A 115,343-nucleotide genomic window follows, 5' to 3' on the forward strand; every position below is an offset into this window, starting at 1 on the left:
CAAGGTCGCCGTGTACGCGCCCGCCCTCGCCGACTGGCCGGAGGAGTTCGAGCGCGCCGTCCGCGACGCCGACTGCGTCTTCGTCGACGGCACGTTCTGGGACGACGACGAGCCCCGCCGCACCGGCATCGGCGCGAAGACGTCCAGCCAGATGGGCCACCTGCCCATCACCGGGCCGGACGGCACCGTCGAGCGCCTCGGCGAGCTCCCGGCCGAACGGCGCCTCTACACGCACCTGAACAACACCAACCCCCTCGTCGACCCGGACGACCCCGGACACCGGCGGCTCGCCGCGGCGGGGATCGAGGTCGCCCGGGAGGGAGCGGTGATCGAAGTATGAGCGCCGACCGAACGAGCGCCGACCGAACGAGCGCCGACCGACGAATGAGCAGGGTGATCGACGAATGAGCATGGTGATGCCGGCGCAGGACGTGTCCGCGCCGCTGCCCTGGCCGGACCCGGTGCTGGACGAGCGGCTGCACACCCTCGGGGAGCGCCGCTACCACCATCGGCACCCCTTCAACCTGCGCATGCACGAGGGCGCGCTGACCAGGGCCGAGCTGCGCCTCTGGGTGCTGAACCGGTTCCACTACCAGCGCCACATCCCGATCAAGGACGCGCTGATCCTGGCGAAGCTCCCGTCCCCGGAGCTGCGCCGCGCGTGGATCCGCCGGATCCAGGACCACGACGGCGCCCCGGGCGGCGACGGCCGCGACGGCGGCATCGAGCGCTGGCTGCGGCTCGGCGAGGCGGTCGGCCTGGACCGGGACGCGCTGCTGTCCGGCGAGGGCGTGCTGCCCGGCGTCCGGCTGGCCGTGGACGGCTACGTCGGCTTCTGCCGGACGGGCTCCGCGCTCGAGGCGGTCGCGTCGTCGCTCACCGAGCTGTACGCGCCCGAGCTGATGGCCACGCGGATCGCCGCGTGGGAACGCCACTACCCGTGGGTCGAGCCGGAGGGGCTGCGCTATTTCCAGGTGCGCGTGGGACAGGGCGGCCGCGACGCGGAGGAGGCGCTCGCGCTCGTCCACGGCTGGGCACGGACGCGGGACGACCAGGAGCGCGTGCTGGCCGCGTTCACGTTCAAGTGCGAGGTGCTGTGGGCGCTGCTCGACGCCGTCGAGAAGGCGTGCGAGCTGAGCGGGGCCGCGCCCGATGACTGACCCGGCCGCCGCCCCGGCCGACTCCGCTGACCCCGCGTGGCGGCCGACGCTGGACGGCTCGATCGTCCTGCGCTACGACCGCGTCCGCGGCGCCGACCTGCTGCTGATGCCCGAGCGCGCGGTCCGGCTCAGCGGGACCGGCGGCCGCATCCTGCGGCTCTGCGACGGCAGCCGCACCGTCGACGGCATCATCGCCGAGCTGGCCGAGACCTTCCCGGACGCGCCGCTCGACGCCGAGGTGCCCGTGTTCCTTGACCGCGTCCGCGCGCGTGGATGGCTCCGATGACGACTACTGATGTTCCCCCGCCGTGGGGGCTGCTCGCCGAGGTCACGCACGCGTGCCCGCTGCACTGCCCGTACTGCTCGAACCCGCTGGAGCTGGTCCGGCCGAGCGCCGAGCTGTCCGCCGCCGAGTGGACGCGGGTGTTCGGCGAGGCCGCCGAGCTCGGGATCGTCCAGGCGCACGTGTCCGGCGGTGAGCCGCTGCTGCGCGCCGACCTCGCCGAGATCGTCGCGGCCGCGCACCGCGCCGGGGTCTACACCCAGCTCGTGACGAGCGGCGTCGGACTCACCGCCGGACGGCTCGCCGAGCTGCTCGCCGCCGGGCTGAACAGCGTCCAGCTCTCCCTCCAGGACGCGCGCCGCCCCGGCTCCGACCTCATCGCCGGGCGGGTCTCCTACGCCGAGAAGGAGGAGGCCGCCGGGGTGATCCGGGACGCGGGCGCGCCGTTCGGGCTGAACGTCGTCCTGCACCGGCGCAACCTCGACAACCTCCGCGAGATCATCGAGGTTGGGGCCCGCTGGGGCGCCGACCGGATCGAGCTGGCCAACACCCAGTTCTACGGGTGGGCGCTGCGCAACCGCGCCGCGCTGCTCCCGACCCGCGACCAGCTCGACGCGGCGAAGGCCGTGGTCGCGGCGTGGCGGGCGGAGCGGGACGCGCCCGAGCTGGTCTGGGTGCTGCCCGACTACTACGAGGGCGTCCCGAAACCGTGCATGGGCGGCTGGGGCGCGCGGACGATCACGGTCGGCCCGGACGGCACCGCGCTGCCGTGCCCCGCCGCCTACGCGATCCCCGACCTGGACGCGCCGAACGTCCGGGAGCGCCCGCTCGGCTGGATCTGGACGGAGTCGCCGGCGTTCAACGCCTACCGCGGCACCGAGTGGATGAGCGAGCCGTGCCGGAGCTGCCCGCGCCGCGAGGTCGACTTCGGCGGCTGCCGCTGCCAGGCGCACGCCCTGACCGGCGACGCGGCGCGCACCGATCCGGCGTGCGCGCTGTCCCCGGACCACGACCTCGTCCGCGCCGCGACGGAGGCGCCCCGGGCCGACGAGTTCGTGTACCGCCGGCCGGGGCGCTCCGTGTCCGGATGACTCACCGGTCCGGATAGACGAGGTCCATCTCGCGGTCGAAGTAGTCGGGAAGACCGCTCCAAGGGTTCGCGCCCGCCCGGTCCGTGACGTAGACGGAGCCCGCGTTGCCGCGTCCCGCCCGGGCCAGCGCCCCGGCGAGGACGGCCTGCGGAGCCGCGTACACGAGGTGGCAGAACGTCTCGGCCGGGACCCTGGCCGCCCACGCGGGCGGCCGGAAGTGCTGGTACGCCGACCACGGCCCCTCGAACGTGACGAGCATGTCGGCGAGCCGCGCGTACGCGGGGTCCGGGTAGATGCCGTGGTTGAGGACGACGCACTCCGCGCCCCGCCCCTGCGCCGCCGCGACGGCGCGGCAGTAGCGGGGCACGTGCCCGGCGATCGCGGACACCTGGTCCATGAACGCCGTCCGGATGCCGTACCACTTCCGGTACCGCGCCACCTCGTCCTCGATGTCCTCGGGCGGACGGTCGCCGTAGGCGGTGTCGATGTAGCCAGCGAGCTCCACGCCGTTGGCCGCGAGGCGGTTCGCCACGGCGGCCCACGCGCGGTCCCGGACGCTGCCGGGGCCGCTGGCGATGTTGAACACCACCCATTTGAGGCGTTCGTCCGTGAGGTCCGCCCATTCCGGGGCGTCCGGGTGGAAGTACGCGGGGACGAGGACGGAGGAGACCCTCCCCCTCGTCCTACTTATCTGCCAGGCCATGACGTCTCCGCCCATAGGTCGCGCAACGAGGTGGTGAGGTCGGTCGCGGGCTTCCAGCCGAGCGCGCGCCCGGCGGCCCTGACGTCGGCCTGCTGCCAGCCGACGCCCGCCGATCGTTCGGATCCGGCGGCGGCTTCCAGAACTCGCCGCGCGGAGCCGGTGACGCGCACCAGCTCGGCGGCGAGGTCGCGCAGCGGCGTCGCCCGCCCGCTGCCCACGTTCAGCACGGGGGGCAGCGGGCCGTCCGCGCGGACGGCGGCGAGGACCGCGTCCGCGACGTCCCGGACGTCGATCAGGTCGCGGCTCGCGGCGAGCGAGCCGACCCGGATGTCCTCCGCGTCGTCCCGGCCCGCCGCGCCGCGCAGTTCGGCGGCGAGCCGCCCGGCCAGCGTCGACTCGGGCGCCCCGGGGCCGATCGGGTTGAACACGCGGAGCACGACGGCGTCGAGGCCGTCCCCGGCCGCGGCGCGGACCAGCTCCGTCCCGGCGAGCTTCGTCACGCCGTACGCCGACACCGGGCGCGGCGGCGTGGCCTCCGAGACGGGGACGCCGCGCGGGACGTCCCCGTACTCGGCGGCCGAGCCGAGGTGCACGAGCCGCGCCTCGACGCCGGACGCGGTCAGCGCGGCCACGAGGTTCGCGACCGCGACGGCGTTGCCGCGCACGAGGTCGGCCGGGTCGCCGCGGGTGGCGCCCGCGCAGTTGACGACCGCGTCCGGGGCGACGTCGCGGAGCGCGTCCGCCACCGGCCCGGCCCGTTCGGCGAGGTCGAGCGTCAGCCCGCCGAGCTCGGGCGTCCGGCCGGCCGGCACGACGTCCACGCCCGCGGCGGCCGCCCGCGCGCGGACGTGCCGTCCGATGAACCCCGTCGCGCCGACCAGCAGGACCCGGCTCACGCGCCACCGCTTCCGGCGGACCCGTTCTGGCCCGGCGTACCGCCCGCGGTCACCGCCACGCGGCCCTCCATGAGCTGCGGGCGCAGCTTGGAGAACTCGGCGTTGGCGCGGTCGTAGTCGTCCGGGCGGCCGATGTCCAGCCAGTACCCGTCGAACCGGTACTCGCGCGGGTGCCGGCCCTCCGCGAGCAGGTTCAGGACGAGCTGGTCGAAGCCGAGCGCGCGACCCGGCTCGTACTTGGCGAGCGCCTCGTTGGAGACGCCGTAGACGCCCATGCTGACCTGGTAGTCGAGCGTCGGCTTCTCGCTGAAGCCGATGACCCGGCCGGCCTGCGTCGTGAGGACGCCGAAGTCGATGGCGACCTTCCGCGCGTACGTGGCGACGGTCAGCGGGGGCCGCGTCGCCGCGTGTTCCAGCAGCAGCGCGGCGAAGTCGATGTCGGTGAGGATGTCGCCGTTCGCGACCAGGAATTCGGCGGGGAGCCTGTCCCGCATCGTGAGCAGCGGGCCGATCGTGCCGAGCGGCGCCTCCTCGACCGCGTAGTCCACGCGGAGGCCCCAGCGGCTTCCGTCGCCGACGTACGACCGGATGAGGTGGCCGAGATGCCCGATGGCGAGCGTCACCGACCGGAACCCCTGCCGGGAGAGCTGGTGGAGCATGATCTCCAAGATCGCGTACTCGTCGCCGATGGGGACGAGCGGCTTCGGCAGGGTCGTCGTGTACGGCCGGAGCCGCACTCCCTTGCCACCCGCGAGGATTACGGCGTGCATGGTCTCTCTCCGTGCCTCTAGTGGCTAGATGTTGTACGTGGACGGCCGGTAGCGCGCCAGGTTGGCGGGGTCGAGGAACCATTCGACGGTGTCCTTCAACCCCTCTTCGAGCGTGTGCCGGTGCCGCCAGCCGGTGGCGCGGCGCAGCTTGCCGCTGTCGCAGACGAGGCGCATGACCTCCGACGCCGCGGGCCGCTCCCGGGCGGCGGCCGAGCGGAACTCCGGCGCGGCGCCCATCAGGCCGGCGATCGTGCGGGCCAGGTTCCCCATCGAGATCTCCTGGCCGGTGCCGGAGTTGAACACCTCGCCGACGACGTCGGCGGCGTCCGCGGTGCCCACGGCGACGAACGCGTCCGCGGTGTCCTTGACGTAGCTGAAGTCCCGGGTCGGCGCCAGCGATCCCACCTCGACGGCGCCGGTGTCCGCGGCGATCTGGCTGATCACGGTCGGGATGAACGCGCGGGCCGACTGCCGGGGCCCGAACGTGTTGAACGGCCGCAGCGTCACCGCCTGCACCCCGAAGGACGCGTGGTAGCTCGCGACCAGCTGGTCGGCGGCGACCTTCGTCGCCGCGTATGGCGACTGCGCGTGGATCGGGTGCGACTCGTCGATCGGGACGCGCTGCGCCGTCCCGTAGGTCTCGCTGGTGGAGGTGTGCACGAGCCGCGGCGTGCGCAGGTCCCGGGCCGCCTCCAGGACGTTCAGCGTCCCGGCGACGTTCGTGTCGACGTACGACTGCGGCGCCCGGTAGGAGTAGGGGATCGCGATCAGCGCCGCCAGGTGGTACACGACCTCGGCGTCCCGGACGAGCTCGCGCACCGAGGCCCGGTCCCGGACGTCGCCCGGCTCCACCTCGACCTCGTCGAGGACGTCCGGCGCCAGCGAGTCGAGCCAGCCGTGCGACCCGAACGAGTTGTACTGGACCATCGCCCGGACGCGGTGCCCGCGGTCCACGAGCGTTTCGACGAGGTGCGAGCCGATGAAACCGTCGGCTCCCGTCACGGCGACCATGCTGTTCATATGGAACCTGGCCTTTCAGCGGGGGGACTATCTATGGGACGTCGCGCGGGCCAACACACGTGCGGCGTACGCCATCAGGGCGGCGAGCAGCACTCCGGCGATGACGAGCTGGACCGTCCCCGGCGCGACGTGCGGCACGGCCAGCGCGGCCCCGGCCTCGGCGGCGAGGGCACAGGTGTAGAGGGCGAGGACGACGCCCACCCGGGCGCACGCCTGCAAGATCAGGGCGAGGAAGAACGCGCAGCCGAGCTCGGCGAAGCCGCCGAGCGTCCGCAGGTTCACCCCGGTTGCGGGAAGCCGCGCGACGACCCCCGCCGCGACGACGAGGGCGAGCAGCGACGCCGCGTACCGGGCGAGGGCGCCGCCGAGCGCGGCGCGTGCGGCGCGCGTGAAGGCGTCCATCCCGGTGTGGGTGCGGAGCAGGTCGTGGACGCGGCGGCGGTAGGCGTACAGGATCCATTCGGCGCCGCCCATCGACAGCGACAGCGACAGCACCGCCACCGTCGTCGTCCCCGCCGGGACGTGCCGCCCGGCGAGCGCCGACAGCAGCGTGTAGGTGAGGAGCCCGCCGGTCAGCAGGCCGAACAGGGAGAACGGCAGCGCCGACCAGAGGTCGCGGCGGGTGACGACGCGCCCCGGGGCGCGCTTGCGCCGCGGCTCGCGCGCCCGCCGGGTGGCGAGGACCGCCAGCGCGGTCGTCGCCGCGAGCGACATCGCCCACGCGGCCCACACCGCGGTGGGCACGGAGTGCAGCGGGCCGCCCCGGTGCCGGGCGAGGTGGACGGCCGCCGCGCCGACGCCCGGCAGCAGCGCGAGGAACAGCCGGACCTCGCCGCCGTGCACCTGCACGACCGTCGCGGACAGCAGGTAGCAGCCGAGCCCGGCGGACATCGCGGTCGCCATCGCCCCGGCGTCCATCAGCTCGCCCGCCGCGACCGTCACCGGCACGACGAGCAGCAGCCCGACGCCGAGCCCGTACCGCAGCACCCGCGACGCGGCGTCGCGCTTGCCGTAGCCGAGCCGGACGTACCCGAGGTAGGCGGTGCCCTGGCTGACCGTCCACGCCAGCACCAGGGACAGGACGAGCAGCACGCCCGCCCCGGTCCGCGTCAGCACCGGCGCGCCGACGACGTAGCAGAGTCCGGGCAGCCCGAACAGGACGCCGCGCAGCAGGTGCCGCCACGGCACCGCCCGCCACGGCGCCTCCGACCGCTCGCCCTCCGGCGGGCGGCGCGGCGTGCTCGTGTAGAGGTCCTCGGCGAGGGCGAACACGTCGGGGTGGCCGTAACCGCGGGCCGCCTCGTCGTTGATCCCCTCCGCCTCGAGCCCGGCGGTGACCTCCAGCGCGTCGACGGCCCCGGCGCACAGGTCCGCCATGCGCTCGCGCAGTTCCGCGACGCGGTCCCCGTGGATCTCGACGTCCCCCGGCGCGGCGGTCATGCGAGCCTCGCCTCCGCCTCGGCCGGCGCGCACCGCTCCGTCCCGTCGGCGGCGACCAGCCCGTCGTAGATCGCCCGGAAGGAGTCCACCGCGCGGTCGACGGTGAACAGCTCCAGCGCCCGCTCGCGGGCGGCCCGGCCGAGCCGCCGCCGGGACATCTCGTCGCCGAGCAGCCGCAGGCAGGCGTCCGCCATCTGGCGCGGCTGCCGCGGCGGGACGACGAGCCCGGTGTCGGCGATCGCCTCGGTGACCCCGCCGACGTCCGTCGAGACCGTCACGCGGCCGCAGGTCATCGCCTCGATCAGGGTGTAGGGGAACCCTTCGGAGATGCTGGACAGGACGACGACCGTGCCCGCCGCGTAGGCGTCCTTGATGTCGTCGACCCGCCCCTCGAAGGAGGTGTGCTCGAGGACGCCGAGGTCGCGGGCGAGGTCCTCGCAGCGGGTCTTGTACCGCTCGCCGCCCGTCGGGGTGCCGCCGAACAGCCGCAGCTTCGCCTCCGGGATCTTCTCCCTGACCATCGCGAACGCCCGGATCAACGTCTCCAGGTCCTTGATGGGGTCGACGCGGCCGGCCCAGCTCAGGGTGGGCACCGCGGGCTCGGCGCCGGCCGCGGGGAAGCGCGCCGGGTCGACGCCGTTGTAGACGGTCTCCATGATCTCGGGGTCCGCCCCGCAGCGCACCTCCCAGCGCTGGTTGTAGAGGTTGCAGGGGGTGAGCAGGTCCGCGGCCTTGTACCCGGCGACGCACAGCAGCCGCATGAACCCGAGCAGCACCGACTTCACCGGGTACGGGTACTGCGCCCGGCGCATCCCGATGTAGCGTTCGCGCAGGTAGATGCCGTGTTCGGTGAGGCAGAACGGTGTTCCGTAGGTCCACTTGGCGGCGAGGCACGGCAGGACGGGGATGCCGTTCGACACCGCGTGGACGACGTCGCCGCGCGGCGGCGGGCCGTGCAGCGGGCGGAGCATGTGCTCCAGCAGGTCGATGGTGGTCAGGGCGTCGTGGACGGTGGGCCGCACGCCGACCTCGTCGAACCGGGCGCGCTGGTCGTTCCAGGCGTCCATCAGCCAGCGGACGGGCCCTTCGGTGCGGAGCGCGGCGCCGAGGTCGTTGGTGCGCCCGAAGTCGAAGAGCCCGCGCAGGATGTGGGGGAACACGTCCGCCATCCGCCCGGACGGGGAGAGCACGGTGTAGAGGAACGAGCGGAACAGCCGCTCGAAGCGCCGCGCCTCCCCGCGGGACGGGGGCCGCCCGGAGGGCGGCCCCCACATCGCGACGGGTTCCACGGTCACGTGCCCGGGCAGATCCCAGACGGTGGGCTCCGCTCCGGTGGTGGTGAGCGCCAGGACATTGAACCGGTGTTCCGGCATGCCCCGCACGAGCTGGTCGCACCAGACGCTCACACCACCGAAGTTGTGCGGATAGGTCCCCTCCGTCACCAGGGTGATCTCCAAGGTCAGGCTCCGGGCACCGTGAGCGTCACTCCTCCGGGCACGTAGGCTGACCGGTCGCCGGCGTACGCCTGGCCGAACACCTTGCCGCCCGTGCCCTCCTTCGTCCCCTCGGGCGCGGTGACGGGGATGCTGAGGCCGTCCGGCCCGCTGACCGTGACCTTGCCGTCCTGGACGTAGGCGGTGATGTTGGAGTTGTTCTTCAGCGCGGCCTTCCAGAGGTCCTGGCGGCGCAGTTCGGCGCCGAGCGACGCCATCGGGTCGTTCACGACCGGGGTGTTGTCGTCGAACGCCATCCGGTATTCGCCGAGAACGTTGTCGAGCAGCGTGTACAGGGTCCGGTCCTCGGTGATGTTCGACTGGTGCGCGTAGTGCGGGCGCGGGTCGTTGCCCGTGACGTGCGACAGCGTGATCCGGGTGTCGGACGGGACGATGTAGGACTTGAACCCGGTCTCGGTGGAGAGCGGCTTGATGCAGGTGGTCACGTCCGGGTGGTCCTCGCAGATGCCGCTTCCGCCGTCCGCCCGCTTGGTGTAGATCCAGTTGTACTCGTCGACCTCCTCCTGCTCGGTCCCGACGTTGAAGAACACGCTCATCGGGTGCCGGGGGATCGTCCGCGCCTGGCCGATGGAGCGCATGGCCGGGTCGCGGGAGGCGTCGCCGGCGAGCCAGGCGATGTCGGTCTGGTCGAGCGCCGGGGCGAGGTTCGGGTTGTCGTTGGGCTGCTGCGGCAGGACCCGCATGCCGGAGTGCTCACCGGTGACGACCTCGGTCTTCGGCACCGAGAGGCCGTTCTCCTCGGCCCAGTCGAGGTTCTTGGTGATCTCCTGCTCGATGGTGCTCTCGTCGACGTAGTCGATGTCGCCGTCCGAGTCCTTCTTGCACACCCACGGCCGGACCGAGGTGTCCTGCTTGCAGCCGAGGAACTGGTGCCCGTAGGTGTGGTTCAGCCAGCGGAACTGGCCCTTGGCCGCGAGGAGGGAGTCCCCCAGCAGGTCGAGGCCGTGCTCCTTCCGCCAGTCGACGGTGCCGCCCGCGTTGTACGCCAGGTCGAGCTTGAACTTCTGGTACTGCTGCCACATGGTCGCCTGCACCACGTCGTCGACGTCCATGCGGATGTCGGGCGTCGTGACGCCGCTCGGGCAGTCCTCGCCGGGCGTGCAGTTGTCCTTGGTGCTCCACCGCGCGTCGGGCATGAACACGTCGTCGACGTGGACGCCGAAGTAGTTGCGGTTGTAGCCGAGGTGGACGCCCTTGGTCAGCCAGGAGATCAGCCCGTGGCCGAGCGTCCTGGACTGCCACTGGTCGTAGTTGGCGCTGTAGGTCAGCACCATCTCGCTGCGGCCGTCGTGGGTGTAGACGCCCGCGATGGTGCCCGTCTTGTCCTTGACCTCGGCGTTCACGAACGGCTTGAACGACTTCCCGGCGACCTTGTTGTCCGGCAGCGGGGTCGAGACGTAGCCGTAGCTCTCGTCGATGTCGGGGGCGAGGTCGTTGAACCGCACCGGGCCGCGCAGGTACCGGAACGCGTCGGAGCGCCCGGCGGGGAGGACCTCGGCGACGGTGCCGTCGAGGATCCCGGAGTAGGTCGGGGTGTTCAGGCCGACCGCGGCGGACGGGTAGACGTAGGCGTCGAGCTGCCTGATCCCGAACTTCACCTCGTAGTCGGCGATCGCCGTCATCTCGGCGGTGTCCTGGAACGGCGCGTAGTTGGGCAGCACGACGCCCTGGTACTTGGCGCGCGGCGTCCCGTTCACGGTGTCGGAGAGGAAGGCCGCGTCGATCTTGGGGCGGCCCGTGTCGCGCAGGTCGACGGTCTTGTAGGGCACCCCCTCGGCCGCCAACTGGCCGGCGACGGCCGACACCGAGGCGCCGCCGTCGCTGACGACGAGGACCTTGAGGTCGACGCGGGGACCCGCGGCCGAGGCCGCCCCCTGTGGACCGACGGTCAGGACGCCCGCCAACAGCACCGCCGAAAGGGCGCCGAGAGCGGGCCGGCGAAGGAGTTTCACCAAGCCTCCTTGGACAGGATGACGACCGCAACTGAAATTCAACAGCCGTTCACAACGCTGGCAGAAATGGAATTAATAACCTTTGGATCGGGCCTAAGAGATCATGCGGCGGCCTCGCCGGGCAAGTAAAGCCCGGCGGGGACCCATCTTGGGATGGGCCGGGTCCTAGGACTCCGCGGGCATGCGGAAATCGGTTTTCCGCGGCGCTTTGCCTGGTTAGGGCCGGTCCGTTGCAGGGGGGCCCGAATAAAGTTCGAGCCAGCGCTCGGCCGCGTGCTCGCGGCCGTCCGCGCCGAGCCGTTTGTAGATCTGGTGCGCGTGGTTCTTCACGGTCTTCTCGGAGATGACCAGCCGGCGCGCGATCTGGCGGTTGGTGAGGCCCGCGGCGATCAGCTCCAGGATCTCCGCCTCGCGGGCGGTGAGGCCGCTGTCGTGGCGGCGCGTCCCGCCGCCGTCGTGCAGCCACCGGACGAGCGCCGTCACCACCGGCGGCGACAGGCACGCCTCGCCGCGACCTGCACTGACGAGCAGGTCAGGGAGGTCCTGTGGCTCGAAGTGGCCATAGACGAGGCAGCCGTGCGCGCCCGCGGCGATGGCCTGGACGAGCAGCGGCGGGTCCTGCGCGGTGGTGACGACGACGACCCGGCCGCCCGCCCGCGCGAGCCGTCCGATCCCGCCCGCGGGCGGCGGCGAGGCGTCGAGGAGCACCACGTCTGGGGCGTGCGCGCGGACTCCGGCGACCGCGCGGCCGACCGTCCCGCCGCCGGTCACGCGCACCACCGGGGAAGCGCCGAGCAACGCCTGAAAACCGATCCGCGACATGGGATTGTCGCTGACCACCAACACCCGGACGGCTTTCGCGTCGGACGCCGGGCCGTTGGCACGGTACATCGGAAAATCACCGTTCATGGCACTGTCCCGCAATTCTCCGGGGGCGCGGGCGATCCGGCGGCACGCGACCGAGCGTCGGCACTGTTCGGGACCGGCGCCGGAACATGCGTCAACGATAAAGGAAGCGTGCCCTGAGCAGGAGCCGCGGGTCCCCAACGGGCCGCCGTTATTGACCCATTGTGAAAAGTCTTCAACAGGCACTGGAGAGAGAGCGGATCGGTCGCGAGACGCGACGGACGGGAGTGCCGTTGTGAACGAGGCGGCCCGATGTGAACGAAGCCGGGGCGCCGGGGGACCGGATCTCCGGTCGCCCCGGCGCCCCGGCCGGGCTCAGACGATCAGCCGTTGAACGGCGCGAACTTCAACCAGAACCCGCAGTGGTGCTGCTTCGAGATCTCCGAGGTCATCTGGCTGTCCCCGGCGGGCAGCAGCGACATCTGCGCCTGGTCGGCCGAGGTGAACGGCGTCCAGCGCGGGGTGCCCTTGACGGTCGGGTCGCCGCCGCGGGCGAAGCCCGTCCACTCCGCGACGAGCTGCGCCCGCATCGGCTTCTGGTTCGGCGTCAGCGGCGGCTGCCCCGGGAAGGTGCCGTGGAACAGGTAGCTGAACTCCCCGACGTGGAACGCGCCCACGGGCTTCGAGTTGTCGATGAACGGCAGCGGCGGCGCGTTGGTGTCGTCGAACCGGTAGGCGTAGACGGGGACGTGCTTGCCGAGCCGCCGGTCGTTGAGCAGCGCCGGGCAGACGGAGCTGGCGTCGGCGAGGACCGTCCGGGACGCGATGTACGGCGCCGGGTCCGGGAACCTGGCCAGCTTGTAGCGCTTCAGGACCTCGGGCGCGTGCGTCCCGTAGTGCTGGTTGATCAGCGCCTCGTACTGGGCCGGGGTCTCGGCCGGGGTCATCTGCGTCTCGTCCCTGGCCACGCCGTGGATGACGGGCACCTTGTTGAAGTCCCCGGTGGCGAACGCCTCGCCCGGCGACTTCGTCAGCGTCTTCCCGTCGACGATCGGCGCGAGCGTGCCCCTGTCGGGGCCGAGGCCGTCGCCGGCCGCGTCCAGCAGCGTCTGCACCGGGACCTGGCGCAGGCAGGCGGCGACGTCGGCGGCCGTCCCGCAGCCGACGGCGGCGGCGAACCGGGCCCCGGTCTGCTGCGCCTCGGTCTGGGTGGGCAGCTTGGTCGCGCAGTCCTGGCGCTGCCAGGTGGTGTTCACGCCGAGCAGCCCGTTGTACTCGCCGCTCTCGATGATCCCCTTGGCGAACAGCCCGTGCGCGGTGGGGGACGCCATGTTGGCGCACACGCTGGAGCCCCCGGCGGACGGTCCGAAGATCGTCACGTTGGCCGGGTCGCCGCCGAACTTCGCGATGTTCCGCTTGACCCAGCCGAGCGCGGCCTGCTGGTCCTGGAGGCCGTAGTTCCCGGCGTTCGCGCCGAGCGCCGCGTGCGACAGGAACCCGATGATGCCGAGCCGGTAGGTGACCTCGACCTGGATCACCTTGCCCTCGGCGGCGAGGTTGCTCCCGTCGGACGGCGACCCGAGCCGGAACCCGCCGCCGTGCAGCTGCACCATGACCGGAAGCGGCCCGCTCCCCGCGTTCTTCGGCACCCGGACGTTCAGCTTCAGGCAGTCCTCGTCGACGGATCCGGGCATGAAGTCGCCGGGCTGCGGGCAGCGGCTGCCTAGCTCGGTCGCCTGGAGCGGCGTGGTCCAGCCGGGGTGCGGCGCGGGCGGCGCCCAGCGCCGCGCGCCGAGCGGCGGCGCGGCGTACGGGACGCCCAGCCAGTTCGTGACGGCGCTGCCCGCGATGCCGCAGACCGGACCGGTGTCGGTCTGGATCGCGGTGCCGTCCGAGCAGGCGGGCGCCGCGTTCGGGGCCGCCGTCGCGGCGTGCGCCCCGGTCAGCCCGGCGGCCGCGACGACGATGGACAACGCGAGCTTCAGGGCGGTTCTGGGTCTCATTGTGGTCCTCCCAGTCAGAGACCGTGCGGAATCCTGGTGCCCCGATCATTGCAGCGTTGTTCGATAGGAAAACTATCTGACTCAGCCTTGTCCCATAACGGATCACCTCCGTCAGCACGGCATGCGAAAGGCGGGGACGGAGGGCTCCGTCCCCGCCTTTCGGTCGGTCCAGCGCGGTTCGGCGCGGTTCGGCGCGGTTCGGCGCGGTTCGGCGCGGGCCGTGCGGGCTACCGGGCGAACGCCTGGAGCTCGGCGGCCCGGACGATCCCGGCGCGCGGGCTCGCGGTCGCGCAGTCGGTGTTGGACCGCGGGTCGTTGTCCTGCTCACCGGCGTAGATCGGGCCGCCGGTGCACTGGCTGGAGACGACCTGGAGCCGCAGGTGCGTCGCCGAGACGTCCCGCAGGTCGAACGACCGCATGATCAGGTCGGGCGCGGTCGGCCGCGGACGGTCCGCGGGGAAGGCGTCGGACGGGCTCGTGTAGACGGTCCGGTACGACGTGTTCTGCGCGCAGTCGGCCTTGGTCGCGTCGCAGGCGAGGAGCCGGAACGCGCGCAGCGCCGTGAAGCGGTTCTGCGAGGTGTTCGGGCCCTCCGGGTCGTCCGCGACGGTCGGCCGCAGCAGCGCGCTGACCTGCACCCGCCCGACCCGGACCGGACGGTCCCCGGCGAGGTCGACGGTCACCTGCCGGCCCGCGACCGGCGCCGCGACCGACTGCCAGTTCGTGGTCTCGGTCTCGTCCAGCAGCGCGGGCTGCGAGCCCCCGTCGCCGGACGCGGTCGCCCCGTTCGCGGCGGCGGCCTCGTTGCGGGACATCGAGACCGGCAGCGTCCGCTGCGACGCGCGGACCGTCGCGGTGAACCGCTTGTGCCCGAAGCCCGCGCCGACCGCGAGGAACGAGTACCGGCCCGGCGCGAGCTGGACCGAGTCGCCGAGCGGCGTCGCCGGGTCGGTGTCGGCCACCGGGACGGCCCGCGCCTCGTAGTCGCCCACGTACAGCCGGACCTTGCCGCCCTTGGCGTCGCCGCCGGGCTTGAGCGTCAGGTCGGCGTTCCGCGACAGCGGGGACGCGAAGCTCGGCCGCGCGTCGGCGTCGTTCGGGCCGGTACTGGCCGCGTCCTTGCCGAGGCCGTGCTGCGCGAAGACCTTCCACATCATCTCGTGGTCCTTGCCGCCGAACCGGATGGCGTCCGCGGCGAGCAGCGCGTTGCGGTGGTCGACGTAGCTGACCGCGCCGCTCGCCATGAGCAGCAGCGCGTCGAACGACAGTTGCGCCCAGCGCCGGTTGCCCGGGCACTTGGCGACGGGGACGGTCCCCTCAGCGCACTTGCGCTGGAGGGTCGCGTTGCCGTCGCCGTACTTGTCGACGAACGCCTGCCGGACGTCGAACTGCGTGGCCGTCCAGATCTCGCCGTCCGCGTGGACCTGCGTCCCGACGAGGTCATAGCCGAGGTCGCTGTAGTTCAGCGGGCTCTTGCTCATGTCGTAGTTGCGGATGCCGGTGCGCCGGTCGCCGGTGACGTACGCGCCGGTGACGTACTGCGTCTTGCCGGGCGTCCGGAACCCGTACTCGTTGAGGTACTCCATGGCGAACAGGTCGGACGTGCTCTCGTTCATCGCCCCGGCCTGCGCGCCCTGCCAGCCGCCGTCCGGACCGCCGATCATGCGTCCGGAGATGGCGTGGCTGAACTCGTGCCCGATGACGCTCATGTCGTAGTCGCCGTCGACGCACGGCGAGTAGAACGCGCCCGCGACCGGCTGCCACAGGTACATGTTGGTGATGGCGGGCGTCCCGTCCGGCGGCGTGATCTGGTTGGCGTTGTCGCGGACGGAGGCGACCCGGCCTCCCGCCTGCGCGTTGCCCAGCTCGGGGTCGCCGCCCTTGCCGCCCCGGTTCCCGTTGTCGACCTGCATGTTCCAGGCCGACTCGGTGAACCCGAGCCGGTACGACCAGTCGTGCATCCGGTTGTGCTGGACGAACAGGTTCGAGATGGCCGCTTCGAGGTCGGCCTCCTGCGGGCTGTCCAGCGTCGCCGGGTCGCACTTGCTCCGGAACCACTGGTTGGTCCAGGGGTAGGTGTAGTTGCGGTCGGCCTTGGGCGCGTTGGTGCGGGTCCCGACCGTGAACGGGTCGCTGCTCGCGCGGTTCTCGTAGGTGTGGGCCGTGTTGCCGAGGCTCGTGTTCGTCGGCGCGCCGGTCGCCGGGTCGACGTCCCACGGGCGCCCGCTGGACGGGTCGCCGCCCGCGACGTACCGGCAGCCGGGCGCGGGCGCGAAGCACCACGTCTGGCGGGTGTCGCGGGACGAGTAGTCGCCCGGCGGCGTCGCCGGGAACACCGACCAGCGCGGGTTGTCGCTGTCGTGGTCGACGAGGTTCTCGCGGACGAGCACCGCGCCGGAGCGGGCGTCGACGTACGACGTCACGGCCTTCGGCTCGGCGCCCGAGGCGTCCATCAGCGTGACCTGGTAGGCGCTGCGCGCACCCTGCGCGGTGGGCACGGCGACCAGCCGCGCGGCCCGCGCGCTCTTGGCGGTGATGCCCGCGTCGCGTCCGGCGGCCTTGACGGCGTCGTCCCGGGAGAGCGTTGCGGGGGCCGGAGCGGAGCCGTCGCGGGAGAGCGTCGAGGTGACCGAGACGACCTTGCTCCCGCTCACCCCGATCGCGACGAGCCCGTCGTATCCGGCGGGCAGCCCGCCGAAGCGCTGGCGGAGCAGGACGGCCGCGCCGTCCCCGATGGGGTTGACGGCGACCTTCTCCAGCGCGGACACGGCGGCGGCGTCGAGGCCGAACAGGTCGGTGCGGCCGGTCAGGTACGCGCGCGCGACCTGCTCTGGACCACCCGGCAAGCCGCTGGCCAGGGCGCCGTCGCCGGTGACCACGGCGGGCGTGCCGAGCCTGTTCCACCGGACGGTGACGCCGCGCGCCGCGCTCTGCTGGCGCGCGGTCGGCGCGAGCAGACCGGGACGGACGTCCTTGTCCGCCAGCTCGGCGCGTTCGCCGGGCGGCGGTTGCGGACGGGACTGCGGCGGCTCGGCGCGTCCGGGGACGGCGAGGCCGAGCGTGAGAAGTGTTCCGGAGACCGCGACCGCCGTGACGGCGGTCAAGCGTGTCCTGGGCAAGGTGCCTCCTGGAGCGGGGGACGGACCAGGCTCGACGCGCCCGGCCGGGCGGCCGGGCGCGCACCCGAGACAAGCAGCACCACAACCGGACAACTACGGCGAATTAATACGTTTCAGTCCGGTGTTCCGGAGGCGAACTCCGCCGTTGACAAACGCCGCCGCGCGTGGGCGGCGAGATCCGCCCGCGCGCGGCGGGGCGGGCGTCGGCTCCGCCGGGGGCCGGGCGACGGCGGCCGTGAGCGGCGCCGCTCCGGCGCGGGAGTCGCGGCCGGTATTTCGGGTGACCTCATTGACGGATGCTTCCGGAGGAAATACTTTCTGTGGAAAGTAAATGGGAGGCTCGTCATGGTGACCTACCAGTACCGATGCCCGCGCTGCGGGCCCTTCGACCTCGCGCTGCCGATGGGCGAGGCGCGCTCCGAGCAGCGCTGCGCGCTCTGCGAGGGAACCGCCCGCCGGGTGTGGACGGCGCCCTCGCTCACCCGTCCCGGCGCCCCGCTGACCCGGGCGCTGGACGCCCAGGACGCGAGCAGGCACGAGCCGCGGGTCGTGTCGGGCCCGCCCCCGGCGCGGCGGCGTCCCGCCCCGCCGTCCGACCCGCGCCACGCCCTGCTCCCACGGCCCTGAGGAGGACGCCATGGCGAGCGTGGGCCTGCTCTACGTCGGCGCGGTGCTCTTCCTCAACGCGATGATGATGCTCGGCCGCGTCGAGGCGCGAGCGGCGGCCGTGCTGAACCTGTTCGTCGGCGCGATGCAGGTGATCCTGCCGACGATCCTGCTGGTCAACGCGGGGGACGACGTGTCCGCGATCGCCGCGGCGGCGGGCGTCTACCTGTTCGGCTTCACCTACCTGTACGTCGGCATCGGCCTGCTCGCCGGGCTCGACACCACCGGCGTCGGCTGGTTCTCGCTGTTCGTGTCCGTGGTCGCGATCGTGTTCGCGGGGATCAACTTCTTCGACGCCAAGGACCATCCGTTCGGGGTCATCTGGCTCTGCTGGTCCTTCCTGTGGTTCCTGTTCTTCGTCGTCCTCGGGCTCAAGCGGGACGAGTTCACCGCCTTCACCGGCTGGGTGACCCTCGCCGCGGCGTGGGGCACGGCGGTGCTGCCCGCGTTCCTGCTGCTGACCGACCACTACTCGACGTCCGGCGCGTTCGCGGCGGTCTTCGCCGTCGCCGCCGTGTTCGTCGTCGCCGGGCTGTGGGTCCTCGCCCGGCCGGGACGCGCCGCCGCGGCGCCCGCCGAACCCGTCGAACCCGCCACCGGAGCCTGACCGCCGCCCGCCCCGGCGGTCCAGAAGTTCACACGGCAAACATCTTCAGGAGGCAAGGCAATGCCAGAAGTCGTCTTCAGCGTCGACCAGGCACGATCCATGCGCGAGCAGGCCACGCCCGGCCACAACCGGTGGCATCCCGACATCCCGGCGGCGGCGACCGTCCGGCCGGGAGCGGAGTTCCGGGTGGAGTGCCGCGAATGGACGGACGGCCAGATCGGCAACAACGACTCCGCCAACGACGTGCGCGACGTCGACCTGTCGCCGTGCCACATGCTGAGCGGCCCGATCGCCGTCGAGGGCGCCGAGCCCGGCGACCTCCTCGTGGTGGACATCCTCGACATCGGGCCCGTCCCGCAGGAGACCGGGCCGCGGCCCGGCCAGGGATGGGGCTACACCGGCATCTTCGCCAAGCAGAACGGCGGCGGCTTCCTCACCGACCACTACCCGGACGCCTACAAGGCCATCTGGGACTTCCACGGCCAGCAGGCCACGTCCCGCCACATTCCCGGCGTGCGGTTCACCGGCATCACGCACCCGGGGCTGTTCGGGACGGCGCCGTCCCCCGAACTGCTCGCCCGCTGGAACGCCCGCGAGCAGGCGCTGATCGACACCGACCCGACGCGGGTGCCGCCGCTCGCGCTGCCGCCGCTGCCGGAGGGCGTCCTCGCCGGGAACCTCGCCGGGGACGCGCTCGCCAAGGTCGGCGCGCAGGGGGCGCGGACCGTTCCGCCGCGCGAGAACGGCGGCAACCACGACATCAAGAACTTCACGCGGGGCGCGCGCGTGTTCTACCCGGTGCACGTCGCGGGCGGCCTGCTGTCCGGCGGCGACCTGCACTTCAGCCAGGGCGACGGCGAGATCACGTTCTGCGGCGCCATCGAGATGGGCGGCTTCATCGACTTCCACGTCGACATCATCAAGGGCGGCATGGAGAAGTACGGCGTGAAGAACAACCCGATCTTCATGCCCGGCAACGTCGAGCCGCGCTACTCGGAGTTCGTGTCGTTCATCGGCATCTCGGTGGACCACGAGACCGACACCAACCTCTACAACGACGCGACCGTCGCCTACCGCAACGCCTGCCTGAACGCCATCGAGTACCTCAAGACGTTCGGCTACAGCGGCGAGCAGGCGTACCTGCTGCTCGGCGCCGCGCCGATCGAGGGCCGGGTGAGCGGCGTCGTCGACATCCCGAACGCCTGCTGCTCGCTCTACCTGCCGACCGAGATCTTCGACTTCGACATCCGGCCGACCGCCGACGGCCCGCGCCGCGCCGACCGCGGCCGGTGCGCCGTCTCGTCCTGACCCGCTTTCCCTGACCTACCGATCGTGGCGGCCCGGCCGCCTCGCAGGCACTAGAACGCCCCGTGTCGTGCCATGCGAGGCCGCCGGGCCGCCGCACTACGTTCTCCGGTTCTCCTTCCGGCGGACGAACTTCAGGCCGGACCAGTCGTCGCCGAGCGCGGCGACCTTCACGTCGACGACGCCGAGCGGCAGGAAGACGTCGCGCAGGTCGTTCTCGGTGATGTCGCTGACGTGCCCGGCGGCCCTGCGCGGCCACGCGATCCAGAGCATGGCGTGGTCGGCCAGGTCGGCGACCAGCCCCGGCCCCTCGGCCGCGACGTCGCCGAGCTCCCGGAAGAACGCCACGGTGACGTCGGCGTCCGCGGGCCCGCCGGCGGAGACCGCGCAGCCGTCGGGGAGGTCCGGGACCGTCCACGATTCCGGTCGATGGGTGAGCCGCACCCGGTGACCGGCCTTGATGCCGATCTTCTTGGCGAGCGGGGTGCCGGAGTATCCCGAGGTGGCCACGGCCCAACCGTAGCCCGCCGATCGTCCGCCCTCACCGCCTAGGAGAGCGCCTCCAGGCCGCCCGCGATCGACAGGAGGCGGTGCTCGTCGTAGTGGCGTCCGATGAGCTGGATCCCGGCCGGGCGGCCCTTCGGCGCGGTGCCCGGCGGGACGGACACCGCCGGGTGCCCCGTGTGGTTGGCCAGCGAGGTCAACCGGACCATGGCGGCGACGGCCTCCTCGGGACGCCCGCCCAGCTTCACGACCGTGCGCCCGATCTCGGGCGGGTCGACGGCGAGGGTCGGCAGCGCGATGGCGTCGACCCTGCCGAGCGCCCGGTCGACCTCCGCGCGCAGCGCCGGACGCCCGCGCTGGGCGGTCAGGTACTGCTCCGTGGTGACCACGGCCCCGGCGGCGAGGCCGTCCCGCATCGGCGGCTCGTAGCGGTCCTCGGCCGTGCCGAAGCGGCGCAGGTGGTAGGCGGCCATCTCGGCGGACAGCACCGGCCAGTGGACGGCCTTCACCCGCTCCTGGTCCGGCAGCTCCACCCCGACGATCTCCGCGCCCGCGTCGGCGGCGGCGGCGAGGGCGGCGCGGAAGTCCGCCAGCAGGTGCGGGTCGGTGACGCCCAGGTACTCCTCGGACGGCACGCCGAGGCGCACGCCGTCGTGCGGGTCCGGTCGAACGGGTTGCGGGCCGGGCCGAGCGTGGTGAGCGCGAACTCGTCCATGGTGGTGGTGCCGACGATCACGGCCCCGGCCTGCTTCAACGCGCCGACCAGCGTCGCGTCCCGGCCCGCGCGCCGCCCTTGGAGGACGCGCGAGCCCGCGTCCTGCGGCAGGCCCGCCAGCGCGACCATGCTCTTGACCGCGACCGGCACGCCGTCGAGCGGGCTCAGCGGCGCGCCGCGCGCCAGCCGCGCCGTCGCCGCGCGCGCCTCGTCGCGGGCCTCGTCGGCGCGGACGTGCGCGAACGCGCGCAGCCCCGGGTCGGCCTCGACGCGGTGGAGCGCGTCGTCGGCGGCGTCCATCGGGGTGACCTCGCCGCGGGAGTACAGCTCGCGCAACTGGCGGACGGTCAGGTCGTCGGGCAGGACGGTGGGCATCGAAGCCTCCTAGATGCTCTCGGAATCGGCGTGCCAGACCCGCTCCGCGCCGACCCAGGTGGACAGGACGGGGACGTCCGCGAGCGCCTCCGGCTCGACGCTCAGCGGGTCCTCGCCGAGCACGGTGAAGTCGGCGAGGCGGCCCACGGCGACGCGGCCCTTGTCCGCTTCCGCACCGGACGCCGCCGCCGACCCGGCGGTGTAGACCTCCAGCGCCTCGTACGGGGTGAGCCGCTGGTCGGGGCCGAGGACGGTCCCGTCCTGCGCGCGGCGGGTCGTCATCGACCGGAGCGCGAACAGCGGTTCCAGCGGGCCGCACGGGTAGTCGGACGACCCGGCCACCGTGATCCCCGCGTCGCGGAACGTCCGGTGCGGGGAGATCCGCGCGGCGCGCTCCGTCCCGTAGTGCCGGACGAGGTTGTGCCCGTGGTAGGAGATGAACGCGCCGAACGGCACCGGGATCACGCCCAGCCGCCGGATCCGCTCCACCAGCCCGGGATCGACGACCGAGCAGTGCTCGATGCGGTGCGTCTGGCCGGGGCCCGGGGGAGCGGCCGCGGACGCGGCCTCGATCGCGTCCAGCACCTTGGAGATCGCGAGGTCCCCGTTGGCGTGGACGGCGAGGCGGCTGCCCGCCGCGTGCACCCGGTGGACGACCTCGGCGATCTCCTCGTCCGGCATGACCTGGATCCCGGCCGTCCGCTCGCCGAGCGCGCCGAGGTAGGGGGCGCGGCACAGGCACGTCCCGCCGGACACCGCGCCGTCCGTCATCATCTTCACGCCGGTGAAGCGCAGCATCGAGTCGCCGAACCCGGTGCGCATGCCGAGGGCCCGCGCGGGCTCGAAGAACTCGTACCAGAGCAGCATCCCGACGCGGGCGGTGAGCGCGCCCGCGTCCCGCGCGGCCTGGTAGAGCGCCCAGTCGGCGGGGTGGACCATCGCGTCGGTCACCGAGGTGATCCCGGCCGCGTTCATCCGGGCGAGCATGCGGCGCAGCGACTCGACCCGCGCGTCCATGGTCGGCCGCGGCACCAGCGGCGGCCGCGACCCGTGCCCGAGATAGCCCTCCATCCACGCCCGCTCGTACAGGACGCCGGTCAGCCGCCCGCCGTCGCGGACCAGCTCGCCGCCGGCCGGGTCGGGGGTCGTCTCGTCGTATCCGGCCGCCGCCAGCGCGCGCGAGTTCGCGACGGCGCCGTGGTACGAGTAGTGGATGATCAGCACCGGGTGCCGGGCGGAGACGCGGTCGAGCAGCGCCCGGTCGACGCTCGGCCCGTCCGCGGTGCGGGACACGTCGAAGTTGTGGCCGACGACCCACTCGCCCTCGGGCGTCCGCGCGGCGCGTTCGGCCAGCGCCCGCCGCACCTCCTCCGCGCTGCCGGTGGCCGGCGGCGCGAGATCGACGTAGAGGCCGCCGTCCGCCAGCACGGACGGGTGGGCGTGCGCGTCGTCGAACCCGGGCAGCAGGACGCCGGAGCCGAGGTCGACGTCCGCCGCGTCCGGGAAGCGGTCGCGCAGGTCGCGGCGCGTCCCGACCGCGGCGACGCGCTCGCCGAGCGTGGCGACGGCCGCGGGCTCGTCGCCGTTCATGGTGATGACCCGGCGGGCCGAGAAGATCTTCACTCGAGACGCGCTCATACGAGCCCCGCCGAGTCGAGCAGTTCGAGCACGGGCACTCCGATTCGTCGACGGCGGGCTCGGGAGCGGGCGGCGGGACGGTCATCCAGGGCAGTCCCCGGCAGACCGCGAACGCGAGCAGTGCCCCGACCCACATGCCGGTGACGTTCCCGATCACCGCCGGGAGATCCAGCGGCGTGCAGAAACGCTCCACCACGAGGATCGACACGGGCGTCGTGAGGACGGCCCCGAGCCCGGCGGCGGTCAGCGCGACCCGCCACCCGGCCCCGAACACGAGGACGACCGAGGGCGCCACCGACACGAACGGCACGAACGTCGGCTGCCAGAGGTCGGGCGCGAGCGTCCAGCTCCACAGCAGGTTGGACAGCAGCAGGGAGAGCCCGGACGCGGCGAGCAGCCACGGCCACAGGCCGGTGCCGTAGGCGATGTCGAACCCCCTGGCCCGCAGGCGGCGGCGCGCCGCGTAGTGCGCGCCCGCGGCGAGCAGCAGGAGCCCGAGCCCGGCCAGGGAGGACTTGTAGAACTGCGCCTCGTTGGTGTCGCCCAGCATCCAGACGGCCCAGGCGCGCAGGCCGCGTCCGGCGGGGTTCGCGGCCCCCGGCCGCGCGGCGGGCAGGGCGTCCTGCGCCGCCTTCATGATCACGTTGAGCAGCACGGCGCCGCCGCAGAGGAGCGGGAGCCAGGCGACCGGCCGCGTCCGCCGCAGGGTGAGGATCCCGGTCGCCATGCGCACACCTCCCGGCTCGGAACACCGTCTGAGCAAACGTTTGGCTATAACGTTTGCACAATAGGAGACTGCTAACCTGGGGCCTGTCAAGAGCCGTGCGCGGAATCGTCCGGCGAGTGGATGGCCAGGGGATTCGGGTGGTCATGCGAGGGGCGGGCCCGCAGGAGGCCGCCGGTCCGGCGCCGCGGGCGACGGCCGGCCGGGCGACGCTGAAGACGATCGCCGAGCTGACCGGCCTGCACGTGTCGACGGTGTCCCGGGTCCTGAACGGCACGACCAGCGGGGCGCGGGCCGCGTCGGCGGCGACCGCCGAGCGGGTCCGCCAGGTCGCCCGCGAGGTCGGCTACGTGCCCGACATCCAGGCGGCCGGGCTGCGGCGGCAGAGCACCCGGCTGCTCGGCGTCATGATGGCGCGGCTGACCGACCAGGTGCTCGCCTCGATCTACGAGGGCGTCGAGCGGGCCGCGACCCGGCACGGCTTCCACACCATGGTCAGCAACTCCTGGGACGACCCCGCCACCCGGCAGGCGCACGTCGCGATGCTGCTGTCCCGCCGGGTCGACGCGATGATCTTCGGGGACGCGCACGTGGACGGCGCGTTCGTCGCCGAGTTCGCCGCGTACGGCGTCCCGTTCGTGCTGGTCAACCGGCGCGCCGCCGACCACCCCTCGGTCACCTGCGACGACCTGCTCGGCGGCCGGCTCGCCGCCGAGCACCTCTACGCCCGCGGGCACCGCCGGGTCGGGGTGGTGGCCGGGCTGCCGTACGCGGCCAACGGCATCGACCGCACGGCCGCCTTCACCCGCTACTTCGCCGAGCGCGGCCATCCCGTGCCGGCGCACCGGGTCGTGCACGCGAGCTTCGACGCGGCGGGCGGCGCGCTCGCCGCCGAGCGGCTGCTGGCCGACGACCCGCACCCGTCGGCGATCTTCGCGGTGAGCGACTTCGCCGCCATCGGCGTGCTCGGCGTGCTCCGCGAGCGCGGCCTGCGCGCCGGCCGGGACGTCGCCGTCGTCGGCTTCAACGACGTGCCGATCGCCGCGCAGCTCACGATCCCGCTGAGCAGCGTCCGCTCGCCGATGGAGCAGGTCGGGGCGCAGGGCGTCGACCTGCTCGTCCGCATGATGCGCGGCGGGGAGCCCGAGCGGGTCACGCTGCCGCCCGAGCTCCAGATCCGCGAGTCCAGCGCCCGCCCTTACCCGGGCGACTGACCGCTCTCAGCGCACCTCGGGGATGACCTCGGCCGCGAACCGCTCCATCTGCTCGGCGTCGTCGAAGAGCGGGGTGAGGAGGACGAGTTCGGCGCCCGCGGCCACCACGTCGCGAATTCCGCGCACGCATTCGTCCGGCGGGCCGGTGACCGCGACGGGAAGCAGGTCGCCCGATCCGTAAAGGCGCCCGAGGGCGGCGGCCGACCTTTCCCGCGCGCGGTCGGCGTCGTCGTCCATTCCGACGTAGACGCGCTTGGCGATGCGGAAACCGGCGGTGTCGCGGTCGGATTCCGCGAGCGCCTCCCGGACGATCCCCACCTGCTCGACGAATTTCTCGGTCGTCGTCGAGCCCGCCCCGAAGAACCCGTCGCCGTGCTCGACCGCGCGGCGCAGCGCGTTCGGATGCCGGGCGCCGAACCAGATCGGCGGATGCGGCTTCTGGAACGGCTTGGGTTCCATCGCCGCGTCGTGGAGTTGCCAGAACCGCCCGTCGAAATCGATGGACGGCTGCGTCCAGCACGCCTTCATCAGGTTCAGGCCCTCGACGAACCGGGTGATCAGGCCGTCCGGGGCGACGTTGAACGCCGAGAACATCCGGCCCTGCCCGCCCGAGCCGACGCCGACCTCGACGCGGCCCCGGCTGAGCTGGTCCAGCGTGCTCAGGCTCTTCGCCAGATGGACGGGGCTGTGCAGCGGCGTCACGAGCACCGAGCAGCCGAGCCGGATCCGCTCGGTGCACGCGGCGGCGAACGTCATGGCCTCCAGCGGGCTGGACCGGGCCGCGCTCCCGAGCACCTGCTCCTGCGTCCAGGCGCTGTCGAAGTCGAGTTCCTCGGCCCGCCGCATGAACGCGCGGAACTCGTCCGGGTCGAACTTGTGGTCGTCGAGGTCCTGCGGGATGGAAATGGCGAAGCGCATATCAGCTACCGGTATTCGTGAGTGGCCGGTCCGGCCGGTACGGAGCGAGTTCGGGTGCGGGATCGCCGTCGATCTCCCGGTCGATCAGCGTGGCGAGATGGGGCGCCAGTGTTATCCCGCTATGGGTGACGGCGGTGTAGAGGCCGGGCGCCTGCGGGCCGATCAGCGGATATCCGTCGATCGGCAGCGGACGGACGCACCGCCGCATTTCCGCGATGCCGGCGTCCAATCCCGGAATGACCGCCCTGGCACGGGAGAGAAGCTCGTCGCCGACCGCTCGAACGCGTTCGGGCGAGACGGACTCGTCGATGCCGGCGTCCAGTTCGACGGCCTCCAGCACGAGCCCTCCGTTTCCCGTCGCCCGCGCGGACAGGCCGGGCGCGTGGACGAGTCCGTTCAGCACGCTATCCGTCGCCGTGGTGGTAGCGACGAGGCAGGGGGCGGCCGAGCCGGGCGCGGCCGGGTCGACCAGCGGGAGGCCGAGCCCGGCGGTGGCGAGGAGCGCGGGGCCGTGCCGTCCGGCGGCGCACACGGTGAGGTCGGCGGGCACGTCCCGGCCGTCGTCCAGCCGGACGCCGGTCACCCGGTCGCCGTCGAGCGTGAGGCGCACGGCGCGATGGCCGGTGACGACCTCCGCGCCCGCCTCCGCCGCGCGCCGCACGAGGCTTCGCGCGGCAGGTTCCCCGTGGATATGGCCCTCGTCCGGGAAACGCGCGATGAACGCGTCATCCGGGGCCCGGATGTGCGGTTCGATCGCTCGGAGCCGTTCGGTGTCGATCTGCTCGGCGGCATAGCCCAGGGCGGTAAGACGCCTTACCCGGTCCGCTAATTCGGCCTTCGCGCCGCCGGTCGCCCACATGGTGTTCCCCGTGGGGCGGTACCAGTCCGGGGCGCCGAGCCCGGCGGCCAGGTCGCGCCAGGCGCGCAGGGCCTCCGTCCGGAACCGGTGGTACGCCGGCTCGCGAGGATCGTTCGCGTTCAGCCAGGCATAGCTCGTGCCGGATGTCCCCGCACCCGGCCATAGCTCTTCGATGATGGTGATCTGCCGGTCCGGACGGGTGAGCCGATCGGCCAGCGCGGCCCCCACGATCCCCGCGCCGACGATGAGAATCCGCATGCCACCACCCTGACACCCGTCCCCGGCGGCGGACAGCCCCGGCCCGTCGGCGCGTGCCATAACCCACGGCTATAGGCGGGTGGGATTGGGCATCGCCCCCCGCGCGGGTCAGCATGTGATGGAGTCCACAACCCGAGGAAGTGGCACGATGCACTCCGAACCATCGTCGGCGTCAGGCGCCCGACCGCGCACGGATCAGCAGAGCGACGACGATCTCTGCGATCAGGAACTGGCCCGGATCCGGGCCGAGTTCAACAGCACGCCCGCGGGGGGATGGGGGATCGTGCTCGACCGGCGAAGCCGCCGCTGGACGGCCGTGCGCGGCGTCGGCGGCGGCAGCCTGATCGTGCACGCGGGCAGCGCCGACGAACTGCGCGAACGCATCACCACCGGGCAGTGGACGATGGGCGCGGTCCCCGGCGTCCGCTGACCCCGAGGAGCGCGGCCACGACCGTCTCCCAGTCGGCCCGCTCCAACCCGTGTCCGGCTCCCTCCAACGGAACGAGCGCCGCGTCCGGAATCACGTCCGCGAGCGCCTCCCCATGGCCGATCGGAAACATCGGATCGGCCGTCCCGTGAAGCACCACCGTGGGCACGGCGATAGCGGAAAGCGCTCCCCATTCGCGGTCGTCGTCCGGAAGGGCATCGTGGTTCCGCGCGGCCGCGAAATCGCGGGCGCGCGCCACGTCGCGGCGGACGAGGGCCCGCGCCGCGTCCTCGTCGAACGGCCGCTCGGCTCCGGCGAGCATCCGCGCGAAACCGACCTGGTACTCCACCACCGAGTCGGCGTCCGACCAGTCGACTTCGGCGGTGGACAGGAAACGTCCGAACGCCTCGGCGGGCGGCGGCAGTCGACGTCCCGGCGGCACCGCCGCCGACGTGCTGACCAGCGTCAGCGACAGGACGCGGCCGGGACGGCCGAGCGCGAGGAGCTGCGCCAGGCCACCGCCCGCCGAGACGCCGGCGACGTGCGCGGCCGGGACGCCGAACGCGTCGAGCACCCCGGCCGCGTCGTCGACCAGGTCGGCGCCGGTGTACCCGGGACGTCCCGGCGGCCAGGCGGCCGAGCGCCCGGTGTCGCGGTGGTCGTAGCGGATCACGTGCCGTCCGCCGGACGCGACGCGGCGGCAGAACTCCTCGTCCCACCACAGCATCGACGCGCCGAGGCCCATCACGAGGAGGACCGCGGGGTCGGCCGGGTCACCGAACTCCTCGGCGCACAGTTCCACGCCGTTCGCCTGGATGAAACGTTCCGCCATGGCGTCGCGCTAAGGCTTGCGGCCGACGGCGCAGTAGAAGTCCATGTCGCGGTCGGCGTAGAGGGTGCCGGCGTCGGGACGCCATTTCGGCAGCGGGACGAGCCCCGGTTCCAGCAGTTCCAGCTTCTCGAAGAAGCGCGTCAGCCCGGCGGCGCTGCGCATCACGATCGGGGTCGCGCCGCTGTCGTTCCATTTCTGGGCGACCTCGTCCATCGCCTCGGTGTTGGTCTCGTTGCTCGGACAGGCGATCGCGAGATGGCTGCCCGCCGGGAACGGTTCGAGGAGCCGGTCGACGACCGTGTACGCCTCGTCGGTGACGCTGAACTCCAGAATGCCCATGAGCGTGATGAGGACGGGCTCGGAGAAGTCGAGCGTCCGCGCCGCCTCGGTCAGGATCGTGTCGGGGTCGTGCAGATTGGCGTCGATGTAATCGGTGGCGCCCTCGGGCGAACTGGTGAGCAGCGCCCGCGCGTGCGCCAGCACGATCGGGTCGTTGTCGACGTACACGACCCGGCTTTCCGGGGCGAGCCGCTGCGCGACCTGATGGGTGTTGTCGTTGGTGGGAATTCCGGTGCCGATGTCGAGGAACTGCCGGACGCCGTCGCCGATCACGTGCCGGACGAGGCGGCCGAGGAACTCGCGGTCGGCGCGCGCCCACAGCACCACCTCGGGAATGGTCGCCTCAAGCTGGTCGCCCACTTCCTGGTCGGCGGGGTAGTGGTCCTTTCCGCCGAGCCAGTAGTCCCACACCCGGGCCGGGTGCGCCACGCTCGTGTCGATCTGGATCTCCGGCTCCTGGCCGGGGGCGTACGGGTCGCCGGTCACGACTTCGCCTCCCACTGTCGCGGTCGTTCGGGGCTGCGCCCATCGGGCATGAGCGTGCTGGGCGCCAATTCTCGCCCGGTCGTGGGGAATGTGCAATGAAAGTGGCGACCGGGAAAGAAAATGACTCGACGCAGTTCCGGGCCGGGGCTCAGCCGTGCGCGTCGAGCAGCTCCGTCAGGACGCGCTCGGTGTCGGCGGGCGGGGCCGCGTTGACCGACAGCCGGTCCAGGTGCCGCTTGTAGACCTGGAGGTCGGCGATCTTGTCGAGGTACAGCGCGCTGGTCAACTGCTCCATGTAGACGACGTCCGGCAGGTCGGGCTCGGCGAACCGCAGCAGCGAGAACGGGCCGACCATCGCCGTCATCGCGCTGCGCGCGGGCGGCACGATCTGCAGCGTCACGCGCTTCGAGCGCACCGCTTCGAGCAGGGCGCCGAGCTGGTCGCGCATGGTGCCCGCGTCGCCGATCGGACGGCGCAGGGCCGCCTCGTCCACCAGCGCCCACACCTGCGGGGGCGCGGCGCCGACGAGGATCCGCTGCCGCCGCATCAGCACGTTCACCCGGCACTCGATCTCGTTCGAGGACGCCATCGGATGCATGATCTGGAGCGCGGCGCGGGCGTAGTCCTCGGTCTGGAGCAGCTCGGGGACGAGCCGCGTCTCGTGCACGCGCAGCGTCGACGCCGCCTCCTCCAGCCCGATGTACACCTCGAACCAGGGCGGCAGGATGTCGCTGTAGCTCTGCCACCAGCCCGGCCGGTTCGCCCGCTCGGCCAGGTCGAGGAGGGGCTCGCGCTCGTCCTCGGCCAGCACGCCGTACAGCGTGAGCAGGTCGGCGACGTCGCGCTTCTTGAACCCGACCCGGCCGAGCTCCAACCGGCTGATCTTGGACGCGGAGGCGCGGATCGCGTCGCCGGCGTCCCGGGGCGAGATGTCCCGGGCCTCGCGCAGCCGCCGCAACTGGCCGCCGAGCAGGATGCGCAGCACCGTCGGGCCGCTCACGGCAGGGTGGTGGACGAGTCGTCTCGGCTCCGGGACGCCGTCCGGTCGGGGTGCGTTCACTTCCGCTCCTACGCACTACTGTGCGGCGCGTATCGACAGCGTTCTGTGACGTCCAGCGTAGTGCCGACACGCCGCCGAAGCGGGCGACTTTGCCCTTCAGTGACGCAGACCTCCCGCGGCCGGCCCCGGTATCCGCGCGGCTACCCGTCCGGCTGCCCAGGGGCGTCGTCGAGGTCGGGCAGCACCCGGAGGGCGACCTCCAGCGCGATGTCCAGGATGTCGCCCTCGTCGGCGCCGAGCTCCTGCCCGGTCATCACCGCGATGTTGATGCTGAGCACCGCCATCCGCGCGCGGATCCGGTCGCGGACGGACGCGTCCGGCCCGATCAGGATCGTCACCAGCTCGGTCAGTCGGCTCGCCATGCCGGTGCGCAGCGGCGCCAGCGCCTTGATCGACTCCTGGTTGGCTACGGCGAGCCTGATCAGCTCCATCCGCCGGTGCCGGGTGGCGTTCGCCCACCGGGTGAGCACCTCCTGGCGCAGGCGGGGGGACGGCGGCTGCGCCGCGGCCCAGGAGATGATCTCGTCCCAGGTGGCGAGGTGCTCCGCGAACAGCGTCCGGATGATCTCCTCTTTGCTGCTGAAGTGGTAGTAGAGGGCGGGCTTGGTGATCTCCAGCTGCTCGGCGATCTCCCGCATGGTGGTGGCCTCGTAGCCGTTCCTGGTGAACAGCGCGAGCGCGACCTTCTCGATCTCGGCCTTGGTCTCGCTGCCGGTGCGCCGACGGTAGACCTCCGTCGGCGGACTCATCGGCAGGATCCGGTGGTGAGTTCAGGCAACTTCATCAGCCTCACGAAGACGGACGGAGTGCGCGCGTTCGGCGCGCCGCAGCTCCTCGGGTGTGGTCTCCACCCGCGCCATGCAGGCGCGGAGGACGGGTGGTGCCATCAACGAGGTCACGATGGCGACCAGGATGATGATGGTGTACATCTCGGGGCTCAGCACGCCGAGCCGCAGACCGACCATCGCGATGATGACCTCGATGACGCCGCGGGCGTTCATCCCGGCGCCTAGCGCGGCCGCCTCCCAGCGGCCGAGCCTGCTGAGCCGGGCGCCGAGGTAGGCGCCGAGGAACTTGCCGACCACCGCGGCGGCCAGCACGCTCACCCCGACGAGCAGGACCTTCGGACGGCCGAGCGCGGTGAGGTCCATGCGGAGCCCGGCGGTGGCGAAGAACAGCGGCGCGAAGACGGCCCGGACGACGCCGCGCAGCGGGCCGAGCTTCGCGTGGTCCAGGGCCGGGCTCCGGCCGATCACCATGCCGGCGACGAGGGCGCCGAACACCGCCTCCAGCTTCATCGCCTGGGTGGCGGCGGAGCTGAGCAGGAGCAGCGTCGTCACGACGGCGATCGTGGTGCCACCGCCGCCGCCCGCCCGGCGGTCGGAGGCGTCCGCCAGCCGCAGGGCCTTGCCGACCAGCGGGTAGGCGACCACCGCGCACACGATGACGAGGCCCAGGTAGCCGAAGGAGAGCGCGACCTCGCCCGCCCGGACCCCCGTCGTCGCCATGGCCGAGACGACCGACAGCAGCAGCCAGCCGACGATGTCGTCGATCAGCACCGCGCTCAGCGTCAGTTGGCCGATGTCGCGCTGCAGGAGGTTCATGTCCATCAGCGTCTTGGCGAGCACCGGGATGGCGCTCACCCCCATCGCGACGCCGAGGAACAGGACGAACGTGCTCCGGTCGGCCCCGTCCGGGACGAGCGAGTCGGGCAGGGCGAGCCCCGTGAGGACGCCGAGCGACAGCGGGATCACGATCCCCGCGATGCTGACCCGCGCCGCGGTGGCCCCGTAGCGGCGGGCGAGCCCGAGGTCCATCGAGATGCCGGTGAGGCCGACGAGCAGCAGCACGCCGATCTGGCCGGCCGCGTCCAGGAGGTGGAACTGGGCGGCGCTTCGCGGCAGCAGCCAGTCCGACAGCTCGGGGGAGAGCTGCGCGAGGACGGACGGCCCCGCGAGCACCCCGGCGCACAGCTCGCCGACGATCGGCGGCAGTCTCAGCCGGGACGCCAGCTCGCCGAGCACCAGGGCCAGCAGGAGCAGCAATGCCACCTGCAACAGAAAGATCATGAATTCGCGCGCCCCCAGGGGCGCCACCGGGCCGACCGCGAATGCCATTTTCCTCCTCGGCCGAACGCGCCGTTTCTCGGTCGAAAATCAGTGCCCGAATCATATAAGCGTGATTTTCGCCGCAGAACCCCTATTCAGGGGAATCGGGGCCCTTGTCCCAGCCGTCTAGGGGTTGTCGTCCGGTCGCGCTGAGTCAGCCTTCGGGGCCGCCCGCCACGTGCTCTCCCGGGCCGGCGCAATGCGCGGCCAGCTCGGGTTCCCCGGCCTCGGTGTGCAGCCTGCCGGGCAGGTCGGAGCGCCGGTTCACGTTGAGCTTGCGGTACACCCGGGTGAGGTGCTGCTCGACGGTGCTGACCGTGATGAAAAGGATGTTGGCGATCTGCCGATTGGTGTGGCCGCGTGCGGCCAGGTCGGCGACCCGCCGTTCCGCGCCGCTCAGCTCCTCCGGCGAGTGCCCGCCGTCGAGGTCGTCCTCCTCCTCTTCCAGGGAAACGTCCGACGCCATTTCCGGAGGCGGAATATGGATCGGCGACAATTGTTCTTCCGGAACGCCGCATTCTTCGGCGAGGCGGCGCGCCCGGGCGGCCGTCTCGGCCGCCTCGGCCCGCTGGCCGAGCAGCTGGTGAGCCTGGCTCAGCGCGGCGAGCGCGCGGGCCAGCTCCCAGCGGTCGCCGCACTTGTCGAGCGTGGCGACCGCGTCCTTCAGCAGGGGGAGCCGGTCGACCGGGTCGCTGGCGGCGGCGAGCACCCCGAGCGAGACGCCCCGCACCTGGGCGTGCTCGGAGGTCAGCCGCGCGAGCTGCTCGTGGACGAGCCCGCGCGCCTGGCGCCGCCGTCCCATCGCGAGCAGCGCGCGGGCCGCGTCGGTCCGCCACGGGACGAGGATGGGCAGGTCGAGCCCCCACTTCACCATCAGCTCGCCGCACATCTCGAAGTCGCCGAGCGCGGCCTGCCCGTTGTCGGTGGCGAGCTTGCACCGTCCCCTGGCCTGCATGTAGTGCAGGCCGAGCGGGGTGCGGAGCAGCACCTCCGGCACCGGCATCGCGAGGTAGCGGGCGGCCTCCAGGTACTTGCCGAGCGCGGTCGTCGCCACCAGCATGATCGTCACCGGCAGGCCGATGAACATGCCCCAGTCCTGCGGGGAGATCAGGTTCAGCGCGGTCCGGGCGGAGGTCTCGGCGGCGGCCATCCGGCCCTGCCGGACCTCGATCGCGCCCCGGATCGCCCACAGCAGCGCCTGCTGCGCGAGCGCGTGCCGGTTCGCCGGGGTCATGATCAGGGCGTCGCACCACAGCGCGGCCTTGTCCAGCTCGCCCGCGAAGATCAGCGCCGCGACGGCCGCGAACGTGGAGGCCATCGGGGTGTTGCTCCACTGCGCGCCCTGGAGCACCTGCTCGGCGGCGACGACGGTGTTGTCGTCGATGTCGCCGTCGAGGGCGTCGGTGAGGACGTCGGCGGCGCGCAGTTGGCCGAGGGCGCGGAACGACACGAGCCCGGCGGGCTGGGGAACGCTCCAATCGGGTCGCAACGCCCCAAGGTGCTCAGGGAACAAGCAACACACCCACAACCGCAGCGTTTCGAGCCCGACCTGGGCCTCGTCGCCGGGCGTGCCCTGCGCCGGACGCCGTTCGAGGACGGTCAGCAGCCCGACCACCTCGTCGAGCCGGCCGTGCCAGACCAGATGGCCGATCAGGGCGGACACGTCCTGCCAGCTCAGCCGTCCCTCCTGGGCGTGCAGGATGAGCTCGGGCAGGTGCCGGGCGGCGGCGGACGGCGAGACCCGCCACTCGGCGCGGACCAGCGCGGCCTTCAGCGCCGCCCGCTGCTCGTCGTTGGTCGCGAGGTCGTGCGCCCGCCGCAGGAACTCCAGCGCCCGGCCGATCGCGCCGTGCTGGAGGGCCTCCTGCGCCGCGTCCTCCAGCACGGGGACGACCCACGGCTCGTCGACCTGGTCGGCGCCGAGCAGGTGCTGCGCCAGCACGGTGACCGAGGCCCCGTGGTCGTGCAGGACGCGGGCCGCGCGCCGGTGCGTCGCGGCCCGGTCGGCGGCGGTGATCGTGTCGGAGATCGCGGCCCGGACGGCGTCGTGCCGGAACCGCCCGCCGGTGAGCAGGCCGACCGCGGTCAGGGTGCCGACGGCCCGGCCGACGGTCTCGGGGTCGAGGTCGAGCACCTCGGCGAGCGCCGCCGGGGCGACCTCCTCGCCCAGCAGGTTCAGCGCGCGGGCGACCTGCATGGTCTCGCTGCCGCACCGGTACAGGCACGCGGTCACGGCCTGGGTGAACGCGTCGCCGAGCGGGACCTCGGACGACACCGAGCCCTCGGCCACCGAGGTGGGGAGGTGGTCGTCCAGCAGGGCGTGCACGAGCAGCGGGTTGCCGCCGCTCAGCGCGTGGAAGGTCGGCGCCAGCCGGAGCGCGGCGGCCCGCCCGTAGGTGGTTTCGAGGAGCCCCGCCACCCCCTGCTCGGAGAGCAGGCCGAGCCGGATGGTGCGGCAGTGCGGCTGCCTGGACAGCTCCGCGCGGAACTGCAGATAGTGCCCCTGCACGCGCCGGTCGCACTGGCTGAGGATGATCAGCAGCCGGGTGGTGCGCATTCGCCGGACCAGGTAGAGCAGGCACTCCAGGGAGAACGGGTCGGCGTAGTGGACGTCGTCGATCCCGATGATCACTTGGCGGTGCTCGGCCAGATCGAGAATGATCTTGCAGAGACCGCGCAGCACGTGCGGCGGCGCCCCGATCGGGGGATGTTCAGTGGTCCCGGCCCGCCCGGCGGAGTGGACGGCCTCGTCGATGAGCCGGGCGACGCGTTCGGCCGTCTCGTCGGACAGTTCCATGCCGTGCAGGAGTTGCGCGATGACGCCCAGGGGCTGGCCCTGTTCGGTGCGCGAGGCGATGGCCTCCAGAAATACGGCCCCCACTTCTCTGACCTGCTCGGCGAACTCTTGCAGCAGTGCCGTCTTTCCGGTCGCGGGCGCCCCGCTGATCAGCGCCAGTGAACCGTCGCCGTCCCCCTGGCCGGCGAATGCGTCGGCGAGCATACGAAGATCGTTATCTCGTTCGACCAGCCTCATGAGGAGCCCCCGGTCAAGTTCCCGCACGTAACCGAACCGAATTCTAATTCCCTGCGCAGCCGCCCCCGCACGGTGCCCGGCATCGCGCTTAATTATCGGTAAGTCTATCAGCGGGCTTCCGGCGCGACCAGCGGTGATGTGTGCGCGGAATGGATCGGACGGTCGTCGAGGACACTCTGAGCAGGTATTCGCAAAGGTTGACCGGGAGTGAAGCGAGATCTGGGAACTTGATCACAGAGTCGAGGTCGATTTGTTTCGGTCATCGAGCGGGGGCGTTGTGGCCGGGCCCCATCCGGAGGGCCGATGTGATGGCAGCCGCTGACGCTACTTACCCCCTGAATCGCCTTAGGGGTGGAGTAAGGGTGCTAGGGGTGTTCCGTTACAAACCGTGATATTCGCATCATTGATGCGGTGTGGTCGACACGGACCACCTTCGGGAGTTGGAGGGTCTGTCAAATGAGTGAAGCCGACAGCAGGTCCGCCGGCGCTCGCGCGGCGGAGCCCGGAACGGTGGAGGCCGCGCTCGTCGGCGGCCCCGCGGACATCCCCGAATCGACGCGCCGGTGCCGGGCGGACGCCGGCGCGCGGACGATCAAACTGGCCCACCGCGGAGGATACGAGCACTTCGAGTTGGTCGACGCGGCCGACGCGGCCGCGGACGGACCCGCGGTCTTCCGGTGGACCACCAGGACCAAGATCGCCGAGTGACGAGGCCGGTCCACAGGCCGAGAAAGGACCAGCACATGCCACGCTCCCGCGAGGACGACCGTTGGATACGCCGGTTTCATCCGGACGGTCCCGGTGACGTCCAGCTCGTTTGCTTCCCGCACGCGGGCGGTTCGGCGAGCTACTACTTCCCGATGTCCAAGGCCATGCCGCCGGAGATCGACGCGCTCGTCCTGCAGTACCCGGGGCGCCAGGACCGCCGCCACGAGCCGCCCGTCGACAGCGTCCCGCGGCTGGCCGACCAGATCTTCGCCGTGCTCGCGGACCGGCTGTCGCCGCGGTTCGCGTTCTTCGGCCACAGCATGGGCGCGGTCGTCGCGTTCGAGGTGGCGCGCCGGTTCGCCGCCGAGCGGGGCACGGCGCCGCTGTGGTTCTTCGCGTCCGGGCGGCGCGCCCCGTCGCGGCGGCGGGCCGGGACCGTCCACACGATGGACGACGCCGAGCTGATCGCCGAGCTCGGCCGGGTCGGCGGCACCGACGCGCGGCTGCTGCGCGACGAGGAGCTGCTCGCGTCCATCCTCCCGGCGGTGCGCAACGACTACCGGGCCATCGAGCGCTACGCGTGGACGCCAGGCCCACCGGTGGACTGCCCCGTCACCGTCCTCGTCGGCGAGTCGGACCCGCAGACCACGGTGGACGAGGCCATCGCGTGGCAGGAGCACTTCACGGGGACGTGCGACCTGCGCGTCTTCCCCGGCGGGCACTTCTACCTTGAGGACGCGTCCGCCGAGGTGATCGACACCGTCGTCGGAACGCTCGGCGCCGCGCGGGCGCTCGGGGGGAGCAGAGCGTGAGATACGAGCTACTCGGACCGATGCGGCTGGTCGACGGGACGGGGACGTCCGCGATCAGCGCGCGCAAGGTCGAGACGGTGCTGGCGGTGCTGCTGATCCGCTCCGACCAGGTCGTCTCGTTCGACCGGCTGATGGCCGAGATCTGGGGCGACGGACTGCCCCGCCGGGCCACCGCCGGGCTGCACGTCTACGTGTCCCAGCTCCGCAAGTTCCTGCGCCGTCCGGGCCGGGCGGACAGCCCGGTCGCCACGCGGGTGTCGGGCTACATCCTGCACAAGGGCGTCGACGAGATCGACTTCCACGTGTTCCTGCAGCTCATGAACCAGGGCCGGGCGCATGCGCGGGAGTGTCGCCACGCGGAGGCCATCGCCTGCTTCGACGACGCGCTGAACCTGTGGCGCGGACCGGTCCTCGGGGGCCTGCGGTCCGGCCCGATCGTCGACGGCTTCGTCACCTGGCTCACCGAGTCGCGGCTGGAGTGCATGGAGCTGCTGATCGACGCGCAGTTGCAGCTCGGCCGGCACCGGGAGCTGGTCGGGCGGCTCTATTCGCTGGTCGCAGAGAATCCTCTGCGGGAGACCTTCCACCGTCAGCTCATGCTCGCCCTGTACCGGTCGGAGCGGCAGGCGGACGCGCTGAAGGTCTATCAGACGGCGCGGTACACCCTCAGCCAGGAGCTGGGGCTCGAACCGTGCCGGGCGCTGCAGGATCTCCAGCGAGCGATCCTCGCCGGTGATCGCGGGCTCGACGCCTGCGCCATCTGAGCGCGGCCCGGGCCGTCCCCGCCTCCCCTGCGCGACAGGGAGGCGGGGATCGTCGGTGCCGGCGGCCCCGGCGTGCGGGTCAGGCGCGGTTCCGGGAGAGTCGGCCGCGGGCGCGTTCGGCCTTCAGGAGCAGGCCGATCAGCCCGCCGGCCGGGGAGCGGACGTTCCGGCAGCGGAACAGGGACGCGACCGTCCAGAGCTGCGTCTCCCGCTGGTGCGCGGGGCAGCCGTGGACGTCGTCGTGCTCGACGAGTTCGAGCCGCCGCACGTTGTCCCGCAGCAGTCGGACGTCCGCGGGCGGGATGATCTCGTCGCGGAGGCTGGCGGTGTAGCAGACGGGGACGTCCAGCTTGGCGAGCCGGGCGGCGGACAGCGCCCACTCGCCGAGCCCGCCCGCGACCTCGCCGGACGGGACGCCGATCATGTGCGCGAGGGCGTCCACGGTGATCCGGGGGAGCCGGCGCTGCCAGCCGGTGTCGGTGAAGAACTCCCCGATCGGCGCGCCGACCGTGATGACGCCGCGCAGCCTCGGGTCCTCGGTCGCGCAGCGCAGCGCCATGTGGCCGCTGAAGCTGAGCGCGATCGCGTACGTGTCGGCGACGTCGGCGCGTCCGGCGACGGCGTCGAGGATCGCCGGGAGCATCCGCCACGAGTCCGGCCCGTAGCGGAGGCCGTTCTCGCCGGTGCCGGGCATCTCGGTGACGATCCCGGCGACGCCGAGCCGCCGCATCCCGGCGAGCAGCGGCGCCCACTGCTCCTTGACGGTGACGATCCCGCCCATGATCACCAGCAGCGGCTTCGGGTCGGCGGCGGACAGGCCGCTCGCCCAGCACCGGACCGTCCCGCCGTCCGCCTCGATGGTGAGGAGCTCGACGCCCTCCCGCTCGGCCGCCCACCGGTCGATGGAGCGGACGCCGCGTTCCAGCGCGTCCTGGCGGTCGGGGCCGTCCACGAACGGGAACCTGGCCATCGTGTAGTGGCGGGCGGCGTCGAGGTGGCGGCCGCGCCGTTCCAGCGCCTCGCCCGCGCGGACCCATTCGCCGACCCAGCTCCCCGGGCCGCCGCCCTCGTCCGCCTCGATCCGGTCGAGCAGCTCGCGGTAGCCCTTGATGCGCTGGCCCTGGGCGTGCGAGCCGACGTACCGCTTCAGTTCCTGGACGTCGTTCATCCCCGCTCCTCCCCGGCCGCCGGGGCCGGGTCGGCGGGCGGGTCGGCGGGCTTGACCGTCTCCAGGGCGTCGCGGAGGTCGGCGAGGACGTCGGCCGCCTCGGCGCCGTCGACGACCCGGTGGTCGAAGGTCAGATTCAGCCGCATGACCGGTGCGACCGCGACCCGCCCGTCCCGGACGACCGGACGGTCCGCGGTGCGGCCGAGCCCGAGCGTGATCGTCGTCCCGCCGACCGAGTGGAAGCCGTCGACGGGGCGGTGCGCGAGGGAGGTGACGGCGAACGTGCCCATGGTCGCGGAGCGGCGGCGCAGCGGCCGCACCCCGGCGCGGAACGCGAGCGTGCCGAGCGGCCAGGGGAGCCGCCGCAGCAGCCGGGCCCCGGCGAACTCCGGCATCGTCTCGGGGTCGCCGTCGCGGAACCGGTCGAGCTGCTCCTGGATGCCGTCGAGGCTCGTATGCTCCAGGCCGTTCAGCACGGCGGAGAGGACGACGCGTTCGCCGCCCAGCGTCCGGTCCATGGTGAACTTGCCGTTCACGGTGTCGTACCGCGCGACCCTCGGCCGGACGCGGCCGCGGATCGCCGCGTTCGCGGCGGGCCGGGCGGCGAGCACCCGCGCGGCGGCGTGCAGCACGTACGACGTGGTCGAGTAGTGGCGGCCCGCGGCGTGCGCGGCGGCCCGGTGCGCCCGGACGCCGGTCATGTCGACCTCGGTGTCGAGGTGGACCGGGGCGAACGACCGGATCTCGTCGAGGAAGCGCAGCGTGGGGCGGCGCTCGCGGGCGATCGGCGCGACGCTCACGGCGCCGTCGTCCGGGCGCCGGTCCGGGTGTCCGCGCGGTTGTCGGTGCGGTTGTCGGTGCGGGTGTCCGTGCGGGTGTCCGTGCGGGCCAGCCCGAAGATCTCGGTGAGCGTGCTCGCCTCCAGGAACCAGCTCAGCGGCAGGCTGCGGCCGGTGCGCCGCTCCAGCAGGGTGAGCAGGGAGAGGACGTGCACGGAGTCCCAGCCGGGGACCTGGTCGAGCGGCGCTGCCAGGTCCTCCTCGGTCACGGACAGGCCGAGCTCCTCGCGCAGCAGCGCGCGGAACTCCTCGATGGTGTTCACGAACCTTCGCCTCCAAGGCCGTTGATCAGATGGATGTGCTCCGGGGGGTCTGGGATGTCGGCGAGGTCGTGGTCGTAGCGCGCGGCCGTCCCGTCGTGGTGCTCGCCGTGCTCGCCGTGCTCGCCAGGCGAGCCGGGGCCCGCGGGGACGAAGCCGTTGCGCTGGTAGAAGTCCGCGACCTTGCCGTTCTTCGGGCTCGTCCGGTAGTGCCCGGACGCCCGGGCGGCGCCGGCGTCGCGCGCGTGCGCGAGGACGGCCGCGAGGCACGCCTGCTCGATGCCGCGGGAGAACACCCGGCAGCTCAGCAGGAAGTTGTCGATGTGGAGCGTGGCGCCGTCGCGGCGCAGGAACAGCGCGCCGACGACGCCGTGCTCGCCGAACCGGTCGCCCGCCTCGACGGCGAGGACGGACGTGTCCGGGCCGTCCAGCAGGGCCCGCACGTCGGACGGCTGGAGCCTGACCGTGGTCAGGTTGAACTGGTTGGTCCGCAGCGTGATCTGGGAGAGGCGCGGGATCTGCGCCTCGTCCGCCTCCGCGATCCGCACCTTGAGGTCCAGGCCGCGCAGGTAGTCGCCGAGGGAGTCGAAGGTGTCGAGGAAGTCCTTGCGGTCGAGTTCCGCGCGGTAGCGGCCGACGCGGGCATGGTCCTCGTCGGTCAGCGCGCGGGCGTCGAACCAGCCGTCCCGGAGCAGGGCCTCGACGTGCAGGGCGGGCTCCTCGTCCACCGCGACGACGGCGACGCCGGGCAGCGCGTGCCGGACGAGGCCGCGCTCGTAGGGGCTGTCGTCCACGAACACGAACGAGTCGACGCCGATGCCGAGCGCGGCGGCCAGCTCGGTGAGGTTCTCGTGCTTCGGACGCCAGTTCGCCACGATGCGGACGAGGTCGTCCTCCCGCAGCGTCATCCCGGGCAGGTCGCGGAACGCGGCGGCGACCGGCTCGGGGTCGTTCTTGCTGACGGCGGCGAGCAGGACGCCCTGCGCGCCGAGCTGCTTGACGACCCGCTGGAACGCGGCGAACGCCTCGCCCCGGTAGCCGTCCGCGACCTCGATGCCCTCGGGTCCGGTCTCGCCGACGATGCCGCCCCAGACGGTCCCGTCCAGGTCGAGGACGAGCGCCTTCTTCGTCCGTCCGGTGACGTGCCGGGCGAGGTGCCCGACCTGGCGCGCGTACCGGGCGAGCAGGCCGGGGGACAGGTGCGCCTTCGCGTACTGGCTCAGCCTCGGGTCGGTCGCGGCCTCGCCCACGGCGACGAGCGGGTCCAGGTCGAGGACGGTCACCGCCGGGAACCGCTCCGCGAGCCGCAGCAGCCGGACGTTGAACTCGCGCCACAGCACGCCGAGCCGGGCCCGCGAGCCGTGGTCGACGAGCTGGGCGGCGAACCGGTGCGGCAGCGGGACGGTGTTGAGCACCAGCGTCCCGCGTCCCGACTCCTGGAACCGCTCCGCGAGCCGCTCGACCAGGTCGGCCTTCTCGCGGGCGACGCGCTCGACGTCGTCCGGCCGCCACGGCAGCGGCAGCTCGTCGAACACGACCATGGGGTCGAGCACGCACAGCGTCAGGTCGGGTTCGGCCGCGTACAGCTCGCTTTCCGGGTCGCCGAGGTCGAACACCCACCCGTCGAAGTCGGAGACGACCGGGCGGGCGAGCAGGCCGTGCCTGGCCAGCTCGGCGGTGAGCGGCGGGACGAGCTGCGCCAGCGTCCCGTGCCCGGTGACGGCGACGGTCACGGCCGGGACGCCGGGATGGGCGGCGGCGACCTCGGCCGGGTCGAGCCGGGCGAGCAGCCGCCCGGCGGTGACCAGCTCGGCGCCGGACAGCTCGGCGAGCAGCCCCGGCACGGCCGGGTAGCGGTCCACGAGCTTGCCGCTGCGATGCAGGTCGAGCAGGGTCTCTCGGCTGTCGGGAGTGTCCATGGTCAGACCTTCTCCAGTGCGAAGCCCGCTTTGATCCACTTGCTGGACTCGATGGCGACGGCGGCGGCGCGGTCGCCCGCGACCATCCGCGGCAGCGCCCGTTCGAGTTGGAAGAACGGCAGCGCGTTCCCGGTGTTGCCGGTCTCTGCGACGCAGGAGACCTCGTGCGCGCCCGGCACGTCGAGCCGCTCGACGATGCGGGCCGTCATCCGCCCGGAGAGCTGCGGCGGCAGCAGGTAGTCGAGGTCGGACTCCTTCCAGTCCAGGTCGTCGAGCAGTTCGTCGAGCGCCTCCGCCGCGAGAACCGGGACGGACTCCTCGATCGCCTTGTAGTCCTCGCCGATCGGACGGTCCCCGCCGGTGCGCCCGCGCTCCCCGTACCAGGCGACGGTCTGCCCCGGCGCGCGGCCCAGCCCGGCGAGCTTCAGCAGCACCCCGCGCAGCACGGCGCGGCCGGGGACGGGCTCGGTGCTAAGGACCATCGCGCCCGCGCCGTCCCCGAACAGCACGCCGTTGATCTGCTCGGCGGGGGTGAGCGTCGCGGGGTCGACGGTGACGTCCAGGTGCTTGGCGCAGGAGTCCGCGCCGAGGACGAGGGCGGTCCGGCCGCGTCCGGCGCGCAGGAGCTGGCAGGCCACGTCGATCGCCTGGACGGCTCCGGTGCAGCCGGACTGGAGCTGGTAGGCGGGCAGCCCGTCGATGCCGAGCCGGTCCGCGACCATGTTGACGGTGGCGGGCATGAGCATGTCCGGGGACGACGTCGCGAGGACCATCAGGTCGACCTCGCCGGGGTCGACGCCCGCGTCGTCCAGCGCCTTTCGGCCCGCCGCCGCGCCGAGGTCGGTGAGCGTGTGCCGGACCTCGCCGGTGCCGAGGTCGACGGCGAAGTGCCGGGTCCTGGTGCCGACGAAGTCGTCGATCCAGGTCTCCCAGGCACTCGGCATGGAGAACCTGCGGGTCAGCGTCGCGTTGTCGACGGCGGGGCCCGGAAGTGTCGTCGCGACCGAGCGAAGCCTGATGTCGGGGACGGTCATCGGGCACCTTTCCTGCACGTTTTCGGCTTGAGATCAATCGTGGGACGCGGGGCTAAAGCGCCCCTTGTTCGCCGTTCGCCCCGGTGCCACCGCCGTTGCCCGGAACGTTGAGCGTCTCGTCGATGAGGCTGAACATCTCGTCGTCGGACGCGGTGCTGAGCCGTCCGGCCAGCTCGCTCGCGGGCTCGGCCGCCCCGGTCAGCCGGGTCAGCAGGCCGGTCAGCCGGCCGGCCAGCTCGTCGCGCAGGTCGGGGGAGAGCGTCGCGAGCGAGCCCTCCAGCCGGTCGAGCTCCGCGAGGACGGACGGCCGCGCGTCCCCGCTCGTGCCGAGCCGGTCGCGGAGGTAGTCGGCCAGCGTGTCGGGCGTCGGGTAGTCGAACAGGAGCGTGGTCGGCAGCCGCAGCCCGACCGCCCGCTTCAGCCGGTTGCGCAGCTCGACGGCGGTGAGCGAATCGAAGCCGAGGTCCATGAAGCCCCGGTCGGCGTCCACCGCCGCGTGCCCGCCGTGCCCGAGGACGGCCGCGGCCTGCGACCTGACGAGGTCCAGCAGGACCGCGCGCCGCTCGGTGCCGGACATCCCGGCGAGCCGCGCGGTGAGCTGCGGCGCCGCCTTCCCCGCGCGCCGCGCCGGGGCGCGGACGAGGTCGCCGAGCAGCGGCGGGAGCGTCCCGTCCTCGGCGCGTGCGCGCAGCGCCGCCCGGTCCAGGTTCAGCGGGACGAGCACCGGCGGCGCCCCGGCGGCGAGCGCCCGGTCGAGCAGGCGCAGGGCGTCCTCGGTGGGCAGCGGCAGGATCCCGTTCCGGTTGAGGCGGGAGCGGTCGGCCGCGTCGAGCCCGCCGGTCATGCCGCTGTCGGTCGCCCACAGCCCCCACGGCAGCGCGACGCCGGGCAGGCCGCGGTCGCGGCGGTGCCGGGCGAGCGCGTCGAGGTAGGCGTTGGCGGCGGCGTAGTTGCCCTGGCCGGCGTTGCCGAGCGTCCCGGCGGCGGACGAGAACAACACGAAGGCGTCCAGGTCGCCGGTGAGCTCGTGCAGGTTCCAGGCCGCGTCGACCTTCGGGCGCAGGACGGCGTCGAGCCGCTCGGGGGTGAGCGAGGCCAGGACGCCGTCGTCGAGGAGCCCGGCCGCGTGCACCACGGCGGTGAGCGGGTGCTCGGCCGGGACGCGGCCGAGCAGGCCGGCGAGCGCGTCCCGGTCGGCGGTGTCGCAGGCGGCGACGGTGACGTGGGCGTCGAGGTCGTCCAAGGCGTGCGCGCCCGCGGCGTCCGGGCCCCGGCGGCTGACGAGCAGCAGGCGCCGGACGCCGTGCCGTTCGACGAGGTGGCGGGCGACGAGCGTGCCGAGCGTCCCGGTGCCGCCGGTGATGAGGACGGTGCCGTCCGGGTCGAGCGCGGGCGCCGGACCGTCCGCCGCCGCCGGGACCAGGCGCGGGACGCGCGGAGCCCCGTCCCGCAGTGCGACCTGTGGTTCGCCGCTCGCGACGGCGGCCCTGATCGCCGCCTCGCCGGACGTGTCGTCTACGTCGATGATCTGCACGCGTTCGGGCTGCTCCGCCTGGGCGCTGCGGAGCAGTCCCCACAGCGCGGCGGCGGGCAGGTCGCGGACGGCCTCGCCGCCGTCCGCGGACACCGCGCCGTGCGTGAGCACGACCAGCCGCGTGTCGGCGAACGCGTCGTCGGCCAGCCAGTTTTGGAGGAGGGCGAGCATCGCGCGGGTGAGCGTGTGCGCGTCCGCGGCGGAGTCGCCGCCGTCCGACCGCCAGGACGTGACCACGAACTCGGGCGCCGGGTTCCCGGCGGCGATCGAGCCGCGGAGTTCGGAGACGTCCAGCTGGCCGGGGGTGAGGATCGTGAGGTCGCCGTCCGGTGCCGCGTCCGGTGCGGGGACGGGCTTCCAGACCGGCTCGAACAGCGAGTCTCCGCCCAGACGCGACGCCTGCGCGAACAGCTCGTCTCCGGCCGGGCGCGTGCTCAGCGACTGGACGGACACGACCGGCAGCCCGTTCTCGTCCGTCGCGGCCAGTTCCAGCGAGTCCGGCCCGGTCGGGGTGATCCGCACCCGCAGCGCCGTCGCGCCCGTCGCGGACAGCGTGACGCCCGCCCACGCGAACGGCAGCGCGAGCGCGTCGCCGCGCTGCGCGAACGGGTGCAGCGCGGCGTCCAGCAGCGCGGGATGGACCGCGAACGCTGCCGCGTCCGGGACGTCCTCGGGCAGCCTGACCTCGGCGTACAGGTCGTCGCCGTGCTCCCACAGGGCGGCGAGGCCCTGGAAGGCGGGGCCGTAGGGGAGGCCGAGCGCGGCGAGGCGGTCGTAGGCGTCGTCCGGGTCGAGCGGCGCGGCGTCCGGCGGCGGCGCCGTGCCCGGCCCGCCCTGCTCGTTCTCGTCGGCGGTGCGCAGGACGCCCGCCGCGTTGCGGGTCCAGCCGTCCCGCTCGCCCGGCCGGTCGGCGGGCCGCGAATGGACGGTGAAGTCGTGGCGTCCGTCCGTCCCGGACGGGTTCGTGACGATCCGGACCTGGACGGCGCCGTCGCCGGAAAGCACCAGCGGCGCGTGCAGCACCAGCTCGTCAATCGTGTCGCAGCCGAGGTGGTGGGCGGCGTGCAGGACGAGGTCCGCGTACGCGGCGCCCGGCAGCACGACGGTGTCGTGCACGCGGTGGTCGGCGAGCCACGGGTGGGCGTCGAGCGAGACCTGCCCGGTGAACAGGTGGCCCCTGTCGTCCGGCAGCTCGATCACGGCGGCGAGGAACGGGTGGCGGGTCGCGGCGAGCCCGGCCCGGCCGAGGTCCCCGGCGGGCGGGGGCGGCTGGATCCAGTAGCGCCGGTGCTCGAACGGGTAGGTCGGGACGTCGGCGTTGTGGTGGGTGCGGGCGCTGAGCGCCCCGTGCCAGTCCTCGGGGACCTCATCGGGCGCGTCGGGCGTGGTGGCTCCGGACGCGAAGGCGTCCAGGGCGCGGAGCAGTCCGCCCGTGTCGGCGGCCGTGAACGTCGCGGTGTGGTCGAAGGTGCTGCGTCCGACGGTGAGGGTGTAGGCGATCTCGGCCAGGTCCGCGCCGGGGTTCTCCCGGACGAACTCGCCCAGCCGCGCCGCCTGCTCGCGGAGCGCCGGCTCGGTCTTCGCCGACAGCACCACCGGCAGCGGCCCGTCGACGGGTGCCTCGGCGGCGTCCGCCTCCGGTGCTTCGGCGAGGATCAGGTGCGCGTTGGTGCCGCTGATCCCGAACGAGGAGACCGCCGCGTGCCGGGGCCGCTCCGCGTCCGGCCAGGGGATCGTGTCGGTGAGCAGGCCGACCGCGCCGCTCGTCCAGTCGACGTGCGGGGACGGCTCGTCCGCGTGCAGGGTCTTCGGCAGCGTCCGGTGGCGGAGCGCCTCGACCATCTTGATGACCCCGGCGATCCCGGCGGCGGCCTGGGCGTGCCCGATGTTCGACTTGATCGAGCCGAGCCACAGCGGACGGTCCGCCGGGCGCTCCCGGCCGTAGGTCGCGAGCAGGGCCTGCGCCTCGATCGGGTCGCCGAGGACGGTGCCCGTCCCGTGCCCCTCGACGGCGTCGACGTCGGCCGGGCCGAGCCCGGCGTCGGCGAGCGCGGCGCGGATGACGCGCTGCTGCGAGGGTCCGTTCGGCGCGGTCAGCCCGTTGCTGGCGCCGTCCTGGTTGACCGCCGAGCCCTTGATCACCGCGAGCACGGGGCGGCCCGCGGCGACGGCGTCCGACAGCCGCTCGACGATGACGAGGCCGACGCCCTCGCCCCACCCGGTGCCGTCCGCGGACGCCGCGAACGACTTGCACCGGCCGTCCGGGGACAGGCCGCGCTGGCGGCTGAACTCCACGAACGTGTCCGTCGTGGACATGACCGTGACACCGCCCGCGAGCGCGCGGTCGCACTCGCCGTTGCGCAGCGACTGGACGGCCAGGTGCAGTGCCACCAGCGACGACGAGCACGCCGTGTCGACGCTGACCGCCGGGCCTTCGAGCCCGAACGTGAACGCCAGCCGCCCGGACGCGACGCTGCCCGCGCTGCCCGTGCTCAGATAGCCTTCGAGGCCGTCCGGCGCCCGGTGCAGCCGCGAGGCGTAGTCGTTGTACATGACGCCGACGAACGCGCCGGTGCGGGTGCCGCGCAGCGTCGCGGGCACGATCCCGGCCCGCTCCATCGCCTCCCAGGCGGTCTCCAGCAGGAGGCGCTGCTGCGGGTCGGTGGCGAGGGCCTCGCGCGGGGAGACGCCGAAGAAGTCGGCGTCGAACTCGTCCGCGTCGTGGAGGAAGCCGCCGCCGCGCGCGTACAGCTTGCCGGGGGCGTCCGGGTCCGGGTCGTAGAGGTCCTCGACGTTCCAGCCGCGCGTCTCGGGGAAGCCGGTGATCGCGTCGTCCCCTTCGGCGACGAGCTTCCACAGGTCGCGCGGGCCGCGCACGCCGCCGGGGTAGCGGCAGGCCATCGCGACGATCGCGATCGGCTCGTCGGCGGACGCCGCCGCCCGCACGGGCCGGTGCGCGTCGTCGTCCCGGCCGAGCAGCCGGTCTTCGAGGAACGCGGCGAGCGCGCCGGGGTTCGGGTGGTCGAAGACGAGCGTGGCGGGCAGCCGCAGCCCGGTCGCGTCGTTGAGCCGGTTGCGCAGCTCGACCGAGGTCAGCGAGTCGAAGCCCAGTTCCTTGAAGGCCCGGTCCGGCTCGACGGAACCGGACGTCGCGTGCCCGAGGACGGTCGCGACGTTCGCCTGCACCAGGTCGACCAGCGCGGCGGCGCGCTCCTTCGGCGGCAGCGCGGCGAGGCGCCCGCGCAGCGCGTCCGCGCCGCCCGCCGCCTCGTCGGCGCGCGGCACCGCCGGGCGCACCAGCCCGCGCAGCAGCGGCGGGATCTGCTCGCGCCCGGCCCGGACGTGCGACGCGTCCAGCCTCGCCGCCGCCACGTGTGGACGGGCGCCCGTCCACACGGCGTCGAATAGGGCCAGCCCATGGTCGGCGGACATCGGGGCGAGTCCGGCGCGCCGCATCCGCCGCAGGTCGCGGTCGCCGAGGTCGCGGATCATGCCGCCGTCGTCCTCCCACCAGCCCCACGCCACCGAGCACGCGGCCAGCCCTTCGGAGCGGCGCTGTGCGGCGAGCCCGTCGAGGAAGGCGTTGGCGGCGGCGTAGTTGGCCTGGCCCGCCGTCCCCATCAGCCCGGCCATGGACGAGAACAGGACGAACGCCGACAGGTCCAGGTCGCGGGTCAGGTCGTGCAGCGCGAGCGCGGCGTCGGCCTTGGGACGGAGCACCTCGCCGAGCTGGTCGGCGGTGAGCGCTTCGAGCACCCCGTCCGCGAGCACTCCCGCCGTGTGGATCACGGCGGTCAGCGGGTGCTCCGCCGGGACCCGGGCGAGGAGCGCGGCGAGCGCGCCGCGGTCGGCGACGTCGCAGGGCTCCAGGGTGACGTCCGCGCCCAGCCCGGTGAGGTCCGCGACGAGTTCGGCCGCGCCTTCGGCGGCCGGGCCGCGGCGGCTGACCAGCAGGAGGCGGCGGACGCCGTGCTCGGTGACCAGGTGCCGCGCGACCAGCCCGCCGAGCGCCCCGGTCGCGCCCGTGACGAGGACGGTGCCGTCCGGGTCGGGCGCGGGTCCCGGCTCGGGCGCGACGCGGCCCAGCCGGGGGATGTACGCGCCGTCGCCGCGCAGGGCGAGCTGCGGCTCGCCGGTGGCGAGGGCGGCGGCCAGCGCGTCCGGGTCGTCCAGGTCGGCGTCCGTGTCGAGGAGGGTGAAGCGGCCGGGGTGCTCGGACTGGGCCGAGCGGAACAGGCCCCAGACGGCGGCGTGCGTCAGGTCGCCGACGGCGTCCTCTTCGCGGACGGCCATCGCGTCGCGCGTCACGACGACCAGGTGGGTGTCGGCGAACCTCTCGTCGGCCAGCCACTCTTGGGTGAAGGTCAGCAGGTCGGCCAGCGCGGTGTGAACGTCGGCGGCGGGAGGCGGGGAGAGGAACAGGGTGTCCGGGACGTCCTCGATGGCGTCGGTACCGGAGTAGGAGCGCGCGCCGGGGACGGGCGCGCCGATCGCTGCCCGGGTCCCGGCCGGCGTGGCGGTCGGGGGCGCGGTCTTCTCCCAGTTCACCTGGTAGAGCGTCCGGTGCCGGGCGCCCTGCCGGAGGCGTTCCGGGTCGGCCGGGCGCAGCGTCAGCGACCGCACGGACGCGACCGGCGCGCCGGACTCGGTCGTCGCGGTCAGGCCGACGCCGTCCGCGCCGATCGCGGTCAGCGTCACGCGGAGCGCGGCCGCGCCCGCCGCGTGGAACGACACCCCGGACCAGGAGAACGGCAGCAGCCGGGACTCGCGGGCGCCGAGCGCGCCGAGCATGACCGGGTGCAGCGCGGCGTCCAGCAGCGCCGGGTGGACGCCGAACCCGGACGGGTCCGCGTCCGCCTCCTCCGGGAGGCGCACCTCGGCGAAGACCTCGCCGTCCCGCTTCCAGACCGACCGGAGCCCTTGGAAGGCGGGGCCGTAGCCGTAGCCCTGCTCGGTGAGGGTGAGGTAGGGGCCGTCGAGCGGGACGGGCGTCGCGCCGGGTGGCGGCCACTCGGCCGGGGCCTGTTCGGCGGGAGCGTCGTCGGGGGTGAGGTGTCCGACGGCGTGGCGCGTCCACGGCTCGTCGTCGGGACGCGAGTGCACGGCGACGCGGCGGCGGCCCGTCTCGTCCGGCGGGCCGACCGTGACCCGGAGCCGCACGCCGCCCTGCTCCGGGACGATCAGCGGCGACTCCAGCGTCAGCTCCTCGATCCGGCGGCATCCGGCGCGTTCCCCGGCGGCGATCGCGAGTTCGGCGAACGCCGTCCCCGGCAGCAGGACGGTCCCGTTCAGCGCGTGGTCGGCGAGCCACGGCTGCGCCTGGAGCGACAGCAGGCCGGTCAGGACGAGGTCGCCGTCCTCGGGCGCGTCGACGACCGCGCCGAGCAGCGGATGGCCCGCCCCGCCGAGGCCGAGCGCGGTCGCGTCGGTCGCGCCGCTGGGCGCGTCGAGCCAGTAGTGGTCGCGCTGGAAGGGGTAGGTGGGGAGGTCGTGTGCGGTGGCTGGGGTGGTGGGCCAGGTGGGGTGGAGTCCGTGGGTGTAGGCGGTGGCGATGGCGCGGGTGAATTGGTGGGTGGTTGGTTTGGCGCGGCGGAGTGTGCCGATGGCGTGGGCGTTGTGGTCGGTGGCGTCGATGGTGTCCTGGATGGCGGTGGTCAGGACGGGGTGTGGGCTGCTTTCGATGAAGAGTGTGTGTCCGGTGTTGAGGAGGTTGTGGATCGTCTCCTGGAAGCGGACGGTGTGCCGCGCGTTGCGATACCAGTAATCCGGGTCGAGCCCTTCACCGTCGTGCTTGAACGTGGTGACGGTGGAATAGAACGGGACGCTCGCCGCCTGCGGTTCGATATCGGAGATCGTCCCGATCAGCTCGGCCTTGATGGTCTCGATGTTCGGCGAATGCGACGCGTAGTTGACGGGGATGAGTCGCGCCTGGATGTTCTGGTCGTTGTAGTCGCCGACCAGCCTTTCCAGAAGGTTCACCGGCCCGGAGACGATGGTGGTGCTGGGCCCGTTCGTGGCGGCGACATGCAGGTCGGGGTGGCGCGGGATCCGGTCCGGCGGAACGGGGATCGACGCCATCGTGCCGGTGTTCTGGAGAGTGGTGAGCGCTCGGCTGCGTTTCGCGATGACCTCTGCCGCGTGGGGGAGGGTGAGGGCGCCTGCCGTGTAGGCGGCGGCGATTTCTCCCTGGGAGTGCCCGATGACGGCGTGCGGGACGATCCCATACGTCGCCCGGTAATGGTGGGCGAGGCTGGTCATCACGGCGAACAGCGCGGGTTGGACGATGTCGACGTGGTTGAGCGCCTCGGGGTCGGGATGCGTGAGCAGGTCGATGAGCGACCAGGTGGTGTGGGGTGCCAGCGCGTCGTGGCACGCCTGGACGTGCTCGGCGAACGCGGGCGAGGTCTGTAGTAGTTCGGTGGCCATCGCGGGCCATTGGCTGCCCTGCCCGGGGAATACGAACACCACTTTCGGCTGCGCCGGAGCGGTGCTGTAGAACGCCTCGGACGAGGGCGTCCCGTTCGCCAGGTCGTTGAGCGCGGCGAGCAGTTCGCTCCGGTCGGCGGCGTGGATCGCGGCGCGGTGCTGGAAATGCGTCCGCGTGGTGAGCGCGCGAGCGGCGCCGTTGAGATCGAGTTCGGGATTCTCTCGGGTGTAGGCGTGAAGGCGCGCGGCGTGCCGCCGCAATGCCGGTTCGGTCTTGGCCGACAGAAGCCAGGGCAGCGGGTCGCCGTCGTCCTCGGTCGAAGACTCGGCCGTGGGCGGCTGTTCGAGAATGACGTGGGCGTTCGTCCCGCTGATCCCGAAGGACGACACGGCGGCGCGGCGCGGACGCTCGGTCTCCGGCCATTCCTCGCTTTCGGCGAGCAGCGTTATCGCGCCCGACGACCAGTCGACATGGGGGGTGGGCGAGTCGACGTGGAGTGTCCGGGGGAGCCGGGCGTGCTGAATCGCCTGGACCATTTTGATGATCCCGGCGACGCCCGCCGCCGCCTGCGTGTGGCCGATGTTGGATTTGATGGAGCCGAGCCGCAGCGGCTGCCCGGCGGGCCGGTCCTGCCCGTAGACGGCCTGGAGCGCCTGCGCCTCGATGGGGTCGCCGAGCGTCGTTCCCGTGCCGTGGGCTTCGACGGCGTCGATGTCGTCGGGCCGGAGTCCGGCATTGGCGAGGGCCTGCCGGATGAGCCGTTGCTGCGACGGGCCGTTGGGCGCGGTGAGGCCGTTGCTCGCGCCGTCCTGGTTGATGGCGGACCCGCGGACGATCGCCAGAACCGGATGCCCCTTCGCCCGTGCGTCGGAGAGCCGTTCCAGGACGAGCATTCCGGCGCCTTCGCTCCAGCCAGTCCCGTCCGCCGACGCGGCGAACGACTTGCAGCGCCCGTCGGCGGAAAGTCCGCGCTGGCGGCTGAATTCGATGAAGGTGTCGGGCGTGGCCATCACCGCCACGCCGCCCGCCAGCGCCAGGTCGCATTCGCTCTGCCGCAGCGCCTGCGCGGCCAGGTGCAGGGCGACCAGGGACGACGAGCACGCGGTGTCCACCGTCACGGCCGGGCCTTCCAGCCCGAACGTGTACGCGATGCGCCCGGACGCCACGCTGCCGTAACTGCCGGTGCCGAGATATCCCTCGAAACCGTCCGGGGCCTTCAGGAAACGCGTCCGATAGTCGCCGTACATGACTCCGGTGAACACGCCGGTGGCGCTGCCGCGCACGGACGGCTCGCTGATCCCGGCGCGTTCGAGCGCTTCCCACGCCGTTTCGAGGAGGAGCCGCTGCTGCGGGTCGATGGCCAGGGCTTCGCGCGGGCTGATGCCGAAGAACGAGGCGTCGAATTCGGCGGCGCCGGTGAGGAATCCGCCGTGCCTGGTGTAGGTCGTCCCGGCGTGCTCGGGGTCTGGGTCGTAGAGCTGTTCGAGATTCCAGCCGCGATCGGTCGGGAAGTCGGCGATGGCGTCCGTTTCCGTGGCGACCAGGCGCCACAGGTCCTCCGGTGTCTGGACGCCGCCGGGATAGCGGCACGCCATTCCGACGATCGCGATCGGTTCGTCGTCGTCCACCGCCGCGACCGTGAGCGGGGCGGCGGTGGCGGCGGCGGCGCGGTCGAGCAGTTCGTCCGCGAGGTGGCGGGCGAGGCCGGTCGCGGTCGGATGGTCGAAGACCAGCGTCGCCGGCAGCCGCAGGCCGGTCGCGGAGTTCAGCCGGTTCCGCAGGTCCACGGCCGTCAGGGAGTCGAAGCCCAGCTCCTTGAACGTGCGGTCGGCGTCGACGGTCCCGGCCGTCGCGTGCCCGAGGACGACGGACACCTGCGTCCGGACGAGGTCGAGCAGCGCCCGCTCCCGGTCCTCCTCGGACATCCCGGCAAGGCGCCGCCGCCACGCCGCGCCGCCGCCCGTCCGGCCGGTGGGACGCGGGGCCCGGACGAGGCCGCGCAGCATCGGCGGCGGCGCGCCGTGCCGGGCCCGGCTCCGGACCGCCGCGACGTCGAGCCGCGCGGGCACCAGCAGCGGCCGGTCGGCGGACAGCGCCTGGTCGAAGAGGTCGAGCGCGTCGTCGGTGGCGAGCGGGGTGAGCCCGAGACGGCCGATGCGGGCGACGTCCGCGCCGGACATCGCGCCGGTCATCCCGCTCGCCGCCTCCCACAGCCCCCACGCGAGCGACGTCGCGGGCAGCCCCAGCGCGGCCCGGTGGTGGGCGAGGGCGTCGAGGTAGGCGTTCGCGGCGGCGTAGTTGCCCTGCCCCGCGCTTCCGAGCACCCCGGCCGCGGACGAGAACAGCACGAACGCGCTCAGTTCCCGGTCGCGGGTCAGCTCGTGCAGGTTCCACGCGGCGTCGACCTTGGGACGCAGGACGGCGTCCACCCGCTCGGCGGTCAGCGCGCCCACGGTCGCGTCGTCGAGCACCCCGGCGGCGTGGACGACGGCCGTGACCGGGTACTCCGCGAGGACCCGGGCCAGGTCGCCGCGGTCGGCGGCGTCGCAGGCGACGATCGTGACGTCGGCGCCCAGGCCGCGCAGCTCGTCCGACAGCTCGGCGGCGCCCGCGGCGGCGGGCCCGCGGCGGCCGATGAGCACCAGCCGCCGGACGCCGTGCCCGGTCACGAGACGGCGCGCGATCAGGCCGCCGAGGGTGCCGGTGCCGCCCGTGATCAGGACGCTGTCGCCGGGCCCGAGCGCGGGACGCCCGCCGGGCGGACCGGCCGGGCCGAGCCGCGGCACGTGGACGACCCCGTCGCGCACCGCGAGCTGCGGCTCGTCCTCGGCCAGCGCCTTCCGCAGCGCGGCGACCGGCAGTTCGGCGGGCGGCCCGTCCAGGTCGAGCAACACGAACCGGTCCGGGCTCTCCGTCTGCGCCGCGCGGACGAGCCCCCACACCGGCGCGTGCGCCAGGCCGTGCGGGTCCTCGTCCCGGACCGCGACCGCGCCGCGCGTCAGGAACACGAGGCGCTCGTCGCCGATGGGCGGGGCCTGGAGCAGGTCGAGCGCGGCGCGGGTCGCCGAATGCGCCGCCTCGACCGGGTCGCCGCCGTCCTCCGGCGGCGCGACGAGCACGATCGCGGGCGCGTCCCCGCTCTCGCGCAGCGCCGCGAAGTCGCCGTAGGACGTGATGCCCTCGGGCGCGTCGTCCCCGACGAAGACGAACTCGCCGTCGATCTCGGCGGCGGTTTCGGTGGCGGTTTCGGGGAGCGCGGTCCAGCCGACCGCGTACATGCCGTCGCCGGTGGAGGTCAGCGCGGCGGCCGGGGTCGCGTAGGTGGTGAGCCGCTCCACGTGGGCGACCGGCGCGCCGTCCGCGTCGGTGATCGTCACCGTCACCGCGTCCTGTCCGGCGGGACGGACGCGGGCCCGCAGCTCGGACGCGCCCCGTGCGTGCAGGGTGACGCCCGTCCAGGAGAACGGGAGCCGGATGCGGCCCTGGTCGTCCCGGCCGAGGAGCCCGGTCAGGCCGAGCGTGTGCAGCGTCGCGTCGAGGAGCGCGGGATGCAGGCCGAACGACCGGCCGCCCGCCTCCTCGGGCAGGCGGATCTCGGCGAACACCTCGCCGCCGCCGCGCCGCCACGCGGCGTGCAGGCCCTGGAACGCGGGCCCGTACTCGTAGCCGTCTTCGGCGAGCTTCTCGTAGAGGGCGTCGACGTCGACGGCCTCCGCGTCGGCGGGCGGATCTCCGGGCAGGCTCTGCGGGTCGGCGCCGCCGGGTTCCGCGAGGGCTCCGACGGCGTGCCGGGTCCACGGCGCGGTGCGGTCGCGGCGCGAGTGGACGGAGACGGGCCGGCGCCCGGAGTCGTCCGGCGCGGACACCACGACCTGGAGGTCGACCGCCTCCTTGGCCGGGACGACCAGGGGGGATTCCAGGGTCAGGTCGTCGAGCGAGCCGTGGCCCGCGACGCGTCCGGCGTGGAGGGCGAGCTCGACGAACGCCGTCCCCGGCAGCAGGACGGTCCCGAGCACCGCGTGGTCCGCGAGCCACGGATGCTCGCTCAGCGAGACCCGGCCCGTCAGGACGACCTGCCCGCCTTCGGCGACGTCGACCGTCGCGCCGAGCAGCGGATGCTCGGTCGGTTCGAGCCCGGCCGTGGACACGTCCGCCGTCCCGGAACCATGCAGCCAGTACCGCTCGCGCTGGAAGGGGTAGGTGGGGAGGTCGTGTGCGGTGGCTGGGGTGGTGGGCCAGGTGGGGTGGAGTCCGTGGGTGTAGGCGGTGGCGATGGCGCGGGTGAATTGGTGGGTGGTTGGTTTGGCGCGGCGGAGTGTGCCGATGGCGTGGGCGTTGTGGTCGGTGGCGTCGATGGTGTCCTGGATGGCGGTGGTCAGGACGGGGTGTGGGCTGCTTTCGATGAAGAGCGTGTGTCCGGTGTTGAGGAGGTTGTGGATCGTCTCCTGGAAGCGGACGGTGTGCCGCGCGTTGCGATACCAGTAATCCGGGTCGAGGCCCTCGGTGTCGAACTCCTCGGCCAGCACCGTCGAGTGGAACGGGATCTCCGACGTTCTCGGGGAGATGTCCTCGATCGTGGTGAGCAGCCGTTCCCGAATGGAGTCGATGTACGCGGAGTGCGACGCATAGTTGACGGGGATGAGCCGCGCCTGGACGTTCTGCTCGTTGTAGCCCGCGACCAGTTCCTCAAGCACCTCCGTGGGCCCGGAGACGATGGTGGTGTTGGGCCCGTTGACGGCGGCGATATGCAGATCACGTTGAGCGGGGATCTGGTCGTGCGGCAACGGGATCGACGCCATCGTGCCGGTGTTCTGGAGAGTGGTGAGTGCTTGGCTGCGTTGAGCGATGACTTTCGCCGCGTGGGGGAGCGTGAGGGCGCCTGCCGTGTAGGCGGCGGCGATTTCTCCCTGGGAGTGCCCGATGACCGCGTGCGGGACGATCCCATACGTCGCCCGGTAATGGTGGGCGAGGCTGGTCATCACGGCGAACAGCGCGGGTTGGACGATGTCGACGTGGTTGAGCGCCTCGGGGTCGGGATGCGTGAGCAGGTCGATGAGCGACCAGGTCGTGTGGGGTGCCAGCGCGTCGTGGCACGCCTGGACGTGCTCGGCGAACGCGGGCGAGGTCTGTAGTAGTTCGGTGGCCATCGCGGGCCATTGACTGCCCTGCCCGGGAAAGACGAAGACGACCTTGGGATCGGACGCGGCGAGGTTCTGAACCGCGTTCGACGACGGCGTTCCGTTCGCCAGGTCGTCCAGTGCCGCGAGCAGTTCGGCGCGGTCGGCGGCCTGGATCGCGGCGCGGTGCTGGAAATGCGTCCGCGTGGTGAGCGCATGGGCGGCACCATTGAGATCGAGGTCGGAGTTCTCCCGCGCGTAGGCGTGGAGCCGCGCGGCGTGCTCGCGCAATGCCGGTTCGGACTTGGCCGACAGAAGCCACGGCAGCGGGTCGCCGTCGTCGTCATCGGTCGAAGACTCGGCGGCGGGCGCCTGTTCGAGAATGACGTGGGCGTTCGTCCCGCTGATCCCGAACGAGGAGACGGCAGACCGGCGCGGGCGCTCGTCCGCCGCCCATTCCGTCCGCTCGGTGAGCAGGCTGACCGACCCGGACTCCCACTCCACGTGCGGCGACGGCTCGTCGGCGTGGAGCGTCTTCGGCAGCACGCCGTGCCGCATCGCCTCGACCATCTTGATGACCCCGGCGACTCCGGCCGCCGCCTGGGCGTGGCCGATGTTCGACTTGATCGACCCAAGGCGCAACGGCCGGTCGGCGGGCCGTTCCCGCCCGTAGGCGGAGAGCAGTGCCTGCGCTTCGATCGGGTCGCCGAGCGTCGTTCCCGTGCCGTGGGCCTCGACGGCGTCGACGTCGTCGGGCCGGAGTCCGGCATTGGCGAGGGCCTGCCGGATGAGCCGTTCCTGCGACGGGCCGTTGGGCGCGGTGAGGCCGTTGCTGGCGCCGTCCTGGTTGATGGCGGATCCGCGGATGACGGCGAGGACGGGGTGCCCGTTGGCCTCGGCGTCCGACAGCCGTTCCAGGACGAGCATTCCGGCGCCCTCGCTCCAGCCCGTCCCGTCCGCCGAGGCGCCGAACGACTTGCAGCGCCCGTCCGCCGACAGTCCGCGCTGGCGGCTGAATTCGATGAACATCCCAGGGGTCGCCATGACGGCCACGCCACCGGCGAGCGCGACCGTGCACTCCCCCTGCCGCAGCGCCTGCGCGGCCAGGTGGAGGGCGACCAGGGACGACGAGCACGCGGTGTCCACGGTCACGGCCGGGCCCTCCAGCCCGAACGTGTAGGCGATGCGCCCGGACGCGACGCTCGCCGTCCCGCCGGTGAGCAGGTAGCCGTCGAGCCCCTGCGCGGGCTCGTGCAGCCGGGGCCCGTAGTCCTGGGTCATCGCGCCGACGAACACGCCCGTGGCGCTGCCGCGAATGGCGGACTCGTCGATCCCGGCGCGTTCGAGCGCCTCCCACGCCGTTTCGAGGAGGAGCCGCTGCTGCGGGTCGATGGCCAGGGCTTCGCGGGGGCTGATGCCGAAGAACGAGGCGTCGAATTCGGCGGCGCCGGTGAGGAATCCGCCGTGCCTGGTGTAGGTCGTCCCGGCGTGCTCGGGGTCGGGGTCGTAGAGCCGCTCCAGGTTCCAGCCCCGGTCGGTCGGGAAGCCGGAGATGGCGTCCGTCCCGGTGTCGACCAGGCGCCACAGGTCCTCGGGCGTCTGGACGTCGCCCGGATACCGGCACGCCATTCCGACGATCGCGATCGGCTCGTCGCCGTCCACCGGGGCGGCCCGGACGGCGGTCCCGGGCTCCTCCGGCTCGCCGGTCAGCTCGGTCAGCAGGTGCCCGGCGAGCTCGGCGGGCGTGGGCCGGTTGAAGACCAGCGTCCGGGGCAGCGTGAGGCCGGTCGCGGACGCCAGCCGGTTGCGCAGCTCGACCGCCATCAGCGAGTCGAAGCCCAGTTCCTTGAAGGACCGGTCGGTCTCCACCACGTCCGGCGTGACATGTCCGAGGACGACCGCCGCCTGCGTGCGCACCAGCTCGCGGAGGGCCTGCTCGCGCTCGGCCGGACGCCGCCCGCGCAGCCGCGCCGCGAAGGCAGCGTCCTCCGCCGGGGTTTCGTCCTCGCGGGCGGGGGTGTCCGGCGGTTCGGTCAGGACGAGGGCCGATTCCCCTTCGCCGAGCGCCTGCCAGACGGCCGCGGCGACGAGTTCCGCGCTCACGTCCAGCGCCGGGTCGACGACGACGGCCGCGCCCGCCGCGCCGCGGTCGCGGTGCGGCCGCACCAGCGCGTCCAGGTGCGCGGCGGTCGCGGCGGCCTCGCCGGGAGCCGCGCCGCCCACGGCCACGACGGCCGACACGCCGGGGACGTCCAGCCCCCAGCCCTCGGACGGTTCGGCGACGACGACGTCCGCCGCGCCGCGCCCCGTCAGCCACCGCGCGATCTCCTCGCTCCACGCGCCCGGCGTCACCAGGACGGTGCCGCCGCGCACCAGCGCTCCGGCGTCCGCGTCGGACGCGGCCTCGCGCGGGGCGGCGTCCAGCCGGGGCACGAGCACCTCGCCGTCCCGCACGGCCGCGACGTCGCCGCCCGCCAGGCCCGCGAGCACCGCGCACAGCGCGGACGCGTCGCGCTCGTCCAGCGCCTCGGGGAGGACGATCAGCCTGCCGCGCCCGCCGGGCACGGTCGTCCACACGGGAACGTCCTCGCCGACCGTCTCGGGCAAGGCGGCGTCGTCCAGCGACAGCACTCCGGCGAGCGGCCCGTCGGCATCGAAGACGACCTCCGCGCCATGCGAGGTGAGCGCCCGCTCTATCGCCGGGGCCGAACCGGGCGGGGCGGCCAGCAGCCACCGTCCCGACAGCGCCACCTCCGCGGGCGGCCCGGAGACGGGCGTCCACCGGACGCGATGGCGCCACGGGCCGAGCACGCTCTCCCGATGCCGCCGCCGTGCCCATTCCGCCATCGCGGGGATCACGTCCCGCAGCGGCTCGTCGCCGCCGACCTCGAGCTCGCCGGTCAGGGCGTCGAGGTCGCCCTCCTCCACCGCCGACCAGAACCGCCGCTCCGCCGGGGACGCGCCCGCACCGGAGTCGGCGCCAGCGTCGTCCGGCCAGTGGCGCTCCCGCTCGAACGCGTACGTGGGCAGCGCCACCCGCTTCGCCCCGCGCCCGGCGAACACGGCGGGCCAGGACGGCGACAGCCCGGCGACGTGCAGCCGCGCCGCCGACTCCAGCACCCTGCGCTCGGAGCCCTCGTTGCGCTGGATTGTCCCGACCGCGACGCACGCGGCCCCGGCGCCGCCCGCGTCCTCGAACGTCTCCTGGAGCCCGAGCGTCAGCACCGGATGCGGGCTGACCTCGACGAACACCCGGTGCCCCGCGTCGATCAGGGCGCGGGCGGCGGACTCGAACCGGACGGTCCGGCGGCCGTTCGCGAACCAGTACTCCGCGTCCAGCCGGGCCGTGTCGATCGGCTCGCCGGTCACGGTCGAGTAGAACGCGACGTCCGACGACCGCGCCTCGATCCCGGACAGCGCCGAGACCAGGTCGTCGCGGATGTCCTCCATGTGCGGGGAGTGCGAGGCGTAGTCGACCGGGATCCGGCGCGCCCGGACGCCCTCGCCTTGCAGGACGTCGACCAGTTCGCCGATCGCAGCGTCCTCGCCGGAGACGACCGTCGAGCCGGGGCCGTTGACCGCGGCGACGGTGAGGCGGCCGTCCCAGGCGGCGAGGCGGGACTCGACCGTCCCGGCGGGCAGCGGGACGGACGCCATGCCGCCCCGCCCGCTCAGCGTCACCAGCGCCCGGCTGCGCAGCGCGATCACGCGGGCGGCGTCGTCCAGCGACAGCGCGCCCGCGACGCACGCCGCCGCGATCTCGCCCTGCGAGTGGCCGACGACCGCCGCCGGCTCGACGCCGAGCGACCGCCACAGCCCGGCCAGCGACACCATGATCGAGAACAGCACGGGCTGGACGACGTCCACCCGGTCCAGCGACGGCGCGCCGGGGACGCCGCGCAGCACGTCGAGCAGCGACCAGTCGACGTGCGGGGCCAGCGCCGCGGCGCAGGCGTCCATCTCCCGCCGGAACACCTCGGACGACTCCAGCAGCTGCACGCCCATCCCGGCCCACTGCGACCCCTGGCCGGGGAAGACGAAGACCGGCCCGCCGGGGTCGTCGTGGGCCGTGCCCTGGACGGCCCCGGGCGCGTCGCCCGTGTCGGCGAAGCCCTCCAGCGCGCCGAGGAACCCGGCGCGGTCGCTCTCGACGAAGACGGCCCGGTGCCGGAACGCGGTGCGGGTGGTGGCGAGCGACCAGCCCACGTCCGCCGGGGACAGCTCGGGGTGCGCGGCGACATGCGCGTGCAGCCGCTCGGCCTGCCGCCGCAGCGCCGCCGCCGACCGGGCCGACAGCACCCAGGGCGTCGGCCCGTCCGACTCGCTGGCCTCCGGGGGCTCCGCGTGGGGAGGTTCGCCCAGGACGACGTGGCAGTTCGTCCCGCCCATCCCGAACGAGCTGACCCCCGCCACCAGCGGGACGGACGGGTCGGGCCACGTGCCCAGCTCGTCCTGGACGCGCAGGTTGAGCGCGTCGAGGTCGATCTCCGGGTTGGGACGCTCGTAGTTCAGGCTCGGCGGCAGCTCGCGGCGCGCGACGCTCAGCACGGCCTTGATGAGCCCGGCGATCCCGGACGCGCCCTCCAGATGCCCGACGTTCGTCTTCGCCGACCCGACCGCGAGCGCCGCCGCGCGCGACCCGCCGTACGCGGCGCCGAGCGCCGCCGCCTCGATCGGGTCGCCGACCGGGGTGCCGGTGCCGTGCAGCTCCACGTACTGGATGTCCGCCGGGTCCACCGCCGCCCGCGCGCACGCCCGCCGCAGCACCTCCGCCTGCGCGGACACGCTCGGCACGGTCAGCCCGTCCGTCGCGCCGTCGTTGTTGACCGCGCTGCCGCGGATCACGCCGTGCACGGTGTCGCCGTCCGCGAGCGCCCGCGCGAGGGGCTTCAGGACGAGGCACCCGCCGCCCTCGCCGCGCACGTAGCCGTTGGCGCGGGCGTCGAAGGTGAAGCAGCGGCCGTCCGGGGACAGCCCGCCGAACCGCGCGGCGCGGCGGGTGCTGTCCGGCCCGGCGATCAGGTTCACGCCGCCCGCGAGCGCCAGCGCCGACTCGCCGGTGCGCAGGCTCTCGCACGCCATGTGCACCGCGACCAGCGCGGACGCCTGCGCCGCGTCGACCGTGAGGCTCGGCCCGTGCAGGCCGAGCGTGTACGACACGCGGTTCGCGATGATGCCGCGGTTCGTGCCGGTCATGGTGTGCTGCGTGACGCCCTGGCGCCCGAGCCGGGACAGCAGGACGCTGTAGTCGTCGCCGATCGCGCCCGCGAACACGCCGGTGGCGCTGCCCGCCAGGTCGCCGGGGACGATCGCGGCGTCCTCCAGCGCCTCCCACGCCAGCTCCAGCATGAGCCGCTGCTGCGGGTCCATGACCTCCGCCTCGCGCGGCGAGACGCCGAAGAAGGCCGGGTCGAACATCTCGACGCCGTCGAGGAACCCGGCGCGGTCGGGGCCGCCGCCGGGCAGGCCGCGGCGGCCGGGCGGCGGCGCCGTGACGGCGTCGACGCCGTCCCGGAGCAGGGCCCAGTAGGCGTCCGGCCCGGCCGCGCCGGGGAACCGGCAGGACATCCCGACGATGGCGATCGTGCCGTCCGGGTGATCGAGCGTGACAGTCATCGTGCGTGGCTTCTCTCTTCCGATGCGGCAGCATCGAACACTCTCCGAAATACCCCTTAAGCAGCGCTAATCCGGTACTTGGCCGGGCGAACTTAGCTCAGCCTTATCCGTGCTTCAGAGATGGCTGGTGCATTGGCTGAACCCGATTCCGCTGCAGATTTACTGCCGCCGACGATAGGGAGCGGAACAATATGGCCGACGACCTGACCACCGACCATCCGCCATTCCCGGTGCCCCGGGGCTGTCCATTCGGGGGGCCGGAGCGGGCCGCCGGAGGGGACGCCGAGCCGCCCCTGACAAGGGTCACCCTGCCCACCGGCGGGACGGCCTGGGTGGTCTCCGGATTCGAGCGGGTGCGGCGGCTGCTGGCCGACCCGCGGATCAGTTCCGACCGCAGACGGCCTGGATTCCCGCACTTGGCGCCGGTCCCGGTGGGGAACCCGCCGGACGAGACGCTGCCGATGGTCACCCTCGACGCGCCCGAGCACACCGCGCACCGCCGGATGTTCGTCAACGAGTTCACCGTCCGGCGGATGCGCCTACTCCGGCCACGCATTCAGGAAATCGTGGACCAATGCGTCGACGACCTGCTCGCGAGCGGCCGTCCGGCGGACCTCGTGCAGACCATTTCGGTGCCGGTGCCCTCGATGGCCGTCTGTGAGCTTCTGGGCGTCCCGTACACGGACCGTGACTTCTTCAAGGCGCGCACCCAGAAACTGCTGGACCGCAGCAATAGCGCCGAGGAAATGCGGAAGGGCTTCGGTGAGCTCCTCGGGTATTTCGACGAGCTCATCACGCTCAAGGAGAAGGATCCGGGCGACGACCTGCTCGGCCGGGCGATCGTCAAGTACCGCGACGCGGGCCGCTACAACCACGCCTACATGGTCAACACCGCCACGATGCTGCTCAACGCGGGCCATGAGACGACCACCAACATGATCTCACTGTCCGTGGTCGCGCTGCTGGAGAACCCGGCGCAGCTCGCCGAGCTGCGCGCGAACCCGGAGCACACCGCGCACGCCGTCGAGGAGCTGCTGCGCTACTTCAGCGTGGTGGACCTCACCGTCGGCCGCGTGGCGACCGAGGACGTCGAGATGGACGGCGAGACGATCCGCGCGGGCGAGGGCGTCATCGCGCGGCCGAGCTCCGCCAACATGGACCCGGAGGTCTTCGCCGACCCGCACGTGCTCGACATCCACCGCGAGGAGGCCCGGCACCACGTCGCCTTCGGCCACGGCGGTCACAACTGCCTCGGCCAGAACCTCGCCAGGGAGGAGCTGGAGATCGTCCTGAACACGCTCTTCCGGCGGGTCCCCGACCTGCGGCTGGCGAAGCCGGCGGACGAGCTGTCCTACAAGGACACCGAGCAGGTCTACGGGATCCACGAGGTACCGGTGACATGGTGAGCAATGACACGGTGAGCAATGACACCGTGAGCACGGTGCGGCTGCTGGTCGACCGCGAGCGCTGCCTCGGCGCGGGACGGTGCGTCCTCACCGACCCCGACCTGTTCGACCAGGACGAGGACGACGGCCGCGTCCTGCTGCTGACCGGCCCGGACGAGGAGCCGGAGGTCACCGCGGCGGTCCGGCGGGCCGTCCAGTTCTGCCCGACCGGCGCGCTCACCCTGTCGGACGACTGACCGTCCCGGACGTCTGGCAGACAAGAGCAGAGCAGACAAGAGCAGAGAAGACCGGACAGCCCGTGCGGAATCCGCACGGGCTGTCCGGGTTTCGTGTTCAGCTCCGGGTCGGCTCCCCGAACCAGGTGCGCAGGGCGGTGGCGAGGCCGTCCGCGCCGGACGGCTCGCGGGTCGCCCAGGCGACGCGTCCGTCCGGGCGGAGCAGCAGCGCGGCCGCGTCGATCTCCGGGGTGGCGGGTGCGGTGACCGTGTCGACGTGTCCGGACCAGGCGGCGACCTCGCCCGTCCGGCCGGAGTCGGCGGCGAACTCCAGGAACAGGCCGCGGCCCGTCTCCAGCAACCGCGCGATCGGCGTCTCCCCGGCCGACACCTGCGGGAGCCTGCGGCCGAGCAGCGGGTGGTCGCCCGCCTCGTACGGGTAGTCGTAGCGGACGTCGAGCCCGCCGACCATCTTCACGAAGTGCTCGTTGACGTCGTCGTAGGCGATCAGCTCGGCGAGCACCTGGCGCAGCGGGGACACCGCCGACAGCGGGTGCATCAGCGCGACCTGCGCCCGCGTCGTGAGGCAGGCGCGGGCGCCGACCGGGTGCCGCTCGTCGTGGTAGGTGTCGAGGAGGCCGTCCGGGGCGCGGCCGAGGACGTCCGCGCCGAGCTTCCAGCCGAGGTTCACCGCGTCCTCGATGCCGGTGCTGAGCGCCTGGCCGCCGAGCGGGAAGTGGACGTGCGCGGCGTCGCCCGCGAGCAGCACCCGCCCGGACCGGTACCGCTCCGCGTGCCGGGTGGGCGCGTTCCAGCGCGACAGCCAGCGCGCCTCGCCGCCGGTCAGCTTCGCGCCCGACAGCCGCTCGAAGCTCTCCCGCAGCTCGTCGTAGGTCACCGGCGTGTCGTTCGGCACGGCCTCGACCCCGAACTCGCCCGCCATCACCCGCAGCGTGTGCGGGTCGACCGGGCCGACCGCGAACAGCCCGCCGTCGTTCTCGTGCGCGCCGAGCAGCGTGAACAGCGGGTCGCCCGGCTCGACCGGGACGTCCCCGAGGATGCCGCGGAACGGCAGCTCGTCGCCGGGGAAGCCGATCCCGGCGAGGCCGCGGACGGTGCTGTCCGTCCCGTCGCAGCCGACGAGGTAGGCGCCCTCGAACGACTCGCCGGACCGGGTCTTCACCGTCACGCCGTTCGCGCCCTGGTCCAGCGCGACGATCTCGGCGTCGTAGCGGACGTCGACGCCGAGCTCGCGGGCGCGGGCGGCGAGCTCCGCCTCGATCCGGGAGTGCGGGATCGCGAACGCGTAGGCGTGCTTGTCCCGCAGCCGCTCCGGCCCGAGCCAGAGCTGCGCGAAGTGGGCCCGCGGGAATTCGAGGCCGTGCGGGCGGAGCCGGTCCATCACGCCGCGCTGGTCGAGCAGCTCGACCACCGCCGCGTTGACCACCATGCCGCGGGACCGCTCGTTCGGCCGGTCCCGGCCTTCCAGGACGACGGCCTCCGCCCCGGCGAGGCCGAGTTCGACCGCGAGCATCAGCCCGACCGGGCCGGCTCCGGCGACGATGACGCGTTCACTCATGAGGGACTCCCTTGACTTCCGGTGTTGGCGGTGCCGCCGCCGGAGATCCCGTCGAGGAGATGCCTGGCGAGCGCGGCGGGCGTGGGGTGGTCGAAGATCGCGGCGGGCGACAGCGCGGGCCCGGCGGGCTGGATGCGGGTGCTCAGCTCCAGCGCGGTGAACGACGACATGCCGAGGCCGAGGAGGTCGTCGTCCGCGCCGATCGCGTCGGCGGCGGCGTAGCCGAGGACGGCGGCGGCCTCCGTCCGGACGAGGTCGAGCAGGAACGCGGGGCGCTCGTCGTCCGGGACGTCCGCGAGCCTGCGCACGACCGGGGCGCGGCCGTCGGCGGCGGCGTCCAGGACCCGCCGCGCCGCCGGTATCCCGGCGAGCAGCCGGGGCGGGGCGGCCCCGGCGGCGAGCGCCGCCCAGTCGAGATCGGCGGCGACCACGGCCGGGACGTCCAGCGACGGCAGCCGTTCCAGGACGGGCGCGACCAGCTCGGGCGCCGTCCCGGCCAGGCCGAGCGAGACGGCCGGGGTCCCGGCGGCGCGCAGCCGGGCGGCGAGCGCGTCGAGCACGGCCCGGCGCGGGCCGCCGCCGCTGCCGGGCAGGCCGAGCGAGCGGGCCGTGTCGGAGACGAGCAGGACGACGCCGGGGGCGAGGTCGCGGGCGAGGTCGGCGGCGGCGGTCGCGGCGGCGACGTCCCGGTCGAGATCGGGCAGGCCGGGGTCGGCGCCGTCCGCGTCCGGCGGCCCGCACACGTGCAGGACGGCCGCCACGGGACCCTCGACCTCCGCCGCCGCGCCGTCCACGAGCACCAGCCGTGCGTCCTCCCGGTCGCCGATCCAGCGCGCGAGGTGCTCGCGGACCGGGGTGTCGGCGCCGGAGAGCACGACCGTGCCCTCGGGCCGCCACCGCCCCTCCCCGGACGGGACGAACGGCGTCAGGCGGCGGACGAACAGCCCCGCCGGACGGATCGCCAGCTCGCGCTCCGCGCCCTGGGCCAGCGCCCGGCCGAGCCGTTCCGCGATTCGCGCGACCGGGACGCGCGGCAGGTCGACGAGCCCGTACCCGGCGGACGGTCCGAGCCCCCAGAGCTGCGCGCCCAGCGGATCGTCGGACGGGTCGGAGGGCGCCGCGCACACCGCCTCGCGCGTCGCGACCCACACCGGAGCGGACACGCCCAGCTCCGCGAGGGCGTCCACCAGCGAGACGGTCGCGACGAGGCCGTCGGACGCCGCCTCGTACGCGGGATGCGGGCCGTCCTCCAGGGCGAGCAGCGAGAGGACGCCGTCCACGGCGGGCTTTCCGGCGAGCCGCTCGCGAAGCCGCAGAGCGGACTCCGGGCCGTCCGCGCCGCCGAGGTCCACCTCGGTGGTGATGACGTGGGCGCCCTGCGCTCCGAGGGCGTCGGCGAGGTCGGTGGCCGGGTCCTTCTCCGTCGTCAGGAGCAGCCAGGTCCGTCCGGCGACGGACTCCGCCGGGTCGGCCACCGGCTCCCAGCCGAGCCGGTAGAGGCGGTCCCGGTCGCGGCGCCACGCCGCGAGCGCCGGGAGCAGCGCGTCGAGCGCGGCGCGGTCGCCGGGGGCCAGCCGCAGTTCGGCCGCCAGGGCGTCGACGTCCGCGCCCTCCACGGCCGACCAGAACCTCTCCTCGTCGTTCGCGGCGCCGGGCGCGTCGGGGTCGGCGGCGTCGATCCAGTAGCGGCGGCGCTGGAACGGGTAGGTGGGCAGATCGGTGCGGCGCCCGGCGGGCAGGATCCTCGTCCAGTCGATGGGGACGCCGGTGTTGTGCGCGTTCGCGACGGCGGTGAGCAGCGCCGCGCTCTGCGGCCGCTTCGGGTTCTGGAGCGGAACGGTCGTCGCGGCGGTGGTGTCGCTGGTGAGGGTGGTGAGCGTGGTGTCGGGCCCGATCTCGATGTAGGCGGCGACGCCTTGCTCATCGAGGTACTGGACTGCCTTGTGGTAATTGACGGTCCCGAGCAGATGCTCGGCCCAATAGCCGGGCTGATGCTCGGCGGGAAGGCCGGTGAGGTTGGAGATGACCGGGATCGCCGCCGGGTTGTGCGTGATTCCCCGGGCGGCCTCGGTCAGAGGCGCGACGGCCCGCTCCATCAACGATGAATGGAATGCCCGCTCGGTGGTCAGGAGCCGGGCGCGCCGCCCTTCGCCTTTCCAGTGCCGGACCATTTCCCGCACCGCCTCGGGCGGCCCGGAGACGACCGTGCTGCGTGCCGTGTTGACCGCCGCGATGCTCACGCCGTCCGGGAGGGTGATTTCGTCGGGGGCCGCGTTGATGGCGGCCATCGCCCCTTCCGGGGTGTCGTGCATGGCGCGGGCGCGTGCGGTGACCAGGGTCGCCGCGTCCGCGAGCGAGAGCGTCCCGGAGGTGTGGGCGGCGGTGATCTCACCCAGCGAATGCCCGACCAGGAAGTGGGGCGTGATTCCCCAATCGGCCAGCAGCGCGTGGAGCGCGGTCTGATAGGCGAACAGCGCGGGCTGGGTGTAGAGCGTCTGGTTCAGCCGCGCGGGATCGTCGTCGAACATGATCTGCTTGAGCTGCGGGTCGAGATGTTCGCACGCCGCGTCGAGAGCCTCGGCGAACACCGGGAACGTCTCGTACAGTTCCCGTCCCATTCCCGCGTGCTGCGAGCCCTGCCCGGAATAGAGAAAGGCGATCTTCCCCGTCGGTTTCACCGTTCCGGTGACGACGTTGCCCGCGTGCGTCCCTTCGGCGAGGAAACCCAGCCGTTGCCGGAGGTCCTCGGGGTCGGACGCGATGACGGCCGCCCGGTGCTGAAGATGGCTGCGCCCGGTCGCGAGGGTGTGGGCGATGTCGGCGAGCGGCTGGTCCTCGACGGAGTCTCGCAGCCGCGCCGCCTGCTCCCGCAGCGCGGACTCGGTCTTCGCGGACAGCAGCACCGGCAGGGGGTGGGCGGGCCGCACCGGCTCGGGAACGTCCGCGTCGGGCGCCTGTTCGAGGATGACGTGGGCGTTGGTGCCGCTGATCCCGAACGAGGAGATCCCGGCGCGGCGAGGGTGACCGTAGTCGGGCCAGGCCGTCGCCTCGGTCAGCAGGCCGACCGCGCCGGACTCCCAGTCGACGTGCGGTGAAGGTGCGTCGATGTGCAGGCTCTTCGGCAGGACGCCGTGCCGCATCGCCTCGACCATCTTGATGACCCCGGCGACCCCGGCCGCCGCCTGGGCGTGCCCGATGTTCGATTTGATCGACCCGAGTAGCAGCGGCTGATCGGCGGCCCGTTCCTGCCCGTAGGTGGCGAGGAGCGCCTGCGCCTCGATCGGGTCGCCGAGGATCGTCCCGGTGCCGTGGGCTTCGACGGCGTCCACCTGGTCGGCGGTGAGTCCGGCGTTGGCGAGCGCGGCCCGGATCACCCGCTGTTGCGACGGCCCGTTCGGCGCGGTGAGGCCGTTGCTCGCGCCGTCCTGGTTGACGGCCGTCCCGCGGATCACGGCCAGCACGCGGTGGCCGTTGGCGACGGCGTCCGACAGCCGCTCCAGGAGCAGCACGCCGGCGCCCTCGGCCCAGCCCGCCCCGTCGGCGGCGGCGGCGAACGACTTGCACCGCCCGTCCGGGGCCATTCCGCGCTGGCGGCTGAACTCCACGAAGAGCATCGGCGTCGACATCACGGTCGCGCCGCCCGCGAGCGCCAGCCCGCACTCGCCGTTCCGCAGCGCGAGCGCGGCGAGGTGGATGGCGACGAGCGACGACGAGCACGCCGTGTCGACGGTGACGGCCGGTCCCTCAAGGCCCAGCGTGTACGACACGCGCCCGGACGCGATGCTGCCCGCGCTGCCGTTGCCGAGGAGCCCCTCGTGCTCCGGACGGGTCCGCCCCATGAGGCGGGCGCCGTAGTCCCCGTACATGAACCCGGCGAAGACGCCCGTGTCGCTGCCGCGCAGCGCGTCGGCGGAGATGCCCGCGCGCTCGATCGCCTCCCAGGCGGCCTCCAGCATCAGCCGCTGCTGCGGGTCGATCGTCTGCGCCTCGCGCGGGCTGATCCCGAAGAACTCGGGGTCGAACTCGGCGGCGTCGTAGAGGAAGCCGCCCTCCCGCGCGTACGAGGTGCCGGGGTGGTCGGGGTCCGGGTGGTAGAGCGCGGCGACGTCCCAGCCCCGGTCGGCGGGGAACGCCGAGACCGCGTCGGTCTCGGACGCGGTGAGCCGCCACAGGTCCGCGGGGGAGCGGACCCCGCCCGGGAACCGGCAGCTCGCGCCGACGATCGCGATGGGCTCGCGGCCCGCCGCCTCGGCCTCGGCGAGCCGCTGCCGGGTCTTGTGCAGGTCGGCCGTGACCCACTTGAGGTAGTCGACGAGCTTCTCTTCGCTGGCGTTGGTCATCCCTGCCGTCCGAGTTCGGTGTCGATGAAGTCGAAGATCTCGTCGGTGGACGCCGCGTGGAGGCGTTCCTCGACGGCGCCGTCCCCGGTCTCCTGCCAGGCGGCGGCGAGGGCCTGGAGACGGCGGGTGATCTCCGCGCCGCCGTTCCGCCCGTTGCCGCTGCCGTTGGCGTCGCCGTCCGGCCGGGCGGCGGCGAGCGCCGACTCCAGCCGGTCCAGCTCGCTCAGCACGTGCTCGTACGGCGACCGCTCCGGCGGCGCCGCCTCGGCGAGGACGTGCCCGGCGAGCGCGTCCGGCGTCGGGAAGTCGAACACGAGCGTCGCGGGCAGCCGCAGCCCGGTCGCGACCTGGAGCCGGTTGCGCAGCTCGACCGCGGTGAGCGAGTCGAAGCCGAGCTCCTTGAACGCGCGTTTGGCGTCCACCGACAGCGGGGAGCCGTGCCCGAGCACGGCCGCCGTGTGGCCGCGGATCACGTCCACGACGAGGTCCCGCCGGTCCGGTTCGCTGAGCGCGGTGAGCCGCTCGGCGAGGGACGGCCCGGCGGCGTCCGACCGGCGGGCCGGGACGCGCACCAGCCCGCCGAACACCGGCGGCAGCAGCCCGGCGGCGGCCTGCGCGCGGAGCGCGGGCAGGTCCAGCCGGACGGGCATGAGCGACGCCGCCCCGGCGGCGAGCGAGGCGTCGAACAGCCCGAGCGCGTCCTCGGTGGCGAGCGGCGCGAGCCCGAGCCGGCCGAGCCGCGCGATGTCCGCGCCCGCCATCTCGCCGGTCATCCCGCTCGTCGTCTCCCAGAAGCCCCAGGAGAGCGAGGTCGCGGGCAGGCCCAGCGCGTGCCGGTGCGCGGCGAGCGCGTCGAGGAACGTGTTCGCGGCCGCGTAGTTGCCCTGCCCGGGACTGCCGAGCAGGCCCGCGGCGGACGAGAACAGCACGAACGCGGTCAGCTCGCCCGTCAGCTCGTGCAGGTTCCACGCGGCGTCGACCTTGGGACGCAGGACGGTCCCGAGCCGGTCGGCGGTGAGCGTGCCGATGGTGCCGTCGTCCAGCGTCCCGGCGGTGTGGACGACCGCGGTCACCGGATGCTCGGCGAGGAGCGCGGCGAGCGCGTCCCGGTCGGCGGCGTCGCACGCGGCGAGGACGACGTCCGCGCCGAGCGCGGTCAGCTCCGCCTCCAGGTCGCGGGCGCCGGGCGCGTCCGGTCCCCGGCGGCTGATCAGCACCAGCCGCCGGACGCCGTGCCCGGTCACCAGGCGGTGCGCGACCAGGCGGCCGAGCGTGCCGGTGCCGCCGGTGACCAGGACGGCGCCGTCCGGGCCGAACGCGGGCGGCGCGTCCGCCGGTTCGGCGGCGGTGAGCCGGGGGACGTGCGCCGTGCCGCCGCGCAGCGCGAGCTGCGGTTCGCCGGACGCGACGGCCGCCCGCAGCGCGGAGGCCGAGTCCCCGTCGAAGTCCCCGTCGGCGTCCCCGTCGGCGTCCACGAGCTGGAGGCGTCCCGGGTTCTCCGACTGGGCGGAGCGGGCCAGCCCCCACAGCGCGGCGGCGGGCAGGTCCTCGATCTCCGGCCCGGTGGCGCCCCGCGTGAGCACGACCAGCCGGGATTCGGTGAACCGCTCGTCGGCGAGCCATTCCTGGAACAGCGCCAGCCCGGACGCCGCCATCGCGTGTGTCCCCGCCACCGGATCGGCGTCGTGGGAGCGGAACGGCGCGATGACGACGTCCGGGACGGGCTCCGCCGCCCGTAGCGCGTCCAGGTCGGCGTACGCCGGGACGTCCTCGATGGAAGCGTCGCCCAGCACCGCCCAGGAGCCCGCGTCGCCGGTGGCCAGGTCGGCGGCGGGGTGCCAGCCGAGGCGGTACAGCGCCCCGCCCCGCGCGGACCCGACCGACGCGAGCTGCTCGGCGGTCACCGGCCGCAGCTCCAGCGACTCGACGGTCGCGACCGGGCGTCCCGCCTCGTCGGCGAGGTCCAGCCGGACGCCTTCGCCGCCGGTCGGCGCGAGCCGCACCCGCAGCGCCCGCGCCCCGGCCGCGTGGACGGTCACGCCCGACCACGAGAACGGCAGCCGGACGGTCTGGTCGTCCGACCCGATCCGCCCGATCGCGATGCCGTGCAGCGCGGCGTCGAGCAGGGCGGGGTGCAGGCCGTAGCCGCCGGTGTCGACGTCGTCGGGCAGGTCGACGTCGAGGAAGACCTCCTCGTCCCGCCGCCACGCCGCCCGGACGCCCTGGAACGCGGGCCCGTACCCGAGCCCGTGCCCGACCAGCTCCTCGTACAGGTCGTGGACGGCGATCGCGGTCGCCGCGGGCGGCGGCCACGCGGCCGGGTCGGTGAGGTCGGTCAGGTCGGCGGCGTCGGTCAGGTCGGCGGGGGGCGCGGCCGGGGGACCGCCGGCCGACAGGATTCCGGTGGCGTGCCGCAGCCATTCGGTGTCCGGCTCGTCGTCGGCGCGCGAGTGCATCGTGACCGTGCGGCGGCCGTCGCCGTCCGGCGCGCCGACGAGGACCTGGAACCGGACGTCGGCCTTGTCGTCCAGCACCAGCGGGGCGAGCAGCGTCAGGTCGTCGACCCGGTCGCAGCCCGCCTGGTCCGCCGCGTACGCGGCGATCTCCAGGTACGCGGTGCCGGGCAGGACCACGGTCTCCATGACGGCGTGGTCGGCGAGCCACGGGTGGCGGCTCAGCGAGATGCGCCCGGTCAGCACCCGGCCGTCGTCGTCGGCGCGCTGGACGGCCGCGCCGACCAGCGGGTGCCCGGTGCCGATGAGCCCCGCCGCGGACACGTCGCCCGCGCCGCCCGTCGACACCACCCAGTACCGCTCGCCCTGGAAGGGGTAGGTCGGCAGCTCCGCCGCCGCGCCGCGCGGCTCCGGCAGCACGGACGGCCAGTCGACCGCCGTCCCGCGCGTGTGCGCCTCCGCGAGCGCGGTGAGGAACTGGCGGCGGTCGCCGAGGTCGCGGCGCAGCGTCCCGATGACGTCGGCGGCGCCGCCGACGCCGTCGAGGTTCTCCCGGACCGCGGGCACCAGCACGGGATGCGGGCTGACCTCGACCGCCAGGAGGCCGCCCGTTCCGGCGAGCGCGGTGAACGCGTCCGCGAACCGGACCGGCTCCCGCACGTTCCGGTACCAGTACGCGGCGTCCAGCTCGGCCGTGTCGAGGAGGCCGCCGGTCACGGTGGAGTAGAACGGGACGTCCGACGAGCGCGGCGACACGCCCGCGAGGTCTTCGAGGAGCCCGTCGCGGAACACCTCCACCTGCGGGGAGTGCCCGGCCGTGTTGACGCCGGGGACGCGCCGGTTGCGGACGCCGTCCGCGTCGAGCGCGGCGGTCAGCTCGGTGAGCGCGTCCAGGTCGCCGGACACGGTCACCGCCGTCGGCCCGTTGACCGCCGCGATCGACAGCCGCCCCTCCCACGGGGCGAGCCGCGCCGCGGCGTCCCCTTCGGGAAGCGAGACCGAGTGCATCCCGCCGCTCCCTTCGAGGCGCCGCCACGCCAGGCCGCGCAGCGCGATGATCCGCGCGGCGTCCGGCAGGCCGAGGCCGCCCGCGACGTACGCGGCGGCGACCTCGCCCTGGGAGTGCCCGATCACCGCGTCCGGGTGGACGCCCGCGGACCGCCACAGCGCCGCCAGCGACACCATGACGGTGAACAGGACGGGCTGGACGACGTCGATCCGGTCCGGCGACGGCGCGCCGGGCGCGCCGCGCAGCACGTCGAGCACGGACCAGTCGAGGTGCCGGTCGAGCTCGGCCGCGCACTCGCGCGCCTCGGCGGCGAAGACGGGCGAGGTGTCGAGCAGCTCCCGCGCCATGCCGACCCACTGCGAGCCCTGGCCGGGGAACACGAACACCGTGCGGTGCCCGGACGGGAGGGCCGTCCCCTCGATCACGTTCGGGTCGGGTTCGCCGGACGCGAGCGCCGCCAGCCCGGCCCGCAGCTCCCCGGGCCCGTCGCCCAGGACCACCGCGCGGCGGCCGAACGAGGCGCGCGTGGTGGCGAGCGCGTGCGCGACCGCGACCGGGTCCTGCCCGACGTGGTCGCCGAGGCGCCGCGCCTGGTCCCGGAGGGCGGGCTCGGTGCGGGCCGAGACCGTCCACGGGACGAGTTCCGGCTCCGGCGCGGGCTCGGCCTCGGGCTCGGGCGCGTCGTCCGGGTCGGGGCCCTGTTCGAGGATGAGGTGCGCGTTCGTCCCGCTGATGCTGAACGACGAGACGGCGGCGCGCCGCGGGCGGCCGTCGCGCGGCCACGGCGCCGACTCGCCGAGCAGGGCCAGCGCGCCGGACTCCCAGTCCACGTGCGGGGTCGGCTCGTCGGCGTGCAGCGTCTTCGGCAGGACGCCGTGCCGCATCGCCTGCACCATCTTGATCACGCCCGCGACGCCCGCGGCGGCCTGCGTGTGCCCGAGGTTCGACTTGATCGAGCCGAGGTGCAGCGGACGGCCGGCGGGACGTTCCGCCCCGTACGTCGCGAGCAGGGCGTGCGCCTCGATCGGGTCGCCGAGGGTGGTCCCGGTGCCGTGCGCCTCGACGGCGTCGATCTGGTCGGGGTCGAGCCGCGCGTCGGCGAGCGCCGCGCGGATGACGCGCTGCTGCGCCGGCCCGCTCGGCGCGGTGAGGCCGTTGCTCGCGCCGTCCTGGTTCACCGCCGACCCGCGGACCACGGCGAGGACGCGGTGGCCGTTGCGGACGGCGTCCGACAGCCGCTCCACGAGGACCATGCCGACGCCCTCGCTCCAGCCCGTCCCGTCGGCTCCGGCGCCGAAGGACTTGCAGCGCCCGTCCGGGGCGAGGACGCGCTGGCGGCTGAGCTCCACCAGGATGCCCGGCACCGCCATGACGGTGACGCCGCCCGCGAGCGCGAGGTCGCTCTCCCCGTTCCGGAGCGACCTGCACGCCAGGTGCAGCGACACCAGCGACGACGAGCACGCCGTGTCGACGGTCATCGCCGGGCCTTCGAGCCCGAAGCTGTAGGACAGGCGGCCGGAGGCGACGCTGCCCATCGTCCCGGTGAGGAGGTAGCCCTCCAGCGCGGACGTCTGCTCGCCCGAGTCGATGGCGTAGTGCTGCGGGGTCAGGCCGACGAACACGCCGGTGTTGCTGCCGCGCAGCGACGCCGGGACGATCCCGGCCCGCTCCAGCGTCTCCCACGCGACCTCCAGCAGGAGGCGCTGCTGCGGGTCGGTGGCGAGCGCCTCGCGCGGGCTGATCCCGAAGAACTCGGCGTCGAACCGGTCGGCGTCGGCGACGAACCCGCCCTCCCGGACGTAGGTCGTGCCCGCCTGGTCGGGGTCCGGGTCGTAGAGGCGGTCGAGGTCCCAGCCGCGCGTGTCGGGGAACCGGGTGATCGCGTCGCGGCCGTCCGCGACGAGGCTCCACAGGTCCTCCGGCGTCCGGACGCCGCCGGGGAAGCGGCACGCCATCGAGACGATCGCGATCGGCTCGGCGTCGTCCGCCGGCACGGCGGCCCGCGCGGGCCGCGCCGCTTCGCCGCCGTCGTCCGCGCCGAGGAGGAGGGTGCGCAGGTGGACGGCGAGCGCGGCGGCGGTCGGCCGGTCGAAGATCACCGTGGGCGGGAGGCGGAGCCCGGTCGCGCCGTTCAGCCGGTTCCGGAACTCGACCGCGCTGAGCGAGTCGAAGCCGAGTTCCTGGAACTGGCGGCCGGGGTCGATCGCGTCCGGCGCGGTGTGGCCGAGGACCGCCGCGACGTGCTCGCGGACCAGGTCGAGCAGGACCCTGTCCTGCTCGGCGCGCGGACGCCCGGCGAGCCGGGTCTGGAGCGTCCCGGACCCGGCCCCCCGTGCCTTCGCCCGCGCGGGCGGCGCGCGGAACAGCCCCTGCAGCATCGGCGGCAGCACCCCCGCCTCCGCGAGCCGCCGGAAGACCCCGAGGTCGAACCGCGCGGGCACGGAGGCGGGACGTCCCGACCGCTGCGCCGTGTCGAGCAGGGCGAGCGCGTCCTCGTCCGGCAGGGGGACGAGCCCGCTGCGGCCGAGGCGCTTCTGGTCCGTCCCGTCGAGCGTGGCGGTGATGCCGCTGGTCGTCTTCCACAGCCCCCAGGCGAGCGACGCGGCGGGCTCCCCCTGGTGGACGCGGTGGTGCGCGAGCGCGTCGAGGTAGGTGTTGGCGGCGGCGTAGTTCGCCTGGCCCGGGTTGCCGAGCGTCCCGGCGGCGGACGAGAACAGGACGAACGCGTCCAGGTCGCGGGTGAGCTCGTGCAGGTTCCAGGCCGCGTCGGCCTTGGCGCGCAGCACCGGGGCGAGGCGCTCCGGGGTGAGGGCGTCGACCGTCCCGTCGTCGAGGACGCCCGCCGCGTGGACCACGGCGGTGAGCGGGTGCTCGTCCGGGATGCCGGCGAGCAGCGCGGCCAGCGCGCCGCGGTCGGCGACGTCGCAGGCCGCGATGGTGACGTCCGCGCCGAGAGCGCGCAGGTCGGCGGCGATGTCGGCGGCCGTGTCGGCGTCCGGGCCGCGCCTGCTGACCAGCAGCAGCCGCCGGGCGCCGTGCGCGGTGACGAGGTGGCGGGCGACGAGGGCGCCGAGCGTGCCGGTGCCGCCGGTGATCAGGACCGTGCCGTCCGGGTCGATCGGACGCGGCACCGTCAGCGCGACCTTGCCGATGTGCCGGGCCTGGCTCAGGTACCGGAACGCCCGCGGCGCCTGCCGCACGTCGAACGCCGTGACGGGGAGCGGGGTGATCGCTCCCGCCTCGAAGAGCTCGACGAGGGCGGTGAGCATCTCCTGGATGCGGTCGTGCCCGGCCTCGGTCAGGTCGAACGGGCGGTAGGCGGTGTCCGGCAGGGCCTCGGGGTCGCGGAGGTCGGTCTTCCCCATTTCGAGGAAATGCCCCTGCGGTTTGAGGAGGTCGAGCGAGGCGTCGATGAAGTCGCCGGTGAGGGAGTTGAGGACGACGTCCATGCCGCCGGGGAAGGCGTCGTGGAAGTCGAGCGTGCGGGAATTGGAGATGTGGTCGGCGTCGAAGCCGTTCTTGCGGAGCGTGTGCCACTTGCCTGGGCTGGCGGTGCCGTAGACCTCCGCACCCCAATGGCGGGCGAGCTGCGTCGCGGCCATTCCGACGCCGCCCGTGGCGGCGTGGATGAGGATGCGCTGGCCGGGCTCGATCCCGGCCAGGTGGCGGAGGCCGTAGTAGGCGGTGAGGAACACGATCGGCGTCGTCGCGGCCTGGACGAACGACCACCCGTCCGGGACGCGGGCGAGCAGCCGCCGGTCGGTTATGGCCGTCGGCCCGACGGCGCCGTCGACCATTCCCATCACCCGGTCGCCGACCGTCAGCCCGGTGACGGCGGAGCCTGTTTCCGTGACGATTCCGGCGGCCTCGCTGCCGATGACCGCCGCTCCCGGATACATTCCCAGGCTGATCAGCACGTCGCGGAAGTTCACGCCCGCCGCGCGTACGGCGATGCGCACCTCGTCCGGGCCGAGCGGGCGCGCCACGTCCGGGTTGGGGGACAGGACGAGATTCTCCACGGTCCCCGGTTCGGTGATTCCGAGCCGCCAGCGGTCGGTGTCCGCGGGCGGCGCCAGGCCGGGGTCGCTGCGCGTCAGCCGGGGGGCGTGGACGCCGCCGTCGCGCAGCGCCAGTTGCGGTTCGTCGAGGCCGAGCGCGGCGGGCAGGGACGCGGCGTCTCCGGAGCGGTCGTCCAGGTCGACCAGCCGGAGGCGGCCCGGGTGCTCGGACTGCGCGGACCGCACCAGGCCCCACGCCGGGGCGGCGGCGAGGTCGCTGACCGGCTCGGCGAACTGCGCGGCGACCGCGCCACGGGTGGCGACGACCAATTGAAGGTCCGCGAACGCGTCGTCGGAAAGCCAGCTCTGAATCAGTTCCAGGAGCCGCGCCGCCGCGCTGTGGACGTTTTCGAGGTGGTTCTCGTTCTCTTCTTCGGAACGGTGGCAGAAAAGGACGGTCGGCGGGACGTCCTCGCCCGCGGCGAGCGCGTCGCGCAGCGCCGGGAGGTCGGGGAATTCCTTCGCGGCCATGCCGGTGAGGGCGGGGAACGGTTCGCCGATCGCCGTCCACGGTGTTTCGGGGCCGCCGTCGATGGACGTCCATTCGACGTGGTAGGCGGGCTCGGACGGCGCGGTCCGCGCGGCGGACAACTGCTCGCTCGTGATCGGACGCACGGTCAGCGCGTCCACCGTCACCACGGGACCACCGGCCGGGTCGGTGACCGCCAGCGACACCGTGTCGCCGTCGCCCCGGCTCAGCCGGACCCGAACGGCGACCGCGCCCACCGAATGGACGGAGACGCCGCTCCACGAGAACGGCAGTTTCAGCGCGTCGGCGTCTCCCGCGAGAAGGGTCGCGTGCAGGGCCGCGTCGAGAAGCGCCGGATGCACCGCGAAACCCTCGACATCGGTGTCGTCGGGAAGCTCCACTTCCGCGCAGATGTCGGTGCCGTCGCGCCAGGCGGCTTTCAGCCCCTGGAAGAGGGGGCCGTAGCTCAGGCCGATCGTTTCGAAGGTGCCGTAGACGTCGCCTATGTCGAGCGGCGTCGCGTCGGCGGGCGGCCAGTTCTCCTGCCCGGCGGGCGGGGTCGCGCCGCCCGCTCGGAGAACGCCGGTCGCGTGGCACGTCCAGGGGCCGTCCGCGTCGTCGGGATTGGACGGTTCGCGCCGCGAATGGACCGTGATGGAATGGCGGCCCTCGGCGTCCGCCGCGTCGACGTAGACCTGGATCTGGACGCCGTCCTTCGGCGGAAGCACCAAAGGCGTCTGGAGCGTCAGTTCCTCGACGGTGTCGCATCCCGCGCGCTGCGCGGCGCGCAGCGCCAGGTCGACATACGCCGTGCCGGGCAGGACCGCCGAGCCGTGGATCGCGTGCTCGGCGAGCCAGGGCTGGTCCTTGAGGGAGATGCGCCCGGTGAGCAGATGGCCGTTGTCGTTGGCGAGCAGAGTCGTCGCGGCCAGGAGCGGATGGTCGGCCGGGGTGAGACCCGCCTGGTCGACGTCTCCGGCGGACGGGCCCCGATCGAGCCAGAACCGCTCCCGCTGGAACGGATAGGTCGGGAGATCGGTGTGACGTCCGGCGGGCAGGATCTTGGACCAGTCGACGTCCACGCCGCTGTTGTGCACCCGGGAAATCCCGGTGAGCAGCGCGGTGCTCTGCGATTGTTTCGGGTTCTGCAGGGCGACGGTCGCGCCGGTGACCGTCTCGCCGGTAAGGGCGGTGAGCGTGGCGTCCGGCCCGATTTCGATGAATGTCGTGACGCCCTGCTCTTCGAGGTATTGGACAGCCTTGTGGTAGTTGACGGTGCCGAGGAGGTGTTGGGCCCAGTATTCGGGGGTGTGCTCGGCGGGCCGTCCGGTGAGGTTGGAGACCACCGGAATGGACGCGGGCTGATGGGTGATTCGCCGGGCCGCCTCGGTCAAAGGCTCGACGGCTTGGTCCATGAGGGAGGAGTGGAAGGCGCGGTTGGTGGTGAGTAGGCGGGTACGTCGTCCTTCGTTCTTCCAGTGTTGGGCGATTTCTTGGACGGCGTCGCGCGGGCCGGAGATGACGGTGCTATGTGCGGCGTTGATGGCGGCGATGCTGACGCCGTCCGGGAGGGTGATTTCGTCGGGGGTTGCGTTGATGGCGGCCATGGCCCCGGTGGGGGTGTTGTGCATGGCGCGTGCGCGTGCGGTGACCAGGGTCGCCGCGTCGGCGAGGGACAGGGTGCCGGAGGTGTGGGCGGCGGTGAGTTCGCCCAGGGAATGCCCGACCAGGAAGTGCGGGGTGATTCCCCAGTCGGTCAGGAGTGCGTGGAGTGCTGTCTGGTAGGCGAACAGGGCGGGCTGGGTGTAGAGGGTCTGGTTCAGTTCTTCTGGGTCGTCGGCGAACATGACCTGCTTGAGTCGTGGGTCGAGGTGTTCGCAGGCGGCGTCGAGAGCTTCGGCGAATACGGGGAACGTCTCGTACAGTTCACGGCCCATTCCCGCGTGCTGTGCACCCTGCCCGGAGTAAAGGAACGCGACCTTTCCGGGCGCGGCGTTCTCGGGCTTCAGGTCTTGGAGGCCCGAGAGGAGTTCGTCCGTGGAACCGGCGACGACGGCGGCGCGCTGCGGAAGGCGGGCGCGTCCGTTCGCCAGGGTGTGGGCGATGTCGGCGAGGTTCGCCTCGGGGTTCTCGGTGACGAATTCCGCCAACCGCGTCGCCTGTTCCCGCAGGGCGGGCTCCGTCTTGGCCGACAGCAGCACCGGTAGCGGATACCGGGGCCGTTCCGGTTCGGGAACGGCCGAGTCCGGTGCCTGTTCGAGGACGATGTGCGCGTTCGTCCCGCTGATCCCGAACGAGGAGACGGCGGCGCGCCGAGGCCGGTCAAGCTCCGGCCACGGGGCCGTTTCGGTGAGCAGGCGCACCGCGCCCGACTCCCATTTCACGTGCGGGGTCGGCTCGTCGATGTGCAGGGTCTTCGGCAGGACGCCGTGCCGCAGCGCCTCGACCATCTTGATGATTCCGGCGACGCCCGCGGCGGCCTGGGTGTGGCCGATGTTGGATTTGATCGACCCCAGCCACAACGGACGATCCGCGGGCCTTTCCTGCCCGTAGGCGGCCAGCAACGCCTGCGCCTCGATCGGGTCGCCGAGCGTCGTCCCGGTCCCGTGCGCCTCGACCGCGTCGATGTCGTCCGGGGTGAGGAGGGCGTTCGCGAGCGCGTCCCGGATCACCCGTTGCTGCGACGGCCCGTTGGGCGCGGTGAGGCCGTTGCTGGCGCCGTCCTGGTTGAGCGCGGAACCGCGCACGACGGCCAGGACGCGGTGGCCGTTGGCCTCGGCGTCCGACAGGCGTTCGACGAGGAGCAGGCCCGCGCCCTCGCCCCAGCCGGTCCCGTCGGCGGCGGCGGCGAACGCCTTGCACCGCCCGTCCGTCGCCAGTCCGCGCTGGCGGCTGAATTCGAGGAAGATGTCCGGGGTGGACATGACCGTCACGCCGCCCGCGAGCGCCAGGTCGCATTCGCCGCGCCGGAGCGCCTGCATCGCCAGATGGAGGGCGACGAGCGACGACGAGCAGGCCGTGTCGACCGTGACCGCCGGGCCCTCCAAGCCGAACGAATAGGCGATCCGCCCGGAGGCGACGCTCACCGACGTCCCGGTGACGAGGTATCCCTCGACCTTGTCGAGACCGTTCAGCGCGTGCCGGACGTAGTCCTGCCCGTTCGTCCCGGCGAAGACGCCCGTGCGGCTGCCGCGAAGCGACGCCGGGTCTATTCCGGCGTCCTCGAACGACTGCCACGCGGTCTCCAGCAGCAGCCGTTGCTGCGGGTCCATGCCGAGGGCCTCGCGGGGGCTGATGCCGAAGAAGTCCGCGTCGAAACGGTCGGCGTCATAAACGAATCCGCCTTCGCGGACGTATGTCGTCCCGCGTTGTTCGGGGTCGGGGTCGTAGAGGGCGTCGACATCCCATCCCCGGCCCTCCGGGAACGGCGCGAGCGCGTCCACGCCGTCCGCGACGAGCCGCCACAGGTCCCCCGCGGACCGCACGTCGCCAGGGAACCGGCAGCCCATGCCCACGATCGCGACCGGCTCGTGGTCGCGCGCCTCGGCCTCCCGCAGCCGCTGGTGGGTCAGCCGGAGATCGGCGGTCGCGCGCCTGAGATAGTCGCGCAGCTTCTCCTGGTTCATGCCTGGCGTCGCCTCCTGGAAACGGACATCTCAGTCGTGGGACACACCGAGCTCGTTGTCGAGCACGTCGAACAGTTCGGCGTCGGACGCCGTGTCGAGATCGCCGCCGGCCGCCGGGTCGCCCGCGGGGCCGCCCGCCGCCGGGACGTCGCCGACCTTCCACAGCAGCGCGCGGAGCCGGTTGGCGATCCGGGTGCGGGCCCCGGCGTCCGGCGCGGCGTCCCGGAGGGCGCCGTCGAGCCGGTCGATCTCCGTGATCAGCCGGTCGGCCGGGTCGGCGCCCGCCGGGGCGAGCTCCGCCGCGAGGTGCTCGGCCAGCGCCGCCGAGCTGGGGAAGTCGAAGACGACCGTGACCGGGAGCTGGAGGCCGCTGGCGGCGTTGACCTGGTTGCGGAACCGGACGGCCGTGAGCGAGTCGAAGCCGAGGTCCTTGAACGCGCGGTCCGGGGCGATCGCGTCGGCGGACGCGTGCCCGAGGACGGTCGCCGCGTGCGACCGGACGAGGTCGAGCAGCACCGGGCCGCGCTCGTCCGCCGGGAGGGCGGCGAGCCGCGCGGCGAGCGGCGGCCCGGACCGGTCGGCGCGCCGCGCCGGAGTCCGGACGAGCCCGCGCAGCACCGGCGGCAGCATCCCGTCGGCGGCCTGTTCGTGCAGCGCGGACGGGTCGAGCCCCAGCGGGACGAGCAGCGGCCGGCCGCCCCGCAGCCCCCGGTCGAACAGTCCGAGGGCCTCCTGCGTGCCGAGCGGGACGATCCCGCTGCCGGAGAGCCGGGCGAGGTCGGCGTCGCCGAGCCCGCCGGTCATGCCGCTCGCCGTGGCCCACAGGCCCCAGGCGAGCGAGGCGGCGGGCCGCCCGGCGGCGTGCCGGTGGGCGGCGAGCGCGTCGAGGAACGCGTTCGCGGCGGCGTAGTTGGCCTGCCCCGGGTTCCCGAGGACGCCCGCCGCGGACGAGAACAGGACGAACGCGTCCAGGTCGGGGAGCAGCTCGTGCAGGTTCCACGCCGCGTCGACCTTAGGCCGCAGCACCCGGTGGACCTGCTCGGGCGTCAGCGAGCCGACGGTGGCGTCGGCCAGGACGCCGGCGGTGTGCACGACCGCGCGCACCGGATGCTCGGCGAGCAGCGCGGCGAGCGCGTCGCGGTCGGCGGCGTCGCACGCCGCCACGGTGACGTCCACGTCGGCGGGGAGGTCGTCCAGCTCGTCCAGTCCCTCGGCGGCGGGGCCGCGGCGGCTGATCAGCAGCAGCCGCCGGACACCGTGCTCGGCGACCAGCCGCCGGGCGACGAGGCGGCCGAGCGTGCCGGTGCCGCCGGTGATCAGGACGGTCCCGTCCGGGTCGAGGGCGATCTCGCCGTCCGTCCCGGAACCCGCCGGGACGAGGCGCGGCGCGTACAGGAGCCCGTCCCGGACCGCGAGCTGCGGTTCGCCCGTGGCGACGGCCGCCGCGACGTCGGCCGAGTCGTCGTCCACGTCGACGATCTGGACGCGCCCCGGGTTCTCGGTCTGCGCCGACCGGACGAGCCCCCAGACGGCGGCGGCCGGAAGGTCGCGGACGTCCTCGCCGGGACGGGCCGCGACCGCGCCGCGCGTGACGACGACCAGCGGCGAGTCGAGCGCCTGGAGCCGTGCGAGGACGTCCTCGACGGCGGTGTGCGCCCCGGCCGCCGGATCGTTGGCCCCGGTGTCGACGGTCAGCGTCTCGTAGGCGACGTCGTTCGCCGCCGCCGCCGCGACCGGCTGCCATTCCAGCCGGTACAGCGGGTCGCGGCCGCCGCGCAGCCGTCCCGTGTCGAGCGGCGCCAGCTCGACGGACGCGGCGGCGACCGGCGCGCCCGACTCGTCGGCGACGGTGACCTCCACCGCGTCCGGTCCGGGGACGAGCCGGGCCCGTAGCCGGGACGCGCCGGGCGCCGCCAGCGTCAGCCGCGACCACCGGGACGGCGCCCGGACCCCGCCGTCGTCGCCGAGCAGCACCGGCTGGAGGACCGCGTCGAGCAGCGCCGGGTGGACGCCGTATCCGCCGACGTCGGTGCCGTCCGGCAGGTCGAGTTCCGCGAAGACCTCGCCGTCCCGCCGCCAGGCGGCCCGCACTCCCTGGAAGACGGGTCCGTGGGCGAGGCCCGCGCGGAGCATCCGCCCGTACAGGCCGTCGACGTCGACGGGCTCCGCGCCCTGCGGCGGCCACTCCGCCAAGCCGTCGTCGAGCGTTCGCCTGGCGCCGAGCGTGCCGCTGGCGTGCTCGACCCATTCGGCGGCCATGCCGTCGTCGTCCGGCCGGGCGTAGACGGCGACGGCGCCGTCCCGAACGGTGACGTTGAGCCGGACGCCGCCGCGCGCGGGCAGCACCAGCGGGGCGTGCACCGTCAGCTCCTCGACCCCGCCGAAACCGGTGTGCGCGGCGGCGTGCAGGGCCAGTTCGGCGAAGGCGGCACCCGGCAGGACGACGGCGTCCCGTACGGAGTGCTCGCCCGCCCACGGGAGCCCGTCGGCGGAGACGCGGCCGCTGAACACGTGCCCGCCGGTCGGCAGGTCCGCGACCGCGCCGAGCAGCGGATGCCCGGCGGGCTCCAGCCCGAGCCCGGCCGCGTCGCGCGCGGCGGCGGAGCCGTCCAGCCAGAAGGAGCGGTGCTGGAACGCGTAGGTGGGCAGCGGGACGCGGCGCGCCGCCGTCCCCGCGTGCCAGGCCGCCCAGTCGACGTCGGCGCCGCCCGTGTGCGCGTGCGCGAGGGACGCGAGGAACCGGCGCGGTCCGCCGTCGTCGCGGCGCAGCGACTCGACGACCACGCCGTCGTCGCCGAGCGTCTCGGCGGTCGCGCCGGTGAGGATCGGGTGCGGGCTCGCCTCCACGTACAGGCGGTGCCCGTCCGCGCGCAGCGCCTGGACGGCCCGCTGGTACTGGACGGTCCCGCGCAGGTTGTCGTACCAGTACTCGGTGCCGAGCGCGGCCGTGTCGTCCAGCCGCCCGCCGGTCAGAGACGAGTAGAACGCGATCTCGGCGGTGCGCGGCGCGATCCCGGCCAGCAGGTCGAGGATCTCGGCGCGGATCTCCTCCATCTGGTGCGAGTGGGACGCGTAGTCGACCGGGATCGCCTTCGCGCGGACGCCCTCGTCCCGGTACGTCTCGACGAGGGCGAGCACGGCGTCCCGGTCGCCGGACACCACCGTCGCGGACGGCCCGTTGACGGCGGCGACGCTGACGCGCCCGTTCAGCCGCTTCTCGACGTCCCGCGAGGGCAGCGGGACCGACGCCATCGTGCCCCGCCCGTCCCGTCCGGCGAGCCCGGCGATCGCCCGGCCGCGCAGCGCGGCGACGGCGGCGGCGTCGTCCAGGGACAGCGCCCCGCACACGTACGCGGCGGCGATCTCGCCCTGCGAGTGCCCGGCGACGGCGTCCGGCCGGACGCCGAGCGACTCCCACAGCCGGGCCAGCGACGTCATCAGCGCGAACAGCGCGGGCTGGACGACGTCGACGCGGTCGAGCGTGGGCGCGCCGGGCGCCTGCCGCAGGACGTCGTGCAGCGACCAGTCGACGTGCGGGGCGAGCGCGTCCGCGCACGCGTCCAGGTGCTCGCGGAACACGGCGGACTCCGCCATCAGCTCGACGCCCATGCCCGCCCACTGCGCGCCCTGGCCGGGGAAGACGAACGCGACCCTGCCGTCCGCCCGGCCGTCCGCGCCGCTCCGCGGCTCGCGCACCAGCTCGGCGGCGGGCTCGCCGCCGACCAGCGCGGCGAGTCCGCGCTCCAGGGCGGCCCGGTCGTCGGCGACGACGGCGGCGCGGTGCTCGAAGTGCGTCCGCGCGGTGGCGAGGGTGAGGCCGACGTCCGCCGGGTCGAGGCCGGGGTCGTCGCGGAGCCGGGCGCGCAGCCGCTCGGCCTGGGCGCGCAGCGCGGTCTCGTCCCGGCCGGACACGAGCCACGCGGTCGGCCGCGCCGGGCCGGGTTCCGCCGGTTCCTCCGCGTCTTCCTCCGCGTCGGGGACGTGTTCGAGGACGATGTGCGCGTTCGTCCCGCTGATCCCGAACGACGACACCGCCGCCCGCCGGGGCCGGTCGGCGTCCGGCCACGGGGTCGTCTCGGTGAGCAGGCTGACCGCGCCGGACGTCCAGTCGACGTGCGGGGTCGGCTCGTCCACGTGCAGCGTCTTCGGGAGGACGCCGTGCCGCATCGCCTCGACCATCTTGATGATCCCGGCGACGCCCGCCGCGGCCTGGGTGTGGCCGATGTTCGACTTGACCGACCCGAGCCGCAGCGGCCGGTCGGCGGGACGCTCCCGCCCGTAGGTCGCGAGGAGCGCCTGCGCCTCGATCGGGTCGCCGAGCGTCGTCCCGGTGCCGTGGGCCTCGACGGCGTCGACGTCGTCCGGTGCGAGCCCGGCGCCGGCGAGCGCGGCGCGGATCACCCGCTGCTGGGACGGCCCGTTCGGCGCGGTGAGGCCGTTGCTCGCGCCGTCCTGGTTCACCGCCGAGCCGCGGATCACCGCGAGCACCGGGTGCCCGTTGCGGCGCGCGGTCGAGAGCCGCTCCAGCAGGACGAGCCCCGCGCCCTCGCCCCACGCGACGCCGTCGGCGGACGCGGCGAACGACTTGCTCCGCCCGTCGGGGGCGAGGCCGCGCTGGCGGCTGAACTCCACGAACGTCGTCGGCGTCGCCATGACGGTCACGCCGCCCGCCATCGCGAGCTCGCAGTCGCCGTCGCGCAGCGACTGGCAGGCCAGGTGGACGGCGAGCAGGGACGACGAGCACGCCGTGTCCACTGACACCGCCGGGCCTTCGAGCCCCAGCGTGTACGCGACCCGGCCGGACGCGACGCTGTACGAGCTGCCCGTCCCGACGTAGCCCTCGAAGCCGTCCGGGACGCGGCCGTAGAGCCGCGCGCCGTAGTCCCCGTACATGATCCCGGTGAAGACGCCCGTCCGGCTGCCGCGCAGGTCGCCGGGGACGATGCCCGCGCCCTCCAGCGCCTCCCACGCGACCTCCAGCAGGAGCCGCTGCTGCGGGTCGATCGTCATGGCCTCGCGCGGGCTGATGCCGAAGAAGTCGGCGTCGAACCGGTCGGCGGGGTGCAGGAACCCGCCCTCCCGGACGTAGCTCTTGCCCTGCTTCTCCGGGTCGGAGTCGAACAGCCCGTCGAGGTCCCAGCCGCGTCCGGTGGGGAACTCGGAGATCGCGTCCACGCCGTCCGCGACGAGCCGCCACAGCCCGGCCGGGGACGCGACCCCGCCGGGGAAGCGGCACGCCGTTCCGACGATCGCCACCGGCTCGGCGGCCGCGTCGGCGGCCCGCCGCCGCTCCGCCTTCAGGTGCTCGTTCTCCAGCAGCGCCGCGCGCAGCGCCGCCACGACCTTGCCGTCGGGGGACGTGCTCATCGCCAGCTCCGTGTTCTGTGCGCCGTCGTCATGTCTCGATCCGTGGTCATTCGGTGTCGCCCAGGGCCAGCCGGACGAGGTCGTCGACGTCCGCGGTGCGGATCGCGTCCGTCCCGTCGCCGCCCGTCCCGGCCGGTTCGTCGGCGTCGCCGGCGGCGAGCCGCAGCAGGGCGCCCATCAGGCCGGACTCCCGCAGCTTCGGGAGCGGGATGGCGGCGAGCGTCCGGCGGAGCTCGGCGTCCGCCGCGTCCTCGGCGGTGGCGGCGGCGACGCCCAGCTCCGCGCGGAGGTGGTGGGCGCTCGCCAGCGGGTTCGGGTAGTCGAAGAGGAGCGTCGCGGGCAGCCGCAGACCGGTCGCCGCGTTGAGCCGGTTGCGGAGTTCGAGGGCGCCGAGCGAGTCGAGCCCCATGTCGAGGAACTTGCGCTCCGCCGGGATCGTCTCGCCCTCCGGACGTCCCTGGACGGCGGCGAGCGCCGTCCTGACGACGTCCACCAGCACCCGGACCTGCTCCGGTTCGCTCTTGCCGGACAGGCGGCGGCGCAGCTCCGTCCCCGCCGTCCCCGACCCGTTCGCGGACGCCCGCGACGGCGGTGCCGGGACCAGCCCGCGCAGGACGGCGGGCAGCATCCCGGACGCGGCGTGCGAGCGCAGCGTCCCGAGGTCGAGCCGCACCGGGACGAGCAGCGGCCGGTCCCCGGCGAGCGCCAGGTCGAACAGCGCGAGCGCGTCGTCCGCGCCGAGCGGGACGACGCCCGTCCCGGACAGCCGGGCGAGGTCCGCCGCGCTGAGGTCGCCGGTGATGCCGCTGGCCGTGTTCCACAGGCCCCAGGCGAGCGACGTCGTCCGCCGTCCGGCGCGGGTGCGGTGGTGGGCGAGGGCGTCGAGGTAGGTGTTCGCGGCGGCGTAGTTCGCCTGCCCCGGATTGCCGAGGGTCGCGGCGGCCGACGAGAACAGGATGAGGTGTTCCGGCTGGTGGGGATGGTCGTGCAGGTACCGGACCGTGTCGACCTTGGGCCGCAGGACGGCGTGGAGCTGGTGCGGCGTGAGGTTGTCGACGGTCGCGTCGTCGATGATCCCGGCGGCGTGGACGACGGTCGCCGGGGTGTGCTCGGCGAGCAGGCGGCCGAACGCCTCCGGGTCGGTGGTGTCGCAGGCGGCGACGGTGACGTCGGCGTCGAGGCCGTCGAGTTCCGCCGCCGTGTCGGCGTTGCGGCCCCGCCTGCTGACGAGCACCAGGCGCCGGGCGCCGTGGTTCGCGACGAGGTGCCGGGCGATCAGGACGCCGAGGGTTCCGGTGCCGCCGGTGATGAGGACCGTCCCGTCCGGGTCGAACGGGACCGCCGGCTCGGCGGGCGGCCCGGCCCGGACGAGCCTCGGCGCGAACGCGGCGCCGTCCCGGAGCGCGAGCTGCGGCTCGCCCGTGGCGACGGCGGCGGGCAGCGCGTCGGCGCCGTCCTCGTCGACGTCGACGAGCTGGATCCGGCCCGGGTTCTCGGTCTGCGCCGACCGGACCAGGCCCCAGGCCGTGGCCGCGGGCAGGTCGGTGAGGTCCTCGTCCGGCCGGACGGCGACCGCGCCCCGGGTGACGACGACGAGCCTTGCGTCCGAGGAGCGCTCCTCCTTGAGCCACTGCTGAATTTCGGTGAGGACGTTCTCGGCGACGGAATGCGCCGCCGCCACCGGGTCCGCTGCGTCGGTGGTGACGGTGAGGGTCGTGTATTCGGCGTCGGGTGTCGTGCTGGCGAGGGGGAGAGGCGTCCAGTCGAGGCCGAAGAGGGAGTCCCGGCCGGTGCGGGCCGCCGCGAGCTGTTCGCCGCTGACCTCGCGCAGGGCCAGGGCCCGGACGGTGCCGACCGGCTGGCCCGACCCGTCCGCGAGGTCGATTCTCACCTCGTCGGGACGGTCGAACCCGAGCCGCACGCGCAGGCTCTTCGCGCCGGTGGCGTTCAGGGTGACGCCGCTCCAGGAGAACGGGAGGCGGACCGGGCCGTCGCCTTGACGGGCGGCGAGGGTGTGCAGCGCGGCGTCGAGCAGCGCTGGGTGCAGGCTGTAGGCGCTCGGGTCGCTTCCGGTGGTGTCGGGGAGTTCCGCTTCGGCGTGGATCTGGCCGTCGTCGTCCTGCCAGGCCGCTTTCAGGCCGTGGAACGCCGGGCCGTAGGTGAGGCCCTGCGCGGCGAGTCTCGCGTGAAGGTCGTCGATGTCGATGGGTGTGGCATTGGCGGGCGGCCAGGTAGTGGGCGGGCTTTCGGGAACTGCTCCGGTGGTGGTGACGGTGCCGGTGGCGTGGTGCGTCCAGTCGGCCGTGGTGGAGCGCGAATGAATGGTGATGGTTCGTTGGCCGTCGTCCGCGGGCGGCGTCAGCGAAAGGCGGAGCTGGACGGGATCGTCGGCGGTGACGGCGAGCGGCGCGTGGAGCGTCAGTTCGTCCACGGTGTCGTTGCCGGTCTGTCGCGCGGCGTGGAGTGCCAGTTCGAGGAAGGCCGTTCCGGGGAGGAGGACCGTGCCCTGGACGGCGTGGTCCGTCAGCCAGGGGTGGGAGTCGAGCGATATCCGGCCGGTGAACAGGTGCCCGCCGTCCGGGAGTTCGGCGGCCGCCCCGACGAACGGGTGCTCGGACGTGTCGAGACCGGCGGCGGTCAGGTCCATTCCCGTGGACGGGCTGTCGAGCCAGTAACGCCGTTCCTCGAACGGGTAGGTGGGGAGGTCGGTGTGGCGTCCGGCCGGGATGATCCGCGTCCAGTCGACCGGGACTCCGGTGTTGTGGGTTCGGATGACGTTGCCGAGCAGTGTCGAGGTCTGCGGCTGTTTCGGGTTCTGCAGGGCGATGGTCGTGTTCGTCGTCGTCTCACCGGTGAGAGTGGTGAGCGTGGTGTCGGGGCCTATTTCGATGTAGGCGGTGACGCCCTGCTCGTCGAGGTATTGGACGGCCTTGTGGTAGTTGACGGTGCCGAGGAGGTGCTCGGCCCAGTATTCGGGGGTGTGCTCGGCGGGCTGACCGGTGAGGTTGGAGATGACCGGGATGTTCGCGGAGTGGTGGGTGATTCGTCGGGCGGCCTCGGTCAGGGGCGCGACGGCGTCGTCCATTAGCGAGGAGTGGAAGGCGCGGTTTGTGGTGAGCAGGCGGGTGCGCCGTCCTTGGTCTTTCCAGTGCTGGACGATTTCCTCGACCGCGTCGCGTGGGCCTGAGATGACCGTGCTGTGCGCGGTGTTGATGGCCGCGATGCTCACGCCGTCCGGAAGGGTGATTTCGTCGGGGGCTGCATTGATGGCGGCCATGGCCCCGGCGGGGGTGTCGTGCATGGCGCGGGCGCGTGCGGTGACCAGCGCGGACGCATCCGCGAGGGACAGCGTCCCGGAGGTGTAGGCGGCGGTGATCTCACCCAGCGAATGCCCGACCAGGTGATGGGGCGTGATCCCCCAATGGGTTAGCAGGGCATGCAGCGCGATTTGGTAGGCGAAGAGGGCGGGCTGCGTATAGAGGGTCTGGTTCAGTTCTTCGGGGTCGTCGGCGAACATGACCTGCTTGAGTCGCGGGTCGAGGTGTTCGCACGCGGCGTCGAGAGCTTCGGCGAATACCGGGAACGTCTCATACAGTTCCCGGCCCATTCCCGCGTGTTGTGCGCCCTGCCCGGAGTAGAGGAACGCGACCCTCCCGGGGTTCGCGGTGACCGGCTCCAGGTCGTCGTCCAGTCGTTGGACGAGTTCGTCGGCGGTGTTCGCGACCATGCCCGCGCGCAGCGGGAAATGGGCGCGTCCGGTCGCCAGCGTCCGGGCGATGTCGGGGAGTTCGACCGAAGGGTTGGCGGCGACGAAATCGCGAAGTTGTGCCGCCTGGTCCCGCAGGGCGGATTCGGTCTTGGCCGAGAGGAGCACCGGTAGCGGATGGGCGGGCTGCTCGGGCTCTCCGGCGTCAGTGCTGCCGGGGGCTTGTTCGAGGATGATGTGGGCGTTCGTCCCGCTGATTCCGAATGACGAGACCGCCGAGCGCCGGGGTTGGTCGTTCTCCGGCCAGTCGATCTGTTCGGTGAGGAGACTGACGGCGCCGGTTTCCCAGTCGACGTGCGGCGAGGGCTCGTCCACGTGCAGGGTCTTGGGCAGGATGCCGTGGCGCATCGCTTCGACCATTTTGATGATTCCGGCGACGCCCGCGGCGGCCTGAGTGTGGCCGATGTTCGACTTGATGGATCCAAGCCGCAGCGGCCGTTCGGCGGGCCGTTCCCGCCCGTAGGTGGCGAGCAATGCCTGCGCTTCGATCGGGTCGCCGAGAGTGGTGCCGGTGCCGTGGGCTTCGACGACGTCGATGTCGTCCGGTGCGAGCCCGGAATTGGCGAGCGCGGCCCGGATCACCCGCTGCTGTGATGGGCCGTTCGGCGCCGTCAGGCCATTGCTCGCGCCGTCCTGGTTGATGGCGGAGCCGCGGACGACGGCGAGAATCGGATGGCCGTTCGCGTGCGCGTCCGAGAGCCGTTCCACGAGCAGCATTCCGGCGCCTTCGCCCCACGCCACTCCGTCGGCCGCGGCGGCGAACGACTTGCAGCGCCCGTCCGGGGAAAGGCCCCGCTGGCGGCTGAACTCAACGAACGTGCTCGGCGTCGCCATCACCGTGGAGCCTCCGGCGAGCGCCAGGTCGCATTCGCCGCTCCGGAGCGCCTGCGCGGCCAGGTGCAGGGCGACCAGCGACGACGAGCACGCCGTGTCCACCGTGACGGCAGGTCCCTCGAAGCCGAACGTGTACGAGACGCGCCCGGACGCGACGCTCCCGGAGCTGCCGGTGCCGACGTAACCCTCGACGTCCTTCGGGATCTGCCGGGCCAGGCGGCCCCCGTAGTCGCTGTACATGATCCCGGTGAAGACGCCGGTCCGGCTGCCGCGCAGGCCGCCGGGGTCGAGGCCCGCGCGTTCGAGCGCCTCCCAGGTCGTCTCCAGGAGGAGCCGCTGCTGCGGGTCGATGGCGAGGGCCTCGCGCGGGGTGATCCCGAAGAAGGCCGGGTCGAAGTGGTCGGCGTCGTGCAGGAACCCGCCGTGCCTGGTGTAGCTCTTGCCGGGACGTTCCGGGTCCGGGTCGTAGAGCGCGGCGACGTCCCAGCCGCGCCCGGTGGGGAACGGCGACACGGCGTCCGTCCCCGAGGTGACGAGGTTCCAGAGGTCGCGCGGGCCGCGGACGCCGCCCGGGTAGCGGCACGCCATCCCGACGATCGCGATCGGCTCGTCGACGGCGGCGCGCGTGACGGCCGGCGCGGCCGTCGCCTCCGGACGCGTCCGGAGGAGGCGCTCGCCGAGCAGGTCCGCGAGCGCGGCGGGCGTCGGATAGTCGAAGACCAGCGTGGCGGGCAGCGCGAGCCCGCTCGTCCGCTTGAGCCGGTTGCGCAGCTCGACGGCGGTGAGCGAGTCGAACCCGAGCTCCTGGAACGGCCGGTCCGGTTCGACCGCCTGGCCGGACCTGTGCCCGAGCGCCGTCGCGACCTCCGACCTGACCAGGTCGAGCAGCGCGGCCCGCCGGTCCTCGTCGCCGAGCCGGGCGAGCCGCTGGACGAGCGCGGCCGACCCGCGTCCCGGCCGCCGGGCCCCGGTGCGGACGAGACCGCGCAGCACCGAGGGCAGCGCGTCGCCCAGGTCGCGGAGCGCGGCCGGTTCGAGCCGGACGGGGGCGAGCACGGCGTCGTCCAGCGAACGCGCGAGGTCGAAGAGCGCGAGCCCCTGCTCGGAGCCGATCGGGGTGATCCCGTCGCGGGACATCCGCGCCGCCGTGTCCGCGCCGGTCCCGGCGGCCATGCCGTCCGACGCCCACGGGCCCCAGGCGAGCGACGTCGCGGGCAGCCCGGCGGCGCGGCGGCGGTGCGCGAGCGCGTCGAGGAACGCGTTCGCGGCGGCGTAGTTGGCCTGCCCGGGGCTGCCGAGCGTGCCCGCCACGGACGAGAACAGGATGAACGCGTCCAGGTCGGCGGTGAGTTCGTGCAGGTTCCAGGCGGCGTCGACCTTGGGGCGGAGCACCGTGTCGAGCCGGTCGGCGGTCAGGCCGGTGACGGTCGCGTCGTCCAGGATCCCGGCCGTGTGGACGACGGCGGTGACGGGATGGTCGGCGAGCAGGTCCGCGAGCGCCCGCCGGTCGGACACGTCGCACGCCGCGATCGTGACGTCCGCGCCGTGCGCGGTCAGCTCCGCCTCCAACTCCGCCGCGCCCGGGGCGTCGGGGCCTCGGCGGCTGACGAGCAGGAGCCGCCGTACGCCGTGGTCGGCGGCCAGGTGCCCGGCGACCAGCCCGCCGAGCGCGCCCGTCCCGCCGGTGATCAGGACCGTGCCGTCCGGGTCGAACGCCTGGACGGCCACCGATGGGTCGGCCGCGGCCCGGGCCAGGCGGGGGACGTGCATTCCGCCGTCGCGGACGGCGATCTGCGGCTCGTCGGTCGCCACGGCCGCCGCGACGGTCGCGCGGGCGGCGTCCGCGTCGAGGTCGAGCAGGACGACCCGGTCCGGGTTCTCCGCCTGCGCCGAGCGGACCAGGCCCCACACGGCCGCCGTGGCGGGGTCGGGGACGTCCATGACCGAGCCATGGGTGACGACCGCGAGGCGGACGTCGGTGAGCCGCTCGTCCGGAAGGAAGTCCTGGAGAAGCGCCAGGACGTCCTTGGTGAGGGCGTGCGCGTGGGCGGCCGGGTCGGTGCCGCCGTCCGGCGCGCAGCGGACGAAGAGCAGGTCGGGTGTCGCCGCGCCGGACTCGATCGCGTCCCGGAGCGCGGCGAGGTCCGGGTAGGCGGGCTCGTCTTCGGCCATGACGCCCACCGGGTCGCCCAGTGCCGCCCAGCCGCCGGTCGGGTCTTCGGGGGTGACGGGTTTCGGCGTCCACTCGGTCCGGTAGATCGACGGCGGTGCCGCCTTGACGAGCTGCTCCGTCCGGACGGGACGCGTGGCCAGCGCCCCGACCGTCGCGACCGGCGTCCCGGTGGAGTCGGCGAGCTGGAGGGCGAGCGTCTCGGCGGACGTCGGGGTCAGCCGGGCCCGCAGGGTTCCCGCCCTGGTGTCGCTCAACGTGACGCCGCTCCAGGAGAACGGCAACCGGATCGCGCCCGGATCCCCGGTCTCGCCGGAGCGGAGGGTCGAGTGCAGGACGGCGTCGAGGAGGGCCGGGTGCAGGTGGAATCCGGCACCGGGCTCTTCTGGGAGCTCCGCCTCCGCGTATATGTCGGCCCCGTCCTGCCAGGCGGCCTTGAGGCCCTGGAACAGCGGGCCGTAGACGTAGCCGCGCTCGGCCAGCCGGTCGTAGAGATCCGCGATGTCGACCGGGGCGGCGCCGGGAGGCGGCCAGGCCGCCAGATCCGTGCGGACGGGATTTCCCGTCGCCGTGACGCTGCCGGTGGCGCAGATCGTCCATTCCTGCTTGTCGGCGGAATCGCCGTAGGCGCGGGCCCGAATGGTGATCGCTCGGTCGTCGTCGACGATGACCTGGAGTTGCGCTGCCTCGCCGTCCGCCAGGATCACGGGCGCGTGCAGGGTCAGCTCGTCGACCGTGTCGCATCCGACATGGCTCGCGGCGTGCAGCGCGAGTTCGAGGTAGAGCGTGGCGGGCAGCAGGACGGCGCCGTGGATCGCATGGTCGGCGAGCCAGGGGTGGGAATCGAGCGAGACCCGTCCGCTGAAGAGGAATTCGCCCTCGCCCGGCAGATCCGTGACGGCCGTGAGGAACGGATGGTCGGTGCTTTGCAGGCCGTGGCTCGCCGCGCCCGAGACGGCGAGGCTCTTGGTGGTCCAGTAGCGGTCGTGCCGGAACGGATAGGTCGGCAGTTCGACCTGACGTCCGGCAGGAATGATCTTCGGCCAGTCGACGGAGACACCGCTGTTGTGGGCGTTGGTGATCCCGGTGAGCAGCGCACTGCTCTGCGGTTGTTTCGGATTCTGCAGGGCGACGGTCGCGCCGGTGACCGTCTCGCCGGTGAGGGCGGTGAGTGTGGCGTCGGGCCCGATTTCGATGAACGTTGTGACGCCCTGCCGGTCGAGGTACTGAACGGCTTGGTGGTAGTTGACCGTCCCGAGGAGGTGCTCGGCCCAGTATTCGGGCGTGTGCTCGGCAGGCTCCCCGGTGAGGTTGGAGATGACCGGGATTGTGGCCGGATTGTGGACGAGGTCCCGTGCGGCCTGAGTCAGGTGCTCGACAGCCTGGTCCATGAGGGAGGAGTGGAAGGCGCGGTTGGTGGTGAGCAGGCGGGTGCGTCGTCCTTGGTCTTTCCAGTGTTGGGCGATTTGTTGGACGGCGTCGCGCGGGCCGGAGATGACCGTGCTGTGTGCGGCGTTGATGGCGGCGATGCTGACGCCGTCCGGGAGGGTGATTTCGTCGGGGGCTGCGTTGATGGCGGCCATGGCCCCGGCGGGGGTGTTGTGCATGGCGCGGGCGCGGGCGGTGACCAGCGCAGCCGCGTCGGCCAGGGAGAGCGTTCCGGAGGTGTGGGCGGCGGTGAGTTCGCCCAGGGAATGCCCGACCAGGAAGTGCGGGGTGATTCCCCAGTCGGCCAGGAGCGCGTGGAGTGCTGTCTGGTAGGCGAAGAGGGCGGGTTGGGTGTAGAGGGTCTGGTTCAGTTCTTCTGGGTCGTCGGCGAACATGATCCGCTTGAGTTGCGGATCCAAGTGTTCGCAGGCGGCGTCGAGAGCTTCGGCGAATACCGGGAACGTCTCGTACAGTTCACGGCCCATTCCCGCGTGCTGTGCGCCCTGCCCGGAGTAAAGGAACGCGACCTTCCCAGGGCGGCTGACGACCGGCTGGAGGTCGTCCAGCCCCCGGACGAGTTCCGCGGCGCTTCCGGCGACGATCCCGGCACGGTGGGCGAAATGGCTGCGCCCGTTCGCGAGGGTGTGGGCGATGTCCGCGACGTCGGCCGCCGGGTCGGAGGCGACGAATTCGCGCAGTCGCGCGGCCTGCTCGTACAGCGCGCTTTCCGTCTTGGCCGAGAGCAGCACCGGCACGGGATGGCCGGGCCGTTCCGGCTCGGACACGTCCGCCCCGGGCGCCTCTTCGAGGATGACGTGGGCGTTGGTGCCGCTGATCCCGAACGAGGAGACCCCGGCGCGGTGCGGGTGACCGTAGTCGGGCCATTCGATGGCCTCGGTCAGCAGACTGACGGCCCCGGACTCCCAGTCGACGTGCGGTGAAGGCTCGTCGATGTGCAGGCTCTTGGGCAGGACGCCGTGCCGCATCGCCTGCACCATCTTGATGACCCCGGCGACACCCGCCGCGGCCTGCGTGTGGCCCATGTTCGATTTGATCGACCCGAGCCGCAGCGGCTGGTCGGCCGTCCGCGCCTGCCCGTAGGTGGCGAGGAGCGCCTGCGCCTCGATGGGGTCGCCCAGCGTCGTCCCGGTGCCGTGCGCTTCGACGGCGTCCACCTGGTCGGCGGTGAGTCCGGCGTTGGCGAGCGCGGCCCGGATCACCCGCTGCTGCGACGGGCCGTTCGGCGCCGTCAGGCCATTGCTCGCGCCGTCCTGGTTGATCGCGGTGCCCCGCACCACGGCCAGGACGGGGTGCCCGTTGGCCTTCGCGTCCGACAGCCGTTCCAGCAGGAGCATCCCCGCGCCCTCGCCCCACGCCACGCCGTCGGCGGACGCGGAGAACGACTTGCTGCGTCCGTCCGGGGCGAGGCCGCGCTGGCGGCTGAACTCCACGAACATGCCCGGCGAGGCCATGATCGTGGAGCCTCCGGCGAGCGCCAGCCCGCATTCGCCGTTGCGCAGCGACTGGACGGCCAGGTGCAGCGCGACCAGCGACGACGAGCACGCCGTGTCGACGCTGACCGCCGGGCCCTCCAGCCCGAAGGTGTAGGCGATCCGTCCGGACGCGACGCTCGCCGTGTTGCCGGTCAGCAGGTAGCCGCCGAGCTCCTCCGGCCCGTGATGCTGAAGGGACAGGTATTCGGCGGTCGCGACCCCGGCGAACACGCCCGTCGCGCTGCCGCGCACGGTCGCGGGGTCGATGCCCGCCCGCTCGAACGCCTCCCACGCGGTCTCCAGCATGAGCCGCTGCTGCGGGTCCATCGCGAGGGCCTCGCGGGGGCTGATGCCGAAGAAGTCCGCGTCGAACCGGTCGACGCCGTCGAAGAATCCGCCCTGCGTCGTGTAGGTGCGGCCGGGCGTGCCGGGAGTGGGGTCGAAGAGGGCGGCCTTGTCCCAGCCCCGGTCGGTCGGGAACTGGGTCACGGCGTCGATCCCGTCCGCGACCAGTCGCCACAGCCCCTCGGGGTCGCGGACGTCGCCGGGGAAGCGGCAGCCCATCCCGACGATCGCGATCGGCTCGTCGGTCGCCTGCACGATCGCCGACGCGACGGGCGCCGCCGTCTCCGCCGACTCGTCCGACAGCTCGCCCGCCAGATGCGCGGCCAGCGCCTCGGGCGTCGGATAGTCGAACAGCGTGGCGGCGGGCAGCCGCAGCCCCGTGCTCCGGCTGAGGTGGTTGCGCAGGTCGACGGCGGTGAGCGAGTCGAACCCGAGCGACTGGAACGGGCGCGTCGCCTCGACGGCCTCCGCCGTCGCGTGCCCGAGCACCGCCGCGGCCTCCTCCCGCACCAGGTCGAGCAGGGCGCTCTCCAGCTCGGCGCGGCTCTTCCCGGCGAGCTTCGACGCGCCCGGCCGAGCCGCGGCGGACTGCCGCGCCCGCCGCGACGGCGACCGCACCAGCCGCGCCGGGACCAGCGCCGCCGCGTCCGCGCCGACCGCGAGGTCGAACAGCGCGAGCCCCTGCTCGGCGGACAGCGGCGCGACACCGCTGCGGGCGAGCCGCGCCGCGTCCGCCTCGGTCAGTTCACCGGCCATCCCGGTCATCGCCCACGGCCCCCAGGCGAGGGACACGGCGGGCTGACCCTGGTGGACGCGGTGGTGGGCGAGGGCGTCGAGGTAGGTGTTGGCGGCGGCGTAGTTGGCCTGTCCGGGGTTGCCGAGCGTTCCGGCGGCGGACGAGAACAGGACGAACGCGTCCAGGTCGCCGGTGAGCTCGTGCAGGTTCCAGGCCGCGTCGACCTTCGGGCGGAGGACGGCGTCGAGCTGCTCCGGTTCGAGGTTCGCGATGGTCGCGTCGTCCAGGACACCGGCCGCGTGGACGACCGCGTTCACCTGATGCCGCGCGAGGAGGTCGGCGAGGGCCTCCCGGTCGGCGGCGTCGCACGCGGCGACCGTGACATCGGCCTGCAATTCCTGGAGTTCGGCGGCGTTCTCGGCGTCCGGTCCCCGGCGGCTGATGACGAGCAGGCGGCGGACGCCGTGCCCGTCCACCAGGTGCCGTGCGATGAGGCGGCCGAGGCTGCCGGTGCCGCCCGTGATCAGGACGGTGCCGTCCGGGTCGAACGGGCTCGCGGGGGATTGCGCGGCGAGGTCGGCGCGCGGGAGGCGGAAGGCGTGCGGGGCCCCGTCGCGCAGCACGAGTTGCGCCTCGTCGCCGACGCCGAGCGACGCCGGGAGGGCCGCCGCGCTCGACTCCCGGTCGTCGAGGTCGATGAGCGTGAACCGTCCGGGATGCTCCGACTGCGCCGCGCGGATGAGGCCCCAGGCGGGCGCGGCGGCCAGGTCGGTGATCGGCTCGCCCGGGTGGACGGCGACCGCGCCGCGCGTGGCGACCGCGAGCCGGACGTCCGCGAGCCGCTCGTCGGCGAGCCATTCCCGGACGAGGCCGAGGAGCCGCCGGGTGGCGGAATGGGCCGCCTCGGCGGAGCCGTTCCCGTCGCCGCCGTGGCACACCAGAATGGTCGACGGAGGCCGCTCGCCATTGTCGAGAACCTCGCTCAGCGCGGCGAGGTCGGCGAAGGCGGGAACGTCGGCGGGGGCCAGCGAGGGGAACGGCTCACCGAGGAGGGCCCATTCCGTTCCGGCACCGCTTTCGATCGGCGTCCAGTCGACCCGGTGAACGGTGTCGCCGCCGCCGGAGCCGATCCGGTCGGCGGGCATGGGCCGGACGGCGAGCCCGCGGATCGTCGCGACCGGGGCGCCGGAACCGTCCGCCAGCACCAGCCGTACGGAGTCGGACGCCAGCACTTCGATCCGCACCCGGAGACGGTCGGCGCCGGGCGCGTGCAGCGACACACCGCTCCATGAGAACGGCACGCTCAAACGGTCAGCGCCCTGGACGACGAAGGTGTGCAGCGCGCAGTCCAGAAGGGCCGGGTGGATGCCGAAGGCGCCCGGCCGGGCGTCGTCGGGGAGCGCCACTTCCGCGTAGAAGTTCTGGTCCTGTCGCCAGGCGGCGCGCACTCCGAGAAATGACGGGCCGTAGTCGAATCCGAGATTGCCGAGGAACTGGTAGATCTCGTCCGGGTCGAGCGGTTCGGCGTTCGCGGGCGGCCACGCGGTCAGTGCGACGGGCTCGGGGGACGTGGTGGTGACCAGGCCGATGGCATGCCGCGTCCATTCGGTGTCGCGCGCCGCGTCCTCCGGACGGGAATGGACGGTGAAGGAACGTCCGCCATTTCCGTCCTCCGGGCCGATCGCCAACCGGATCTGGAAGACCTCGCCGTCCTGAACGCCCAGCGCGGCGTGATGGGTCAGTTCCTCGACCGTGTCGTAGCCGATGTAGTTCGCGGCATGAAGCGCGAACTCGACATAGGCCGTCCCGGGGAGGACGGCGGTGTCGTAGACGATGTGGTCGGCGAGCCACGGCTGCGATTTGAGGGAAAGCGTCCCGGTGAAGACGTGCCCCTGGTCGTCAGGGAGTTCCACGACCGCGCTCAGCAGCGGGTGCCCGGTGGACGTCAGCCCGGCGGTGCGCAGATCGGCACTCGTCGCGGGCGCGTCCAGCCAGTAGGGCTTCTCCTCGAACGGGTAGGTGGGGAGATCGGTGTGATGTCCGGCCGGGATGATCCGTGCCCAGTCCACCGGGACTCCGGTGTTGTGGACCTGGGTGATGTTGCCGAGCAGCGTCGAGGTCTGCGGCTGCTTCGGGTTCTGGAGCGGAATGGTGGTCGCGGTGGTGGTGTCCGCCGTGAGGGCGGTGAGCGTGGTGTCGGGTCCTATTTCGATGTAGGTGGTGACGCCCTGCTCATCCAGGTATTGGACGGCCTTGTGGTAGTTGACCGTGCCGAGGAGGTGCTCGGCCCAGTATTCGGGCGTGTGCTCGGCGGGCTGACCGGAGAGGTTGGAGATAACCGGAATGGACGCCGGGTTATGGGCGATGGCGCGGGCCGCTTCGGTCAGGGGCGCGACGGCGTCGTCCATTAGCGAGGAGTGGAAGGCGCGGTTGGTGGTGAGCAGGCGGGTGCGACGCCCTTCGTCCTTCCAGTGCTGGACGATTTCCTGAACGGCCTCGGACGGCCCCGAAACAACTGTGCTGTGTGCCGTGTTGACGGCGGCGATGCTGACGCCGTCCGGGAGGGTGATTTCCTCGGGGGCTGCGTTGATGGCGGCCATGGCCCCGGCGGGGGTGTCGTGCATCGCGCGGGCGCGTGCGGTGACCAGCGCAGCCGCGTCGGCCAGCGAGAGCGTCCCGGAGATGTAGGCGGCGGTGAGTTCGCCCAGGGAATGCCCGACCAGGAAGTGCGGCGTGATTCCCCAATCGGAGAGGAGTGCGTGGAGTGCTGTCTGGTAGGCGAACAGGGCGGGCTGGGTGTAGAGGGTCTGGTTCAGTTCTTCCGGGTCGTCGGCGAACATGATCCGCTTGAGCTGCGGATCGAGGTGTTCGCAGGCGGCATCCAGGGCCTCGGCGAATACGGGGAACGTCTCGTACAGCTCGCGGCCCATTCCCGCGTGCTGAGAACCCTGGCCCGAGTAGAGAAACGCAACCTTGCCCGAGTGCCGGACGGATTCGCCGACGACCTCGCCCTCAAGGCCGTGGCGCAGTTCGGCGAGATCGGTCGCGACGATGGCGGCACGGTGGTCGAAATGGGTGCGTCCGGTCGCCAGGGTATGGGCGATGTCCGCGAGTTCGGCCGTGGGCTCGGCCGAGACGAAGTCGCGCAGCCGTGCCGCCTGCTCCTGCAAGGCGGGCTCGGTCTTGGCCGAAAGGAGAACCGGCAGCGGGTGCTGAGGCAGCACCGCCTCGGGCACTTCGGCTTCCGGTGCCTGTTCGAGGATGACGTGCGCGTTCGTCCCGCTGATCCCGAATGACGAGACCGCCGAGCGCCGGGGACGGTCGTTCTCCGGCCACGCGATCTGCTCGGTGAGCAGGCTGACCGCGCCGGATTCCCAGTCGACGTGCGGCGAGGGCTCGTCCACGTGCAGGGTCTTGGGCAGCACGCCGTGGCGCATCGCTTCGACCATTTTGATGATCCCGGCGACACCCGCGGCGGCCTGCGTGTGGCCGATGTTCGACTTGATCGACCCGAGCCGCAGCGGCCGTTCAGAAGAGCGCTCTTGTCCATAAGTGGCGAGCAACGCCTGCGCTTCGATCGGGTCGCCGAGTGACGTCCCGGTGCCGTGGGCTTCGACGGCGTCGACGTCCTCCGGATTCAAGCCCGAATTGGCGAGCGCGGCCCGGATCACCCGCTGCTGCGACGGGCCGTTCGGCGCCGTCAGACCATTGCTCGCGCCATCCTGGTTGACGGCCGAACCGCGGACGACGGCCACGATCGGGTGGCCGTTCGCCTGGGCGTCCGACAGCCGTTCGACCACCAGGACACCGGCGCCCTCGGCCCAGCCCGTCCCGTCGGCGGCGGACGAGAACGCCTTGCAGCGCCCGTCCGGGGAAAGGCCCCGCTGGCGGCTGAATTCGACGAAGACGCCGGGCGACGTCATCACCGTCGCGCCGCACGCGAGCGCCAGATCGCATTCGCCGTTGCGGAGCGACTGAACGGCGAGGTGCAGCGCTACCAGCGACGACGAGCACGCCGTGTCGATGCTAACCGCCGGGCCCTCCAGGCCGAGCGAATAGGAGAGCCGTCCGGACGCGACGCTGGCGAGAATTCCGGTCAGCAGATAGCCCTCGGACTCGGGCGGGCCGCCGTATCGCATCGTGGCGTACTCCGCCGTCGCGACTCCGGTGAAGACGCCGGTCCGGCTGCCGCGCAATGTGGCCGGGTCGATCGCGGCGCGCTCAAGGGCCTCCCAGGACGACTCCAGCAGAAGCCGCTGCTGCGGGTCCATCGCCAGCGCTTCCCGCGGGCTGATCCCGAAGAACTCGGCGTCGAACTTTTCGGCGTCCTTCACGAAACCGCCGCGGACGCAGTACGTCTTTCCCGGCACGTCCGGGTCCGGGTCGTACAGCTCGTCGGCGTTCCAGCCTCGCGCCTCCGGGAAACCGGAAATGGCCTCCTCGCCCCGCTCGACGAGATCCCACAGTTCGCCGGGCGACCGGACGTCGCCCGGGAAACGGCATCCCATCGCGACGATGGCGATGGGCTCGTGGTTCTTCGACTCGATGTCGCGGAGGCGCCGGCGCGCGTCGTGCAGATCGGCGGTGACGCGCTTGAGATAGCCGCGCAGGGTGTCCTCGTTGGTCATTGTCCCGCCAGCCCTAGAGTTCGTTCTCGATGAAATCGAAGAGGTCCTCGTCGGTCGCCGCGTCGAGCCGCGCCGCGATGTCCGCGGAGTCGGCGTCGTCCGCCGCGTCGCCGATCTCGCGCACTTTCTGGAGCAGCGCGGTCAGGGACTCGGTCACTTCCGCGCGCGTCCCGGGATCCGCGGCGGCGGCGAGCACCGCGGACTCCAGGCGTCCCAGTTCGGCGAGCGCGGGCGGGCCCGCCGCCGCGTCGCCGGGGACGAACAGCGCCAGCAGGTGGTCGGCGAGCGCGGCGGGCGTCGGATGGTCGAAGACCAGCGTCGACGGCAGCCGCAGCCCGGTGCGCGTGCTCAGCCGGTTCCGCAGCTCGACGCCGGTGAGGGAGTCGAACCCGGCCTCCTTGAACGCCTGGTCGCTCTTCAGGACGGACGGCGAATCGTGCCCCAGCACCGCGACCGACTCGGTGCGCACCAGGTCCACCAGCGCCTCGCGGCGATCCCCCTCCGCCAGCTCCGCGAGCCGCCGCTTCCACGCCTCGCCGGTCTCGCCGGACGCGGTCGCCGCCCGCCGTGCGCCGCGCTGGACGAGCCGTCCGAGAATCGCGGGCAGCACACCGGATTCGGCCTGAGCCCGCAATGCCGCCGTGTCCAGACGGGCGGGAATGAGGACCGCCGGGCCCGAGTCGTGGGCGTCGAACAGGGCGAGCCCCTCCTCGGGGGAGAGCGCGCGTATTCCAGTGCGCCGCATTCGCGCGAGATCGGTGTCGTCCAGCTCCCCGGCCATTCCGGAGCCGTTCTCCCACAGGCCCCACGCGAGGGACGTCGCGGGCAGTCCTTCGGCTCGGCGGTGGCGGGCCAGCGCGTCCAGGAAAGCGTTGGCGGACGCGTAACCGGCCTGCCCGGCGGAGCCGAGCACCCCGGCGACCGACGAGAACAGAACGAACGCCGACAGGTCCATTCCGGCGGTCAGCTCGTGCAGGTTCCAGGCCGCGTCGGCCTTCGCGCGCAGCACCTCCCCGACGCGTTCGGGCGTGAGCGCGTCGAACGTCCCGTCGTCGAGGACCCCGGCGGCGTGGACCACCGCCGTCAGCGGATGCTCCGCCGGGACGTTGTCGAGCAGCCGGGCGAGGGCGTCGCGGTCCGCGACGTCGCAGGCCGCGATGGTGAGGTCGGCGTCGAGTTCGCGCAGATCAGCGGCCGTGTCGGCGGCCGGGCCCCGGCGGCTGGCGAGCAGCAGGCGGCGGACGCCGTGCTCGCGGACGAGATGCCGCGCCACCAGCGTGCCGAGCGCTCCCGTCCCGCCCGTGATCAGGACCGTGCCCGCCGGGTCGATCGGACGCGGCAGCGTCAGGGCGACCTTGCCGATCGTCCGGCCCTGGCTCAGCCGGCGGAACGCGTGCGGCGCCTGCCGCACGTCGAACGCGCTGACCGGGAGCGGGGTGAGCCGCCCGCCCTCGAAGAGTTCGACGAGCGCGCCGAGCATTTCCCGGATGCGGTCCGGGGCGGCCTCGCTCAGGTCGAAGGGCAGGTAGCGGATACCGCCGTCGACGGAATCCCGCAGATCGGTCTTCCCCATTTCGAGGAAGTGACCGCCGGGCTTGAGAAGGTCCAGAGAGGCGTCGATGAAGTCCCCGGCGAGCGAGTTCAGGACGATGTCGAGACCGCCCGGGAACGCGTCCCGGAAGTCGAGCGTCCGGGAATTGGCGATGTGGTCGGCGTCGAGCCCGCAGCCCTCAAGGGTCGCCCACTTGCCGGGGCTGGCGGTGCCGTAGACCTCGGCGCCCCAATGGCGCGCGAGTTGGGTGGCGGCCATGCCGACCCCGCCTGCCGCCGCGTGGATGAGCACACGCTGCCCGGAACGGATCCCCGCCAGATCGTGCAACCCGTAATAGGCGGTCAGGAACACCACAGGAGTGGTCGCGGCCTGGGCGAACGACCAACCGCTCGGAATGCGGACGGCCAATCGCCGATCGGTCACGGCGACCGGCCCGAGCATCCCGGTGAACAGTCCCATGACCCGGTCGCCGACGCTCAGCCCTGAGACATCGGCGCCGACCTCGGTGACGATCCCGGCGCCCTCGCCCCCCAGGACGGCGTCGCCCGGATACATTCCCAGCGTCATCAGGACGTCGCGGAAATTGACCCCGGCCGCCCGCAGTTCCACGCGGATCTGGCCGGGTCCGAGAGGAGCGGCCGCCTCCGGGCTTTCCACCAGTTCCAGGTTCTCCAGCGTCCCCGGCGCGGACACGGAAAGCCGCCAGTCCGGCACGCCGTCCGGCGGGGTCAGCGCCCCGTCGGAACCGGCCCGGACGACACGCGGCGCGAAGACCTCCCCGTCCCGGACGGCGAGCCGCGATTCCCCGGCCAGCGCCTTCGCGACCGCGCTGGGCAGCGCGTCGGCGGAGCCGTTCCGGTCATCGACGTCGATCAGCGCGATGCGTCCCGGGTTCTCGGTCTGCGCGGCGGCCAGCAGGCCCCAGACGGCGGCCCGCGAAAGGTCCCGGACGGGTTCGCTCTCACCCACGGAAACCGCCCCGTGAGTGGCCACGACCAGCAACGAAGAATCCAGCGCCTCAATCGAGAGCCATTCCTGCACCAATCGCAGCACCTCGCTGACGCCGCCATGGACGCCCTCAACGAACTCCGATCCACCCGAACCGGCGCAATGCCAAAGCACAGTGCCTGAATCGTTTGGCAATTCGGCAAGCTCGTCCAAGCCGCTGAGAACGGTGAACGGCTCCTCGGACGCCTCCCCGTCGACGGGCACCCAGTCGAGCTGGAACAGCGAGTCCCGATGGCCGGGGAACGACGCCGGACGAGTGGCCAGCGTCTCCACCGACGCCACCGGTGCGCCGTCCCCGTCCGCCACGGTCAACGACCACGAGCCGGAACCGGACGGCGACAAACGCACCCGAGCTTCCGACGCACCCGGCTTGTGGACGGTCACACCCGTCCAAGAGAAAGGCAGCCGCGCCGCGCCGGAATCCTCGACCGCCATCGTCGGGTGCAGCGAGGCGTCGAGCAGTGCCGGGTGCAGCGTGAACGCCGCCGCGTCGGCGATCTCCTCGGGCAGCCCGACCTCGGCCAGCAGATCGTCCCCGTGCCGCCAGGCGCGTAGCAGCCCCTGGAAGGCGGGGCCGTAGGCGAGGCCCGCGTCCGCCAGCCGGTCGGCGAGCCCGTCGAGCCCGATCGCCTCGGCGCCGGACGGAGGCCAAACACCCAGGTCGGCGGCGGGAGCAACGGCATTCGCGGAGAGGACTCCGGTGGCGTGCCGCGTCCAGACCGACTCGGACTCGGCGCGGACGCTCACCTCCCGCCGCCCGGCGCCGTCCGCCGGACCGACCCGGACCTGGAGCCGCACGCCCCCGCCCTCCGGGAGCACGAGCGGAGCGTCCAGCGTGAGCTCTTCGACCGTGTCGCACCCGATTTCGCGAGCCGCGTGCGACGCCAATTCCAGGAACGCCGTGCCGGGGAAGAGCACGGTCCCCTGAACGGCGTGGTCGGCGAGCCACGGATGAGTTTCCAGCGAGACCCGGCCCGTCAGCAGATAACCCTCGTCCTCCAGCGAGATGACCTCGCCGAGGAACGGATGCCCCGACCCTCCGGCCGTCGCGGGCCGCGCATCAAGCCAAAACCGGCGCCGCTCGAAGGCATAAGTAGGCAACTCCGCGTGACGTCCTTCCGGCAGGACTTTCGCCCAATCCACAGCCGCGCCACTGCTGTGGATGTTCACGACGGCCGAGAGAAGTTCCGATGCCTGCGGCCGCTTCGGGTTCTGCAAGGCGATGGTCGCCGCGGAACTGATGTCGGCGGCCAACGCGGTGAGCGTCGAGTCCGGTCCGATCTCGACGTACGTCGTAACGCCCTGCTCATCCAGGTATTGGACGGCCCGGTGATAGTTCACCGTCCCGAGCAGATGCTCCGCCCAGTATCCAGGCCGATGGTCGGCCGGCTCCCCGGTGAGGTTGGAGATGACGGGAATGGACGCCTCACCATGCGCGAGACCACGAGCCGCAGCCGTCAAAGGCTCGACGGCCTGCTCCATCAACGACGAATGGAACGCGCGATTCGTAGTGAGAATCCGAGTCCGCCGCCCCTGCTCCTTCCACCGTCCCGCGATCTCGCGCACCGACTCCGAAGGACCGGAGATCACGCAACTGGTCGCGGTGTTGACGGCCGCGACGCTCACGCCCTCTGGAAGAGTCCCGGCGATCTCGTCGGGCGCCGCGCCGATGGCGGCCATCGCGCCCACCGGAGTGTCATGCATCGCCCGAGCCCGAGCGGTGACCAACGCGGCGGCGTCCGAAAGCGAAAGCGTCCCGGACGTGTAGGCGGCCGTCAGTTCCCCGAGCGAATGCCCGAGCAGATAGTCCGGCGTGACGCCCCAATCCGCCAGCAGCGCGTGAAGGGCGACCTGGTAGGCGAACAGGGCGGGCTGCGTGTAGAGGGTCTCGTTCAGCCGCTCGGGGTCGTCGGCGAACATGACGTCCTTGAGCTGCGGATCCAGGTGCGCGCACGCCGCGTCCAGCGCCTCGGCGAACACCGGGAACGCCTCGTACAGCTCCCGTCCCATCCCGGCCTGCTGCGACCCCTGCCCGGAATAGAGGAAGGCGACCTTCCCCGGCTTCCCGTCGACCGGCCGCACATCCGACAGCCGCTCGACGAGCTCGTCGACGGTCCGCGCGACGACACCACCGCGATACTGGAAATGAGTGCGCCCGTTCGCCAGCGTGTGGGCGACATCGGCCAGCCCGAGTTCACGGTGCTCGGAAACGAATTCCCGCAGCCGATCGGCCTGCGACCGCAAACCGGATTCGGTCTTCGCCGACAACACAACCGGCAACGGACGGTCAGGCCGCTCCACACGAGCGGGAACAGCCGACCCTTCTTCGAGAATGACGTGGGCGTTCGTCCCGCTGATCCCGAACGACGACACCGCCGCCCGGCGCGGACCGTCCCGCTCCGGCCACGGAGTCGTCTCCGTCAGCAGGCTGACCGCCCCGGAATCCCAGTCGACATGAGGCGAGGGAGCGTCCACGTGAAGCGTCTTCGGCAGCACGCCGTGCCGCATCGCCTCGACCATTTTGATGACCCCGGCGACACCGGCCGCCGCCTGGGCGTGCCCGATGTTCGACTTGATGGACCCGAGCCGCAACGGCCTGTCCGCAGGCCGTTCCTGCCCATAGGTCGCCAGCAGTGCCTGCGCTTCGATCGGGTCGCCGAGCGTCGTTCCGGTGCCGTGCGCCTCGACCGCGTCGATCTCGTCCGACCGGAGCCGGGCATTGGCGAGCGCGGCGCGGATCAGGCGCTGCTGCGAAGGCCCGTTCGGCGCCGTCAGACGGCTGCTCGCGCCGTCCTGGTTCACGGCCGAACCGCGGATCACGGCCAGCACCGGATGGCCGTTCGCCCGCGCGTCCGACAACCGTTCGAGCAGGAGCATTCCGACGCCCTCGGCCCATCCGGCGCCGTCCGCCGCGGCGGCGAACGACTTGCACCGCCCGTCGGGAGCCATTCCGCGCTGCCTGCTGAACTCCACGAACAGCATCGGCGTCGCCATCACGGTCGCGCCGCCCGCGAGCGCCAGGTCGCACTCGCCGCTCCGCAGCGCCTGCGCCGCCAGATGCATCGTGACCAGCGACGACGAGCACGCCGTGTCGACGCTGACCGCCGGGCCCTCCAGCCCGAACGAGTAGGCGAGCCGTCCCGACGCGAGACTGTAGGAACTGCCCGCGTTGAGGTAGCCCTCCAGCTCGTAGGGGACGTTCCCGAGCAGCCGCGCCGCGTAGTCGCCGTACATGATCCCGGTGAAGACGCCGGTCCGGCTGCCGCGCAGGGCGCCCGGCCGCAGGCCCGCCCGCTCGAAGGTCTCCCAGGTGGTCTCGAGCAGGAGCCGCTGCTGCGGGTCGACGGCCAGCGCCTCGCGCGGGCTGATGCCGAAGAAGACCGGGTCGAACAGGCCGGCGTCGTGCAGGAAGCCGCCCTCGCGCGTGTAGCTCTTCCCCGGACGGTCCGGGTCCGGGTCGTACAGCGCGCCGACGTCCCAGCCCCGCCCGGACGGGAACCCGGTGACCGCGTCCGTCCCGGACGCCACCAGCCGCCACAGGTCCGCCGGGCCGTCCACGCCGCCGGGGAAGCGGCAGGCCGTGCCGACGATCGCGATGGGCTCGTGCGCGCCCGCGTCCGCCGCGGCCAGCCGCTCCCGCGTCTGCTGCAGCTCGGCGGTCACCCTCCGGAGGTAGTCGCGAAGCCGATCCTCCACAGTCATCTGCTGGGTGCCCCCTTGGTCAGCCGTTCAGGACGAGGCTCGACTTGATGAGCGACGTCTCGGGGTCCGGCCGGTCGAGGAGCTGGAAGGTGCGGGTGCCGGCGAGGCCGTGGTACCGGCCGCTGATCCCGTGCGCCGGCACCGACTTCGGCTCGGTCACCGGGAACATCGTGTACGTGCCCGACCAGGTGACGCTGCCGTCCGCGTAGTCGTCGCGGGCGCTGACGATCTGCATGATCGTGCCGTCCGGCCGGGAGAAGATGACCGAGGTGCCCGTCGCGGTGCCGATCTGCGTGCCGTCGGCGTCGTACAGTTCGTCCTCGAACTCCACGCTGGACCCGAGGTTGACGCCGAATTGCGCGCCCTCTCCGCTTTCCGGTTTACCGCCGAAAACGATGGTGGTATGGCAGATCTCCTTGATGTCCTCAAGGGTGATGGCTGTCGCGGTGTTCATGGGACTCCCGCCTGATTGGTGGCGCTGCCTGACGCTTCATCGTCAAAGCGGCCGCTAAAGCCGCCCTAGCCCGGTCCTAGGCGCGGTGCAAATTGGCGGCGCATTGTCGCCGCTTCAGCGGGGGCTAGTTCGCTTGCCTTCCTCGGAGGTAAGGGAGGTCTCGTGAGCGACGTGTTGCGCATCGGTGTCCTCGGTTGCGCCGCCATCGCGGGGCGCAAGGTGCTGCCCGCGATGGCGCGGGTCGAGGACGTCGCGATCACCGCGCTGGCGAGCCGCGACGCCGCGAAGGCCGCCGAGTTCGCCGGACGTTTCGGCGGCGCCCCCGTCACCGGATACGCGGGCCTCCTGGACCGTCCCGACGTGGACGCCGTCTACGTCGCCGTCCCGACCGGCCTGCACCACCGCTGGGCGCTGCGGGCGTTGGAGGCGGGCAAGCACGTCCTCGTCGAGAAGCCGCTCACCGCCACGCTGGACGAGGCCGCCGAACTGGTCGCGGAGGCGAAGCGGTCGGGGCTGTGGCTGATGGACGACTTCATGTTCCGCCACCATTCCCAGCACGCCGCCGTCCGGCGGCTCGTCGAGAGCGGGCGGATCGGCGGGGTGCGGTCGTTCGCGAGCGCCTTCGGGATCCCGCCGCTCGACCCGTCCGACGTCCGCTACCAGGCGGGACTCGGCGGCGGGGCGCTGCTCGACGTGGGCGTGTACCCGGTCCAGGCGGCGCTGATGTTCCTCGGCGAGGAGCTGTCGGTCGCCGGGTCCGTCCTGCGCGTCGACCCGGAGCTGGACGTCGACCTGGAGGGCGCGGCGCTGCTGCACACCCCGGACGGCGTGCCCGCGCACCTCTCGTTCGGGTTCCGGTCGTCCTACCGGTCCATGTACGAGATCTGGGGCAGCGAGGGACGGATCGTCCTGGAGCGGGCCTTCACCCCGCCGCCCACCCTGAACCCGACCCTGCGGGTGGTCCGGCAGGACCACGCCGAGGAGATCACCCTTCCGCCCGACGACCAGTTCGCCCAACTCGTCTGCGCGTTCGCGCGGGCGGTGCGGGACGGCGCGGTCTTCGGCCCGTACGCCGACCGGCTGCTGCGGCACGCGGCGCTGGTCGACGACATCCGGAGCCGGGCGCGACGCGGTCCGGCCGACCCCACCATTTGACCGGCAGCGATTAACCGAATTTCCACGGAATTGACCGGTACAGGAAGGTCGATTATGAAGGCCCTGGTTTTGGCCGGCGGTCACGGCACCCGGCTGCGGCCGTTCAGCCACAGCATTCCGAAACAGCTCGTCCCGGTGGCCAACGCGCCGGTGCTCTTCCACGTGCTGGACGCGCTCCGCGCCGCGGGCGTCACCGAGACCGGAATCATCGTCGGCGCGCCGGGCGACGCGATCCGCGGCGCCGTCGGCGACGGCTCCCGGTTCGGCATGAGCGTCACCTATCTGCCGCAGGACGAGCCGCTCGGGCTCGCGCACTGCGTCCTCATCGCCGGCGACTTCCTCGGCGACGACGACTTCGTGATGTATCTGGCCGACAACGTGTTCGCGGACGGCATCGGCGAACCCCTCCTCGAGTTCCAGGAGCGGCGGCCCGCCGCGCAGCTCGTCGTCGCCAAGGCCGCGGAGCCCACCGAGTGCGGCATCGCGGAGGTGGACGACACCGGCCGCGTCCTCGGCGTGGAGGAGAAGCCGGACCGGCCGCGCAGCGACCTCGCCGTCACCGGCGTCTACTTCTTCAGCTCGCAGATCCACGAGGCCGTCCGCGCGATCGAGCCGAGCGCCCGCGGCGAGCTGGAGATCACCGACGCCGTCCAGTGGCTCGTGTCGCAGGGCCGGGACGTGCAGGCGCGCCTGCTCGCCGGGCCCTGGCACGACACCGGCACCGTCGACGGGCTGCTCGACTGCAACCGGACGCTGCTGGAGCGCCTGCGCCCCGAGGTCCGCGGCGCCGTCACGGCCGGGACGGTCATCACCGGCCCCGTCGTCGTCGCCGAGGACGCCCTCATCGAACGGTCCGTGATCACCGGCCCGGCGCTGCTCGGCCCTGGCTGCGTCGTGCGCGGCAGCCGGATCGGCCCCGGCACCTCGATCGGCGCGGGCTGCCTGCTGGAGGACGCCGACGTCGAGCACTCGATGCTGCTGGACGGCGCGTCCGTCACCGGCGTCGGCCCGCTAGCCGGTTCGGTCATCGGACGGTCCGCGCTGGTCGGCCCGCCGCCCGGCGCGCCGGACGGCGAACGGGACGCCCACCGCCTGGTGGTGGGCGACGATGGCCGGGTCGAGATCGCCCCCCGGAAAGGCGCGGACGCGTGAGGCTGCTCGTCACCGGGGGAGCGGGGTTCATCGGCTCCCACTACGTCCGCCGCGCGCTCGAAGGCCGCTACCGGGGGCTGGAGGACGCGCGGATCACCGTCCTCGACAAGCTGACCTACTCCGGGAACCCGGCCAACCTGCCGATGTCGCACCCGCGGCTCGACTTCGTCCGGGGCGACGTGTGCGACTCGGCGCTGCTGACGTCGCTGCTACCCGGACATGACGCCGTGATGCACTTCGCCGCCGAGACACACGTCGACCGGTCGCTGCTGAGCGGGGACGCCTTCGTCCGGACGAACGTCCTCGGCGTGCAGACCCTCCTCGAATCCTGCCGCCACACGGGCGTCGACCGGGTCGTGATCGTCTCGACCGACGAGGTGTACGGGTCGATCGGCGAGGGCGCGTGGACGGAGGAGTCCCCGCTCGCGCCGAACTCGCCGTACGCGGCGTCCAAGGCGGGCGGCGACCTGATCGCCCGCGCCTACTGGCGGAGCCACAGGCTGAAGGTCTCGATCACCCGCTGCTCCAACAACTACGGGCCTTACCAGTTCACCGAGAAGGTCATCCCCCTCTTCATCACCAACCTGATCGACGGGAAGGACGTCCCGCTGTACGGCGACGGGCACCACGTCCGCGAATGGCTGCACGTCGACGACCACTGCCGCGCGTTGCATCTCGTCCTCACAGAGGGCCGCGCCGGAGAGGTGTACAACATCGGCGGGGACACCACGCTGAGCAACCGGGAGCTGACCGGGCTGCTGCTCGACGCGTGCGGCGCCGGGTGGGACCGCGTCCGGCACGTCCCCGACCGCAAGGGCCACGACGAGCGGTACGCGCTGGACGACACCAAGATCCGCACGCAGCTCGGCTTCGTCCCGGCGACGCCGTTCGCCGCCGGGATCGCCGAGGTCGCCGACTGGTACCGCGAGAACCGGGCGTGGTGGGAGCCGCTGCGCCACAAGGCCCGGCTGTCCGCCGGTTGAGCTGGGGGAGTTGTGATGCGGATTCTCTTCGTACCCATGCCCGTGTCCACGCACTACCTGTCGATGGTCCCGCTGGCCTGGGCCTGCCGCGCGGCGGGCCACGAGGTGCGGTTCGCGGTGCAGCCCGCGATCGTGGACACGATCCGGCGGTCCGGGCTGACCGCCGCCGTCGTCGCCGACGACTACGACTTCGCGGGCGCGATCGCCGCCCGCCGCCGGGCCCGCAAGGAGAGCGGGCGGCCGCTGACGCCGGACATGGTGGCGAACCTGTCGCCCGCCGAGCGCCTCGCGGTGAAGGAGCGGATGTTCGCCCCGCAGGTCTCCGCCGCCGAGAGCGTCGCGGACGGCCTCGTCGCCTACACGCGCCGGTGGCGGCCCGAACTGGTGGTGGCGGACCCGCTCGCGCTCGCCGGGCCGCTCGCCGCCGCGGCGGTGGACGCGCCGTTCGTCCGGCACCTGTGGGGACCGGACGTCATCGGCGCCATGGGCTTCCCCGGCCTCGGCATCGCCGTGGACCACTGGCCGAGCGCGCTGCTGCGGCTGTACGAGCGGTACGGCGTCGAGCCCGCCGCCGACTACGCCGTCCACACCGTCGACCCGTGCCCGCCGAGCCTCCAGGCCAACGCGCGGGCGGGCCTGCTTTCGATGCGCTACGTCCCGTACAACGGGCCCGGGATCGAGCCCGACTGGGCGGCCGGATCCGGGCGCCGCCGCGTCTGCGTGACGTGGGGGATGACGTCCAGCGCGGTCGGCGGACGGGAGGGGTTCCTCGTCCCGTGGATCCTCAAGGCGCTCGCCGACTTCGACATGGAGATCGTCCTGGCGATCAAGGCGTCCGACCGTGAGCTGCTCGGCGACCCGCCGCCCGGCACCCTCATCGCGGAGGAGGTACCGCTGCACCTGCTGCTGCCGTCCTGCGCGGCGATCATCCACCAGGGCGGCGGCGGCACGCTGCTGACCGCCGCCGCGCTCGGGGTGCCGCAGTTGATCGTGACGAACTCCGGCGACCAGCAGTTCAACGCCCGGCTGCTAACCGCGACCGGCGCGGGCGCCGCGGTGTCGGTCGGCGAGGCCGCGGACGGCCCGCTGAAGACGGCGATCGCGGGCCTGCTGCACGACGACGCCGACGCGCTGCGCGCCGCCGCGGGCCGGCTCCGCGCGGAGATCGAGGCGCAGCCGACGCCGGGCGCCGTCGCCGCCTCGCTCACCGAGCGGTCCTGAACCGGCCGCCCGGACTCCACCGGTCCGGTTGCGAGGGCGGCCGGGTTCTGTAAACATTTACTTCATGAGCACGAGCAGAGCGGCACTGTTGGACGCGGCCACCGCGGAGTTCGCCAAGCACGGCCTCCGGGGGGCCCGCATCCAGGACATCGTCGCGCGTGCGGGCGTCAACGAACGCATGATCTACCACCACTTCGGCAGTAAGGAGAAACTGTACGCCGCCGCGCTGGTGGACCGTTTCGCCGAACTGCGCGCGGCGTGGGCGCCCGTGCTGGAGAAGGCCGTGACGATGGAGCCCTACGAGGGCATGCGCTTCGCGCTCTCGGGGTTCGCCGACATCATCATGAACCGGCCCCGGCTCGTCGGGCTCTGGCTGCACGAGGCGCTGAACGGCTGGCGGACCCTGCCGCTGCCGACGGCCGACATGCTGCCGAGCGCGCTCTCCGAGATATACGCCCGCGGGCAGAAGACGGGCGTCTTCAGCACGGCGCGCCCCTTCGAGCTCGCACACGGGACGGCCATGGCGGCGATGTTCGGCATGGCGGTCATGGCCCCGCGCGGAGAGCAGATCCTCCGCGCGGGGGGACCGGCGCTGGACGACGACGCCACCCGGCGCGACCTCGTCCTGGATCAGCTCATGAACGGCATGGCCACCCCGCGGGCGGACTGAGCGGCGAGGCGCCGGGGCCCCGCGCGGGGAGCGCCGGCGTCTCGCCATCAGGTCCGCAGTAAATATGTACTGCATCCTCACCTGGAGATCCCGATGAAGGCAGAAGCGCAGCCGCCGAAGGCGCGGGCGGACGACACCCGGCTCCCGCCCGCGCTCGTCAAGCTCATGGTGGTGATCACCCTGGGCGCCCTCATGGTCCAGCTCGACGCGACCATGACGAACGTCGCGTACAACACGCTGCTGAAGGAGTTCGACGTCTCGCTGCTGACCGTCCAGTGGGTCGGCAGCGGCTACCTGCTCGCGATGGCCACGGTCATCCCGTTGACCGGCTGGGCGATGGACCGCTTCGGCGCCCGCTCGGTCTGGATCACATGCCTCGCGCTGTTCCTGCTCGGCTCGGTGCTCTGCGGGGTGGCCTGGTCGGCGAACAGCCTGATCGCGTTCCGCATCGTGCAGGGCCTCGGCGGCGGGCTGCTGCTGCCGCTCGGCACGGCCGTGCTCGCCCAGGCCGCCGGGCCGCAGCGGCTCGGCCGCGCGATGGCCGCCGTCGGCATCCCCGCGGTGCTCGCCCCGATCCTCGGGCCGGTGCTCGGCGGGGTGCTGGTCAGCGACCTGAACTGGCGCTGGATCTTCTTCGTGAACGTGCCGATCTGCCTGCTCGCGATCGTGCTCTCGGCCCGCTCGATCCCGGCCGACCGGCGGCCCGACACCCGGCGGCTCGACATCCTCGGGGTGGCGCTGCTGTCGCCCGCCTGCGCCGTGATCGTCTACGGCTTCACCGCCGCCGGCCGCTACGTCAGCTTCGCCGACTGGCACGCCTACACCCCGCTCGCCATCGGCGTCGTGCTCCTGCTCGTGTTCGCGCTGCACGTGACGCGGACGAAGACCGAGCCGATCATCGACCTGCGGCTGTTCAAGGCCGTCCGGACGTTCACCGCGGGCACCGCCGTCCTGTTCGTCGGCACCACGGCCCTGTTCGGCGCCGTCGCCCTGCTGCCCCTCTACTACCAGCAGCTCCGCGGGTACAGCGCGCTCGAGGCCGGGCTGCTGCTCGTTCCGCAGGGCATCGGGATGGGGCTCGCGCTGCACTTCGCGGGCAAGCTCACCGACAGGATCGCGCCGCGTCCGATCACGCTGTTCGGGCTGGTGCTGACCGCCGTCTCCACCTACGTCTACACGAACCTCGGGCCGCACACGAGCCTGTGGCTGATCAGCGTCATGCTGGTGGTCGGCGGCGCGGGGCTGGGCGCGGTGACCGTCCCGTCCATGGCGATCACCGTGCGGGGCCTGCCGCGCGAGATGATCCCGCGGGCCACCACCGCCAGCCGGATCCTGATGCAGCTCGGCGGCTCCTTCGGCGCGGCCGTGGTGCTCATCGTCCTGCAGAGCAGGCTCACCACGCACGCCAAGGCGGGGCACGGGCAGATCACCCCGCAGGGCATGGCCGACTCCTTCGGCGCCACGTTCTGGTGGGTGCTGGCGTTCGCGCTGGCCGCCGCCGTCCCCGCCCTGCTGCTGCCCGGCAAGCCGCCCGCGCGGACGGCCCCGGCCGCCCAGCAGGAGAAGCGCCCCGCCACCTCCTGAGGCGCACGCAAGCGAGGCACGGAAGCGAGACGCAGAAGAAGGTCTCCCCCTGGCGGCTGGGGGAGACCTTCTCCTGCGGGGTGCGGGGATACGCCTCTGGCTACCCGGCGGACGCGCGGAACCGCGTGATGGCCGGGAGGTGCCGTTCGCGCAGCTCGGGGTCGGTGACGCCGAGCCCCTCGTCCGGCGCCATGCAGAGGACGCCGATCTTGCCCTGGTGCAGGTTCCGGTGGACGCGGCGGGTCGCCTCGCCCACCGCGTCCAGCGGCAGCGTCACCGACAGCGTCGGATGGATCCTGCCCTTCGCGACCAGCCGGTTGGCCTCCCATGCCTCCCGGTAGTTCGCGAAGTGCGAGCCGATGATCCGCTTGACGTTCATCCACAGGTACCGGTTGTCGAACTCGTGCCGGAACCCCGTGGTCGACGCGCAGGTGACGACCGTCCCGCCGCGCCGGGTCACGAACACCGAGGCGGCGAACGTGTCCCGGCCCGGGTGCTCCAGGACGATGTCCGGGTCCTCACCGCCGGTCAGGTCGCGGATCCGCGCGCCGAACCGCTTCCACTCGCGCGGGTCGGACGTCCCGTCCGGCCGCCAGAACCGGTAGTCCTCGGCGGCCCGGTCGATGACCAGCTCGGCGCCCATCGCCCGGCACAGCTCCGCCTTCTCCGCCGACGACACGACGCAGATCGGCGTCGCGCCGCCCGCGAGCGCGAGCTGCACGGCGTAGGAGCCGAGCCCGCCCGTCGCGCCCCACACCAGCACGTTGTCGCCCTGCTTCAGCCGCGCCCCGTTGCGGGACACCAGCTGCCGGTAGGCCGTCGAGTTCACGAGGCCCGAGCAGGCCGCCTCCTCCCAGGTGAGGTGGCCCGGCTTCG

The 115,343-nt window shown here is 73.3% G+C and carries 57 protein-coding genes (2 of these 57 only partly in view); 21 read left to right on the forward strand and 36 right to left on the reverse strand.

The genetic code is table 11. From position 1 onward, the window contains the following. From pqqB to pqqE, 4 genes are all read left to right on the forward strand, one after another. Positions 1 to 340: the final stretch of a pyrroloquinoline quinone biosynthesis protein PqqB gene (gene pqqB / locus FXF65_RS05535; RefSeq protein WP_148348614.1), read on the forward strand. It extends 560 nt beyond the left edge of the window; only the last 340 of its 900 coding nucleotides appear in the window; its start codon lies off the left edge, out of view; it ends in the stop codon at positions 338 to 340. Positions 341 to 404: 64 nt separating this feature from the next. Beyond that, positions 405 to 1,160, forward strand: coding sequence for a pyrroloquinoline-quinone synthase PqqC (pqqC, locus tag FXF65_RS05540; RefSeq protein ID WP_222868381.1), 756 nt, complete (start codon positions 405 to 407; stop codon positions 1,158 to 1,160). Then, complete coding sequence (pqqD, locus tag FXF65_RS05545) at positions 1,153 to 1,446, forward strand: pyrroloquinoline quinone biosynthesis peptide chaperone PqqD (RefSeq protein WP_148348615.1); 294 nt, start codon at positions 1,153 to 1,155, stop codon at positions 1,444 to 1,446. Before pqqC ends, pqqD begins: the two co-directional genes overlap by 8 nt. Then, positions 1,443 to 2,534, forward strand: coding sequence for a pyrroloquinoline quinone biosynthesis protein PqqE (gene pqqE / locus FXF65_RS05550; RefSeq protein WP_222868382.1), 1,092 nt, complete (start codon positions 1,443 to 1,445; stop codon positions 2,532 to 2,534). Before pqqD ends, pqqE begins: the two co-directional genes overlap by 4 nt. Position 2,535: 1 nt before the next feature. On the opposite strand, the gene FXF65_RS05555 is transcribed toward pqqE, so the two are convergent. From FXF65_RS05555 to FXF65_RS05600, 10 genes are all read right to left on the reverse strand, one after another. Next, on the reverse strand, positions 2,536 to 3,237 hold the full coding sequence (locus FXF65_RS05555) for a spherulation-specific family 4 protein (RefSeq protein WP_187412111.1): 702 nt from the start codon (positions 3,235 to 3,237) through the stop codon (positions 2,536 to 2,538). After that, complete coding sequence (locus FXF65_RS05560; protein WP_148348618.1) at positions 3,222 to 4,133, reverse strand: NAD-dependent epimerase/dehydratase family protein; 912 nt, start codon at positions 4,131 to 4,133, stop codon at positions 3,222 to 3,224. Before FXF65_RS05560 ends, FXF65_RS05555 begins: the two co-directional genes overlap by 16 nt. Next, a complete protein-coding gene (locus FXF65_RS05565) occupies positions 4,130 to 4,903 on the reverse strand; it encodes a sugar phosphate nucleotidyltransferase (RefSeq protein ID WP_148348619.1) in 774 nt (257 codons plus the stop codon). Before FXF65_RS05565 ends, FXF65_RS05560 begins: the two co-directional genes overlap by 4 nt. Before the next feature lie 24 nt (positions 4,904 to 4,927). Further along, positions 4,928 to 5,923 carry a GDP-mannose 4,6-dehydratase gene (locus tag FXF65_RS05570; protein WP_148348620.1) on the reverse strand — a complete coding sequence of 332 codons (996 nt, stop codon included), beginning with the start codon at positions 5,921 to 5,923 and terminating at the stop codon, positions 4,928 to 4,930. Between the two features lie 27 nt (positions 5,924 to 5,950). Beyond that, the gene (locus tag FXF65_RS05575) at positions 5,951 to 7,363 is read right to left on the reverse strand and encodes a hypothetical protein (RefSeq protein ID WP_148348621.1); all 1,413 of its coding nucleotides are present in this window, start codon (positions 7,361 to 7,363) and stop codon (positions 5,951 to 5,953) included. Beyond that, on the reverse strand, positions 7,360 to 8,820 hold the full coding sequence (gene pelF, locus FXF65_RS05580; protein WP_222868383.1) for a GT4 family glycosyltransferase PelF: 1,461 nt from the start codon (positions 8,818 to 8,820) through the stop codon (positions 7,360 to 7,362). Before pelF ends, FXF65_RS05575 begins: the two co-directional genes overlap by 4 nt. A 2-nt stretch (positions 8,821 to 8,822) precedes the next feature. Continuing rightward, on the reverse strand, positions 8,823 to 10,829 hold the full coding sequence (locus FXF65_RS05585) for an Agd3-related carbohydrate-binding protein (protein ID WP_148348623.1): 2,007 nt from the start codon (positions 10,827 to 10,829) through the stop codon (positions 8,823 to 8,825). Positions 10,830 to 11,045: 216 nt separating this feature from the next. Then, positions 11,046 to 11,738, reverse strand: a complete 693-nt coding sequence (locus FXF65_RS05590; protein WP_148348624.1) for a LuxR C-terminal-related transcriptional regulator — start codon at positions 11,736 to 11,738, stop codon at positions 11,046 to 11,048. Positions 11,739 to 12,058: 320 nt separating this feature from the next. After that, positions 12,059 to 13,678 carry a carboxylesterase/lipase family protein gene (locus FXF65_RS05595; RefSeq protein ID WP_148348625.1) on the reverse strand — a complete coding sequence of 540 codons (1,620 nt, stop codon included), beginning with the start codon at positions 13,676 to 13,678 and terminating at the stop codon, positions 12,059 to 12,061. A gap of 227 nt (positions 13,679 to 13,905) precedes the next feature. After that, positions 13,906 to 16,797, reverse strand: coding sequence for a M36 family metallopeptidase (locus tag FXF65_RS05600; protein WP_148348626.1), 2,892 nt, complete (start codon positions 16,795 to 16,797; stop codon positions 13,906 to 13,908). A 345-nt stretch (positions 16,798 to 17,142) separates the two neighbouring features. Here FXF65_RS05600 and FXF65_RS05605 point away from each other — a divergent pair, with 345 nt between their 5' ends. The 3 genes from FXF65_RS05605 to fmdA are packed head-to-tail and all read left to right on the forward strand — an operon-like array spanning position 17,143 to position 19,378. Continuing rightward, positions 17,143 to 17,424 carry an FmdB family zinc ribbon protein gene (locus tag FXF65_RS05605; protein ID WP_148348627.1) on the forward strand — a complete coding sequence of 94 codons (282 nt, stop codon included), beginning with the start codon at positions 17,143 to 17,145 and terminating at the stop codon, positions 17,422 to 17,424. Between the two features lie 10 nt (positions 17,425 to 17,434). Beyond that, the gene (locus tag FXF65_RS05610; RefSeq protein ID WP_148348628.1) at positions 17,435 to 18,070 is read left to right on the forward strand and encodes an AmiS/UreI family transporter; all 636 of its coding nucleotides are present in this window, start codon (positions 17,435 to 17,437) and stop codon (positions 18,068 to 18,070) included. 60 nt (positions 18,071 to 18,130) lie between these two features. After that, on the forward strand, positions 18,131 to 19,378 hold the full coding sequence (gene fmdA, locus FXF65_RS05615) for a formamidase (RefSeq protein WP_148348629.1): 1,248 nt from the start codon (positions 18,131 to 18,133) through the stop codon (positions 19,376 to 19,378). A gap of 96 nt (positions 19,379 to 19,474) precedes the next feature. On the opposite strand, the gene FXF65_RS05620 is transcribed toward fmdA, so the two are convergent. From FXF65_RS05620 to FXF65_RS05630, 4 genes are read right to left on the reverse strand one after another with little or no spacing between them, the layout of a single operon-like run. Then, entirely contained in the window at positions 19,475 to 19,885 is a 411-nt protein-coding gene (locus FXF65_RS05620; protein WP_148348630.1) for a DUF3052 domain-containing protein, read from the reverse strand. A gap of 38 nt (positions 19,886 to 19,923) precedes the next feature. After that, complete coding sequence (locus tag FXF65_RS43520; RefSeq protein WP_246198392.1) at positions 19,924 to 20,496, reverse strand: amidase family protein; 573 nt, start codon at positions 20,494 to 20,496, stop codon at positions 19,924 to 19,926. Further along, positions 20,385 to 20,969 (reverse strand): amidase family protein, encoded by a 585-nt coding sequence (locus tag FXF65_RS45080; protein ID WP_246198374.1) that lies wholly within the window; start codon positions 20,967 to 20,969, stop codon positions 20,385 to 20,387. The genes FXF65_RS43520 and FXF65_RS45080 overlap by 112 nt, the downstream gene beginning before the upstream one ends. A 9-nt stretch (positions 20,970 to 20,978) precedes the next feature. Continuing rightward, complete coding sequence (locus FXF65_RS05630) at positions 20,979 to 22,607, reverse strand: amidohydrolase (RefSeq protein ID WP_148348631.1); 1,629 nt, start codon at positions 22,605 to 22,607, stop codon at positions 20,979 to 20,981. A gap of 140 nt (positions 22,608 to 22,747) precedes the next feature. On the opposite strand from FXF65_RS05630, the gene FXF65_RS05635 reads away from it, so the two are divergent. Then, entirely contained in the window at positions 22,748 to 23,029 is a 282-nt protein-coding gene (locus FXF65_RS05635; protein ID WP_148348632.1) for a hypothetical protein, read from the forward strand. 448 nt (positions 23,030 to 23,477) lie between these two features. Then, complete coding sequence (locus FXF65_RS05640) at positions 23,478 to 24,545, forward strand: LacI family DNA-binding transcriptional regulator (protein ID WP_148348898.1); 1,068 nt, start codon at positions 23,478 to 23,480, stop codon at positions 24,543 to 24,545. A 6-nt stretch (positions 24,546 to 24,551) separates the two neighbouring features. Here FXF65_RS05640 and FXF65_RS05645 read toward each other — a convergent pair whose 3' ends face one another. Continuing rightward, positions 24,552 to 25,463: an LLM class flavin-dependent oxidoreductase gene (locus FXF65_RS05645; RefSeq protein ID WP_148348633.1), complete on the reverse strand. Its 912-nt coding sequence runs from the start codon at positions 25,461 to 25,463 to the stop codon at positions 24,552 to 24,554. A 1-nt stretch (position 25,464) separates the two neighbouring features. Beyond that, entirely contained in the window at positions 25,465 to 26,580 is a 1,116-nt protein-coding gene (locus tag FXF65_RS05650; protein WP_187412113.1) for an NAD(P)/FAD-dependent oxidoreductase, read from the reverse strand. Between the two features lie 148 nt (positions 26,581 to 26,728). Here FXF65_RS05650 and FXF65_RS05655 point away from each other — a divergent pair, with 148 nt between their 5' ends. Next, positions 26,729 to 27,010, forward strand: coding sequence for a hypothetical protein (locus FXF65_RS05655; protein WP_148348635.1), 282 nt, complete (start codon positions 26,729 to 26,731; stop codon positions 27,008 to 27,010). On the opposite strand, the gene FXF65_RS05660 is transcribed toward FXF65_RS05655, so the two are convergent. The 6 genes from FXF65_RS05660 to FXF65_RS05685 all read right to left on the reverse strand — a co-directional run bounded on the left by FXF65_RS05660 (position 26,964) and on the right by FXF65_RS05685 (position 34,866). Further along, complete coding sequence (locus tag FXF65_RS05660; protein WP_148348636.1) at positions 26,964 to 27,839, reverse strand: alpha/beta fold hydrolase; 876 nt, start codon at positions 27,837 to 27,839, stop codon at positions 26,964 to 26,966. The genes FXF65_RS05655 and FXF65_RS05660 overlap by 47 nt on opposite strands. 9 nt (positions 27,840 to 27,848) lie before the next feature. After that, positions 27,849 to 28,664, reverse strand: a complete 816-nt coding sequence (locus FXF65_RS05665) for an SAM-dependent methyltransferase (protein WP_148348637.1) — start codon at positions 28,662 to 28,664, stop codon at positions 27,849 to 27,851. Positions 28,665 to 28,812: 148 nt separating this feature from the next. Continuing rightward, entirely contained in the window at positions 28,813 to 29,724 is a 912-nt protein-coding gene (locus FXF65_RS05670) for a helix-turn-helix domain-containing protein (protein ID WP_222868385.1), read from the reverse strand. Positions 29,725 to 29,864: 140 nt separating this feature from the next. Then, complete coding sequence (locus FXF65_RS05675) at positions 29,865 to 30,473, reverse strand: TetR/AcrR family transcriptional regulator (RefSeq protein ID WP_148348638.1); 609 nt, start codon at positions 30,471 to 30,473, stop codon at positions 29,865 to 29,867. A gap of 21 nt (positions 30,474 to 30,494) precedes the next feature. Continuing rightward, positions 30,495 to 31,775 carry a cation:proton antiporter gene (locus FXF65_RS05680; RefSeq protein WP_246198375.1) on the reverse strand — a complete coding sequence of 427 codons (1,281 nt, stop codon included), beginning with the start codon at positions 31,773 to 31,775 and terminating at the stop codon, positions 30,495 to 30,497. Between the two features lie 211 nt (positions 31,776 to 31,986). Next, positions 31,987 to 34,866 carry a helix-turn-helix transcriptional regulator gene (locus FXF65_RS05685; RefSeq protein ID WP_281288879.1) on the reverse strand — a complete coding sequence of 960 codons (2,880 nt, stop codon included), beginning with the start codon at positions 34,864 to 34,866 and terminating at the stop codon, positions 31,987 to 31,989. A gap of 456 nt (positions 34,867 to 35,322) precedes the next feature. Between FXF65_RS05685 and FXF65_RS05690 the strand changes: the two genes are divergently transcribed. The 3 genes from FXF65_RS05690 to FXF65_RS05700 are packed head-to-tail and all read left to right on the forward strand — an operon-like array spanning position 35,323 to position 37,150. Further along, complete coding sequence (locus FXF65_RS05690; protein ID WP_148348641.1) at positions 35,323 to 35,574, forward strand: DUF5988 family protein; 252 nt, start codon at positions 35,323 to 35,325, stop codon at positions 35,572 to 35,574. Positions 35,575 to 35,609: 35 nt separating this feature from the next. Further along, positions 35,610 to 36,386 (forward strand): thioesterase II family protein, encoded by a 777-nt coding sequence (locus FXF65_RS05695; protein WP_148348642.1) that lies wholly within the window; start codon positions 35,610 to 35,612, stop codon positions 36,384 to 36,386. After that, entirely contained in the window at positions 36,383 to 37,150 is a 768-nt protein-coding gene (locus FXF65_RS05700) for an AfsR/SARP family transcriptional regulator (RefSeq protein ID WP_148348643.1), read from the forward strand. Before FXF65_RS05695 ends, FXF65_RS05700 begins: the two co-directional genes overlap by 4 nt. A gap of 79 nt (positions 37,151 to 37,229) precedes the next feature. Here the strand turns inward: FXF65_RS05700 and FXF65_RS05705 are convergent, their stop codons facing one another. Genes FXF65_RS05705 through FXF65_RS45085 form a run of 6 tightly spaced genes read right to left on the reverse strand, consistent with a single transcriptional unit; the run spans position 37,230 to position 61,064 of the window. Next, positions 37,230 to 38,318 carry an alpha/beta hydrolase gene (locus tag FXF65_RS05705; protein ID WP_148348644.1) on the reverse strand — a complete coding sequence of 363 codons (1,089 nt, stop codon included), beginning with the start codon at positions 38,316 to 38,318 and terminating at the stop codon, positions 37,230 to 37,232. After that, a complete protein-coding gene (locus FXF65_RS05710) occupies positions 38,315 to 39,118 on the reverse strand; it encodes a 2-oxo acid dehydrogenase subunit E2 (RefSeq protein ID WP_148348645.1) in 804 nt (267 codons plus the stop codon). The genes FXF65_RS05705 and FXF65_RS05710 overlap by 4 nt, the downstream gene beginning before the upstream one ends. Further along, entirely contained in the window at positions 39,115 to 39,420 is a 306-nt protein-coding gene (locus tag FXF65_RS05715) for an acyl carrier protein (protein WP_148348646.1), read from the reverse strand. Before FXF65_RS05715 ends, FXF65_RS05710 begins: the two co-directional genes overlap by 4 nt. Beyond that, positions 39,417 to 41,336 (reverse strand): HAD-IIIC family phosphatase, encoded by a 1,920-nt coding sequence (locus FXF65_RS05720; protein WP_148348647.1) that lies wholly within the window; start codon positions 41,334 to 41,336, stop codon positions 39,417 to 39,419. Before FXF65_RS05720 ends, FXF65_RS05715 begins: the two co-directional genes overlap by 4 nt. Positions 41,337 to 41,338: 2 nt before the next feature. Further along, on the reverse strand, positions 41,339 to 42,370 hold the full coding sequence (locus tag FXF65_RS05725) for a 3-oxoacyl-ACP synthase III family protein (RefSeq protein WP_148348648.1): 1,032 nt from the start codon (positions 42,368 to 42,370) through the stop codon (positions 41,339 to 41,341). Positions 42,371 to 42,422: 52 nt separating this feature from the next. Further along, a complete protein-coding gene (locus tag FXF65_RS45085; RefSeq protein ID WP_246198376.1) occupies positions 42,423 to 61,064 on the reverse strand; it encodes a type I polyketide synthase in 18,642 nt (6,213 codons plus the stop codon). Between the two features lie 191 nt (positions 61,065 to 61,255). Here FXF65_RS45085 and FXF65_RS05790 point away from each other — a divergent pair, with 191 nt between their 5' ends. Together FXF65_RS05790 and FXF65_RS05795 are read left to right on the forward strand one after the other, a co-directional pair. Continuing rightward, positions 61,256 to 62,470, forward strand: a complete 1,215-nt coding sequence (locus FXF65_RS05790) for a cytochrome P450 (RefSeq protein ID WP_148348649.1) — start codon at positions 61,256 to 61,258, stop codon at positions 62,468 to 62,470. Positions 62,471 to 62,481: 11 nt separating this feature from the next. Further along, a complete protein-coding gene (locus FXF65_RS05795) occupies positions 62,482 to 62,706 on the forward strand; it encodes a ferredoxin (RefSeq protein ID WP_246198377.1) in 225 nt (74 codons plus the stop codon). 97 nt (positions 62,707 to 62,803) lie between these two features. On the opposite strand, the gene FXF65_RS05800 is transcribed toward FXF65_RS05795, so the two are convergent. The 7 genes from FXF65_RS05800 to FXF65_RS05830 are packed head-to-tail and all read right to left on the reverse strand — an operon-like array spanning position 62,804 to position 107,702. Then, on the reverse strand, positions 62,804 to 64,264 hold the full coding sequence (locus tag FXF65_RS05800; protein WP_148348650.1) for an FAD-dependent monooxygenase: 1,461 nt from the start codon (positions 64,262 to 64,264) through the stop codon (positions 62,804 to 62,806). Further along, on the reverse strand, positions 64,261 to 68,604 hold the full coding sequence (locus FXF65_RS05805) for a type I polyketide synthase (RefSeq protein ID WP_148348651.1): 4,344 nt from the start codon (positions 68,602 to 68,604) through the stop codon (positions 64,261 to 64,263). The genes FXF65_RS05800 and FXF65_RS05805 overlap by 4 nt, the downstream gene beginning before the upstream one ends. Then, positions 68,601 to 80,219: a type I polyketide synthase gene (locus FXF65_RS05810; RefSeq protein WP_148348652.1), complete on the reverse strand. Its 11,619-nt coding sequence runs from the start codon at positions 80,217 to 80,219 to the stop codon at positions 68,601 to 68,603. Before FXF65_RS05810 ends, FXF65_RS05805 begins: the two co-directional genes overlap by 4 nt. Before the next feature lie 30 nt (positions 80,220 to 80,249). Continuing rightward, a complete protein-coding gene (locus FXF65_RS05815; RefSeq protein ID WP_222868386.1) occupies positions 80,250 to 85,586 on the reverse strand; it encodes a type I polyketide synthase in 5,337 nt (1,778 codons plus the stop codon). Positions 85,587 to 85,632: 46 nt separating this feature from the next. Next, positions 85,633 to 100,986, reverse strand: a complete 15,354-nt coding sequence (locus FXF65_RS05820) for a type I polyketide synthase (protein ID WP_148348653.1) — start codon at positions 100,984 to 100,986, stop codon at positions 85,633 to 85,635. 13 nt (positions 100,987 to 100,999) lie between these two features. Then, positions 101,000 to 107,248, reverse strand: a complete 6,249-nt coding sequence (locus FXF65_RS05825; protein WP_148348654.1) for a type I polyketide synthase — start codon at positions 107,246 to 107,248, stop codon at positions 101,000 to 101,002. 19 nt (positions 107,249 to 107,267) lie between these two features. After that, a complete protein-coding gene (locus FXF65_RS05830; RefSeq protein WP_148348655.1) occupies positions 107,268 to 107,702 on the reverse strand; it encodes an allene oxide cyclase barrel-like domain-containing protein in 435 nt (144 codons plus the stop codon). A 162-nt stretch (positions 107,703 to 107,864) separates the two neighbouring features. Here FXF65_RS05830 and FXF65_RS05835 point away from each other — a divergent pair, with 162 nt between their 5' ends. From FXF65_RS05835 to FXF65_RS05860, 6 genes are all read left to right on the forward strand, one after another. After that, positions 107,865 to 108,857, forward strand: a complete 993-nt coding sequence (locus FXF65_RS05835) for a Gfo/Idh/MocA family protein (protein ID WP_148348656.1) — start codon at positions 107,865 to 107,867, stop codon at positions 108,855 to 108,857. 54 nt (positions 108,858 to 108,911) lie between these two features. After that, a complete protein-coding gene (locus FXF65_RS05840) occupies positions 108,912 to 110,009 on the forward strand; it encodes a glucose-1-phosphate thymidylyltransferase (protein ID WP_148348657.1) in 1,098 nt (365 codons plus the stop codon). Beyond that, complete coding sequence (gene rfbB, locus FXF65_RS05845) at positions 110,006 to 110,992, forward strand: dTDP-glucose 4,6-dehydratase (RefSeq protein WP_148348658.1); 987 nt, start codon at positions 110,006 to 110,008, stop codon at positions 110,990 to 110,992. Before FXF65_RS05840 ends, rfbB begins: the two co-directional genes overlap by 4 nt. Before the next feature lie 15 nt (positions 110,993 to 111,007). Next, on the forward strand, positions 111,008 to 112,213 hold the full coding sequence (locus FXF65_RS05850) for a nucleotide disphospho-sugar-binding domain-containing protein (RefSeq protein ID WP_148348659.1): 1,206 nt from the start codon (positions 111,008 to 111,010) through the stop codon (positions 112,211 to 112,213). A 64-nt stretch (positions 112,214 to 112,277) separates the two neighbouring features. Continuing rightward, entirely contained in the window at positions 112,278 to 112,883 is a 606-nt protein-coding gene (locus FXF65_RS05855; protein WP_148348660.1) for a TetR/AcrR family transcriptional regulator, read from the forward strand. Positions 112,884 to 112,976: 93 nt separating this feature from the next. Then, positions 112,977 to 114,467 carry an MDR family MFS transporter gene (locus FXF65_RS05860; protein ID WP_148348661.1) on the forward strand — a complete coding sequence of 497 codons (1,491 nt, stop codon included), beginning with the start codon at positions 112,977 to 112,979 and terminating at the stop codon, positions 114,465 to 114,467. 100 nt (positions 114,468 to 114,567) lie between these two features. On the opposite strand, the gene ccrA is transcribed toward FXF65_RS05860, so the two are convergent. Then, positions 114,568 to 115,343: the 3' portion of a crotonyl-CoA carboxylase/reductase gene (ccrA, locus tag FXF65_RS05865; protein WP_148348662.1), read on the reverse strand. 574 nt of this gene lie beyond the right edge of the window; the window shows 776 of its 1,350 coding nt (coding positions 575–1,350); its start codon lies off the right edge, out of view; its stop codon occupies positions 114,568 to 114,570.

The sequence above is a fragment of the Actinomadura syzygii genome, from assembly GCF_008085905.1.
Taxonomy (GTDB): domain Bacteria; phylum Actinomycetota; class Actinomycetes; order Streptosporangiales; family Streptosporangiaceae; genus Spirillospora; species Spirillospora syzygii.

Bases quoted from the DNA above. Each gene is read 5' to 3' on its own strand.
- pqqC (WP_222868381.1), top strand. From the start codon at position 405: ATGAGCATGGTGATGCCGGCGCAGGACGTGTCCGCGCCGCTGCCCTGG.
- pqqD (WP_148348615.1), top strand. From the start codon at position 1,153: ATGACTGACCCGGCCGCCGCCCCGGCCGACTCCGCTGACCCCGCGTGG.
- pqqE (WP_222868382.1), top strand. From the start codon at position 1,443: ATGACGACTACTGATGTTCCCCCGCCGTGGGGGCTGCTCGCCGAGGTC.
- FXF65_RS05555 (WP_187412111.1), bottom strand. From the start codon at position 3,237: ATGGCCTGGCAGATAAGTAGGACGAGGGGGAGGGTCTCCTCCGTCCTC.
- FXF65_RS05565 (WP_148348619.1), bottom strand. From the start codon at position 4,903: ATGCACGCCGTAATCCTCGCGGGTGGCAAGGGAGTGCGGCTCCGGCCG.
- FXF65_RS05570 (WP_148348620.1), bottom strand. From the start codon at position 5,923: ATGAACAGCATGGTCGCCGTGACGGGAGCCGACGGTTTCATCGGCTCG.
- FXF65_RS05575 (WP_148348621.1), bottom strand. From the start codon at position 7,363: ATGACCGCCGCGCCGGGGGACGTCGAGATCCACGGGGACCGCGTCGCG.
- FXF65_RS05590 (WP_148348624.1), bottom strand. From the start codon at position 11,738: ATGAACGGTGATTTTCCGATGTACCGTGCCAACGGCCCGGCGTCCGAC.
- FXF65_RS05595 (WP_148348625.1), bottom strand. From the start codon at position 13,678: ATGAGACCCAGAACCGCCCTGAAGCTCGCGTTGTCCATCGTCGTCGCG.
- FXF65_RS05605 (WP_148348627.1), top strand. From the start codon at position 17,143: ATGGTGACCTACCAGTACCGATGCCCGCGCTGCGGGCCCTTCGACCTC.
- FXF65_RS05610 (WP_148348628.1), top strand. From the start codon at position 17,435: ATGGCGAGCGTGGGCCTGCTCTACGTCGGCGCGGTGCTCTTCCTCAAC.
- fmdA (WP_148348629.1), top strand. From the start codon at position 18,131: ATGCCAGAAGTCGTCTTCAGCGTCGACCAGGCACGATCCATGCGCGAG.
- FXF65_RS45080 (WP_246198374.1), bottom strand. From the start codon at position 20,969: ATGCCCACCGTCCTGCCCGACGACCTGACCGTCCGCCAGTTGCGCGAG.
- FXF65_RS05630 (WP_148348631.1), bottom strand. From the start codon at position 22,607: ATGAGCGCGTCTCGAGTGAAGATCTTCTCGGCCCGCCGGGTCATCACC.
- FXF65_RS05640 (WP_148348898.1), top strand. From the start codon at position 23,478: ATGCGAGGGGCGGGCCCGCAGGAGGCCGCCGGTCCGGCGCCGCGGGCG.
- FXF65_RS05645 (WP_148348633.1), bottom strand. From the start codon at position 25,463: ATGCGCTTCGCCATTTCCATCCCGCAGGACCTCGACGACCACAAGTTC.
- FXF65_RS05650 (WP_187412113.1), bottom strand. From the start codon at position 26,580: ATGCGGATTCTCATCGTCGGCGCGGGGATCGTGGGGGCCGCGCTGGCC.
- FXF65_RS05655 (WP_148348635.1), top strand. From the start codon at position 26,729: ATGCACTCCGAACCATCGTCGGCGTCAGGCGCCCGACCGCGCACGGAT.
- FXF65_RS05660 (WP_148348636.1), bottom strand. From the start codon at position 27,839: ATGGCGGAACGTTTCATCCAGGCGAACGGCGTGGAACTGTGCGCCGAG.
- FXF65_RS05675 (WP_148348638.1), bottom strand. From the start codon at position 30,473: ATGAGTCCGCCGACGGAGGTCTACCGTCGGCGCACCGGCAGCGAGACC.
- FXF65_RS05685 (WP_281288879.1), bottom strand. From the start codon at position 34,866: ATGAGGCTGGTCGAACGAGATAACGATCTTCGTATGCTCGCCGACGCA.
- FXF65_RS05690 (WP_148348641.1), top strand. From the start codon at position 35,323: ATGAGTGAAGCCGACAGCAGGTCCGCCGGCGCTCGCGCGGCGGAGCCC.
- FXF65_RS05695 (WP_148348642.1), top strand. From the start codon at position 35,610: ATGCCACGCTCCCGCGAGGACGACCGTTGGATACGCCGGTTTCATCCG.
- FXF65_RS05705 (WP_148348644.1), bottom strand. From the start codon at position 38,318: ATGAACGACGTCCAGGAACTGAAGCGGTACGTCGGCTCGCACGCCCAG.
- FXF65_RS05720 (WP_148348647.1), bottom strand. From the start codon at position 41,336: ATGGACACTCCCGACAGCCGAGAGACCCTGCTCGACCTGCATCGCAGC.
- FXF65_RS05725 (WP_148348648.1), bottom strand. From the start codon at position 42,370: ATGACCGTCCCCGACATCAGGCTTCGCTCGGTCGCGACGACACTTCCG.
- FXF65_RS45085 (WP_246198376.1), bottom strand. From the start codon at position 61,064: ATGACTGTCACGCTCGATCACCCGGACGGCACGATCGCCATCGTCGGG.
- FXF65_RS05790 (WP_148348649.1), top strand. From the start codon at position 61,256: ATGGCCGACGACCTGACCACCGACCATCCGCCATTCCCGGTGCCCCGG.
- FXF65_RS05800 (WP_148348650.1), bottom strand. From the start codon at position 64,264: ATGAGTGAACGCGTCATCGTCGCCGGAGCCGGCCCGGTCGGGCTGATG.
- FXF65_RS05805 (WP_148348651.1), bottom strand. From the start codon at position 68,604: ATGACCAACGCCAGCGAAGAGAAGCTCGTCGACTACCTCAAGTGGGTC.
- FXF65_RS05810 (WP_148348652.1), bottom strand. From the start codon at position 80,219: ATGAACCAGGAGAAGCTGCGCGACTATCTCAGGCGCGCGACCGCCGAT.
- FXF65_RS05815 (WP_222868386.1), bottom strand. From the start codon at position 85,586: ATGAGCACGTCCCCCGACGGCAAGGTCGTGGCGGCGCTGCGCGCGGCG.
- FXF65_RS05820 (WP_148348653.1), bottom strand. From the start codon at position 100,986: ATGACCAACGAGGACACCCTGCGCGGCTATCTCAAGCGCGTCACCGCC.
- FXF65_RS05825 (WP_148348654.1), bottom strand. From the start codon at position 107,248: ATGACTGTGGAGGATCGGCTTCGCGACTACCTCCGGAGGGTGACCGCC.
- FXF65_RS05830 (WP_148348655.1), bottom strand. From the start codon at position 107,702: ATGAACACCGCGACAGCCATCACCCTTGAGGACATCAAGGAGATCTGC.
- FXF65_RS05840 (WP_148348657.1), top strand. From the start codon at position 108,912: ATGAAGGCCCTGGTTTTGGCCGGCGGTCACGGCACCCGGCTGCGGCCG.
- FXF65_RS05850 (WP_148348659.1), top strand. From the start codon at position 111,008: ATGCGGATTCTCTTCGTACCCATGCCCGTGTCCACGCACTACCTGTCG.
- FXF65_RS05855 (WP_148348660.1), top strand. From the start codon at position 112,278: ATGAGCACGAGCAGAGCGGCACTGTTGGACGCGGCCACCGCGGAGTTC.
- FXF65_RS05860 (WP_148348661.1), top strand. From the start codon at position 112,977: ATGAAGGCAGAAGCGCAGCCGCCGAAGGCGCGGGCGGACGACACCCGG.